This is a genomic window from Thermodesulforhabdaceae bacterium (assembly GCA_037482015.1).
GTDB lineage: Bacteria > Desulfobacterota > Syntrophobacteria > Syntrophobacterales > Thermodesulforhabdaceae > JAOACS01.
Genome location: JBBFKT010000003.1, coordinates 1 through 115,343, shown reverse-complemented (window position 1 = coordinate 115,343; position 115,343 = coordinate 1). Strand labels below are relative to the sequence as shown.

The 115,343-nt window shown below is 43.5% G+C and carries 100 protein-coding genes, 2 tRNA genes and 1 CRISPR repeat array (1 of these 103 running past the window's edge); of the genes, 55 read left to right on the top strand and 47 right to left on the bottom strand.

Features of this window, described 5'->3' with window-relative positions:
• The 11 genes from WHS38_05930 to WHS38_05880 form a co-directional block, all read right to left on the bottom strand.
• Nucleotides 1–720, bottom strand: the 5' portion of a protein-coding gene (locus WHS38_05930) for a hypothetical protein (protein ID MEJ5300511.1). The gene continues 393 nt to the left of window position 1, outside the view; 720 of the gene's 1,113 nt are visible here — the first part of the coding sequence; its start codon is at nucleotides 718–720; its stop codon lies beyond the left edge, outside the window.
• 314 nt (nucleotides 721–1,034) lie between these two features.
• Nucleotides 1,035–2,651, bottom strand: a complete 1,617-nt coding sequence (locus tag WHS38_05925) for a peptide-binding protein (GenBank protein MEJ5300510.1) — start codon at nucleotides 2,649–2,651, stop codon at nucleotides 1,035–1,037.
• A gap of 2 nt (nucleotides 2,652–2,653) precedes the next feature.
• Nucleotides 2,654–3,436 carry a hypothetical protein gene (locus WHS38_05920; protein ID MEJ5300509.1) on the bottom strand — a complete coding sequence of 261 codons (783 nt, stop codon included), beginning with the start codon at nucleotides 3,434–3,436 and terminating at the stop codon, nucleotides 2,654–2,656.
• Nucleotides 3,437–3,439: 3 nt separating this feature from the next.
• Nucleotides 3,440–4,306, bottom strand: a complete 867-nt coding sequence (locus tag WHS38_05915; GenBank protein MEJ5300508.1) for a hypothetical protein — start codon at nucleotides 4,304–4,306, stop codon at nucleotides 3,440–3,442.
• Complete coding sequence (locus tag WHS38_05910) at nucleotides 4,275–5,930, bottom strand: DegT/DnrJ/EryC1/StrS family aminotransferase (protein MEJ5300507.1); 1,656 nt, start codon at nucleotides 5,928–5,930, stop codon at nucleotides 4,275–4,277. The genes WHS38_05915 and WHS38_05910 overlap by 32 nt, the downstream gene beginning before the upstream one ends.
• Nucleotides 5,931–5,970: 40 nt before the next feature.
• The gene (locus WHS38_05905; protein MEJ5300506.1) at nucleotides 5,971–6,762 is read right to left on the bottom strand and encodes a DUF169 domain-containing protein; all 792 of its coding nucleotides are present in this window, start codon (nucleotides 6,760–6,762) and stop codon (nucleotides 5,971–5,973) included.
• 143 nt (nucleotides 6,763–6,905) lie between these two features.
• Nucleotides 6,906–7,037, bottom strand: coding sequence for a hypothetical protein (locus WHS38_05900; GenBank protein MEJ5300505.1), 132 nt, complete (start codon nucleotides 7,035–7,037; stop codon nucleotides 6,906–6,908).
• Nucleotides 7,038–7,504: 467 nt separating this feature from the next.
• The gene (locus tag WHS38_05895; GenBank protein MEJ5300504.1) at nucleotides 7,505–8,707 is read right to left on the bottom strand and encodes a thiolase family protein; all 1,203 of its coding nucleotides are present in this window, start codon (nucleotides 8,705–8,707) and stop codon (nucleotides 7,505–7,507) included.
• A 122-nt stretch (nucleotides 8,708–8,829) separates the two neighbouring features.
• Nucleotides 8,830–9,996 (bottom strand): acyl-CoA dehydrogenase family protein, encoded by a 1,167-nt coding sequence (locus WHS38_05890; protein ID MEJ5300503.1) that lies wholly within the window; start codon nucleotides 9,994–9,996, stop codon nucleotides 8,830–8,832.
• Nucleotides 9,997–10,023: 27 nt separating this feature from the next.
• Nucleotides 10,024–10,884: a 3-hydroxybutyryl-CoA dehydrogenase gene (locus tag WHS38_05885; protein ID MEJ5300502.1), complete on the bottom strand. Its 861-nt coding sequence runs from the start codon at nucleotides 10,882–10,884 to the stop codon at nucleotides 10,024–10,026.
• Nucleotides 10,885–10,927: 43 nt separating this feature from the next.
• Complete coding sequence (locus tag WHS38_05880; protein ID MEJ5300501.1) at nucleotides 10,928–11,503, bottom strand: TetR/AcrR family transcriptional regulator; 576 nt, start codon at nucleotides 11,501–11,503, stop codon at nucleotides 10,928–10,930.
• A gap of 137 nt (nucleotides 11,504–11,640) precedes the next feature.
• On the opposite strand from WHS38_05880, the gene WHS38_05875 reads away from it, so the two are divergent.
• From WHS38_05875 to hflX, 5 genes are all read left to right on the top strand, one after another.
• Nucleotides 11,641–12,609, top strand: a complete 969-nt coding sequence (locus WHS38_05875) for a hypothetical protein (GenBank protein MEJ5300500.1) — start codon at nucleotides 11,641–11,643, stop codon at nucleotides 12,607–12,609.
• 341 nt (nucleotides 12,610–12,950) lie between these two features.
• Nucleotides 12,951–13,026, top strand: a tRNA-Ile gene (locus tag WHS38_05870).
• A 158-nt stretch (nucleotides 13,027–13,184) separates the two neighbouring features.
• Nucleotides 13,185–14,009: a Nif3-like dinuclear metal center hexameric protein gene (locus tag WHS38_05865; protein ID MEJ5300499.1), complete on the top strand. Its 825-nt coding sequence runs from the start codon at nucleotides 13,185–13,187 to the stop codon at nucleotides 14,007–14,009.
• Nucleotides 14,010–14,033: 24 nt separating this feature from the next.
• Nucleotides 14,034–14,792, top strand: a complete 759-nt coding sequence (locus WHS38_05860) for a C4-type zinc ribbon domain-containing protein (GenBank protein ID MEJ5300498.1) — start codon at nucleotides 14,034–14,036, stop codon at nucleotides 14,790–14,792.
• Nucleotides 14,793–14,963: 171 nt separating this feature from the next.
• Complete coding sequence (gene hflX, locus WHS38_05855; GenBank protein ID MEJ5300497.1) at nucleotides 14,964–16,523, top strand: GTPase HflX; 1,560 nt, start codon at nucleotides 14,964–14,966, stop codon at nucleotides 16,521–16,523.
• A 17-nt stretch (nucleotides 16,524–16,540) separates the two neighbouring features.
• Here the strand turns inward: hflX and WHS38_05850 are convergent, their stop codons facing one another.
• Complete coding sequence (locus tag WHS38_05850) at nucleotides 16,541–17,467, bottom strand: bifunctional riboflavin kinase/FAD synthetase (GenBank protein ID MEJ5300496.1); 927 nt, start codon at nucleotides 17,465–17,467, stop codon at nucleotides 16,541–16,543.
• A 129-nt stretch (nucleotides 17,468–17,596) separates the two neighbouring features.
• Between WHS38_05850 and WHS38_05845 the strand changes: the two genes are divergently transcribed.
• From WHS38_05845 to cas2, 6 genes are all read left to right on the top strand, one after another.
• Nucleotides 17,597–17,683 (top strand) — tRNA-Leu (locus tag WHS38_05845).
• Nucleotides 17,684–17,930: 247 nt separating this feature from the next.
• Nucleotides 17,931–18,881 (top strand): methionyl-tRNA formyltransferase, encoded by a 951-nt coding sequence (fmt, locus tag WHS38_05840; GenBank protein ID MEJ5300495.1) that lies wholly within the window; start codon nucleotides 17,931–17,933, stop codon nucleotides 18,879–18,881.
• 571 nt (nucleotides 18,882–19,452) lie between these two features.
• Nucleotides 19,453–20,811 (top strand): tetratricopeptide repeat protein, encoded by a 1,359-nt coding sequence (locus WHS38_05835; protein ID MEJ5300494.1) that lies wholly within the window; start codon nucleotides 19,453–19,455, stop codon nucleotides 20,809–20,811.
• Between the two features lie 12 nt (nucleotides 20,812–20,823).
• Nucleotides 20,824–22,395: a CRISPR-associated primase-polymerase type A1 gene (locus tag WHS38_05830; GenBank protein MEJ5300493.1), complete on the top strand. Its 1,572-nt coding sequence runs from the start codon at nucleotides 20,824–20,826 to the stop codon at nucleotides 22,393–22,395.
• A complete protein-coding gene (cas1, locus tag WHS38_05825) occupies nucleotides 22,392–23,447 on the top strand; it encodes a CRISPR-associated endonuclease Cas1 (GenBank protein ID MEJ5300492.1) in 1,056 nt (351 codons plus the stop codon). The genes WHS38_05830 and cas1 overlap by 4 nt, the downstream gene beginning before the upstream one ends.
• A gap of 98 nt (nucleotides 23,448–23,545) precedes the next feature.
• Nucleotides 23,546–23,824 carry a CRISPR-associated endonuclease Cas2 gene (gene cas2, locus WHS38_05820; GenBank protein MEJ5300491.1) on the top strand — a complete coding sequence of 93 codons (279 nt, stop codon included), beginning with the start codon at nucleotides 23,546–23,548 and terminating at the stop codon, nucleotides 23,822–23,824.
• Nucleotides 23,825–24,090: 266 nt separating this feature from the next.
• Nucleotides 24,091–25,038: a CRISPR direct-repeat array (repeat unit 36 nt; unit sequence GTCGGAAAACTCGCCCCGCTTCGAGGGGATTGCGAC).
• Between the two features lie 211 nt (nucleotides 25,039–25,249).
• Here the strand turns inward: cas2 and WHS38_05815 are convergent.
• From WHS38_05815 to WHS38_05795, 5 genes are all read right to left on the bottom strand, one after another.
• Nucleotides 25,250–27,406, bottom strand: coding sequence for a hypothetical protein (locus tag WHS38_05815; protein MEJ5300490.1), 2,157 nt, complete (start codon nucleotides 27,404–27,406; stop codon nucleotides 25,250–25,252).
• Nucleotides 27,388–28,443 carry a hypothetical protein gene (locus WHS38_05810; GenBank protein MEJ5300489.1) on the bottom strand — a complete coding sequence of 352 codons (1,056 nt, stop codon included), beginning with the start codon at nucleotides 28,441–28,443 and terminating at the stop codon, nucleotides 27,388–27,390. Before WHS38_05810 ends, WHS38_05815 begins: the two co-directional genes overlap by 19 nt.
• Nucleotides 28,444–28,525: 82 nt before the next feature.
• Nucleotides 28,526–29,542: a hypothetical protein gene (locus WHS38_05805; protein ID MEJ5300488.1), complete on the bottom strand. Its 1,017-nt coding sequence runs from the start codon at nucleotides 29,540–29,542 to the stop codon at nucleotides 28,526–28,528.
• A gap of 23 nt (nucleotides 29,543–29,565) precedes the next feature.
• Nucleotides 29,566–29,997 carry a hypothetical protein gene (locus WHS38_05800; protein ID MEJ5300487.1) on the bottom strand — a complete coding sequence of 144 codons (432 nt, stop codon included), beginning with the start codon at nucleotides 29,995–29,997 and terminating at the stop codon, nucleotides 29,566–29,568.
• 500 nt (nucleotides 29,998–30,497) lie between these two features.
• Nucleotides 30,498–31,157, bottom strand: coding sequence for a hypothetical protein (locus WHS38_05795; protein ID MEJ5300486.1), 660 nt, complete (start codon nucleotides 31,155–31,157; stop codon nucleotides 30,498–30,500).
• A 422-nt stretch (nucleotides 31,158–31,579) separates the two neighbouring features.
• Between WHS38_05795 and WHS38_05790 the strand changes: the two genes are divergently transcribed.
• The 8 genes from WHS38_05790 (at nucleotide 31,580) to WHS38_05755 (ending at nucleotide 40,695) form a co-directional block, all read left to right on the top strand.
• Nucleotides 31,580–31,996 (top strand): YkvA family protein, encoded by a 417-nt coding sequence (locus WHS38_05790; protein ID MEJ5300485.1) that lies wholly within the window; start codon nucleotides 31,580–31,582, stop codon nucleotides 31,994–31,996.
• A gap of 142 nt (nucleotides 31,997–32,138) precedes the next feature.
• Nucleotides 32,139–34,220 carry a dynamin family protein gene (locus WHS38_05785; GenBank protein MEJ5300484.1) on the top strand — a complete coding sequence of 694 codons (2,082 nt, stop codon included), beginning with the start codon at nucleotides 32,139–32,141 and terminating at the stop codon, nucleotides 34,218–34,220.
• Nucleotides 34,221–34,470: 250 nt separating this feature from the next.
• Nucleotides 34,471–34,851, top strand: a complete 381-nt coding sequence (locus WHS38_05780) for a hypothetical protein (GenBank protein ID MEJ5300483.1) — start codon at nucleotides 34,471–34,473, stop codon at nucleotides 34,849–34,851.
• Nucleotides 34,852–34,853: 2 nt separating this feature from the next.
• The gene (locus tag WHS38_05775; GenBank protein ID MEJ5300482.1) at nucleotides 34,854–35,309 is read left to right on the top strand and encodes a dynamin family protein; all 456 of its coding nucleotides are present in this window, start codon (nucleotides 34,854–34,856) and stop codon (nucleotides 35,307–35,309) included.
• Complete coding sequence (locus WHS38_05770; protein MEJ5300481.1) at nucleotides 35,278–36,444, top strand: hypothetical protein; 1,167 nt, start codon at nucleotides 35,278–35,280, stop codon at nucleotides 36,442–36,444. Before WHS38_05775 ends, WHS38_05770 begins: the two co-directional genes overlap by 32 nt.
• A gap of 10 nt (nucleotides 36,445–36,454) precedes the next feature.
• Nucleotides 36,455–37,114, top strand: coding sequence for a dynamin family protein (locus WHS38_05765; GenBank protein ID MEJ5300480.1), 660 nt, complete (start codon nucleotides 36,455–36,457; stop codon nucleotides 37,112–37,114).
• 74 nt (nucleotides 37,115–37,188) lie between these two features.
• On the top strand, nucleotides 37,189–39,702 hold the full coding sequence (locus tag WHS38_05760) for a right-handed parallel beta-helix repeat-containing protein (protein ID MEJ5300479.1): 2,514 nt from the start codon (nucleotides 37,189–37,191) through the stop codon (nucleotides 39,700–39,702).
• A gap of 48 nt (nucleotides 39,703–39,750) precedes the next feature.
• On the top strand, nucleotides 39,751–40,695 hold the full coding sequence (locus tag WHS38_05755; protein MEJ5300478.1) for a patatin-like phospholipase family protein: 945 nt from the start codon (nucleotides 39,751–39,753) through the stop codon (nucleotides 40,693–40,695).
• Between the two features lie 67 nt (nucleotides 40,696–40,762).
• Here WHS38_05755 and WHS38_05750 read toward each other — a convergent pair whose 3' ends face one another.
• Both WHS38_05750 and WHS38_05745 read right to left on the bottom strand, forming a co-directional pair.
• Entirely contained in the window at nucleotides 40,763–41,911 is a 1,149-nt protein-coding gene (locus WHS38_05750; protein ID MEJ5300477.1) for a hypothetical protein, read from the bottom strand.
• Nucleotides 41,912–42,539: 628 nt separating this feature from the next.
• Nucleotides 42,540–43,733, bottom strand: a complete 1,194-nt coding sequence (locus WHS38_05745; protein ID MEJ5300476.1) for a TIGR02710 family CRISPR-associated CARF protein — start codon at nucleotides 43,731–43,733, stop codon at nucleotides 42,540–42,542.
• 202 nt (nucleotides 43,734–43,935) lie between these two features.
• Between WHS38_05745 and WHS38_05740 the strand changes: the two genes are divergently transcribed.
• Genes WHS38_05740 through cmr6 form a run of 6 tightly spaced genes read left to right on the top strand, consistent with a single transcriptional unit; the run spans nucleotide 43,936 to nucleotide 51,162 of the window.
• Nucleotides 43,936–45,060, top strand: coding sequence for an RAMP superfamily CRISPR-associated protein (locus WHS38_05740; GenBank protein MEJ5300475.1), 1,125 nt, complete (start codon nucleotides 43,936–43,938; stop codon nucleotides 45,058–45,060).
• Nucleotides 45,044–47,866, top strand: a complete 2,823-nt coding sequence (gene cas10 / locus WHS38_05735) for a type III-B CRISPR-associated protein Cas10/Cmr2 (protein MEJ5300474.1) — start codon at nucleotides 45,044–45,046, stop codon at nucleotides 47,864–47,866. Before WHS38_05740 ends, cas10 begins: the two co-directional genes overlap by 17 nt.
• Nucleotides 47,867–47,882: 16 nt before the next feature.
• Nucleotides 47,883–48,944 carry a type III-B CRISPR module-associated Cmr3 family protein gene (locus WHS38_05730; protein ID MEJ5300473.1) on the top strand — a complete coding sequence of 354 codons (1,062 nt, stop codon included), beginning with the start codon at nucleotides 47,883–47,885 and terminating at the stop codon, nucleotides 48,942–48,944.
• A gap of 13 nt (nucleotides 48,945–48,957) precedes the next feature.
• A complete protein-coding gene (cmr4, locus tag WHS38_05725; GenBank protein MEJ5300472.1) occupies nucleotides 48,958–49,827 on the top strand; it encodes a type III-B CRISPR module RAMP protein Cmr4 in 870 nt (289 codons plus the stop codon).
• A complete protein-coding gene (gene cmr5, locus WHS38_05720; protein MEJ5300471.1) occupies nucleotides 49,824–50,228 on the top strand; it encodes a type III-B CRISPR module-associated protein Cmr5 in 405 nt (134 codons plus the stop codon). The genes cmr4 and cmr5 overlap by 4 nt, the downstream gene beginning before the upstream one ends.
• Nucleotide 50,229: 1 nt before the next feature.
• Entirely contained in the window at nucleotides 50,230–51,162 is a 933-nt protein-coding gene (gene cmr6 / locus WHS38_05715) for a type III-B CRISPR module RAMP protein Cmr6 (GenBank protein MEJ5300470.1), read from the top strand.
• Between the two features lie 83 nt (nucleotides 51,163–51,245).
• Here cmr6 and WHS38_05710 read toward each other — a convergent pair whose 3' ends face one another.
• The 5 genes from WHS38_05710 to WHS38_05690 form a co-directional block, all read right to left on the bottom strand.
• Nucleotides 51,246–51,785 (bottom strand): hypothetical protein, encoded by a 540-nt coding sequence (locus tag WHS38_05710; GenBank protein MEJ5300469.1) that lies wholly within the window; start codon nucleotides 51,783–51,785, stop codon nucleotides 51,246–51,248.
• A gap of 102 nt (nucleotides 51,786–51,887) precedes the next feature.
• Nucleotides 51,888–53,609 carry a reprolysin-like metallopeptidase gene (locus tag WHS38_05705; protein MEJ5300468.1) on the bottom strand — a complete coding sequence of 574 codons (1,722 nt, stop codon included), beginning with the start codon at nucleotides 53,607–53,609 and terminating at the stop codon, nucleotides 51,888–51,890.
• 105 nt (nucleotides 53,610–53,714) lie between these two features.
• Entirely contained in the window at nucleotides 53,715–54,200 is a 486-nt protein-coding gene (locus tag WHS38_05700; GenBank protein ID MEJ5300467.1) for a hypothetical protein, read from the bottom strand.
• A gap of 82 nt (nucleotides 54,201–54,282) precedes the next feature.
• Nucleotides 54,283–56,277 (bottom strand): tRNA uridine-5-carboxymethylaminomethyl(34) synthesis enzyme MnmG, encoded by a 1,995-nt coding sequence (gene mnmG / locus WHS38_05695; protein MEJ5300466.1) that lies wholly within the window; start codon nucleotides 56,275–56,277, stop codon nucleotides 54,283–54,285.
• Nucleotides 56,258–58,114, bottom strand: a complete 1,857-nt coding sequence (locus WHS38_05690) for a menaquinone biosynthesis decarboxylase (GenBank protein ID MEJ5300465.1) — start codon at nucleotides 58,112–58,114, stop codon at nucleotides 56,258–56,260. The genes mnmG and WHS38_05690 overlap by 20 nt, the downstream gene beginning before the upstream one ends.
• A gap of 209 nt (nucleotides 58,115–58,323) precedes the next feature.
• Here WHS38_05690 and WHS38_05685 point away from each other — a divergent pair, with 209 nt between their 5' ends.
• From WHS38_05685 to dacB, 5 genes are all read left to right on the top strand, one after another.
• Entirely contained in the window at nucleotides 58,324–59,355 is a 1,032-nt protein-coding gene (locus tag WHS38_05685; GenBank protein MEJ5300464.1) for a 3-dehydroquinate synthase II, read from the top strand.
• 89 nt (nucleotides 59,356–59,444) lie between these two features.
• Nucleotides 59,445–60,572, top strand: a complete 1,128-nt coding sequence (gene pheA, locus WHS38_05680; GenBank protein ID MEJ5300463.1) for a prephenate dehydratase — start codon at nucleotides 59,445–59,447, stop codon at nucleotides 60,570–60,572.
• 49 nt (nucleotides 60,573–60,621) lie between these two features.
• The gene (aroE, locus tag WHS38_05675) at nucleotides 60,622–61,488 is read left to right on the top strand and encodes a shikimate dehydrogenase (protein MEJ5300462.1); all 867 of its coding nucleotides are present in this window, start codon (nucleotides 60,622–60,624) and stop codon (nucleotides 61,486–61,488) included.
• 19 nt (nucleotides 61,489–61,507) lie between these two features.
• Complete coding sequence (aroA, locus tag WHS38_05670) at nucleotides 61,508–62,815, top strand: 3-phosphoshikimate 1-carboxyvinyltransferase (protein MEJ5300461.1); 1,308 nt, start codon at nucleotides 61,508–61,510, stop codon at nucleotides 62,813–62,815.
• A 24-nt stretch (nucleotides 62,816–62,839) separates the two neighbouring features.
• On the top strand, nucleotides 62,840–64,408 hold the full coding sequence (gene dacB / locus WHS38_05665) for a D-alanyl-D-alanine carboxypeptidase/D-alanyl-D-alanine-endopeptidase (protein ID MEJ5300460.1): 1,569 nt from the start codon (nucleotides 62,840–62,842) through the stop codon (nucleotides 64,406–64,408).
• Between the two features lie 4 nt (nucleotides 64,409–64,412).
• Here dacB and WHS38_05660 read toward each other — a convergent pair whose 3' ends face one another.
• A complete protein-coding gene (locus WHS38_05660; protein ID MEJ5300459.1) occupies nucleotides 64,413–65,906 on the bottom strand; it encodes a sigma 54-interacting transcriptional regulator in 1,494 nt (497 codons plus the stop codon).
• 257 nt (nucleotides 65,907–66,163) lie between these two features.
• Here WHS38_05660 and WHS38_05655 point away from each other — a divergent pair, with 257 nt between their 5' ends.
• The 6 genes from WHS38_05655 (at nucleotide 66,164) to WHS38_05630 (ending at nucleotide 71,672) form a co-directional block, all read left to right on the top strand.
• On the top strand, nucleotides 66,164–66,682 hold the full coding sequence (locus WHS38_05655; protein ID MEJ5300458.1) for a response regulator: 519 nt from the start codon (nucleotides 66,164–66,166) through the stop codon (nucleotides 66,680–66,682).
• Between the two features lie 134 nt (nucleotides 66,683–66,816).
• Entirely contained in the window at nucleotides 66,817–68,670 is a 1,854-nt protein-coding gene (locus WHS38_05650) for a KUP/HAK/KT family potassium transporter (GenBank protein ID MEJ5300457.1), read from the top strand.
• Between the two features lie 147 nt (nucleotides 68,671–68,817).
• Nucleotides 68,818–69,915, top strand: coding sequence for a YedE family putative selenium transporter (gene yedE, locus WHS38_05645; GenBank protein ID MEJ5300456.1), 1,098 nt, complete (start codon nucleotides 68,818–68,820; stop codon nucleotides 69,913–69,915).
• A 13-nt stretch (nucleotides 69,916–69,928) separates the two neighbouring features.
• Nucleotides 69,929–70,150: a sulfurtransferase TusA family protein gene (locus WHS38_05640; protein MEJ5300455.1), complete on the top strand. Its 222-nt coding sequence runs from the start codon at nucleotides 69,929–69,931 to the stop codon at nucleotides 70,148–70,150.
• A 3-nt stretch (nucleotides 70,151–70,153) separates the two neighbouring features.
• Nucleotides 70,154–70,717, top strand: a complete 564-nt coding sequence (locus WHS38_05635; GenBank protein ID MEJ5300454.1) for a DUF3343 domain-containing protein — start codon at nucleotides 70,154–70,156, stop codon at nucleotides 70,715–70,717.
• Between the two features lie 58 nt (nucleotides 70,718–70,775).
• A complete protein-coding gene (locus WHS38_05630; GenBank protein ID MEJ5300453.1) occupies nucleotides 70,776–71,672 on the top strand; it encodes an NAD(P)H-hydrate dehydratase in 897 nt (298 codons plus the stop codon).
• 26 nt (nucleotides 71,673–71,698) lie between these two features.
• On the opposite strand, the gene WHS38_05625 is transcribed toward WHS38_05630, so the two are convergent.
• Entirely contained in the window at nucleotides 71,699–72,061 is a 363-nt protein-coding gene (locus WHS38_05625; GenBank protein ID MEJ5300452.1) for a DUF488 family protein, read from the bottom strand.
• A gap of 27 nt (nucleotides 72,062–72,088) precedes the next feature.
• The gene (locus WHS38_05620) at nucleotides 72,089–73,168 is read right to left on the bottom strand and encodes a TRAP transporter substrate-binding protein (protein ID MEJ5300451.1); all 1,080 of its coding nucleotides are present in this window, start codon (nucleotides 73,166–73,168) and stop codon (nucleotides 72,089–72,091) included.
• A gap of 180 nt (nucleotides 73,169–73,348) precedes the next feature.
• Between WHS38_05620 and WHS38_05615 the strand changes: the two genes are divergently transcribed.
• Both WHS38_05615 and WHS38_05610 read left to right on the top strand, forming a co-directional pair.
• Nucleotides 73,349–73,957, top strand: a complete 609-nt coding sequence (locus WHS38_05615) for a VOC family protein (protein MEJ5300450.1) — start codon at nucleotides 73,349–73,351, stop codon at nucleotides 73,955–73,957.
• On the top strand, nucleotides 73,944–75,632 hold the full coding sequence (locus tag WHS38_05610; protein ID MEJ5300449.1) for a PHP domain-containing protein: 1,689 nt from the start codon (nucleotides 73,944–73,946) through the stop codon (nucleotides 75,630–75,632). The genes WHS38_05615 and WHS38_05610 overlap by 14 nt, the downstream gene beginning before the upstream one ends.
• On the opposite strand, the gene WHS38_05605 is transcribed toward WHS38_05610, so the two are convergent.
• Nucleotides 75,629–76,564 (bottom strand): DMT family transporter, encoded by a 936-nt coding sequence (locus tag WHS38_05605; protein ID MEJ5300448.1) that lies wholly within the window; start codon nucleotides 76,562–76,564, stop codon nucleotides 75,629–75,631. The two genes, WHS38_05610 and WHS38_05605, sit on opposite strands and share 4 nt — an antisense overlap.
• 175 nt (nucleotides 76,565–76,739) lie before the next feature.
• Between WHS38_05605 and WHS38_05600 the strand changes: the two genes are divergently transcribed.
• From WHS38_05600 to WHS38_05590, 3 genes are all read left to right on the top strand, one after another.
• Nucleotides 76,740–77,816: a 4Fe-4S dicluster domain-containing protein gene (locus tag WHS38_05600; GenBank protein ID MEJ5300447.1), complete on the top strand. Its 1,077-nt coding sequence runs from the start codon at nucleotides 76,740–76,742 to the stop codon at nucleotides 77,814–77,816.
• A 124-nt stretch (nucleotides 77,817–77,940) separates the two neighbouring features.
• Nucleotides 77,941–79,287: an inositol-3-phosphate synthase gene (locus WHS38_05595; GenBank protein MEJ5300446.1), complete on the top strand. Its 1,347-nt coding sequence runs from the start codon at nucleotides 77,941–77,943 to the stop codon at nucleotides 79,285–79,287.
• Between the two features lie 30 nt (nucleotides 79,288–79,317).
• Nucleotides 79,318–79,581 (top strand): cytoplasmic protein, encoded by a 264-nt coding sequence (locus WHS38_05590; GenBank protein ID MEJ5300445.1) that lies wholly within the window; start codon nucleotides 79,318–79,320, stop codon nucleotides 79,579–79,581.
• Nucleotides 79,582–79,779: 198 nt separating this feature from the next.
• Here the strand turns inward: WHS38_05590 and rpoD are convergent, their stop codons facing one another.
• The 6 genes from rpoD to WHS38_05560 form a co-directional block, all read right to left on the bottom strand.
• On the bottom strand, nucleotides 79,780–81,519 hold the full coding sequence (gene rpoD / locus WHS38_05585; protein MEJ5300444.1) for an RNA polymerase sigma factor RpoD: 1,740 nt from the start codon (nucleotides 81,517–81,519) through the stop codon (nucleotides 79,780–79,782).
• A gap of 13 nt (nucleotides 81,520–81,532) precedes the next feature.
• Nucleotides 81,533–83,557, bottom strand: coding sequence for a DNA primase (gene dnaG / locus WHS38_05580; GenBank protein MEJ5300443.1), 2,025 nt, complete (start codon nucleotides 83,555–83,557; stop codon nucleotides 81,533–81,535).
• 553 nt (nucleotides 83,558–84,110) lie between these two features.
• Nucleotides 84,111–84,932 carry an alpha/beta fold hydrolase gene (locus WHS38_05575; GenBank protein ID MEJ5300442.1) on the bottom strand — a complete coding sequence of 274 codons (822 nt, stop codon included), beginning with the start codon at nucleotides 84,930–84,932 and terminating at the stop codon, nucleotides 84,111–84,113.
• A gap of 20 nt (nucleotides 84,933–84,952) precedes the next feature.
• A complete protein-coding gene (locus tag WHS38_05570) occupies nucleotides 84,953–85,471 on the bottom strand; it encodes a hypothetical protein (protein MEJ5300441.1) in 519 nt (172 codons plus the stop codon).
• Complete coding sequence (locus tag WHS38_05565; protein ID MEJ5300440.1) at nucleotides 85,468–85,986, bottom strand: peptidylprolyl isomerase; 519 nt, start codon at nucleotides 85,984–85,986, stop codon at nucleotides 85,468–85,470. Before WHS38_05565 ends, WHS38_05570 begins: the two co-directional genes overlap by 4 nt.
• A gap of 3 nt (nucleotides 85,987–85,989) precedes the next feature.
• The gene (locus tag WHS38_05560) at nucleotides 85,990–86,586 is read right to left on the bottom strand and encodes a tetratricopeptide repeat protein (protein ID MEJ5300439.1); all 597 of its coding nucleotides are present in this window, start codon (nucleotides 86,584–86,586) and stop codon (nucleotides 85,990–85,992) included.
• Nucleotides 86,587–86,905: 319 nt separating this feature from the next.
• On the opposite strand from WHS38_05560, the gene WHS38_05555 reads away from it, so the two are divergent.
• The 7 genes from WHS38_05555 to cobI all read left to right on the top strand — a co-directional run bounded on the left by WHS38_05555 (nucleotide 86,906) and on the right by cobI (nucleotide 92,640).
• A complete protein-coding gene (locus tag WHS38_05555; GenBank protein MEJ5300438.1) occupies nucleotides 86,906–87,148 on the top strand; it encodes a dissimilatory sulfite reductase D family protein in 243 nt (80 codons plus the stop codon).
• Between the two features lie 38 nt (nucleotides 87,149–87,186).
• The gene (gene dsrA / locus WHS38_05550) at nucleotides 87,187–88,461 is read left to right on the top strand and encodes a dissimilatory-type sulfite reductase subunit alpha (GenBank protein MEJ5300437.1); all 1,275 of its coding nucleotides are present in this window, start codon (nucleotides 87,187–87,189) and stop codon (nucleotides 88,459–88,461) included.
• A 36-nt stretch (nucleotides 88,462–88,497) separates the two neighbouring features.
• Nucleotides 88,498–89,598, top strand: a complete 1,101-nt coding sequence (dsrB, locus tag WHS38_05545; protein ID MEJ5300436.1) for a dissimilatory-type sulfite reductase subunit beta — start codon at nucleotides 88,498–88,500, stop codon at nucleotides 89,596–89,598.
• A gap of 72 nt (nucleotides 89,599–89,670) precedes the next feature.
• On the top strand, nucleotides 89,671–91,167 hold the full coding sequence (locus tag WHS38_05540) for a cobyrinate a,c-diamide synthase (GenBank protein ID MEJ5300435.1): 1,497 nt from the start codon (nucleotides 89,671–89,673) through the stop codon (nucleotides 91,165–91,167).
• Nucleotides 91,168–91,194: 27 nt separating this feature from the next.
• Nucleotides 91,195–91,515, top strand: a complete 321-nt coding sequence (locus WHS38_05535; GenBank protein MEJ5300434.1) for a TusE/DsrC/DsvC family sulfur relay protein — start codon at nucleotides 91,195–91,197, stop codon at nucleotides 91,513–91,515.
• A 122-nt stretch (nucleotides 91,516–91,637) separates the two neighbouring features.
• Nucleotides 91,638–91,823, top strand: coding sequence for a ferredoxin (locus WHS38_05530; GenBank protein MEJ5300433.1), 186 nt, complete (start codon nucleotides 91,638–91,640; stop codon nucleotides 91,821–91,823).
• A gap of 85 nt (nucleotides 91,824–91,908) precedes the next feature.
• Nucleotides 91,909–92,640: a precorrin-2 C(20)-methyltransferase gene (cobI, locus tag WHS38_05525; protein ID MEJ5300432.1), complete on the top strand. Its 732-nt coding sequence runs from the start codon at nucleotides 91,909–91,911 to the stop codon at nucleotides 92,638–92,640.
• Here cobI and WHS38_05520 read toward each other — a convergent pair.
• Genes WHS38_05520 through WHS38_05505 form a run of 4 tightly spaced genes read right to left on the bottom strand, consistent with a single transcriptional unit; the run spans nucleotide 92,625 to nucleotide 96,156 of the window.
• Nucleotides 92,625–93,731, bottom strand: coding sequence for a glycosyltransferase (locus tag WHS38_05520; GenBank protein ID MEJ5300431.1), 1,107 nt, complete (start codon nucleotides 93,729–93,731; stop codon nucleotides 92,625–92,627). The genes cobI and WHS38_05520 overlap by 16 nt on opposite strands.
• Nucleotides 93,732–93,778: 47 nt before the next feature.
• Nucleotides 93,779–95,248: an Asp-tRNA(Asn)/Glu-tRNA(Gln) amidotransferase subunit GatA gene (gene gatA, locus WHS38_05515; GenBank protein ID MEJ5300430.1), complete on the bottom strand. Its 1,470-nt coding sequence runs from the start codon at nucleotides 95,246–95,248 to the stop codon at nucleotides 93,779–93,781.
• Nucleotides 95,249–95,302: 54 nt separating this feature from the next.
• Nucleotides 95,303–95,596, bottom strand: coding sequence for an Asp-tRNA(Asn)/Glu-tRNA(Gln) amidotransferase subunit GatC (gene gatC, locus WHS38_05510; protein MEJ5300429.1), 294 nt, complete (start codon nucleotides 95,594–95,596; stop codon nucleotides 95,303–95,305).
• A gap of 23 nt (nucleotides 95,597–95,619) precedes the next feature.
• Entirely contained in the window at nucleotides 95,620–96,156 is a 537-nt protein-coding gene (locus WHS38_05505) for a hypothetical protein (protein MEJ5300428.1), read from the bottom strand.
• Between the two features lie 575 nt (nucleotides 96,157–96,731).
• On the opposite strand from WHS38_05505, the gene hflK reads away from it, so the two are divergent.
• From hflK to WHS38_05485, 4 genes are all read left to right on the top strand, one after another.
• Nucleotides 96,732–97,802, top strand: a complete 1,071-nt coding sequence (gene hflK / locus WHS38_05500) for an FtsH protease activity modulator HflK (protein MEJ5300427.1) — start codon at nucleotides 96,732–96,734, stop codon at nucleotides 97,800–97,802.
• Between the two features lie 23 nt (nucleotides 97,803–97,825).
• On the top strand, nucleotides 97,826–98,803 hold the full coding sequence (hflC, locus tag WHS38_05495; GenBank protein ID MEJ5300426.1) for a protease modulator HflC: 978 nt from the start codon (nucleotides 97,826–97,828) through the stop codon (nucleotides 98,801–98,803).
• Nucleotides 98,804–98,827: 24 nt separating this feature from the next.
• Entirely contained in the window at nucleotides 98,828–100,048 is a 1,221-nt protein-coding gene (locus tag WHS38_05490; GenBank protein MEJ5300425.1) for a glycosyltransferase, read from the top strand.
• A 218-nt stretch (nucleotides 100,049–100,266) separates the two neighbouring features.
• Nucleotides 100,267–100,635 carry a response regulator gene (locus WHS38_05485; protein MEJ5300424.1) on the top strand — a complete coding sequence of 123 codons (369 nt, stop codon included), beginning with the start codon at nucleotides 100,267–100,269 and terminating at the stop codon, nucleotides 100,633–100,635.
• A gap of 159 nt (nucleotides 100,636–100,794) precedes the next feature.
• On the opposite strand, the gene WHS38_05480 is transcribed toward WHS38_05485, so the two are convergent.
• The 8 genes from WHS38_05480 to WHS38_05445 are packed head-to-tail and all read right to left on the bottom strand — an operon-like array spanning nucleotide 100,795 to nucleotide 108,526.
• Nucleotides 100,795–101,634 (bottom strand): universal stress protein, encoded by an 840-nt coding sequence (locus WHS38_05480; GenBank protein MEJ5300423.1) that lies wholly within the window; start codon nucleotides 101,632–101,634, stop codon nucleotides 100,795–100,797.
• Between the two features lie 26 nt (nucleotides 101,635–101,660).
• Complete coding sequence (locus tag WHS38_05475; protein ID MEJ5300422.1) at nucleotides 101,661–102,533, bottom strand: universal stress protein; 873 nt, start codon at nucleotides 102,531–102,533, stop codon at nucleotides 101,661–101,663.
• An 18-nt stretch (nucleotides 102,534–102,551) separates the two neighbouring features.
• The gene (locus tag WHS38_05470) at nucleotides 102,552–103,319 is read right to left on the bottom strand and encodes a hypothetical protein (GenBank protein MEJ5300421.1); all 768 of its coding nucleotides are present in this window, start codon (nucleotides 103,317–103,319) and stop codon (nucleotides 102,552–102,554) included.
• 36 nt (nucleotides 103,320–103,355) lie between these two features.
• Nucleotides 103,356–103,739, bottom strand: a complete 384-nt coding sequence (locus tag WHS38_05465) for a response regulator (GenBank protein ID MEJ5300420.1) — start codon at nucleotides 103,737–103,739, stop codon at nucleotides 103,356–103,358.
• Nucleotides 103,740–103,751: 12 nt separating this feature from the next.
• Nucleotides 103,752–106,313, bottom strand: coding sequence for a PEP/pyruvate-binding domain-containing protein (locus tag WHS38_05460; GenBank protein MEJ5300419.1), 2,562 nt, complete (start codon nucleotides 106,311–106,313; stop codon nucleotides 103,752–103,754).
• Between the two features lie 2 nt (nucleotides 106,314–106,315).
• Nucleotides 106,316–107,110, bottom strand: a complete 795-nt coding sequence (locus WHS38_05455; protein MEJ5300418.1) for a TIGR02186 family protein — start codon at nucleotides 107,108–107,110, stop codon at nucleotides 106,316–106,318.
• Nucleotides 107,111–107,112: 2 nt separating this feature from the next.
• Nucleotides 107,113–108,054 (bottom strand): sulfite exporter TauE/SafE family protein, encoded by a 942-nt coding sequence (locus WHS38_05450; GenBank protein ID MEJ5300417.1) that lies wholly within the window; start codon nucleotides 108,052–108,054, stop codon nucleotides 107,113–107,115.
• A 19-nt stretch (nucleotides 108,055–108,073) separates the two neighbouring features.
• Nucleotides 108,074–108,526: a hypothetical protein gene (locus WHS38_05445; GenBank protein ID MEJ5300416.1), complete on the bottom strand. Its 453-nt coding sequence runs from the start codon at nucleotides 108,524–108,526 to the stop codon at nucleotides 108,074–108,076.
• A gap of 465 nt (nucleotides 108,527–108,991) precedes the next feature.
• Between WHS38_05445 and WHS38_05440 the strand changes: the two genes are divergently transcribed.
• The 3 genes from WHS38_05440 (at nucleotide 108,992) to WHS38_05430 (ending at nucleotide 115,131) form a co-directional block, all read left to right on the top strand.
• Nucleotides 108,992–110,434, top strand: coding sequence for an ATP-binding protein (locus WHS38_05440; protein ID MEJ5300415.1), 1,443 nt, complete (start codon nucleotides 108,992–108,994; stop codon nucleotides 110,432–110,434).
• Between the two features lie 31 nt (nucleotides 110,435–110,465).
• Nucleotides 110,466–111,860 carry a sigma-54 dependent transcriptional regulator gene (locus tag WHS38_05435; GenBank protein ID MEJ5300414.1) on the top strand — a complete coding sequence of 465 codons (1,395 nt, stop codon included), beginning with the start codon at nucleotides 110,466–110,468 and terminating at the stop codon, nucleotides 111,858–111,860.
• A 637-nt stretch (nucleotides 111,861–112,497) separates the two neighbouring features.
• Nucleotides 112,498–115,131, top strand: coding sequence for a cation-translocating P-type ATPase (locus tag WHS38_05430; protein ID MEJ5300413.1), 2,634 nt, complete (start codon nucleotides 112,498–112,500; stop codon nucleotides 115,129–115,131).
• 12 nt (nucleotides 115,132–115,143) lie between these two features.
• Here WHS38_05430 and WHS38_05425 read toward each other — a convergent pair.
• The coding region (locus WHS38_05425; GenBank protein ID MEJ5300412.1) for a hypothetical protein at nucleotides 115,144–115,343 on the bottom strand (200 nt) is incomplete at its 5' end.

The window sequence follows — 115,343 nt, the reverse complement described above, 5'->3', positions numbered from 1 at the left end:
CATCTTGGTGGTGAAGGTCTTTGGAGGCATGAAGACAACTCTGGCGAACTCAACATCATCTGCCACACCATCCATCGTATCTCCATTCAGAACCTCTCCAAAAGAGTCAGACGGTATAAGACCAGCACTATCAGATTCATTATCAGAAAAGTCTCTCCAACTTGTTACATTAGCTTCTCTTCGTGGATTGTAAGCGGCATAACCCCAAGCAGCACCATTGGCAATGTCAACAACCATAGCTTCACCATAGAGGGTTCCATCGGGAGTTTCATAACCAAGGCCACATTGTTCTGTTGTATACATTTCGTTGTCTACTATCAAGAAAGCTCTCCTTGGCCCATCTACGGGGAGAGCAAAGGATGTTCCCTGAACGGTGGTGTATTTGGTGCCTTTCACTGTAGTATCTCCAAAGAGGGGAGAACCACCGTTGAAGTTACCAGCAGCATCAAAAACCACTACGTCATTGAAGCTGGTAGGAGCACAAAAATCAACTTCTTCGCATTTTTCTGTCTGACCATTAGCAGTAGTTTTCTTATATTCGTATATGAGATGATATCTAATCTTAGCACTGCCTGGATCGTATGTATTCACAAGCGAAATAACCGTCGATATATCTTTATCTTTCACCACCCAGGGAAACAAAATTGAATCTGCTTGCGCAGACAAAGACGCAGTAAGCACAAAACCTACTGCAAGTGCTAAAACCATCCACTTCTTCATGATCTCCTCCTTCTTAACTTAAGACCTTGTTGAAATAACCTCTGACAATTACAAACCCCATAAAAACCTGATCTCACCCAAACCCTTTCCTCCTCGCTCTACCACCCCCTTCGCTTTTTAGTTGATTACCATGCCTTTCTGCTCTGTTTCCTTAATCCGCTCTGTTAGCTTGCTAAATAACAAAATCCAACAATCGGGTCAACATTTTTCGTGAAAAATAACATCACAAAACAACTTTTTCCAACGAATCCACTATATACAATCTCCGTTTTGAAGATGTCAACAAAAAGATTATGAGAAAATCTTTCCATGCTCTAGTCTTCCTGAACTTTTTCCCCGATAATACGCCATTCCCTGGGGTTGAGACCCATGGGATAGACATGAACGTTGCCAAAGCGCCTGTTAACCGCTACCAGAGCCCTGGTCGTAAATAGAAAAATATAGGGCTGTTCTTCATGAAGGATCTCGTGAAGCCTGTGATAAAGCCTGCGCCGCCTTTCAGGATCAAATTCTCGCCGGGCTTCTTCTATGATCCTGTCAGCTTCTTCGTTTGCAAATCCTACAAAATTGGATCCACCTTCCTGCTGGGATGAATGCCACACCTGATAGGGATCAGATTCCCATCCAAGGCTCCATCCCAGAGTGCAAGCATCAAAATCATGGGATTGAATCTTTTGGATAAAAACAGCCCATTCAAGTCGCCGAATCGTCATGCGAATGCCTGCTTCTTTAAGATTTTCCTGAAAGATCGTTGCTAGCTGTTCAGCAAATTTAGATCCAGCAGAAATCAAAAATTCAAAAGAAAAAGGCATCCCATCTTTGTCACGGATCCCATCGCCATCGTGATCCACCCAGCCTGCTTCTTCGAGAAGTTTCTTTGCTTGATCGGGATCGTATGGATAAGGTTCAATCGCTTTGTTGTATTCAGGGCTGTTCACATAAAAAGGTCCAGAGACGATTGTTCCTAAACCAAAAAGAATTTTTTCAAGAATAATTTTTCTATCTAAAAGCATTGTCATCGCCTGGCGAACTCGCCTGTCCTGAAAAAGAGGCTTCCTTAAATTCCAGCCGATAAAGCTATATTGCGGCGTATGATAGCTAAGCTTCTGGAAGTGCTTCTGAAAGCGTTTTCCTCTCGTTTGATAAACCCACTGTATAGGACGTAACCCCATCACATCAAGTCCTTCCTGCTTGAGCACCTGCAAAGCCACAGTGGAGTCAGTGATGATCTTAAAGACAATCTCTGATATGGCTGGTTTTTCGCCCCAGTAGTCTGGATTTTTTTCGAGCACAATCTCTTTGCCGGTCTCCCATTTCTTGAATACATAAGGTCCCGTGCCAACAGGGGATCTTCCTATAGGATGAGCATTGAAGTTTCCGCCTTTTTCAAAAAGATGAGCCGGCACGATGGGCATGGTGCCGCAAACTTCCAGAGCTTTAAAATAGGGTTGACGGTAGGTAAACCTTACGGTGTGATCATCCAGAGCTTCAACTTTGACGATGTCCTGATAGTAATTTCTGAGATGAAGAGCATCTACCGCCGGATCCATGATTCGTTCGTAGCTAAAAAGAACATCTCTGGCTGTAAAAGGTGTTCCGTCGTGCCATTTAACATCGTCTCTGAGAAAAAAAGTGTAAACAAGATGATCTCCCGAAACCGCCCAGCCTTTTGCAAGAAGCGGCACCAGTTCCATTGTTTTTTCGTCTCGTTTAAGAAGGGATTCGTAAATAAAGTCATTTACCTGAGCGGCGTAGGCATCCGTTGCTGTGATGGGATTCAGTGTGGCAGGTTCGGCGCTAAGATGCATTACAAGACGGTTGCCCAGTACGTTTCCTTCAACGGATGATGGCTTTGACACCCATATGGAAATTACCACCAGAGCGCACAAAAACACGAAGATGGCAAATAGCAAAAATTTTCGGCTTTTCATAATTAAATCGATCTTTTGGTTTTCCTGATTTTTCGAGCTTCCCGCTTCCAGTCAGGTCCTTTTGATTTTTTCTTCTTTTCGCTCTTTTTGTCAGACTGCTCGTCTTCTATGCCAAACTGTTTCTTGAAAGCTTCAACGGTAAGAGCAAAAGATCCGTAGAGTTTTTCAGATTCTGCAGGCTGAACTGTTTTGCTTTTTTCGCGGTGAGCCTTTTCCTTCCTGATTTCTCGAATTTCTTCGAGTTCTTTTTCTGACACGAGCGGAATTATAAGAGAAGAAGATGGTAGTGATGAGTCAGTAAGAAAGAGTCTTTCTCCAGCCTGATAGAATAGATGCCCCGGAAGGTTTTCTGTATCCACGGTGATAACAATAAGTTTTTCATCAGACGACGGTTTTGCCATCCTGAGGCTTTCTTGAGGATCGCTCCATAGAGCAATATAAGAACGGTGCGATGGTAAAAGAATCCCCTTTTTCTGCACAAAGGGCACACCCCTTAACGGCACAGCTATATAAAGATGCTCCGGTGGTGTGACAACAGGATAATCCGGTAAGGGCGTTTTTAGCTTTAGTCTTCCTTCTTGCAGATAAAACGGAAGATCAACGCCGGCAAGTTCGATTTCTCTAATGTGGCTTTCTCTGAAAAACCGAAGATCTTCTTCTCTCTGGAGCGCCCACAGGAATTCCTTCCACGGCATAGATCCATCCTTGTCCCAGAAAAGCCCGTATTCAGCTGGATTTACAACCGTCATGGTTTTTAGAATTTTTGCAAGTTGCTGAGGCTTCATGGCTTACTCTCCCAGGATGCGAATAATTGGCGGAATAACCATATTTGCAATTTCCCGGCTGGATCCGCCTCCAAGGACCACTTCAAGTCTTCCCTGGCATACTTCGTCAGAAAGAGCGCACATGGTGCGAGCTATAGCTTCATAGGCGCCTCTGGTGAGCCCCAGATCTCCGTAGTCGCCCCTGTGAGTATCAAAACCAAAATACCAGAAAAGAAACTCCGGAGCGAATTTTCGAATTCTCGGTGCAAACTCCTTTTCTACAATGGCTGCATAAGCTGAGTTCCTGTCGCTTTCGGTTCTAGCCTTTGCAAGATGATCGTAAGCTGACACATCAACCTTTGTCCCGTCGGGAGATTCGTAATTTTGCTGGCAGATGCAGCAGTGGAGCACTTCCGGATCGTTACCAATAAGTTCTCTTGTGCCATCCCCATGATGGGCATCAGTATCTACTATGGCTATGCGTCTGACTCCATAAAGGCTTCGCATGATCTTAATGGCTATTACCACGTCGTTAAAACAGCAGTAGCCCCAGAAATAGTTTCTGCCTGCATGATGTCCGCCGGCGCCAATTAAGGCAAAGGATCGAAGATGTTCTCCCTTGAGGATAGTTTCTGCGCCAAGAACCACGCTCCCAACAGAATGCCATGCAGTGCTGCAGAGAGGATCTCGCATTACTTCCGCAAGATGATCATAGGTATGAACCTGAAGGATCCATTCCTCACTTATGGGCTGGGCGTAAAGGAGATGAAAGCGATCATCTTTCAGAATGTCGCTTAAGATTTGAGGAAAGTCCTGAAGCCGTGTGCCTCGAGTCAGGTAACTTCGCCTGCTGAAGCTTTCATGATAAACAATAGCTACCGACCGCTTCATGATCACAGCCTTTCCTGTTTCGGTTTACACGGGCTGCTATTTCAACAACTTTTTCTATGACTTCTTTCTTAACATATGGATGTATCGGAAGAGATAAAATTCTTTCTGCGCAGGATTCCGCTACTGGAAAATCTCCAGATTTATAGCCGAGATCTTCAAAAGCTGGTTGCAGATGAAGAGGCAAAGGATAATATATCGCCGTGGGGATGCGATTTTCAGCAAGTTCTTTTCGAAGAGTGTCCCGAAAAATTCTTGAAGGGGTCAGGATGCTATACTGAGACCAGACACTTTCTACACTTTCGGGAGTAGTTGGAGTAATAATGCCTGGTATTCCAGAAAGCTTTTCCGTGTAAAGATCTGCAATGTGTTGCCGCTGTCTCTTTTCGGCACCGAATATTTTAAGTTTTGCAAGAAGCACAGCAGCCTGGATGCTGTCAAGTCTGCCGTTTAATCCAATGATCCTGTGCTGATAAGGAACGCTATCGGTGCCGTGATTTCTTATGAGCCTTAATCTTTCAGCCAGTTCTTCCGAATCGGTAAATATGGCGCCGCCGTCGCCGTAAGCTCCTAAAGATTTCGCCGGAAAGAAGGATACACATCCTACATTTCCAAGACTGCCCGCCATTTTTTTCCCATAGCGACTTCCAAAAGCCTGAGCCGCATCTTCTATCAAAAATAGTCCATACTGGTGAGCGATTCTGGAAATTTCTTTATACGGCGCAGGACATCCAAAAAGATCTACAGCGATAATTGCTTTAGGTTTAAGTTTGTCGGCTCCTCTGGGGAGAGGTACATCTCTTCTTTTGCCTTCTACAGCTTCAATTGCTTTTCGAAGTGATTCCGGATCCATTACAAAGCATACGGGATCTATGTCAACGAATACAGGAGTTGCCCCTGCGAGCCGAATCACTTCTGCCGTTGCTGCGAATGTGAATGGCACAGTAAAGACGGCATCTCCTGGTCCAATTCCCAGAGCAAGTAAAGACATAAAAAGAGCATCCGTTCCACTTGAGCAGGTTATGGCGTGCTGGACCCCAACTTCGTCTTTAAGCCGTTCTTCCAGTTCGGCGATTTCGGGTCCTCCTACATACCGGCAATGTCTCAATACGGTAAAGATCCTTCTTTCGATTTCGCCTCGGATCAAATCTTGCTGGCGGTAAAGATCAACGAAGGGAATCTCGGGAGGTGCAGAAGATAAAGTTACCAGATAATCTTCCGGAGATATGGATTTAATGGACGGATCTTTCAGGAAATCTTCACTTCTGGTTAGAATGTAAGCTCCCTGTCCAAGCCGATTTACAGCTTTAGAAAGTTGAGATCTAAGTGGGAAAGGATCGGTAACTGCTTCCCCGTCTTCGGTTAAAGCCGCAAGCCAGGAGTGGCGAGAAGAGAAGTCTTTGAGAAGCCTGGAAGCATTCACGGAGGCTTCTTCTTTAGAGAGCAATTTAAGATTCATAAGTTTTTCGGCAAGTTCGCTGTGAATTCGATCAACACTTCCCACGTAAAGCCATGTTTTTACGCCTTCAGTTTGAGCTTTGGAAAAAGTTCTAGAAATTGCGTCATCGGTTTCGCCAATACACGAATCTACTGCTATATCTGGAGCAATCAAAAGATCGGTGATCATTTCCTGTCTGCGCCCCCTTAGCTTGATCTGTCACAAAAATTTAAGTTGAAAAAAGCCCGAGCTTTTTTGCCATTTCCTGATAGGGTTTGGGAAAGAGAGGTTCAAAGTTCTGATAAAAAGTTACAGGATATCTCGCCCCAATCGGTTTCCCGGCTTCAACAAGTCCGGTCACAAGATCAGAAAGAAAAGTCGGTGGGATGGACAGAGCCAGTTCATCGTCCTGGGTCATGGAGAAGATGCGATCGCCCATGCCGGGAATAGAAATTCTGGGGGCTTGAGTTGCATAAGCGGCATAAAGAGTTTCCACACATGCGATTTTCCCCTGAAAATCCCCTGTAATATTTTCCGAGCGGCTGAAGCGTAGCGCCTGAACAAGACGCATTAATTGAGCTGGATTTCCGTAAATGACAACCACGTGCGGATCCCATTCCGCTTTGGCAAGAGGCGCCATAAGAATGCCGGTAATGCTCCCTTCTTCTGGAATGATCATGGCTTCAATTTGAGCCTTTGCCGTTTCTTCGTTTTGGGCAAATCCAACCTGAACAAGAAGGGAAACCATTTCTTTGCGAGCATCCTGAGCGTGGCTCATGCCCCAGGCAAGTATTGCAGGCACACAAATTAAGTCAGATTTGTCCAGTCCAACCGTCCAGCCGTATATTCTTGCCATTGTGATAGCCTGGCAGATGGTTATACGCTTCCCGAGCGCTTTCGCGGGACGTCTTGCACTTTCTGGAAAAGACTCGCCTTTTTCCATAAATCTTACCGCAATAGGAAAGCTTCTCGTTCTTGTGGCTCCAAGTATGGCTTCCTGTATGGACTGGTACTCATTCACGGCATTTCCCCTCCTGTGAAAGAGTTAACGATACGAGATTATTTTTCCAGAAAAATGAGGAAGTGTCATGATGAAAAATTCAAGACAGCAAAAAATTGTGAAACCAACTTCAATGCTTTTAGCGGAGAAGGAAGGGGTGAATATCATAATGTTTGGTCAAGAGTGTTTGCAGGGGAAGAGGCTTTCCTGAATTTTAGAAATGGCTTCTCGTAACCCTGGTGAGCTTTTCTGGCTGTATCTTCTTTGTAAACGGCTTCTGGCTCTGAAAATAACACTGGTTCTTCTTCCCGGTTTGATGCTCTGTTGACCCCCCTAAATCCCCCCGTCAACGGGGGGACTTACACATTATTTCCGTCAACGGGTGACTTCTTCTCCCTCCCCGTTGACGGGGAGGATCGATGTAGGAACTGTTTCTATCAACGTAAAGTCGTTGAGCACTGCATTGTTATGATTACCGGTTCGAGCAACTTGCTATTTGATCCAGCCTGTGTTCGTAAAGGCACGGAAGTATTGCCCCCCTAAATCCCCCCGTCAACGGGGGGACTTCCTCTCCCTCCCCGTTGACGGGGAGGGCTGGGGATGGGTCTCATCCCCGTTGATGACGCATCTGTTCGGCCCTGTGGAGGATATTCGCATAGGAGCAACCGGCCGGTCGTCCCTACGTTTCTAAAGCACCATCAAAGATAAATATCTAAAGGACATGGTGCAGAATCTTGCCCCTTTTGATAATTACCGCCGTTGACTAATCTCTTGCAATTATGGTTGTCATCCCCATGCCGCCTCCTACACAGAGAGTTGCAAGCCCAACTTCCAGATTGCGGCGGCGCATTTCGTGAAGAAGAGATACGACGATTCTAAGACCGGTGCATCCTACTGGATGCCCGAGGCTTATACCGCTACCGTTTACGTTCGTTATGGATCGATCAAGCCCAAGACCACGTTCGCAGGCAATATACTGAGCGGCAAAGGCTTCATTGAGTTCTACAAGCTGAATGTCCTTTAAGGTCATGCCCGCCTTTTTAAGAGCTTTTTCTGTAGCTGGCACGGGACCATAGCCCATAAGATGTGGTTCAACACCAGCCACAGCCGTTGTAACTATCCGTCCCATGGGTTCAAGCCCCAGTTCCCTTGCTTTTTTGCGGGTCATGACGAGTGCTGCTGCGGCTCCGTCGTTTAATCCTGAGGAATTTCCCGCTGTTACAGTGCCGTTTTTCTTGAAAACTGGGGGAAGCTTTACCAGATCATCCATAGTAAGCCCAAACCGTGGATGTTCGTCCTGAGAGAAGATAATCTTTTCACCCTTTTTAGAACCCGGCACTTCAATGGGAACAATTTCGTCTTTGAACTTGCCTGCTTTTATAGCTGCTTCGGCTTTATGGTGGCTTTCAAGAGCTACCTGATCCTGTTCTTCACGGGAGATGTTATATTTTTCTGCAAGATTTTCCGCCGTCTCTCCCATGATCATTGGTTTTCCGAGAAGGCGGCTTCCGGAGTGGAGAGCTTCCCACAGAGAGTCAGTGATTTCCTGATGCATCAATCGAAGTCCCCATCTGGCTTTGGCTATGTAATAGGGAGCCGAACTCATGGATTCGACACCAACAACCATGATGACTTCAGCGTCTCCCGCTCGGATAACCTGAGCTGCCGAAGCAAGAGCCTGCATGGATGACGAACACTGACGCTGGATGGTATAAGCAGAAACATGGATGGGGAATCCTGCCATGAGAGCTGCCGTTCTGGCAGTATTGGCTTCGTCGGCGCACTGGATACAATCGCCGGCTATTATGTCATCGAGAATGGCGGGATCTATCCCTGTGCGCTCAACCACGGCCTTCATAACGTGAGCCGCCAGTTGAGATGCTCGCAAATCTTTCAGAGCTCCACCGAATTTTCCTATCGCCGTTCTAACTCCCCCTACGATTACTACGTCTTGATCCTTGTTCATAGATACTTTGCCTCCTGTTTCTTAAGTAATAAAAAGGCGGTGGGAACCCCTCCATAACGTTACCACCGCCTGGTAAAATTAAAACCCCCCTGGCCCTTCGATTATGATGGTTACAGGAAGTTTTACAGGCATCTTGATATTACAAGTCGCAGAATTTCGTTGGTGCCTTCGTAAATTTGAGTAATCTTGGCGTCGCGCATCATGCGTTCTACAGGGTATTCTTTGATGTAGCCGTAGCCTCCCAGCACCTGCACTGCTTCCGTGGTTACCCACATGGCTACGTCACCGCATAAGCACTTTGCCATAGCGCTCATTTTGATGAGTTCAGGGCTGAGCCGGCTCATATCCTTGGGCAGATGGTCATACATGGCGCAGGTTTTGTAAAGAAGCTGGCGAGCCGCTTCAACTTTCATTGCCATGTCAGCGAGTTTAAATCCAATTCCCTCGTGCTGGATTATGGGTTTTCCAAAGGCGATTCGTTCCTTTGCATAGGCTGTTGCGTATTCAAAGGCTCCTGCGGCTATTCCGAGAGCCTGAGCCGCAACGCCAAGTCTTGAGAAGTCGAGAGTTTTCATCATGATGTGGAACCCATCTTCGCCGTTTCCAAGGAGATTTTCGGCAGGGACACGGCAGTCTTCGAAGATGAGTTCTACTGTGTCAGACCATCTAATGCCCATCTTGTCTTCCTTTTTGCCCACAGAAAATCCTGGGGTTCCCTTTTCCACGATGAAAACGCCAGCGTTTTTATGGGACGGCTTCTGGGGATCGGTGATGGCATAAACCGTTACCACATCGGCTACACTGCCGTTGGTGATGAAGGTCTTTGTGCCGTTGAGAACGTAATAGTCACCGTCTTTTACGGCGCGACATCTAAGGGATGCAACGTCCGATCCTCCTCCCGGTTCGGTCAGAGCAAAGGCGGCGAGCCATTCGCCGGTTGAAAGTTTGGGGAGATATTTTTTCCTTTGTTCTTCATTTGCCGCAAGCAAAATGGGAAGAGATCCAAGTTCATGATCGGCGATAAGAAGTCCGCAGGCTGCATCAACCTTGGAAAGCTCTTCAACGGCGATCGCCATAGCGAGAACGCCTGCACCAGATCCGCCGTATTCTACGGGAAAATCAATACCGTAAAGGCCATTCTCTCGAAGGAGATTAACCATGTCCCAATCGAATTCGCCTGTTTCATCCCTTTTAGCTGCTCCAGGAGCAACTTGCTCCTTCGCAAGCCTTCTTACCATGTCTCTTAACATCTTATGTTCTTCGGTCAGTTCGTAAAGATGATGTGACATAGGTGGTTCCCTCCTTTTGTTTTTTATTTACTTGGAAGAATAGTTGTAAAATCCTTTTCCTGTTTTTCGCCCCAAATAACCAGCTCGGACCATTTTTCTAAGAAGCGGTGCAGGGCGATACTTATCTTCGCCCAGTTCTTTATGGAGTCCTTCAAGAACGTGGAGGAGAGTGTCAAGACCCACCATATCGGCAAGAGCAAGTGGCCCGATCGGGTGGTTGGCACCGAGCATCATGGCTTTATCGATGTCTTCGGCTGATGCGAGTCCTTCAGAATATACAAAGATTGCTTCGTTTATCATGGGGCAAAGGATACGGTTTACCACAAAGCCGGGAGCTTCCTTGACTTCGACAGGGGTTTTACCGATTTTTTCTACAAAAGTTTTAGCGGTTGCATAAGTTTCATCAGAGGTAGCAAAACCTCTGATGAGTTCCACAAGTTTCATTACAGGAACCGGATTGAAGAAGTGCATTCCTATGAATTTGTCGGGTCGCTTCGTTACCGATGCCATTTCTGTGATGGACAGACCGGAAGTGTTGGATGCGAAAATGGTCGATTCGGGGCAGATAGAATCAAGTTCTTTGAAAACTTGCTTTTTTACATCCATAATTTCGACAACGGCTTCGATAACGAGCTGGCAGTCCTGGGCAGCTTCTTTAAGATCGGTAGTGCCTTTGATGCGCTTCATAACTGCTTCGGCTTCGGATGCATCCTTTTTGCCTTTAGAGACAGCTCGATCCAGATTGGCTTTGATGGTTGCTATACCTTTTTCGACGAAGCTAGTTTCAATGTCTCGAATGGTTACCTGACAGCCTGCTTCGGCAATCACTTGGGCTATGCCGGATCCCATGATACCGGCTCCAAGCACGCAAACTTTGGTGATCTCCATGGTTCCTCTCCTTGAAAGTTGCTGTTGCTATTAAAAGGTTATTTCACCATACCTGAAGCATTGATTCAAACCCTTCTGCAAGGGTTTTTATATCCACCTCCTTTTCTCTCATTATTGCCTGTATGGCAATACCCTGAACGGAACCTATAAAAGCGATAGCGGCAGCGCGAGGGTTACGAATTCGAGGATTGGTAGCGAGAATAGGGGTAAGAGCCTGTATAAAGACTTCGTAAACGGATCTAATTCGCTCTTCTATTGGATGGTGAGATCCTGAAAATTCTGTTGCAAGCATTGCAAGGCAGATGGTTGCTTCAGGATATCTTTCGTAATGGGAGCACATAAGATTTATCATGTCCGATACGGTAGAAAAAGAGGGTTTTGTTTCTTTTTTAAGGTGTTCGCTGTAGGCGTTGATTCCTTTTGAAAGCCAGTCGATGACGGCATTTAGTAAATCTTCTTTGGAGTCGAAATGATGAAAGAGTGCGCCAGTGGTTACGCCTGCAACTTGAGCTATTTCAGATACAGTGGTTTTGTGGTAGCCGAAGCGGGCAAAAAGCCCCACTGCGCTTTTAATTATGCGCTGCCGCGTTTCGCTTGCCTGAAGTTCCCGTTTGGTCATCGCTTTCAATAGTTTTTGTCCTCATATTACGTAGTATGCATTATGTTATCTAACAGGGGCTGGTTGTATCGTCAAGAAAATTTTGTGGAAATGCTCCAGATATTTGGCTATAAAATCTTTTGAGGTGAGGCTTAAAGATGATCAGTGGAACATTGCTTAGAAAGTTGGAAAAAGTCCCACCAGATCTCAGGGATGTCTTGATTACTCTAGTAGAGGAAGTCGAGCGGCAAAGGGAGGAGTCCGTAACAAAGAAGGAATTCAACGAACTTAAGGAAATAGTTAGAGATCTAGCTGAAGCTCAGAAGAAACTTGCTGAAGCCCAAATAAAAACTGAAGGAAGAGTAAACGAACTTGCCGAAGCTCAAAAGAAAACCGAACAAAAACTTGACGAACTTGTTGAAGCTCAGAAGAAAACTGAGCAGAGACTTAATGAACTCGCCGAAGCGCAGAAGCTAACTGAACAGAGACTTAACGAGCTTACTGAAGCCCAAAGGAAAACCGAGCAAAAGCTTAACGAACTAGCTGAAGCTCAAAAGAAAACCGAGGAAAGACTCGACAAGCTTGCTGAAGCTCAAAGGAAAACTGAGGAAAGACTTAACGAGCTTGCTGAAGCCCAAAGGAAAACCGAACAAAGGCTCAACGAACTGGCTGAAGCTCAAAGGAAAACCGAGGAAGAACTAAAGAAGCTTGTTGGGGAACATAGGAAAACTAGAGAGGAACTTGGCAAGCTCTCCCACTCAGTTGGATATGTTTTGGAGGATCGAGCTATTGTGCACCTTCCGCGATTGCTTAAGAAAGACGAAGGCGTTGATGTTGAGGAATTGAAAAGAGATTTTGTAGAACTTGGACCAGGACGTTATGAAGAAATCAACATCCTTGGTAAAGGTTATAAAGGAAACAAACCGGTCTGGATAATAGGCGAATGTAAGACTCAATTCAAAAAGAAGGATGTTGAGGGCTTCCTTAAAAAACTTGAAAAAATAGAGCGTTTCTTTCCTGGAGAGCGAATACTTATTGCTGTAACTTACCAGAGTCCGCCTCAAATACAAGAACTGCTCAAAGAAAAGGGTATAAGGCTTTATTTTTCATATCTGTTTGGCTTTTAGCTTCGTCCTATTGTTCCTGAATTTTTATCATCTCTGGAATCCCACTTTGAAAAACTATGCCGTTAATGGGGGAGAATCCACGATGTCGCTCATTCTTTGCCCTCGCTCTGGCGAATACCGACTCTCCCCTTGCTACTAATAGTGTTCGGAAAATTATATAGTAGCGGCTACTGTGCACCTGTCTTACAGTCACTTATGTTCTTGCTACCCTCGTGATAGGACGAAAAGTAAAAACAATGCTAGTTAATTGCTCAAAATTATAAAGAATTCCGAAACACCCTCAATTAATGATTGACAGAAACCAACTTTATGGTTTTATCTATATTGCTTCCGTTAGGAAAGGGCCCATAGCTCAGCTGGTAGAGCCACCGGCTCATAACCGGTAGGTCCCTGGTTCGAGGCCAGGTGGGCCCACCAAAAGAGCAGTTTCTTCTTTGAAAGCCGTAAGTTAGGAAAGGGGAGTTTGAAGCCCTTATGGAGGTCTATAAAGAGGGCATAAAACGGTCGAGTCTCGTAAGCAATGAAGGGGGTGTTCGCATTGCGAATGCCCCCTTCTTTTTTGGGTTGAAGTTTTTATGCGTGTAAGAGATATCGTTTCCTGGTTGGATTCTGTTGCGCCTTTTGATTATGCTGAACCCTGGGATAACGTTGGGCTTCAAATCGGAGATCCTGATGGTGATGTTAAACGAGTGCTTTTTGCTCTAGACCCTACATCATCATCTCTTGCTGAAGCGGTGAACCTTAACTGTGAGTGCCTTATAACCCACCACCCTCTTTTCCTTGAAGGCGTTAAAAATCTTAGAAGTGATCTATATCCTCAGAGCTTGGCAATCGATTTTATCCGACAAAGAGTTAATCTTATCGTGGCTCATACTAACCTGGATGCGGCTAAAATCGGCGGAAACTGGCTTATTGCTGAAGCTTTGAAACTTCAAGACAGAAAGCCTCTTAGTGTTAGTCAAAAGTTTTCTCAAGATTCAAAATACATCGGTATTGGGCTTTTTGGAGAACTCTCACAACCTGTCACGGTAAAAAATCTATGCCAGCAGTTAAAATCATGTTTTGAAATTGAAAGACTCAATCTTGTGGGTGATTCATTGAAAATCGTTAAAACAATCGCTGTCTGTACAGGAAGCGGCGGTTCGCTCCTCGGGAGAGTCAGGGATTTGGGAGCCGACTGCTTCATAACCGGTGAGCTTAAATACCACGATGCTGTATGGGCGGAGGAATCAAAGCTTACCGTTATCGCTTTGGGGCATTTTGGATCAGAAAGATTTATGATGGCAAAGATCGCACAGGAACTTCAAGAATGGTCTAAATCCGCCCATGAGGCTCTTGAAGTCTTCGTGTTTGAACAAGAAATGGATCATATAGCACCTTTTCAGTCTTTTGACGCATGAAGTTTTTGAAAGGAGGGATTTAGATTGCAGGATCAACTTAAATATTTGATACAGTTTCAGGTTCTGGAAAACCAGAGAAAGAATTTTCTTGAGGAGTTGAAAGATATTCCTCGAAAAAAGGTAAAATTAGAAAAGGATTTTAACGAATTTGAAAGTCACTTCCTTATGAAAAAAACCGAAATAGAGCATCAGCGTAAATTTTACCGCGATCTTGAAAAACAAATCGCTATGCTTGAAGATCGATTTAGAAAGAGCAGGCAAAAGGAGAGTGAAGTTAAAACCAACAAGGAATACAAAGCGCTTCTTGCGGAGCAAGAAGAAATTAAACGCGAGATTGGCCAAAAGGAAGATCAATTGCTGGAGTGCATGGAAAAGATTGAACTTCTTCAGCAGGAAGTTAGGAACCTCGAGAGACAGGTGGCGGAACGTCGCGAGGCTCTCCGTAAGGACCTTGAAGCCCTTGATGCTGAACAGTATGAAATAGAGCAAAAAATTGTCCGAATTGGGAAACTCCAGGAAGACCTTAAGATTAAGCTGGATGAACAGCTCAGAAAAAAATGCGAATTTCTTATGCTTAAGAAAAACGGTATTGCGGTGGCCCCAGTGGAAAAAGGCGTATGTAGAGTATGTCACGTGAGTATCCCGCCTCAGAAGTTCATAGAACTTCAGAAGAACGAATCGCTAATGAATTGTCCTCACTGTCAGCGTTTCATCTACTGGCCTCAGCATGAAAAGTATGTTTCTGCGGAAAAAGAAATTCTCTCCTTCCTTGAGGCATCATAATGAATTTATTATTTAAAAATAATTCTGCGTTTTTAGTGGAGGGATGAAGAAATTAGAAAGGTTTACGGTAATACTTCCGGTCTAAAGAGTTCGGTTCTTGGGAAAATCCAGAATCTTTACAGACGTAAAATCCCACCAGAGCAAATCGTTTCTCCGGAAGTGGCAAGAGATATGGCACGATGGAGTTTTGAAACAGGGCGTCAGATCGGAATCCTTGTTGCTCGTGACGGTTCCATTGAAATGGTGATTGTTGGGAATGCACGATCGCTTTACATCCCGGAACTTCCTAAAAGTAGAGAAGCCAGAAAAAGGCTCAGAGGACTCCGCCTGATTCATACTCATTTCAACAATGAACCCCTGTCTCAGGATGATTTAATGGATCTTGCCTTTCTTCGTCTGGATTGCGTTGCCGCCGTGGGAGTAGATCGTCATGGAGGAGCCGAACACCTATTTGCAGCGCACCTTTTCCCGGGCGGGAAAAGCATGGATGGAGATTCTCAGAGCTGGGTGATTCTTACTCCTGCTCATTGCGCTACCCCTACTATAAATTTCATTGAACTAGTGCGTTCTTTAGAAGAGGAGCTTGAGCGACAACGGGCGTTTCACCTGTCTTCTATAAAAAGTGAGGATCAAGCGATACTGGTTGTTGTTGCTGATAGAAGATCGCCGGATATCCAGTCAACAATTGAGGAGATGAAGGAACTCGCCAGAGCCAGCGGAATAGCCATAGTGGATACCGTGGTTCAGAAGGTTAAGGAAATTAATACAAAATATTTCATAGGGAAGGGTAAGCTCACTGAAGTTATGCTTACGGCTTTACGCCATGGAGTTGATTTGCTGATCTTCGATCGGGAATTGAATCCTTCGCAGGTCAGATCTCTTACCGATGCTACAGAACTCAGAGTGATCGACAGAACTCAGCTTATTCTAGATATTTTTGCGAGACGAGCTAAAAGCCGTGAAGGAAAAATTCAGGTCGAAATGGCTCAACTAAGGTATCTCATGCCGCGTCTCAACGTTAAGGACGACGCCCTTTCTCGGCTCGCTGGCGGTATTGGAACTCGAGGTCCCGGCGAAACCAAGCTTGAAATTGACCGGCGCCGCATCAAAGAAAGGCTCGATCATCTAGAAAGAGAACTTGCTGAAATCAGAAAAAGTCGAGCTGAACGCAGAAGAAAACGTCAGAAGCTGGATTTTCCTGTTATTTCAATTATTGGCTACACAAATGCTGGTAAATCGACCCTACTTAACGCTCTCACTAAAAGTAACGCTGTGGTGATGGACCAATTTTTTGCAACACTTGATCCCCTAAGCCGTAGGCTCCGATTTCCAAACGATTTTGAAGTAATTGTTACCGATACGGTTGGATTTATAAGCGATCTTCCCGATGAACTTCTCGATGCCTTTGCCGCTACTCTCGAAGAACTTCATGATGCCGATGTGCTCGTTCACGTTGTAGATATCAGCAACCCGAGGTTTGAAGATCACATTGATGCCGTTAATAAAATCCTGAGCAAATTGAATCTCCACGAAAAACCTCGCATTCTGGTTTTTAACAAAATTGATTTGCTTCCGTCACATAAAGCGATGGCTCTTGCTGAACGCTATGGTGCTATACCTATTTCGGCTCTTGAAAGATCCACTTTCCATCCCCTTATCTCAGCCCTCATGTCAGTTATAACTCCGTTAGATAATGCCAGAGCATCGATACAGCAGACTAGTGAATCTTAGAGTGTAGAAGAATTTCCTCATCTAAGGATTGTTCTTGCCAGATCCACATCCTGCTGGATTTGGGCTATTAATTCCTCAACGCCTGAAAATTTCTTTTCTCCACGGATATAATGTTCAAAGGATACAGTTATTTCTTTCCCGTAAAGGTTGCCGCTGAAGTCCAGGATGTGAACTTCCAGAGAAAGTTGAGTATTTCCAAAGGTTGGATTATAGCCAATGTTGGTGGCTCCCTTGTATCTTTTGCCTTCAAAAAAAACCCATACCGCATAAACTCCTTCTTTGGGAATGACATGGTCGCCAACATCCACGTTGGCTGTTGGGAAACCTAGCAGTTTTCCGCCCCTATCTCGCCCTTTAAGAACAGGACCGGTTATTGAGTAAGACCGGCCAAGGAGTTTCGCCGCAAAGTGGACTCGTCCTTCCTGAATAATCTTTCTAATTGCTGTGCTGCTTACCACAAAGCCTTCAATTGAAATCTCTGGAAGGGTGTCCACGCCAAAACCGTAGCGATTGCCGTAGTTTCTGAGCATTTCTATGTTGCCTTCTCTTCCTTTGCCGAAATGGTAATCGTATCCTACCACCATCCATTTTACTCCCAGATTCTGAACCAGATAGGATTCTATGAACTCCTGAGCAGTCACGGATGCGAATTCATGAGAAAAGGGAATCACAATAGTGTAGTCAACGCCCAAATCCTTAAGGATGGAAAGTTTTTCGTAGTGTGGAGTAATAAACCGCAGGTTACAGTTTGGACAGAGCACCTTTACTGGATGGGGATTAAAGGTAATAACCACGGTCGAGCCATCTAATTCTTCCGCACGCTGCTTTGCAGTTTTTATTAGCGCTTGATGTCCCTTGTGAACTCCGTCGAAGTTTCCGATAGTCACAACCGGGTTTTTCAGTTTGAGTCGCTTATCTTTTGAGAATCCTTCAATCACTTCCATACCTTGAGACCCCCTTCCACGTTTTTCTTGATCTCAAATTTTCAAGCATTATTTGCCGATCTTGACAATTGAGAAGTTGTAAGATATGGTAAAAACGCTTTTGGATCAATGGATTTTCGTTTAATTAGTGCCGAAGTGGCGGAATTGGTAGACGCGCTAGATTCAGGATCTAGTAGGCGTATGCCTGTCGGGGTTCGAGTCCCCGCTTCGGCACCATTTAGTTTGTCTTTCTGATTCCGAAAGAAATCGTTCAGTTACGGTTTTTGGCTTTCCCCTTGCTTGATCTTCATTTCTTACAGAGATCGTAAAGCTGTTAACATAAGGCATTCCGTTCAGGTTTTTCCCTATTCTTACCCAGGATCTCTGATTCCCATCCAGGGGCTTGCTGAAAGGTAGTGGGTTATAAGCGCCCTAAGTTTTTTTGTCATAACAGGCAAGCTTAACCGCTAAGTGGAGGGAAGCCATGCGTCTTATTGTTATAGGTCAGGCGCCTTTTGGGCGTGAGTGTCTTCAAGCGTTGGTAAATCAGGGAGAGGAAATTATAGGTGCCGTTACGGTGCCGGATGTCCCTGGAGCGAAAAAGCCAAATCCTTTTAAGGAACTGGCTCAAGAGTTGCGCATTCCCCTTATTCAGCCTAAGAATCTTAAAAATAGAGAATTTTTTGAATGGGTGAAGGAACAGCAACCAGATCTTCTTGTGCTCGTTTTTGTTACCCAGTTCATCTCTAAAGAAGTAATGGACTTAGCAACATACGGTGGCATAAATTACCATCCTTCACTTCTTCCTAAATACCGAGGAGGAAGTGCCATCGCCTGGGCGATCATAAATGGTGAAACCCAAACAGGAGTTACGATTCACTACACTGACGAAGGTGTTGATACCGGAGACATAATCATTCAGGAAAGTGTGCCTATTGATCCCCATGATACAACGGTAACACTTTATTATAACAAACTGTTTCCGCTGGGGGTTAAACTCGTCGCAGAAGCTGTGAGGCTCATTAGAGAAGGAAAAGCCCCGAGGATACCTCAGGATCCTCGCCTTGCTTCCTTCCAGCCTGCTCTGAAACCTGACCATACCGGAATAGACTGGCGTCAGCGTGCGTCAACTATTTACAACCTTGTAAGGGGCAGTGTGCCGGTGCCGGGAGCGATAACTCGCTTTCACGGAAAGGAACTTGCTGTGATTGAGGCTTCAGTGAAAGATGATGAAATTTGGGAAAAGCCTTCTCACGATCCGGGCAAAGTTATTGCTGTAACAGAAGAAGGTATTTTGGTTCAAACAGGGCAGGGACATCTGGTGGTGAAAAAGATCCAGAGCAAAGAGACGGGAAAGATGGAAGCAGTTGACTTTGCCAGGTCTTTTGGGATCAAGACCGGAGATATTTTTGAATCTGTAATGCCAAAGATTTAAGCTTTTAGGGGGTGCAGCCCTGTCTGCGCCCCTGTTTTCTCTAATGCGCCCCGTATGGGCGTGCTCCTGACCGTAAAATTTCCAATGCATCGGTCGCCGAGGACAGCGACCATCCCAATATCCTACCGCCGTTATGGGATGGACGGGGTCCTCACCGTCCGTTCCCTAGTGCGTCCGGCACAAGCGTACCAGCACGTTGGGGCGACGCATGCGTCGCCCCTACAGGAATATCCCCCAAGCGAATCAATCAATATCGCGGGATGACCGGTATTACGAACATATCATCCGCACTGAACAGACCCTGAACGCCGTCCTTAAATACATCCACGCCAATCCCCTGCGCTGGCACATGAACCTTATAACCCGGATGCCACTGGCAACACTGTTGGGACTGTTCCTGAATTTTCCTCTATACCTGTCCGAAAAAAGCGGTTTTTAGAAACCCTCAAATTTTTGTCCTCTAAGTTAAAAAAATTCCTGCCCATTTTTGAAAAAAGCCAAATTGTTACCGAAAAAATAATTAGACGGAAAATAGAAAATTAACCAGAGGCTAAAAATGGAGGATAAACCCATGGTGCAGGAAAAAACCAACAATGTTGTGTACTTGGCTCAGGCTTATCAAGAACAGGAAGATCTGGAAAAGGAAGAAGACTTTCTGGAAAGATTCGTAGAAGAAGATCTTTCCATATCTCACCTTCAGCGGGAATACAGGAAACTTCTAAACGAAATTGAAATTCTTCGGTCAGAAAACCGCTGGGAACAGATCTTGATTCTCTGCCACCCTGTCGAAGAAAAATGGCCTCATCTTGCAGAAGCAAATCTTGTTTATCACATTCAGGGAGAAGTTCTCTTTGCCCTCTGCCAGCTTAAGCGATTCGCGGAAGCTTTAGATGTAGGACTTGCAAGAGTCTCAGCAGATGAAAACAACTTCATGGCTCATTCTCAGCTTGCCTTTGTTGCTTATAGCGCTCTTCTGGCTGATAAAAACAGGGAGATCGTTTTGACCCCAAAAGAAAGGAAGAAATTTCGAGAACTTACACATCTTTATTTCACAAAATCACAGCATCTCAGGCCTGACGGCGTAACCTGCTTCTATCGTCACGGTATGCTTTATAAAAACTTTGGCGGGAAACTGGAAAAAGCTATTCCGCTTTTCCAGAGAGCCGTGGAAAACTGGGAACAATACGATGAAGAAAAAAGAAAGGCACGCCATCAAGAACGAAAAAATTACGTAAAATCTCTCTATCAGCTAGCCGTTTGCCATCTTGATATGGAAAAACCGGATCAGGCTTTTAACTGGATTCAGAAATGCATCGAAGAAGACAGTAGCACCGGATACATGTCCAGTGTGCATAAGTATTACTCTCTGGGAAAAGCCCACTACGCCATGAAAAATTACGAAGAAGCTTCTAAAGCTCTGGAGAGAGCCCTTGTAGAAGCCCATCCCGAAAGCAATGATTACGTTTTTGAACTTCTGGCAAGAAGCTACCTGGCTCAATCTCTTCCCGTTAAGGCTCAGGAAGTTCTGGCGAAGATTCCCCAATCTCGAAGACGTCCCTATATTCTGTGGACGGAAGCAGAAATAGCTGTCGCCCTTAAGCAACTTGACAAAGCAAAACAGACTCTACTGAAAGCCTCAGAAATAGACAGAAAAGGCGCTCACAAGGCTTTAATAAGGCTTGCTAAACTTGAAATACGTGTGGGTAACCTCTCAAAGGCTTTAGAATCTGTTGAAAAAGCCAACATGTTCTTTCAGAAAACCTATGGAAATCCCTACCATGAAGCTCTGTTCTGGCAAACAGCTATACTGATCAAAATGGGGCGAAAGTCTGAAGCAGAAAAAACCCTTCAGGATCTTTACAGCTTTAACCCCTACTATCCCCATCTTAACAGGCTCAGAAAAGAACTGGCGAAAATTTCCAGAACCTGAGAGGTAATTTCTATGAAGGAAGGAAATAAAGGCAAAGCCGCTTCAAATATTGACTGGGAGCTTTTGCTAAGGAAGCTGAAAAATCTTTTGCTTAAAGACGAAAAAGATCCACAGTTAGAAACGCTCCTGGAAGACGAGACTGTTTGGAGTCAGCTTCCTTCCGATAAGGCTCTTCAATGGTCAGAAATTGCTCAGGCTGCGGGAAAACACGATCTGGGACTTAAAGTTCTCGAGTCTGCCTTGACCAAAGATCCTGACAATATTGGTCTCTGGGAAGCCAAGACAAAACTTCTGGAATTTCTTCTCCGTAGATCCAGCCGTTCTGAAAACTTTAATGATGGCTCTGCTGTGGAAGATCTAGCCACTCCCTTTACCAGTTTTCGCAGGATGGAGAAGTATCTGGAAATTTACATGAGCATCTTCAAAGGCAAAGAGGATGCTTTTGCTCGTCAATGGGCAGATCGGCAAAACAGGACTCACGGCTACTACCCTGTTAGAAGACCCTTAACTGAAAAAGATGTGCAGGATCATCTTGAAGGCAAACAAACCTACGGTATCTATTTGTTGCATAGAGACAACACTGTAAGCGTCGCCGTTATAGATGCAGACTGCGACATAAGCTTATTCAAGGAGGGCATCAGTCGGGACGATCGCTACCATTTTAAGCAGGAGAATTCTTACCTGTTGAGAAGAATTCCTGAGGTTTTGAATCAACAGGGGTTGAGCTGTTTTGTGGAATTTAGCGGCAGCAAAGGATACCATTTCTGGCTTTCCTTTGAAACCCCCGTTTCTGCCGCTCTTGTAAGAAAGGTTCTAATACCCGTGGCTCAGCATGTAGAAAAGGATCTTAAATTTTTCAAACTGGAGGTTTTTCCCAAACAGGACAAAATAACTGGCAAGGGCTTTGGAAATCTTGTGAAGCTTCCTCTTGGCATTCATCAAGTTACAGGAAAACCCTCATTTTTTGTTCATGCTCCCGATCGATCTCTGGAGACTCAACTTGCATGGCTTGAAAAAGTTCCTCGTATTCCTGCAAAAGTATTAGAAAGTTATTCTAGATGTGAAACCGATTCAAAAAAATTGATAGTTCATCCCAGGGACGAAGAATGGGCAAAGACTTTTCCAGAGCTCGCTCTTTTAAGCAGTCGCTGTATGGTTCTTGGACAGATTATAGATCAGTGTCGCCAGGGACGGTTTGTCTCAATAAGGGAGGAAAAGGTTGTTTTTGGAACCGTTTCGTTTCTCCCCAGGGGCAGGCTGTTGGTGCATTACCTTCTTAGAAACCTTCCCGATTACAACCATCATTTAGTTGATTACAAGCTGTCTCGAGTTCGATCGACTCCTCTTGGATGTAAGTCCATTCATAGGTTGTTGAACATAACGGGTGATTACTGTGTTTTTGAAGGTAGTTATGCCTATCCTTCTCCTTTGCTTCACATTCCTGAAGTGCGTGAGCAAAGGGAGTTTATGACATCGCCTGTTTCAGAAAGGATCACGAACCTTCAGGATGCTCTGAATCTTCTTAGGATGGCTATTCTGGCTGTGGAGAAATTTTTGCTAAGATCTGACGAGGTTAAAGAATGAAACGGTTTTATGTTATCGAGCAGGGCTGTTATTTGAGGAAGGAAGGCAATCTTTTGAAGGTTTATCTGGGTGATCGAGTTGTAGAGGAGATTTCTCTTGAAGATCTGGAAACTCTTACCATTGTGGGAAGATCGTCTCTTAGTGGGGCAGTGCTTGACGAGCTTATAAGGCGCAGGATAGAGACGGTGCTTCTTACTCCTGAGGGGCGTTTTAGAGCGCGTTTAGTCGTGGACGAGCATAAACATGTAGAACGGCGGATGAAGCAATACCTGAAACTAAGCGATCCCTCTGTCAAAGCGCTCATAGCTGCCACTGTTGTGAGTTCCAAAATACAGTCCTGTGCTTATTTTGTTGCTCAGCGAAGCAAGGAATATTCTGACAAAGAACTTGGTGCTTTGGGACTTCAGTTGAAGAGTCTTGCTAAGATTGCTTCTCAAGAATCTACTCTTGAAGTCATTATAGGCATAGAGGGTAGAGCCTCCAACTTGTATTTTTCGCGTTTTTCACATCTGATAAAAGCTCCAGGTTTTTTCTTTGAATCCAGAAACAGGAGACCTCCTCTGGATCCTGTAAATGCATTGCTTTCCTTCGTTTATACTCTATTAACCAATGAAGTTCTCACGGCGGTTCAGCGAGTGGGACTTGATCCTTATCTTGGAGCCCTTCACGCCGTTGAGTATGGAAGACCGTCTTTAGCCTGTGATCTTGTAGAGGAGTGGCGAAATTTTTTAGGCGATCGTTTAGTTCTGACACTGATAAACCGGAAGATAGTAAATCCTGATGATTTTATTTATCATCTGAGTGAGCCAGAAAGTGGATCGTCTAACGATGGAGAAAAGAAGCCTTTAAGACCTGTTGAAATGAAGCCAAGAGTTATGAGAGCTTTTATAAGAGCCTATGAGAAATGGCTTTCCAGAACAATAAGAGATCCCTTTTCCGGGAAGGAGGTTACGTATAGAGGGTTAATTTACGATCAGGCTCGCCGTTTTTTGAATTTTATCATGGACAAATCGGATAGATTTGATCCTTTTCCCTGGGACAGCATTTATTAATTTGGGTGTTCTTTGAAAACTGAATAACTCAACTTTTTTAGAAACTCTGGGCGGTGTAATGTGGAATGATGTTTCTTAAATAGTGACGGAGGCGTTTTATGTTTTATGTTGTAACGTTTGACATAAGCGATGACAGGATAAGATATCGAGTGGTCAAGGTGCTGAAGGGATACGGTTATAGAGTGCAGAAGTCGGTTTTTGAGTGTCCTCATTTAACTGAGGAGAAGTTAATGCGTTTGGTCAGGAGGCTGGAAGCTCTTATAGATTTTAAGACAGACAGCATAAGGTATTATGCCCAGTGCGGTTCTTGTTTGAATAAGGTTTTAATTAGCGGTTATGGAAGGAAGCCAAAGACGGAGGAGTTCGGGATGGCATAGTTTTTAGGAGTGGGTCAAGTTGCACAATTTTGTGCAACCTAGGGGGGAGGTCCGGGGGGTTTTTAAAAATTGGTCTAAGTTATTGAAATTATTGAAAGCGGTCATTCGAGTTCCTACCTGACGGGTTTTTCTAGCAATATCAATATCTTATGTTATTTTAGGGGGTAATTTAGGATGAAATTTTTGGGGGTTTTTCTGGCAAAAGGGGGAGGTCCCCCAAAATTGGCTTATAAAGTATTGACATTTCTTTTGTTTTAAGGTATGCGGTCGGAAAACTCGCCCCGCTTCGAGGGGATTGCGACGTCACAGTCAGTGAGAACGAGGGCGGCACGATGTTTATTAGGTCGGAAAACTCGCCCCGCTTCGAGGGGATTGCGACTTCTAAGAAGAAACCGTCCTCGGTCTTCTTAACCAACTTGGGTCGGAAAACTCGCCCCGCTTCGAGGGGATTGCGACTTCATTCCGTTTATCTTTCTTTACGAATTTCAGGAAGGTGTCGGAAAACTCGCCCCGCTTCGAGGGGATTGCGACTACCTTTGCCACCAAACCAGCAAATCGGTGAGCGAAGTAAGTCGGAAAACTCGCCCCGCTTCGAGGGGATTGCGACCTAGGCTTGAAACGCCGTTATTTAGAATGGCAAGAACGGTCGGAAAACTCGCCCCGCTTCGAGGGGATTGCGACGTTTTTTCTTCAGAATACACGTATTTTTTCACATCCAATGTCGGAAAACTCGCCCCGCTTCGAGGGGATTGCGACTGCAACGATATCATACCTTTTCCTCCTTCTAGAATTTAGGGTCGGAAAACTCGCCCCGCTTCGAGGGGATTGCAACTCACAAAAATAGCCATGAGAATTGAGAGTTTCGAAGACGAGTCGGAAAACTCGCCCCGCTTCGAGGGGATTGCAACTCACAAAAATAGCCATGAGAATTGAGAGTTTCGAAGACGAGTCGGAAAACTCGCCCCGCTTCGAGGGGATTGCGACACCACCCCCCCGAGACGAGGGTCGTACGTCGCCACGGCAGCGTCGGAAAACTCGCCCCGCTTCGAGGGGATTGCGACACACTTCAAACCCCTTGTGTCCCTTTCCCACCTTATTCTCCGTCGGAAAGCTCGCCCCGCTTCGAGGGGATTGCGACTAATCGTTCAAGTCTTCCCGCCATTGCCAATAGTAGCACTGTCGGAAAACTCGCCCCGCTTCGAGGGGATTGCGAGTTGTCTTAGGGAATGGGGATTGGGGAATGGGAATTGGGGATTTAGTTTGTTTGATTCCTGGAGTGACAGATATTTTTTGTTGCTGGAGTTGTTGTTAATGTTTCCACTGGTTGATGTTGTAAGGTTTATCCTGAATCCCAATCCCCAATCCCTAATTCCCACTCCAAACACTCGCCCCAATTTTAGGGGATTGCGACATTGACAAAAACGCTTATCTGTAAGTGAATGGAAAAATACGGTGTCGATTGTTCCAGAGGTTTGTCAGGGCCTCTCCCAGGGAAGAAAAATCTGAAAATATGGCACTATCACTTAAAATTCCGCCAAAGTGATTCAGATTAAATCCTTTTATGGATCTAGCTTCGTTAAATATATGCTGAAATCCTTTGAGGATTTCTTCTTCCGATGCCAGTTCCTCCACATACATGGCTGAAAGAGGTAATAGCCCGAGGACTCGCCGAGCTCCCTTCAGTTTACAGGCCACGTCCAGAGATTTCTTCCAGACCGCTCTTTTGAGGTCTCTTTCTTTCAAAAGCCTTCCTGAATTAAAAAGGATGAGTTGGTAAGGATGAACCGCCTTCTGCTCGTTCAAAAACCTCGTCACAGCCTCCATGTGCAATATCGAATCTGCTCCCGTATCGGCAGCAAAGCGAATCAAAGCGGCAGTTTCATAACGCCCCATATTAGAAAAATCCAGGTCCTTAAGACTGGATGTTTCAAGGTAAATTTTTAAAGTCTCTTCGGCATCCTTTAACAGTTCCGCATCAAGATATCCATAAACAAGGTAGTTGAACTCCCTGCGCCAGTCTTCCCTGAAGTCTTCAACCCTGCCTTCTCCAAAGGCTTTTTGAGCTCTGTGAACATATTCCTGTAATTTGTTTAAATATGAAGGTCCGCAAAATCCATGGTTCTGGGCAACCGTTCCATACATTCTGCCAAGAACTGGATAGACTTCGTAGTTTGCTATTCGATATAAGCCCTCTAGCTTGCTTAATACTTCAGAAAAGCTTTCCGGTAATTTTTCTTCAAAATGAAAAGATAGATGGCGACAGTGAACAAATAGCCTGTTTTGATAGTCAGCAATGCATTCGAGTCCCTCCTGTCTCCGAGAGATTATATTCAAAGCGTGTCTCGCCAGAGATTGCCACTTTCCCGCATCCTTATGTGACCCTTCCGCATCGGCACAGGTCCAGCCAGTCACAGCTATGTGCCAGACGGCCACAGGGGTTATATGGTCTAGGTTTTTTGCTAATAGAGCGTCCAGAGGCTTAATGAGATATTCCCAGATATCAGGATCATAACCACGACTGCTGCAAAAGTCCGCCAGGTTTCTGGCAAAAAGTTCAGCATTTTTCGGGGATTCCATAATTCTTTCGACAGTTTTCAGATACCCGGAGGAAAACAAAGGCGATCGCACAACAGTAAGATCTATTTTTTCTACCTTCATAGCAAGAATGTCTGGTTCAGACATGATTTTAGCCATGTTGATAGCTTTATTTCCATCGCCTGGCATGTAGGGAGTGGAGAAGAGCAGAACCCATTCAATGTCTTCGGGTCTCGAAACAGGGATGATTTCCACTCCATCCTTGAAGTAAGACCTTTTCGCACCAGCGCCGGATCCACAGATGAGAGCTTTAAATCCATTGACTTTTGCTGTTAGAGCCTTGTCTCTGATGTAACCCGGTTCGGTAAATTCGCCAGATTCGGTAACGCCTCCCGAAAAGGCAAACCTTTGATCGGCTTTTATTTGATCTCTTGCACAGATGGCTCCAGCGCAGACAGCAAGCCCCAGAGAAGCCCCACATATCTGAGTGCTGTCATGATCCATCAGCAAAGGGCGAAATAATATATGGTGGGAAATATTTTTGCGAACAAGTTTTATGGCGTTTTGAACAGACCTTGCGGCTTTACTGTCGCAAACCGAGTAAAACCATGGTGGAAGATCCGTAAGCGGGACATCATCGGAAACACCAACCAGAGCTTTGCCTATTCGGCCTTTTAGTTTTCCTGGCTCATGGGGAAATATCATTACCCACGACACAACACTCCATTTAGCGTCTTCAATTTTGTCTTCTGTAACGGATTGATCATGGAGAGCAGAAACAATAAGCTCATTTGTGATGGAGCTGTCCAGGACAGCAACTTTTGTAAGCAATGCGGCTGCGATTATTTCTTGAAGAAATTGCCATGACCCGGGATTTAGTGATTTCCTGCATTTATATACAACATCTTCAAATCGTTCAGCGTCTTCTTCCCAGCGCCAGTTGTAAGGAGTTATACAGGATGTCCTGAGTCTTTCTTCAAGGGCATGCCATTTATTCCAGATTAAAAGTTCACGAAGAGACCAGCTTGTTAAGTTTTGCGAGTGCATACCAGCAGGGCGATGGTTCCGTTTTTTCTATCATCGTAGGTAAGGGGAGGAAAAACCAGCCTGAAGAAGCCATCCTCAGGATCAAAAGACGCCAGTTCTGCTCTGGCAAGAATCTCTCCCGTGTCTCGATGCTTCCACAAAGCATGAATAGCCGCATCGGAAGAAAATTTGCCTATGACTCGTCCTCCTATTATCAGCCCCTTTTCGTCATCGTGTCGAAAATTTATGTAGCCTAGCGCCGTTCTGAGAGAAATTTTTGCGTCTGAGACTACAGCCACGTTGACGGATATTAGTTCTTCGCTGCGGTCTGCCGCAGCCATAGCCATGGATGAATCCCAGGGCGATGCTAAAGCTAATCTGTCCAGAATGTCGGGTATATTTTCTGGAAGTTCTGCGCCCTCAACCGTGAAATAATCTTCCTGAGATGTTATTAAGTCTGCCACGTCCTGGTCATATTCTTCGATAATTTCGTACCAGGTTTTTACCACGAAATAGAAAGCAACTTCCGCTTCCATTTTACGAAAGTAGTAATGAACCAGGGTTGGCGGTTCTGCTAGATCGGCAAAATGGATTACGGGAGGCAAAGTAACAGAAGTTATGTATTTTCCCAGATATTTTACCGGAAGAGGGAAGGTATTCCACATTTCGGCAAAAACGCTGGGAGCCACTTCCACGTCTCCTTCAAAAGCCAGACATTCTTCCAGATGAACAAGGGCTACTCTGACGATTTTTTCGTCAATGATTTCGGTAATCAGGACTAATGCCGGGTTATGGTAACGGTAATCTTCATCATAGCCAGAAAGTTCTTCGGCGGTTTTCCATATTTGGCCGGGTGATGGGACTACAATATGGGATACTGGGGACGATACAGTCTGGTCTTCAGAAAGCAAATCAACTTCGCCGTCGTAGAACTCCTGGCAATAAGGACATCTTTTTAAGTGTTCCTGAGAGACTTTTCCTGGAGGCGGGCAGAATCTCAACTGCCGCATGAATCTCAGAGACAATTTCAATTCAAGGGCGTTCTCAAGAAGAACCATTCTCAGCTCCAAACTTTATTTTATCGTTTTTTTTACCAGACTTCTCGGGTGCTAAAGTTGCCTTCACTTTTCTATACGGTCATCAAAAGGACTTTTTACAAACGTCAAAAAGATTTTCTATGAATTCGTCCAAAATTTCCTGATCCAGATCTGGTGGGGACAGGAGAGATTCGGCAATACAAAACTCCTTAATCTTTCTGAATGCTTTGTTTCTTATGTAAGCAACGGCTGACGCTCTCGAATAACCCATGGCTTTTGCCACCGTTTCAAGTGTTTGTTTTTCTATGTTTAGCCTTACAAGAACTTCTCTTTCCTTTTCATCCAGGTGTATAGCGCATGTTTCTGCAAGGCTTCTAATGTTAACACCCGTTAATCCGATTGTTAACTCTTTTTCTGTCAGGATATAGTTTGTGTGCCAGTCATCGTTTTTCAGAGTTTCTTTTAATGAATTTGAAACTTCTTCAAGAGCGATATTTGTCGGGATAACTATGAAAGTCTTTATGTAATCTTTAAGGTTCCTCAGAGGTATCCACACGGGTCGGGATACTTTTTTTGCAACCTCATACCAGAAATGTTTAGCAACAGTAATGATGGATTCTTTGTCGAAGATGTTTTCCTGAGATATGTCTTCAGGGAAACCAAAGCTGGAAAAATCACTTTGTTCCGGAATGTAAGTATTTTCAGGGCTATAAGGCAGGGAATTATTGCAACAGTAAAAAGTTTTACCCCTGAATCCTGCTGTTGATATTCCATCGTGAGAAGAAAGGACGCGCCTCAGTCTCAGGTAAAAATACGCTTCAGGAGATAACTCATGTGATCTCATCTTGTCTTGAAGGTGTAAGATAAACTTATTGACAATCCATAAGATGAGGCATCGTTCACCGTTTTCGAGCAATAAAAGGAGTTTTTTTGAGTCCCAGAGTTTTGCATGTGATTTTAAATAGAGCCAGAGTTCAGAAACGATTTCGTCGGTGGAATCAAGTTCATTTGAGAAAAGATAAACCAGGCTGGATGTTTGTATTTTTCGCATTATTTTGTGAGCGCATTTTCTTAGTATTTTTTGGGATTCTTCGGAATTTAACCAGTCTTCCCAATCCATTTGGATCCTCGACATTCTGGTGGTTAAGAGTTTTTCTTAATGCACTCTTCCGGCACTCGCCCTGTATATTTGAGTTCATCGATAACTTTTGCGTCTTCGGGTATATTAAAAGAGAGCTTTTCAAGAATGAAGGACGTCCTGGTGAGGGTTTTTCCCGTGTGTTCCAGGACACATCCTGCACGGATGTAGGGTGTTTTCGGCTTATATTTCGACGTGCATGGGCAGACTTTGTGGGCATAGGAAGGGTAAGCTTTGAGCACGAATATAGGATGCCATGATTTTTTATTTTTTATGGTGACGGGGAAGGTTCGGGTATATTTTCTGAGAAGCCAATCCTGGAAGCCGGCAAACATCATTCGATGTGTCCAGTGAGCAACTCCTAAATGTTTTATAGATTCACCCAGGATTTCTATGGGGGGTTCGGGTTTCCCCCAGATTTGATCGCTGTAAGACATAGCTACCCTCTCTTGCGAGGGGTTATTACACCTGACCTTGACCATGGTAAATTTTACTATACTGGAAGTATTTATGTCCTGTCAACCGAAGCTGAAAGGGTGTTCTAGAATTTCCCTTATGGGGTAGCGAAATATAGAAACGCAACTGCACGAGGGTGACCGAGTGTGGGGAGGAAGTGTGGAGCGAAACTGCGAACCGATGGACAAGAACCGGACCCCTCCCCAACCCTCCCCGTCAACGGGGAGGGAGTGCGGAGCAGGGCGAGTGGGCTAGAGTCTGCGAAGCTCTCGTGATCAATGCGAAGTAGCGTAAATTCGACTCAACTTCTCGAAAAACGGATGGCGAGGACACCGTGAGCTAATTTTGTGGTGAAACACCCTGATCTCACAAAGTCAAAATCGGACCTTCGAGCATCCCCTTTAAAATACCCGGTGGTTTTTCAGAATATCCTCAACCGAAGGTGGAGAAATGATAAGAATTTCAACAGAATACAGCAAAACTAAAAGCCAAACTGATACGAAAAGTAAAGCCTTATGCCCTTTTCTCTCAGCAGTTGCTGTATTTGAGGCGGGGTCTGATAGGTTACGGCAATAAGTATGCGATCTCCGGGGAAAAACCGCTCTATTCTTGCAAGTTTCTTAAGGAAGTCTTCAACATCCCTCTTTTTGAATTGAGTTTTACATTCGGCTATTATCCAAACCGGCTTGTCTCCTTTATAACCCTTACCGAGAATATTGACTTCTTCATATCGCCCGGGCGTAATTTCCACGAAATCTCTTTTAAGCCCTTCAGCATCAACTTCGATTCCCTCATCTCGCTTAAGCAATCGTGGTAGATGGACAAAAGCCCGGTCTTCGAGAATATACCCAATAGAGTGGGAAAGCTTGCCAACTTCCTCTCTGGTTTTCCTGTGTTCTCCAATAAGCTTCTTCAGTTCTTCTTCGGTTTTCTTCTGAGCTTCAGCAAGTTCGTTGAGCCTTTGTTCGGTTTTCTTCTGAGCTTCAGCCAGATCTCTAACTATTTCCTTAAGCTCGTTGAACTCTCTTCTGGTTACGGACTCCTCCCTTTGCCGTTCAATTTCCTCTATAAGGCTAATCAAAACGTCCCTGAGATCTGGCGGGACTCTTTCCAGCTTTCTGATAAATGCTCCACTGATCATCTTCAAACCTCACCTCAAGAAAATTTATAGCCAGATATCTGTGGTATTTCCACAAGATTTTCTGCAGGGACGGTCAGACTGGCTAACTGATCACTTTTCACTAAACTCGGCGTGATGGTCCGCACCGGGCTGTGCGAGAAATTGAATCAGCGGGTAGGTCAAACAAGAGACGGTGTGGACGCCGTCCCTCTCGAGACAGTGGCTCGCGGGTTTGCTCCGCGGTTCCTTTCCTTAAGGGGTCATCAAAAAAATCTCTTTTCGAAAAAAATTTATGCCTGAGGATTTGAAAAAATCGTTTCTGGTTCCGTAATACAGATAGGAGGCTGAGAGATCGTGTATGGGAAAGGATGTTTTGAAAACTTGTGGAAAGAACCTGAGTGTAAGGGTTATCAGGTATAACCACTAAAAGCTGGAGGTGTCCCATGGCAGAAGATTACAAAAAGCATTTCGAAGAAGGTGTTGGAAAAATATCGCAGGAAGATGTTTTCAGAGCCGCAAGCAGCGGAAGCGAACTTTTCAATGTAATACAAAAATCAAGTCTTCTGGCTAAGCAGATTAAGAAATTAAAGCTTTTGTGGAATATGTTGAAAGATTTTGTGGATGATAGATACAAAGATGTTCCGTGGTTTACAATAGCTTCTATAGCCTTTGTTTTGCTCTATGTCATTAACCCAGTAGATTTAATCCCCGATTTTATTCCACTTGCTGGGTTTGCCGATGACGTCAGTGTGTTGTTTATCGCCTGGAACCTGGTAGGGGAAGATCTCAGAAAATACTGCAAATGGAAGGCAACACAGGACAGAGAATTTAAAGAGATATATGACGAGTTATTTGCATAAAATCTTACCATTTAGACGTTATTTAACTGATGAAAAGCAATGGGAATGCAGGGAGATTCCTTTGGGTGAGCTGCTTTTACGTTAGAACATTTTTGGGAAACGGAAAGAGCATATACGAGTGAATTTATCCGGGAGGAAATCTATGATCAGTGATGGCTTAGCCTTTGAGAAAACTAGAAAATTGATGGAACTGGCACTTGAAGTAAAAAAGCTGGTAATGGGAGAGTTCCCTCCGGAAGTTAAAGCAATCTTTGATGAAAGGGGGAAAAAGCTACCAGGCGAGAATCCGGATATCCTCGAAAGATTAAAAGACCTGGAAAGTTACTGTGGGGGAGAAAAGAAGCCCCTTGTTGCAATGGCCGGCCAGATAAAATCAGGAAAGACGACATTGATGAATGCTTTGTTCTTCAGGGATGAGGTTCTGCCGACAAGTGTTTCGCCGGAGACAGCTCGTCTTACCATTATAAAGTGGGGGAACAAGCGAAAAGCCGAAGTTGAATTCTACTCTCCAGAAGAATGGGAGCAAATAGTTGAAAAATCCAGGTCTAGAACGGAAGACAGCAAATGGGCTCAAGAGATGGTGAATTTTGCCGAGCATGCTCTTGGAAGTGAAATTCACAGTGTGCTCGGAACCACCAGAGAAGTTGAATGGGACGAAATTGAAGACTTTGTTTCATCAAGAGGTAAGTACAGCTATGTGGTCAAACAGGCAACCCTGTATCTTGAACATGATATTTTGCGGTCTCTAGATATAGTGGACACCCCAGGGTTGGATGATCCCATAGAAGCCAGATCAAATACCACCAGGGAACTCCTCAAAAGAGCAGTTGCTATCCTTTACTGCACAGCCCCCAGTATACGTTTTATGGACAGCAAGGATATAAATTACCTTGCAGAATTTGTTGAAAAGGCTTCTCATAGCTCTGTTGTCACTGCTGTTACCCAGCTTGACCGGCTCAGGCCCGATGAAAGAACAAGGCTCAAAGAAATGCTTAGAAAGGCATCATCCAGAGTTTTAGAGGCGTCAAAAAACTTTGGTTATGGTGATAGCCTTTCTAAGGAAATGGCCAGGATTTTTGATCCCAACAGGATTATAGAGGTTTCAGCCGCTCTCTACCTTGTGGGCATGAGAGTAAAAAATGGACGTCTTATAAGGGAAAAAGATAAAAGCATCATAGAGCGAGCAAAGGCCAATAAGTGGGGAGATGATCCTGAAGAGTGGATCAAACAAAGTGGCATTGATTTGCTGGAAAGTAAGCTCGATGAGCTCATCGTTAAAAACATGTCGGAAATAATAACATTTGTTGCTTTGAATTTCCTGAAAACCACCTTTAAGAATCTCCATAAGGAAGCTCAGGACCACATAGCAGAGATTGACGAAGAACTTGATAATGCCAGAAAAGGATTAGAAGTTTTGGAGAAGGAACTTAACGAGAAGAGAGACTATCTCAGAAAGATGGAACTGGAAGGAAGAGAGTTCCGTGTTAGTATTAAAGAAGAACTTTTAAAACACAAGCTGAAATTGGAGAAACGCGCAACACTCAATTGTGGAAAGATAAATGTCAGATCAGAAGATATAAGTTCAGAAGAAGCAATGAAGAGAAGATTTTCCTTTGAAATAAGGGACAGGATCAGTAATTCACTGGAGAAAGCAAAAAAATCTGTTCAAGAGGGATTTAATAAATTGAGGGAAGACCTCAATGAAGTGGTACTGGACCACTTCATTAAAAAAAGCGAAAGCACCGAAACTACTGTTAAACTAAGGGAGTCCATTGTTTCCAGCATTGAGAGAACCATTAATTATTTCATGGAAAAAGAGGTGGCAAAATTCAATGTAAAGCTGAATATAGATACCGGATTTTTAGGTTGGCGGAGATGGTTTGATAAGGATGAGCTAGTACAAAACGTTTATGTCGAGGTGAACGAAGTGCTGTCCCAACAAGCCGGTTCGGTTAAGCAAATTCTTATAGATAAGATAACGAAATCTCTAGATGGACTAGAAAACGCTATCATGGGAACCTTCAGAGAGGAAATTGAAGAGAGACTGCGCAGATTAAATAACGAAATCACCTTGGTGGAAAAAAGAAAGGAGGAAGGGAAAAAAGAAATTGATGACATCATAGATAAAAAAGAAAAAATGAGAAAATCTCTTGAATCACTTAAAGAAGAAATCAGCAGAAGGCTTTCTCGGTTAGGTGAGATAGAGAACATCATAAAAAACTAAGGAGGGTGTAACGATGGAAAATCAAGGAGTTGATCTCAGTTTTTTAGTTTACTTGCTTTTTATAGGTGCCTTTGGATTGTTGGTTTGGATGTGGTTTAAGAAATCAGAACCTTAAAAAAAGGAGGAGAGTGAAGGATTTTACCAGCCCACACAACGCCAACCAGCTTACAAAAAACAGTGGCCCTATGAAGGGTTTATCGTAGGAGAGCTTATAGGAGCAGGATGTCCCGACTCCGTTGTCAGAGAAATTATGCAATCTCCTGATCCCCTTGAGGAAGCTGAAAAGTGGCTCAGGAACAAGGGAAGGGAAAGTTTTCGATTGGATATGCAAGCAGTTTTAGGGATTTTGGAAGAAGAAGCCACAGCAAAAGTTGAGAAAAGCAGGGATTTTGCCATAAAAAAGCTCAATCAATACATACAGGAAAACAAAAATCGAATGCCCAGTGACCCTCAGGCTCTAAAGCAAAAAATCAAAACCACCAATCCATCAAACACCGACGATATTCAAGCGTTTTCCACATGGGCAAAGACTTATGGAAAAAACCAGGTGGCAGAAAAGGTTGTCAGTCTTCTCCAGGAAGGTAAGCCCTTTGAAGAGGTTCTGGAATTTGTAAAAAGGGGAGTGGACTAAAAATGGAAAAGCAAAAACAGCTTGTAGCCAGGATTGAGGAGATATGCAGAGACATCGCTGTAAATGACAGCAATGTGAAGTCTCTTGTTTCCGATCTTGAAATGGCAATGTCTGAGCCATTGAGTATAGCTCTGGTGGGTCCCTTTTCGTCTGGAAAAACATCGGTTATTAACGCCCTACTGGAAAGAGATCTGCTACCAACAGGTCTGAATGAAACCACACAGACTATTGTCAGATTGACAACGACCCAAGATGGCGAAGAGTTTATAAGTGTTTCCGGGGCAAGGCATCCCCTGGAGAAAATAAAAGATATAGATTTTGCCGAAAAGCAAATTGTCGAGGTAAAAATCATCACCAATCTTTTTCCGCCAGGAACAGTTTTCATAGACACGCCCGGTATAAAATCTGTTTTTTTCGGCAAGGGAAATGCTGGCATCAGAGGTTTTAGCAAATGCTGATTTTGTATTTTACACAGTTCCAGCCAGCCAGGGATTGGCCAGAAGTGATCTGTCTTTCATAGCTGATAGGCCTTCTTTTGCCGCGAGGATTGTAGTTCTGATGACCAAAACGGACTTGCTGGACAGCGAAGAAGAGATAAGACAACAGGTTGAACATGTTCGCAAGATAGCTCAAGAAGTTAGTATCAGCAGAGTGGTGGCGGTAAACACCACAACACCTGAAGAGATAGATAAACTTAGAAAGTTTATACTGGAAGAAGTTTTGAGTGCATCGCTTGAATTGAAATCGATATCAATAACCAAAAAAGCTTTGAATATGCTTCCTGTGCTCTTAAGCCTGATTGATAGATCCCTGGAAGCTGGTTCATTGAATATGGACGAGATCCAGCAGGAAATCGAGAAAGCTCAACAACAAAGGAAAAGGATTCAGGAAGAAATCAAAAGAAAAATCGCTGAATTGAAGAGGAAAGTGGATTTGATAATAAGAAACGAAGTTATAGATGTTCGGAAGGCTCTGGTAGATGCCGCATTAAACACGGTTGGTCGGGTCGTCGCTGAGAGGAACTATGCGGCTTTCAATATTGTTGCTATTGAAATTCTGGAAAAGGCAGCGATGAAAATCGAAGGGGCAGTAGAAGAGGAATTAAACATATTTGTTAGCCAGGGCATCAACCTAGAAGATATTGAAGTTACTGGGGATTCTAGGGCAAGTTACTCAAGGATTTTTTTGAATGCACTTCCTGTTTTTCTAATGGGGATTCCTCCTGTTTTCCGACTCTTGAAGGGCGTTTTAGAAGTGGTGGGTGGTTTGTTGATGGTATTGAGACTTCATAAGATTCTGGATCCGCTTAGCGAGGAGCGCATCCGAAACGAGCTGGTCAAAAAGGCAAATGAAATGGCAGATGATTTTCGAGAGAGGCTTTATGAATACGCCGAAAATGAGTTGTACCCAAAGCTGGAGGAGGTTGCAGAAAATTATTCTTCCGAACAGCTAAAAAATATTGAGCAGGCGATGAAAAATGCTCTGGAAAAAGCGGAGGAGAAAAAAGAGGATTTTGAGAACTGGAAGGCAAGATTGAATAAGCACAGGGAATGGATAGTGGAAGAGATGGCACGATTAAGGGACAGCATGTGAGTTTTCTCAGATGAAGGGCTTTGTATCCATGTTAGACCCATCCGGGCAAAATGTAAGATTTAAAAATATTTTCGAAACAAATCCTTTTGCCTTCTATAGAAAGCATCCATTGCTGGTTTATTTTAAGAATGACATTCCCAAAAGTAAGAATGAAAAAAATGAATTGGAAAAAAAATTAGACAAGGAATGGAAAGATTTTGAACTCATTTACAACAGGGTCAAAGGGCTTTTAAATACTAGTCCCAGAGTAGCATTCTGGGGAGCTTTCTCTGCTGGTAAATCTTCCTTGATTAATGCCATTATGAAGAAGAGCGTTCTTCCAGAAGATCTCGACGAGTGTACAGCAATTCCAACGGTGCTCAGAAAGGGAAATAAAGAAAGAGTTTTTTGGGAAAAGAGAAACGAGGATGGAAGTGTATATTCGTATGAACCCAAAGACGGGCTGACGGATTTCAGAAATATCCGGAAAGGTGAGACCGACAACCTCCTTGTAAAAGCGTATTTGAACGAATTTGACTGGATCGTTCTAGAAGCCCCAGATATCCCGGAACACTTTAAGGAGATCGAGTTTCTGGACACTCCAGGCTTTCATGGGATAGATGATAAAGAAGGCAGGATAAATGAAAAAATCAGGATCTCACGCTTACTTCTCATGCAATTGTTCTTGTAGTTGATGTTCAACAGCAGATAAAAAAGTCTATACTCGAACTCGTAAGGGGAATAAGAAAGGAAACCCAGGTTCCTTTGATAATCGCAGCAAACAAGATTGATCTTCTGGACACGGAAGAAGAAAAACATGTGGCTCTGGATAAGATCAAAGAGATTCTCTCTCAGGAGAACATCCACAGTGTGGTAGTACCCACTTCCGCTGTCTATAGAGAATTGAACAATTTGGAAACGGAGATACTCAAAGCTGTTTCAGAATCGCGTGCAAATTGGGATAAAATTATAAAATCTGAGGTGAAAAAACTTCAACGCGGAATATCCAGTATAGCAACGGAACTTTACAGGAGGATGGTTGAGATTATCAGGACTGCCGTAACAACTGATGAAAACATAGGTGAGCCCAGCTTTTTTGCGGACGAGATGCTTAGAAGCTTTATCATGGATTTGATGAAGGAAATAAAAAATGTAAGAGAAGTAATACTTCGGAGAGCGGATGAAACTCTGCGCCGACTGAGCAACAAGCTTGAACGGGAAGGCATTGTAGAAAAAGGCAACATAATAAACGACATAAAACGACACATGACAAATCTTGCGGACTTGCTTTCGGAAAACACCCCGTCCCAAGAGCTTTTTGAAAAGGCCAGGAGTGTCATTGATGCATCTATAAGATTTGCTGCGGGATCCTGGGTATCGAACCTGCCCCTTGTAGCTGTATGCCAGGGCTACTTCGAGGAATTCCTTGAATATCAATATGCCGATGGAAAAAGAAAGTTCTGGTGGTCGTTGGGAGATGTATTGTCCTGTAAAGGTACGGTGAAGCTTCCACCGTGTGAGCTGGTGGATGAGGAATGCAGGGCAGTAGTTGATAAACTCACCATAGAGGGTTCCGGCGAGGAAAGCAAATTGTTTTTTAGGGACCTGATACTTTCCCCTAAGAACAGGAATTCAGTACTAGAGGTTAAAAATACAGAGTTTACAGGGAATAGGCTGGTGATAGAACCTGGCTTCACCAAAGTTAGATTCACAAACTGCAGTTTTGTTGGGGTAGACATTGCAACCAGTTCGAATTTGGAGTTAATAGGGTGTAATATACTGGGGAGCTTAAAAGTTGAAAATTCAGGGGCTTCTCTGAATGGTGTTAATCTCAAGAGCTACATGGATGATGCTTATCTTCTAGTAACACTAAATTCTACTGTCGAGGTTGTGAACAACTCCAGAATAAGCAACGGCTCAGTTGGCATCTGGGCTGACAATTCCAGAGTTGCTGTCAGGAACTCTGCCGTGGAGGATAACAGAGGCAGTGGCTTGGTAGCAAAGGATCAATCCAATATAACTCTGGATGGAGTTGCTATTGCAAATAACGGACAAGGAGGAGACTACCCGCAGGTCTCGATAGAAAACTCCACCGCTGAAATTGCCAATAATTCGAGAATAATCAACAGCAATGCGACCGGCATTGTATGTCAAAAATCTAAAGTTACCGTTAGAAGTTCTTTTATCGCAGGCAATAGGTGCTATGGCTTGGATATAAAAGATCAATCCAATGTGACTCTTGAAGCAGTCACCATCGGGAGTAATGGACAAGATTACTATCCCCAAGTTCAGGTAGTAAACTCTTCTATTAGGATTATGAGTAATTCAAGAATAGTCAACGGCAATGGAACAGGTATCAGGAGTTTTAAATCTACCGTTGTTATCAGGAATTCGTCTATAGAAGAAAATAAATACAATGGCTTAGATATACGGGATCAATCTGACATGGAGTTAAGCGAGGTTATTGTTGCGAGCAATGGACATGCAGGGGATTATGCGCAGATTCGGATAGAAAATTCTACTGTTGAGATTGTGAATAATTCGAAGATAATAAATGGCAATGGAACAGGTATTTGGTTTGAGAAATCCAAAGTTGATATTAGATATTCCTCTATAGAAGGAAATAAACGCAATGGCTTGGTTGCACTTGAACAGTCCGAAGCAACCATAGATGCAGTTACCGTTTCAAATAACGGACAAGCAGGAGACTATCCGCAGATTTTGGTAGGAGATTCAGCTACTGCGATTATTCGTAACTCCGTGGTGTACAATGGAAAAGTAGCAGGAATATATTTGGAAGACGAGGTCAAAGAAGTGCACATGCATAATGTCATAACATTTGGAAACAAGTGCGGTGTTAATTACCACGGAGGTTCAAAAGTCAGTTGTCAAAATTGTCAGTTTCCCGATGGAGTTGAAAACAGAGCATCTGGAGTTGAAAACAGAGCATCATGGTGCTTTATAACCACGGCAACCATTGAGACACTCGGAAAAGGTGACAACTGCTATGAACTTGAGCTTTTCAGAGCTTTCAGGGATACATGGTTGATCAAAGAGCCGGACGGAAAGCAGCTCATTGAAGAATACTACAGGATCGCTCCCGTTATAGTCTCAAACATAAATAGAAGAGAAGACAGACAGAGCATTTACGCAGACATATGGAATAGATACCTGACCAGATGCCTTGTTGCAATACAGCGCGGAGAATATGAAAAAACCAAAGCCATATACATTGCAATGGTGGAAGAACTGAAGAAAAAGTATGTTATGCAGAATTAGATGCAATTTTAATTGAACCATCGCGGTAAAATCTCCGAAGGGGACGCAATGGCAACAACGGATCTGGTTAGAAAGCAAGATTGGATCAGCTCCAGCCCTTTAATTTGTCTCAACCTGGCTCCTGGTGGTGCGAAGGGAGCCTACCAGGCTGGAGCTCTGCTTCGCCTTGCCGAGAAAGGAATAAGGTTTGATCGAGTGCTGGGATCCAGCATCGGCGCTCTGAACGGCGCCTTTTACGTTCAGGGAACGGGTTCACCCGAAGAGATGACCCATCTTTGCAAGGTCTGGCTCTCCCTTCCCGAAACCTTTTCCATCACGATGATTCTTTCGATCATATCGAAAATGTCCGAAATGATGCAACGTGCTAAGACCTTTGAAAGCGCCTTTGCATCTCTCTTCGAGGATGTGCTGTCCGGAAGAGATGGTTTTCTCGGTGATATGCCTCTTGTGAGCATCGTTGATTCAGTAATTGACTATAAGGCTGTCTGCAGATCTCCAAAGGAGCTCATAATAGCGACCATGGAGGGATTTGGATTTCTCTTCGATGTGCTGATGGCTCCCGCAAGAGAACCGGTATATCTTTCATCTTTCCATCTGGATGGAAACAGCCTGAGGCGAGCTCTGTTGGCATCTGCATCCATACCCGTTCTCTTCAGAGCTCAAAGTCTCTGGGGTGCAAAGCTGGTTGATGCAGGATGGGCAAGGCTTTCACTGGAACCGCTTCTGGTGGGCAGCAGAAGACCATCTGCTATAGTGTCCATAGACTTTCCCACAAGCAACTTCTGCAACTGCTACGAACGCTGCAGAGCTCAGGGTATCAGAGTAATAAGAATTTCCCCGTCCAGAAATATTGATACATCTTTTTCATCGGTTCTTAATTTCTCCCGCCAGTTTATTCTCGATCTTATGGAACTGGGATATGAAGATGCAGGAAAGGCAGTGGATGAAGCTTTTATTCTCGAGCATCAGAAAGGCTATCCAGAATTTTACTGATATGAGTTCGAGCAGTGCACCTGGTGGAAGTTGAGTATTTTCTTAATTATACCAGTTTCGCAATTCGTTAGCGCTTCTTTGGGTCATCGTTAATGAAAAACTTACAATTTTCTTGCCTTTTACTTTTTAGAAAATCATTGAGAGGTTTTAAAGCGTTGGGAATGGAGGTTTTCAATATTTGTGCCAAGCGTTCTATGATAAAAGGCATGTCTTCTTGAGCCCATAACTCAAGCCCAAAATGTTTTGATAATTCTTTCTTAAAGTGAACTGAATGTTCTATACCGGGACGCACCAGGACTCCTGTGGCGCTGATTCCACCAAGACGGCGAACCGCATCAGAGACTTTAGCTAGCTGGTCAATGAAAGCACTTCCGCCCTTGGAAAGTTTGAGATCAAAGATGACAATTCTACCCGCCGAGTTTACTACAAGATCCAGTTCTTCCGAATGACTTCCGTCGTCTCCGATCCATCTGGCATTTAAAACAGCTTGATTGGGATGACTCATGAAATGATTTACCATGGCACCAAAGAATCTCTCAAAGATGTGGCCTTTTGGAATTTGCTTGGAAGCGTTTGTTAACTCGGGGAATAATTTAGCCAGATGCTCCCACTTCCAAAAAAGCTTAAAACCTAAAGATACCAGATCCTTGAGGCGTTTAGCATTTATATCAGGAAGTTTATCTCCTCTCCATTGCTTACCCGGAACTTTATCAAATTGGGTTTCGACAAGATCCAAAACTGGAAGATCATCCGTAGAAACATGAATATCCATTTTTTCCAGGTTAATGGCTCCACCGATTTCATCGGGTGGCAACAAACGATACCAGACGCCGCTGATTTCTCTATAGAAAGCCTCCACGTTGTTTAGCGAAACCAGGGGCAACAAACCTGCAAATATCGTTTTAAGACCACCTGTTGCATTGATGGTAAAACGTGCATCGGAAGGAGCATTGGTTATAATGGAGTTAACCGTTTCCTTAACGGTTTTTGGCGTGGAGTCTTTTAGAAGGATCAGAGATATATCTGTATTACTGAAGAGAGTTTTCCTGGTGAAATCCTTTAGTCTTTCGGCTGGACCTGCAGATTCCGTAGTGTTTTCTGTATGAAGAATTATTATATGGTCAGGGATATCACCTCGTTCCTTTAAAAGCACAAGTCCTGTGATGTTTGGCCATAGTTGGCGACTGGCTACCAGAATATGATGGTGACTCGACATGATAACCTCCGGGAAAGTTTTAAAATTCGGCTGACCGGTTTATAACCCCATAAGTAGTATGTTTTTACCATATCAAATAGTAACGTTGCAATTTATTGGACAGAGGGTGTTTTAAAAAGCGTAGGGGCGACTGATACATAATGCACAGCCGCCGAATTTATGCCACTTTGCCTTGGTAACAAGAGATTTGCGGATTCTTGCCCTGCTCCTCACCCCCTCCCTGTTAACGGGGAGTCGGGGAGAGGTCTCCCTCCCTGTTGACGGGGAGGGTCGGGGTGGGGTCTGGTTCCTGTGTGCATTGGCTCGCAGTTTCGTTCCACGCTTCCTCCCCACACTCGGTCACCCTCGTGCAGTTGCGCTTCCCTTCGCTCGCTGTGATCAACTCACGAGAGGACTCTCACCTCCAGGAACACGTCCATGCTGGGCGCACCGATTGTAGGGGCACGGCATGCCGTGCCCCTACAATGTATTACGGAGTTTTTAGAACACTCTCATTTATTGGACAGCCCTGTTAATAATGTAACCTGAGCACCCGAATACGGGCGCCTTAATGCTAAGCTAGAGGCATGGGATTACATTCGGAAACTGCTGTAACTGCTGTTTGTATTTTATAGCGTCGAAACTTTCTTTATATGAAGGAACACACAGTACTGGAAACTTCATCGTAAGTGGCCTTGTCTATGGGAACATTCCCGTGAGCCAGGATAGAAAAATTCCTTTTGGTGAGAGCGTTTTTCAATCGCTTTTCCCATTTGCGGTAAACTTCTCCCATTGGTTCGTTATCCATGGCTGTCAGGATTGCATAAGCCCAGCTCTGCCCTATTCTGACCTTACCGTCATCATCAGGGATGAGCTTTGTTCTGACACTTTCCGGGACTTTGCTGAGATCCACGTTTGATGTATCAATTTGGTATTGTTTTTTGAGTCTTATCTGGGCAAGGAGCTCAACCGCTCGATAGAGACGTGCCACCGCATCGTCAAACCGCATTTGAACCGCTCTTCTTTCGGCGTTCAAAAGAAGATCTTCTACCTCCTCGTATCCGCCCTGTTCCTGATCTTGAGCTTTTATGAGCTTTCTTAAAAACGCAAGCCACCTGCCCGTAAATTCACCGTAGTGTTCCAAAAAGCTTAGAGCTTCCCGATGATCAAAAAGATCCCATGCATTGAAGCCTTTACAAAGGTTGTTTGCTTTAATGAGTTCTCTTCGTATTTCTCCGGGCATGTATCGTGAATCGGTAAGCAATCTCTCGAGAACTTCTACAGCTTCCCCGTAATGGTAGCCCCGAAGAAGTTCGCTTACTATTTGAAGATGCTGTCTGATTCTTACCTGAGCGACGCTTACCGGAACCGGAACATCTCCCGATCGAACCTTTATCAGATCAACCCTTGGTCCCACATTGCACTGAAGATCCCAGTCTGTAAGGAGCGAAAAAGCTACCAGGGCGGCGCTCATGGTCTTGGTACCGCCCGTGTAGTTGGCTATCACACTGAGACTTTCATCGGCAAACCGTTTTTCTATGTCTGACTTCACTTCGAGCAGCTTTTCGTAGCACATCTGAAAATCGTCGGGATCTTCTATTTCGATTATTTCATATTTTTCAGCCTGTAATCCCGCCTGGTCAACTATTGATGGCATGGTCTTTACAGTTCCATCCTTTTCCCTTTCCTGACAGGGTTTGTCCTTACCGTCCACAACTTTTCTGCTCCCTTTTGATCCCGAGGAGCAGACAAAATAAACAAAGTCAGGACTGGTTTTCGAAATAGCGTTAACAATGGGTTCACAGGATCCGCCTACGGTCAAAATAAGGATTTTCTTCGGCATATTTAATCCCTCTCTTTTGCAGGTTCCCTCACTGGATCATTGCCCAGAATCCTCGTTATTACATTACAGATTCTGGCAGCGGCTTTTCAAATAGATTCACGGAAAAAATTCAAAAAATTTTGAAGTCAATTTTTGAAAAAATGGCATTCAGTCCCGTAAAGCAAAAATGAGAGAAAGATAACCTGTGTCTACGAGGAACGACATGAGCGACAGAAGCATTCTTTTAAGACGGCGTTTCAGGACAGAAAAAATCGAAATTCAGGCAACCATTATAACCCCTATGTTCCTTGGGGATGCCAAACAGGCACCTTCCTTAAGACCTGAACCTTTTAAGGCTCTCCTTCGCTACTGGTGGCGCCTTGCCGCATCAGTAAAATACCCATCACACGGAGAGCTTCTCGAAGCGGAAAATAAAATTTTTGGTGGGTCCGGTGGCGAAAAGGATGAGTGGGGGAAAAGTCTCGTTGTCGTTACAATTAATGGTTTTCCAAGGATAGGCAAAGGTCTGGAACTGGAACTGAAACAGGTGGGATTTGTAAAACATCCTGAGGTTGAACGTAGCGGAGGAATGGTGAATCCCTTGCTCTATCTGGGATATGGATGCATTCGTTACAAGAAAGAAAAAGGTGGCGTATTTTGCAACAGAAAGTATTTCAAACCTGGTGGTTCCTTTACTATTTTCCTTTCAGTTTCTTCTGAAATCCTTGATGATAAGGATCAGGCAGAATTATTCAAAACAGCTCTTTACTACTTTAGAGCCTTCGCAGCGGCAGGATCCAGATCCAGAAACGGCTGGGGAAGTCTCCAAATAGCAGTTAATAGCCTGGAAATTTCACAACCCCAGGATCCTATTCCATTCACTGAAAAACTTTTTGAAAAGGATTACCCTCATGCTCCTCTAGATGGAAAAGGTTTTGCTATATGGAGGACGAAAAATCCTTTTGATTCCTGGCAGGATGTCATGAAGGAACTCGCTCAGATTTACATAAATGTTCGGACATCTCTTTCTCTACAACCAAAAGGCAATCTCGCCGAAAGACATCTTCTTGGGATTCCCGTAACAAATCATCATCCTGTGGCTCATCTCAGGGAAGGAGATCGTCATGCGTCGCCTCTTCGTCTCCTGGTGAGAAAGCAAGGGGAAAAATATTATGGTTTTATAGTTCACATTCCTTTCGGTATGGGATTGAAGATAAACAAAAATCCTGAGACCAAAGAGCTTTATTTCAGCCCAGCGCATCAATTAGATGTCTGGAAAAAAGTTTACGAAAAACTGGATTCAGAAAACTCAGTAAAGAGGGTTAATATCAATGAACTTGCGAAGTGACGAAAATTACTGGCAGAAAAAACTTGCCGCCTTTCTTCACGATCCGCCTGATAAAGTTCTTGGACTTCGGGATCATATAGGGCGATCCAGGGAATTAATTGGCGAACTCTACCTCACGACGGCGGAAGAGCATCTTATAAAGAAGGCTGACATGATCGCCGCAGGTCTGGATCGCGCCTTTTTGCCCGGAAAGGACGAAGGTGGTCTGGTGGATTTTATAAAAAGCCCGGTCATCACTCATCCCACTTCGAAAGCTCATCTTACTATGAAAAACTCTTTCGCTGATACATCGAAAGACTTGATAACCTTGCTGGAAGACGATGAAAACCAGCTTCCCAGAACTCAACCCTTGCGATCTGCTGCTCTCTTTCATTACTTCCGCCATATCCTGCCCTATCGTCTTGCATCGTCTAAAGCAGGAAACTTGAGCTGGGAGTGGATCCGGCTTCCTGCAGACAGTCGCATACCCGATCATACAATCTGGCAACACTGTGCCCTTACTTCGGCACTCTACTCCTGCTACGAGTTGTCTCCAGAAAGAAAAGCCGCCGTTATGGTTTTCAGCATTGTTCCTGTGCAGGACTTTATTGCCCGATCCCGGAAACTTCGAGATCACTGGACAGCTTCCCTTATTCTCTCCTGGCTTTCTTCAGAAGCAATGAAAGCGGTTATACTCCGCTATGGTTCCGATCACATTATCTACCCCTGGCCTGTGGGGCAACCCCTGGTTGAGCTTTTCCTGGACATCCTGTTCAGTTTTCCCAGGGACTGGAAGCCGAGATATTCCCTGGAAATCCGGGCGGCAACCCTTCCGAATAAGATTGTCTTTCTTGTGCCCGCCGGAGAAGAAAAAGAAGCGGCGGAGTTCGTCCAGAAAAGTGTATCTGGTGAATGGAAGAAGGTCGCTGAGGAAACTAAAGATCTAGTCGTTAAAAAATGCTTCCGGAACCTCCAGGGTAAGGTCTGCCTTGAAGCTTTCGAAAGAATCTTTGATCGTCAGGTGGATAGTTTCTGGGAATATCACTGGGCGGCAGGGCCTCTTCTAACTGAACAAGAAGCTTCAGACTGGAAAGATTTCTTACCTGGAGAAGTTTTTGATGTGGTTTCTGAATACCTGGGGAAAGCCAGAGCGCATAAACTTCCTTTCTCTCTGGACGAAAATCAGGATACTCATCAAAGTGCTTATTATAGCGAAAGCTTTTTCTACAGCCTTTCTCACGACCTGGCTCAACGAAGCCTTGCGGCCACGAAACTTATGCCGGAAAACTTAAGAGCCGAAGAACCAGGTATAAAATGCCATCTCCACACGGATCTTGAAGCCCTGCGCTTTTCCTGCCTTGAGTGCAGTATCGCGGGAAGGGACTGTGTCTTAAATCCCGGTAGAAAACCTGATCCCAACCCAAGACCAAGCCTGGATCCCTGCTGGATAGAAATTCGTAAAAGGTTTTCCGAAAAAGAAATTAAACAAACGGAAAGGCTTTCGGCTATTGGACTTATAAAAAGGCTCCTTTATAGAGCTGTTCCAGAAAACCATCCTCTTAAAGAATTTTTCAAGGATGCCGCGGGGTTTCCGTCCACAACGGAGGTTTCTCTATCGGACTGGCTCAGGAGAAACGACAAAAGAATTAGAGATGCGGGTTTAAAGCCCAGAGAAGTGGCAGAAATCGTTCATCGACAGGACAGCGCTGAAAGTGAGAAAAATGAAATTGAAACCGTTGACGATGTAAAAACAAAGCGGGTCCTGGAAATAATTCAGAAGGCTTCAGAAGACGATCCTGTTCACAATGTTGATCGCTACTACGCCCTTCTTGTGATGGATGGCGACAACATGGGAAAACTTCTTGCAGGAGGATTTTCTTCGGAGTGGCGTGATGTTTTTCATCCGGAAATTGTAAAGCGGCTTGAAGCCAAAAGGATTTCCAAAATATATCAGTCCTTCTGGCATGAAATCGTAAGGAAAGAGGAAAATAAAACCTTAATGGACGAAAATAGAATGCTGTCGCCTTCTGTTCATGGTGCTATATCCCAGGCCCTTTCTGAATACGCTCTAAACACGGTTCCTCGAATTGTTAAGAAACACTCGGGATGGCTCATCTATGCTGGAGGTGACGACGTATGCGCCGTTTTTCCTGTGTCAACGGCTGTTAGAGCGGCAAGGGAGCTTGCTGAAGCCTACAACTGGGCTTTCGTAAGGCTCAACAACGGCACTGTTGCCCCGATAGTCAGTGATGACGAAATTTCCGAAAAAGATCGTCTTCTTGTTCACCTTGGAGAAGGCAAGGACATTTCCATTTCTGCTGGGCTTTTCATGGCCCATCACAAGTGGCCTCTTCGAGCTGCCATCAGCCGGGCTCATGAGCTGCTTGAAGATGCAAAACATAAGGGTCGAGCGGCAATGAGTCTTTCCTTGCAGAAGAGAGCGGGTGGTGAGCGTCTTTTTACGGCAGGTTTTAAGGATACCTTCTGGGAGGAAGTGAAAGTCTGGGATTCTTTTGAAAAGCTCGTGGAAGCAATCGCAAGAAAGGAAATCAGTTCTTCTGTGATTTACGACCTTGCCGAACTGGAACCTGCTCTTCTCAACCTGGAGGTAGATAAAAAGAGCTTTCTAGGGCTTATCGCCTCTCGCCTTGAAAAGAGCAAGGTAAAACCTATGGCAGTGGCTCTTAACGAACTGGCTTTACACATAGCCGTTCTTCTTCTGGGTGGAAGATCTGACGATGAGAACAAAGAATCCATATCAACGGAAGTAATCGAAATAGCCCATTTCGTTGCGGAAGCCGTAAGAAGAAACAAAGCTTTTGTCTAAAGGATGGAGATGGGGCATGTCGCAGGAACAGAACTTTTTTGTAGAACAATGGCTTGAACTAAGACCGCTGGATACCCTCTTCTTTAGGGGTGGGGATCCGATGGAGGCGGGTGAAACTCATGAGACGGGAAGACCACTTTTTCCGCCCATGCCTTACACTGTAGTCGGAGCCCTGAGAACGGCCATACTGGCTCAGAGAAACCTCTCGCCTGATCTTGTAAAAAAACTTCGAGACGATGAAGACCTCGATGCCGAAAATCTTCCTTTCTGGGGAACTCCTCAGAAAAGCGGTTTCCGGATTGCGGGTCCCCTTTTCATGGTTGGAAGAACTCTACTCTTTCCGGCTCCCGCAAACTGGTTTCGCGAGAATAATAAGGGCAGGGACATTCTGGAAATCTTTCAGGCGCTCCCGCAGGATAATGTGCCCCGGGTGTTCACCGATAGAGCCTGCATGGTCTGGATAAAGAATCCGCCTCGAGATGCAGAGCCCGTAACGGGAAGTTACTGGGTAACTGCAAAGGCTCTTGAATTATCGGCAGAACAGGAAAATTTCCAGCTTCCGGTGAAAAGCCGCATTGAAAATATTAGGCACGATAAAGCCATGGCTATTCCGAGAAATGCACTTTTTGTGCTGGAAAATCGAGTTGGTATTGCCAGGGATTACAGCTTGAGAACAACAAGGCGAGGACATCTTTATGCCACAAAACATGTGCGCTTAAAGGAAGGTGTTTTTCTCGCAGTGGGGATAGACAAACCACTCGTTCCGTCCCATCTGGATCCGTTGGGAGTGTTTCAATTTGGCGGTGAAGGAAGGATGACCCGTTACCGTATTCTTGGAGGGGATATAGAACCCCCGAAGCCAAAGGCAAACAGACTCCTTCTTCTTTCTCCATTGCCCTGGCGGCTGGCTCAAAATGAAAAACTTACGCAGGGAGCCTATGCTTCCGGAAAGCTCATCCGAACTGGCGGCTGGGACATGAGAAAGGGGTTTCACAAACCCGTTGAGACTTTTTTCCCGGCAGGAACGGTATTCTTTGGTAAAAGCAATCCCGGATTGTGTGAACTGATATCTTTTTAATTAGGAGGTTTTTATGTTGTGGGGTGGAGAAAAAAGGTTGTGCATTCTTTATCCGTTGACACCTCTTTGTGCCGGATCAGGGCAGGCTCTTGGGGCCGTGGATCTTCCCATTCAAAGAGAACGTCACACAGCCTGGCCCATGATTCAGGCTTCCGGTATTAAGGGATCTATGAGAGACTGGTGTGAAAACGCCTGGAATGACAAAGGGACGGCCGAAAGTATCTTTGGCAAATCGGGAGAGACTGGATCCAATTGGGCCGGTGCCATTACCGTTACTGATGCCAGAATTCTATTCTTTCCTGTGAGATCCAATGTATCACCCTTTGTGCATGTAACATGCCCTGCCGTTTTGAGGCGGCTTTCGGAAGATCTGGAACTTCTTGGATATAACCCCCTGCCAGGAGTGCCCCAGCTGTCTAATTCCGATGAATCTCTGGCTTTAATTGAAAGTATGCCTGCCCAGGTTATACTTGAAGATATCGTAACTAATGTAAAAAACAATACCAGGCTGGATAGTCTTAAAAATTTTGTCAAAAACTATGTCCCTTCAGTTAAAAAAGCCCTTATCGTTTCTGATGATATTTTTGGCTATCTGGTCCGAACAGCCACGGAGGTTCAGGCTCACATTGCTATTGACGATGCTAGCGGAACCACAAAGGATGGCTCCCTTAGATACCAGGAATATCTTCCTTCCGACTCGGTTCTATACTTTCTTGCTTTTTTTTCGGATGTCAGAGCTTCAGGAGTCAATATTAAAGCTAAAGATGTAGCTTCCAAAGTAACCATGGACGGCGTTTGCTCTCACATTCAAATCGGCGGAGATTTTACTCTTGGTAAGGGCATCTGCAAGGTTCAATGGGTAAATGGAGGTAGCAAGCAATGAAAAGTCTGTCCCAAGAAAGATCGGCTTTTGCTTATGAAAAAGCAAAGTCCGCCTTTAAGAAAATTGGTTCAATGAAAGAATTTTCCAGCTTTGTAGCAGGCCTTCCTGCCATGATTCTTCAAAACGGCCTTGGGCATACCTTGTGCTTTCTTCTGGCAAAGGCGGCTAATCAAGGTGACAACAAGTATAAAAAGGACGACAAGCACTGGCTTGCTTTTGAAGCTCTTGCGGAGTGGCTCAAGGAACGAGGAATGCTTTCCTTCGACATAAATAAGCCGGCTGATTTAATTGAGGAAATAACAAAGAAAGGAGTTCTGGAAGTCATAGCGATCCAGGAGGAAGCTTTAAGGTTTCTTGAATGGTTCAAGGTGGTGAGCAAGGTTTTCGTGGAGGATAAGTAGAATGCGTGATTCTAAAGGTAAAAAAGAAAAGCCGAAAGAACTGGATTTTCGTCCCCTTCCTTCAGTTGTAAATGAGGTTGTGGAAAAATCTCTAAGTAATGAAAATCCCTTTAACTTCGGTCTCTATTTCAACAAATGGCTAAAGGCGGTAAAATCCACCGCCACGGGGCACATCAAGTATCAGTTTCAAACAAAACCTGAAACGGTTTTATCTTCTGGGGGCGGCCATCATCAGGCTGATGAATCAGTGGGATATTACAGGAAAATAAAGCCTTTCCTATTTGAGATTCTTAAGCGCAAGATAGAAGAAAGGGATGGGATTTGCGAAGCTTTCAAAAGGATTGGATACGAGTGTTACCGGTATCGGGCTAAGCTGTTAAGCCCATTGATTGTTGGGCTTGGAAATTCAAATCCTACCGAGCGAGGCTTTACTTTTCACTGGACTATGGGCATTCCCTACATTCCTGCTGAAGGAGTCAAGGGAGTGTTACGGCTTGCGTATCTTGTAAACAAAGCCACGGAGGATGAAAATTTTTTCAGCCATTGGGCTGATGAAGATGCTACTTATTGGGAAAGTCTTAAAGATCTTTTCGGGGCTGGAGTTGAAAGTTCCCAGGGAACTGGTGCCAAAAAAGGAAAAGTAATATTTATGGATGCTCTTCCCGCTGATGTGCCTGAACTTGGGATCGAAATTACCAACTGCCATTACAGGGAATATTACGGTGGGGAAAGAGGACCTACGGAAGATCAGCAGCCTGTGCCTATTCCTTTTTTGGCTGTAATGCCAGGTTCTGTTTTTGACTTCATATTCCTGCTGAAAAAGGAACTTTCATCCGAGATGAAGGAGAATTTTGAAAAAGCCTTTGAAAAAGCTATTTCAGAACATGGTTTTGGCGGAAAGACATCAACAGGTCACGGGCGGTTTGGAGTTTAAAGCTATAGAGTGAGTCTTTTTGAAGACTTACCCAATTTTTTCAATATGTTGCAGGTTTATTGATGTAATTCCGACATAAACCCCTAGATCACATTCTTATAACAGTCCAGGCATATTCCGTGGCTTATTTTTGGCAGTTTAGGCTTCGTCATTAGATCTAACATGTTGATAGCTTCTTCCACTTCTAACCAGAGGTCTTCTTTTGCTTTAACTCGCTTACACCAGCTACACACTACAATAAAAGTTTCTTCTCGCGACACATTTTTTAGGAGAAGACGAACGGGTTTGCGATACTCGATCTTTAAGATCCTACTTTGAAATTCTACAATTCCTTTACCCACAGGCAGGATAGTCATCAGCATATATCGCCTGCACGAGGGGGCATCACATCGGAAGTTGAAGGATATAGGTTTTCCCGTTTGTCTAACTCGGCTTAAAATTGCTGAGTATATTGCTCTTACTTCCTGGTCAGTAATTAAATCCCACAAGCTTTTTCCAATAATGAAGGGCGATGCAAGATGTGAAGCATCGTTGTCTTCTGCGAAACGAAACCACTCTTCGTTAACAAAAATTAACCTGTCGGAATTATCCACTCGGTATAGGATAATAGAATTATGCGTCATACATGCCTCCATTTTTAAGTTCGTAATGTCTTGTTTGATTTTCATTATTCCAAGCTTGGAAATTAAAGGGAGTGTCCAATTGGGCGCTCCCGAAAAATGGGTTCATCTCAAAAATGGGCTAATATCGTAAATTTCAACAAGAGCGACTCCAGTTCTTCCCCCTGTTTCTTTTACTATAACCGTATAACATCCAGGATATGCCGTAACGACAACTGCTGCTTCTTTTGGGTTGGGTGGTTGAATTCTTAGTTGTAATAAAGTAGAAGCGGTTGGGTCGTTTACCCAATCGTCAGTTTGATAAAGAAGAGTTCCGCTTGGCAAACGAATTTCAAACATTGGATCTGCTAGAGTTCCAGAAACACCCATGGCATTTAAACTTGGTCCTAAAGCCCTTATTATTACGGTAAGAGGCTGGTCTGCTATACAAAAACCAGCAATCATAACATTATCCCCGGTTCCTACGTAGCCTCGGGTGGAGATGTTTATTAATGTTCCATCTATTCCACCACCACTGGTTGACATATACGAAGCTACGAAATCTTTTGTCTGGGTTATTGTTAGGGCGTTGTCAGCCGAGTTTGGGCTACTACGATCTACACCAACAGGTTCCCCTCGATAAGTAACTCGAGGGTTTGAAAAAAAAGGGATTCTTGATGAGTGGTAAGCCATAATTGTTCCCCAGATGTTCGAAGGGTTGATGTATCCGTAAGAGTAAGAAAAAATTCCTTGGCTTCTTGCATGTGCTCGATCATGCTGGCAGCCAAGGTTGTGACCTAATTCATGAGAAAAGGCAAAATCGGAGCAGTAATAAGGACTTCCATCAGCCGAATTACCAACTTGAATTACCGAAAATGCTGCATGGTTAGCCATCCAATCTTTTTGGGTCATTGATGGTAATAACCATCCACATCCGCAAGCATTATTCGTGGAGTTGTTAAATCTTCTAAGAAGAACTACAAGGTCTGCTCCATATCTAGATCTCAATGAAGGCATCTCTGAGAAAATCCCGCTGGCATTGGTCAGCTCGTCAAGAATCTGACATGGATCTCCATCGTCAGTGTATGAAATCTGATGTTTATAAACTAATCGAATTTGGAGAGGAATCTGACTATTTGCGTAAGCCTGATTTGTCAGATCTACAAAATGTTGAATAGCTGCTTGAGTGGCCCCTTCAGAACCGTAATAAGCTACAACGCCGGGAGTATAGTAAACCATTACATCCACGGTTGTGGAACTTGAAGAATCTTCGGTCTTGGGAGGCTTTATTACGGGGATTTTGTCTAAAATATTTTGCGAGTCCTTTTCGTAAGGAGAGGATTCATTGAGAGGAAAAGAGGGAATTTTAACGTCGTCTCCAATTGGCATCTCAAGGGCATGATTAAGTTCATTTAATTCCACGAGCCCTGTAGCTTGCGATGGTGTAATTTTAATTATTCTCAATCCAGCTTGGAGTGTTCCAAAAACATAGTCTCCAGATGTTGTTAAAAGAAGATAGTCCCAGGAAGAATAATTCTCTGGGATTCCCAACCAAGTTATGCCGTCAGATCTTTTCTGGATACTTTTTGTATCCATTATTGTGTTGACATTGCCTATATTTACTAGGACTTTATCACTTGGTTTTAAAGACTTTAGTTGGTTAATATCCACAATAGCGTATTCATTTTTGGGAATTGGGGTAGGATCCGCCAAAGTTCCTTTGGGGAATTGAGCGTGACCGGAAACGGAGTAAAGCAAGACGGGTAGATTATTTTCACCATGACCGTAAGGTATGACAGTTAACAATACGATAACAGTGATCAATAAGGTTCTAAGAATGAACTTCATGATCTCTCTAGCTCCTGTGTTTGGTTTTGTTGGTAAATTCAAATAAAGTATGCAATAGAGTATAGGGGCGATTGTCTAATTGGTCGCCCCCGAAATAGGTTTATCTTAGAAATACAAAAATTCCGTAATATCGTAAACTTCAATGAGAGCAACTCCAGTTCTTCCACCTACACCTCTGACTATAACCGTATAACATCCAGGATTTGCCGTAACGATAGCTGCTGCTTCTCTTGCGCTAGATGGTTGAACTCCTAGTTGTAATAAGAAAGAAGCGCTTGGGTCGTTTCCCCAATCATCGTTTTGGTAAAGCAAAGCTCCGCTTGGCGAACGAATTTCAAACATTGGATCTGCCAGGGTTCCGTAAACTCCCCAGGCACTTAAACTTGGTCCTAAAGCCCTTATTATCACGGTAAGAGGCTGGTCTGCTATACAAAAACCAGCAATCATAACATTATCTCCGGTTCCTACATAGCCCCGAGTAGAAATATTCACTAAAAAACCTTCTACTGCTTGTGCTCTTAAACTATGAGCATAAAAAGTGATGGCAAGCAAAGTTATCACTACCAAGATAAGCGTTCTAGAGGCCTTCATGGCTTTTTCTCCTTTTCTTTGGTGTTAGCAGTTTTTACCAGATCTTTACCCTAGCCACACTAAGTCATGCTCTTTGTTTGATTCAAACGGCGGCTATGGAATTTTCTTCTTCCTCAGGTAGGGATTCTTTGCCAGAAGGAGCAGACTGTTTGCGGATGTAAATCATTAAAATGGACAGAGCTGCCGGGGTCATGCCGGGGATTCTTGATGCCTGCCCAAGAGAGCGAGGTCGAATGGCGGTAAGTTTTTCTATAAGTTCATTCGAAAGTCCGGGAATGCCTTTATAGGAGAAATTTTCTGGAATGAGAATGCTTTCCAGGTTTTTGAATTTCTTAACTTCGGCTTCCTGCCTCCTTATGTAGCCTTCATATTTACAGGAAATTTCAACTTGCTCCCTGACTCTTTCAGAGAGCTCCTTTGGTGGGGGAGAGATTTTGCAAATATCTTCATAAGTAAGCTCAGGGCGTTTCAGAAGTTTATCAAGGCTTGTCGGTTCCTGAATCGGCGCCGATTGCCTTTCCTCAAGGAAAGCCGCCAGCTCCTTTGATGGAACTACTATCGTGGTTTTTAACCTGGAAACTTCTTGTTTTATCTCCTCCCTTCTTTCTAGAAGTTCCTTGTATGTGTTCAGGTCGTGTAGCCCTAGCTGATAGCCTTTTTCAAGAAGTCTCAAGTCGGCATTGTCTTCTCGAAGAAGCAGACGATATTCGGCTCTCGATGTGAACATCCTGTAGGGTTCATTGGTTCCTCTTGTGACCAGATCATCTACAAGAACAGCCATGTAAGCTTCTGACCGATCCAGAATAAAAGGCGGCCGTCCCTGCACTTTAAGCGCCGCATTTATTCCTGCCCACAATCCCTGAGCAGCCGCTTCTTCGTAGCCTGATGTCCCGTTAATCTGCCCCGCAAAGAATAAACCTCTCACAAGCTTCGTCTCTAGAGTCAGGAAGAGTTGAGTGGGTTGAACGAAGTCGTATTCAATAGCGTAAGCATGTCTCATAACTTCGGCTTCCTCAAGTCCTGGAATTGAATGGATGATTTTCATCTGAATTTCATAGGGAAGGGAATTTCCGGTCCCGCTTGCGTAGATTTCTTCCGTGTCGAGCCCTTCAGGTTCCAGAATTATCTGATGAAAATCCTTGTGAGAAAACTTCATGACCTTGTCCTCGAGCGAAGGGCAGTATCTGGCTGAAACTCCTTTTATCGTTCCATTATAAAGCGGTGAAAGATGTATGTGTTCTCTGACAATGCGGTGGGTTTCTTTAGTTGTTCGACCTATGTAGCATTCAACCTGTGGAAGCACAATGCGATCGGTAAAGAGCGAGAAAGGCTTTGGATTTTCGTCCCCGACCTGCCGTTCGAACTTGGAAAAGTCAATGCTTCGGCGATGTATTCTTGCTGGAGTCCCTGTTTTCATCCGTCCCAGAGCAAACCCCAGAGCCTGAAGCTGATCGGCGAGGCGGTTTGATGGAAACTCACCCGCTCGCCCAGCGGGTATTTGTCGCCTTCCAATGTGAATCAACCCGTGAAGAAACGTCCCGGTAGCCAGCACAACAGCTGGAGCTTCGTAAAAGACCCCAATCTGATCAATAACTCCCTTAATTGCTCCATCTTCAACCACCAGTTCTTCAACAAGCGCCTGTTTGAGGTCAATTCCTTCGGTTTTTTCGATAACGTGTTTCATGAGAGTTCGATATCGCACTTTGTCGTTTTGAGTGCGTGTGCCTCGCACAGCAGGACCTTTTCTGGTGTTTAGAATCCGAAACTGTATGGCCGTCTGATCTGCCACTCTTGCCATTAAACCACCAAGCGCATCTATCTCTTTTACGAGATGACCTTTTGCAATACCTCCAATGGATGGCGAACAGGGCATGTGAGCAGTGGTGTCGAGATAAATAGAAAGAATTAGTGTGCGACAACCCATACGAGCAGCCGCTAGAGCTGCTTCACAGCCAGCGTGTCCAGCTCCAACTACAATAACATCATACTTATAATGAGATTGCTGTCTTTCGGTTGACAACTCCTTTTGTCGCTCCATTTCCTTCTTGTCACCTTCCTTACTGTAAGAATATTTCAATTCCGAGCTCCTTTGCTCGGCTTCTGACTCTTTTGCGGACATCCTCGTCCATAACTATGTCCTCTGGCCAGGGGCGAGTGTGCCCGTCCTGTGAACCTTTCTTTGTAGCATTTACAACGATTCTGCCTTCCTTAACGATAATATCCCTTTTGGGGTCCACATTATTGAAGATTTTCCACAGGACCATAGAACCGTCTTTTAAATTTATTCCTTTGTCGCAGATAACGAAAACAGAAAAGTTTTGTAAATCGGGATGTTCCAGAATAACCGGAGCTATCTGCCAGGGACGATGTCCCGTAGAAGTGTCATCTGACAAATATTCAACGAGAAGAACAGAATGCCGGGTGTTAAAGTCCGGAGCGAAGCAGTCAGTTATATTTGAGCTTATTTCTCGAAGAATTACAAGAGCATCGTTTCTGGAAAGAGTTTTTTGTGTGCCTTCTGGTAGTCTTCTTTGAGATTCCTCTTTGTGGGGCAGGGTAGCATCAATGCCTATTTTTGAGCCATAGAAAGGATTGGGGGAACTGTGATCCAGGACATCGAGAATGCCTTCCGAAAGTAAAAGATCTCTATCAAAGTCCACATTGTTCAGAATGTGTCGTAATACTTCAGCAGGATTTTTCAAATCTACATTATGGTCAACAACCACAATGGCTTTGCAAAAAGCCATCTGCCCCTGACCCCATAAGGCGTTCATGACCTTGTGAGCGTGTCTTGGATATTCCTTTTTTATGGCAACAATGGTGATATTGTGAAAAACCCCTTCCCAGGGAAGCCAGTAATCAACAATTTCTGGAAGAATCATTTGAATAAGCGGAAGAAAGATCCTCTCGGTCGCTTTTGCCATATAACAATCTTCCATTGGTGGCCGTCCAACGATGGTCGCCGGGTAAATGGGATTTTTTCTATGAGTTATAGCTGTCACATGGAAGACAGGGTAAAAATCTTCAAGGGAGTAGTAGCCGGTATGGTCTCCAAATGGTCCTTCTATTCTCAATTCATCGGGCGGCACATATCCTTCCAGAACAATTTCAGCATAGGCAGGCACTTCAAGGTCAACAGTCAGGCATTTTGCCATTGGAACCGGTTTTCGCCTTATAAAGCCAGCAAAAAGTATTTCGTCTATTCCTCTAGGTAAAGGAGCCGTAGCAGCATAGGTTGTGGCAGGATCTGTTCCAATAGCTACAGCAACCGGCATTTTTAATCCAGCTTCTCGGTATTCCTGATAGTAATGTGAACCATCTTTGTGAATGTGCCAGTGCATACCCGTTGTAGATCGATCATAAACCTGAAGGCGATACATGCCAGCATTGCGTTTTCCAGTTTTAAGGCTTTTTGTTATGACCACAGGAAGTGTCACAAAAGGTCCTCCATCCCTGGGCCAGCACTTTAGAACGGGAAGTCTGGAAAGATCCACATCCTTTCCCAGATAAACCACTTCCTGACAGGGAGGACGTCCTCCACGGTAGCGGCGAGGAAAGAAGTTAATAGCTTCCCAGCCCAACTTAATGGCTTTCAAGGAGGAACCCGGTTTTTTGCCAGCTCCGAATTCTACAAAACTTCGCACTCGTTCTGCGAGTTCTTCAAGATTTTTCACTCCTAGAGCCATACAGATGCGCCGTTCGCTACCAAAAGCATTTGTAAGCACGGGGACGGAATAACCTTCGACGTTTTCAAAAAGTAAAGCCTTACCCCCACCCGGAGCCTTGGATGCGATGTCGGTAATTTCTGTAATTTCCAGGTCCTTAGATACTGGAGCTTTAATTCGCAAAAGCTCTCCAGATTTTTCTAGTGCTTCGACAAAAGCGTGAAGATCTCTGTACCAGCTCTGTGTCATTTCTTTCCCTGCATTCTGGTTTTAATTTTTCTCATCCGCTAACTTTTTCATTTAGAAAAATAGCCGGATTATGTCCAAACGAAAACCTAAAAATCTATAGGGTTTTTTCCAGGAGATGGTTTTACACCAGTGTTAGTCGTGGTATAGAACATAACGGCAATAGTTTTCTTTTACTCGGTAGCATAATTAAAAGGGGAACGTAAGAAGTTATGGCAAAGCTAATGTGGCTTTTCCTGGGAAAATGGGATCATGACCTTGTTACTTCGGCTATTGAATTGGGTGTGGATGGCATCGTGAGTCCCGAAGAACTCACACGTCGCATAAAAGAACTGGGACGTATAACTGTCGTATCTTCAAATGGCGATCTCGCACCGGGAAAGGACGTTTTCTTTGAGGAAATAAAATCTTCCGAAGATATGCTAAGAATTTTGGAGCGTCTCAGGCATGGTATTGTATGTTTACGCCAGCCAGATTGGAACATTATCGCGGTGGAAAACCTGGTTGCTGCGGGAGGAAAGCTACTCCTGGGGGTGCGTAGTCTTGATGAAACTCGGCTTGCTCTAACCATTCTCGAGAAAGGCGTCTCCGGCGTTCTGGTGGAAACCGATGATCCGAACATTCTGCGAGGGATTGCCAGTCTTGTCAAAGGCATGGGAGAAACATTTCAGATACAGGAAGCCGTTGTAACATCGGTTGAACCTGTTGGGCTTGGTGATAGAGTCTGTGTTGATATGGCTATGATGCTTGGGCCGGGCGAGGGGCTTCTTGTGGGAGATACGAGCTCTTTTCTGTTTTTGGTGCATGGCGAGACGATAGAAAACCCTTACGCGGCACCGCGACCTTTCCGGGTAAATGCCGGAGGAGTTCATGCTTACACCCGCATTCCCGGTGGAAAAACAAGGTATCTTGCGGAACTGAGGTCGGGAGATCCTGTTCTGGTGGTTTCGCATGATGGTAAAGCTCAAGAAGCAGCGGTTGGACGAGTCAAAATTGAGCGTCGCCCACTTCTTATTATAAAGGCTCAGCTTGCTTCTAAATCTGATGATGGACTTTCTCTTGTAAGAACCTCCCAAAAAGGAAGCCTCATTTTGCAAAATGCCGAAACTATACGGCTCGTTAGTCCATCGGGGAAACCTATCTCGGTTGTGGAATTAAAAAAGGGAGACCGAGTCCTTGTTGTGACTGATGTCCCGGGGCGTCATTTTGGAATTGCCGTTGAAGAAACGATTTCCGAAAAGTAGATCAATTTTTATGACAGTTGACTAACTGGCTCGGAAAGAGCAAGAAATTTCGTGGTGGAAAACTATAACTCTTAAAGGGAAAAGTTGTGATGAGTGAAGAACTGGAGAAGTTACGCCGGCTTATTGATGAAGTTGACGAACGTATATTGGAATGCCTTGCCGAAAGAATGAGACTTTCTAAGGCTATCGGCGAAGTTAAAAGAAAGGAAGGGCTTCCTCTTTTTGACGCTGATCGCGAAGAAGCGTTAATCAAAAAACTTGTTGTTTCGAATAAGGAGCCGCTCTTAGAACCGACTTTTTTGCGATCCATTTATAGAGAAATATTCGCCGCTTCTAGATCTCTACAATACACTTTAAGCGTTGCTTATCTCGGTCCCGAGTGGACCTATTCACACGTCGCTGCCAGATTTATGTTCGGAAACAGTGTCGAATATATTCCGTTTCCTACACTTTCTGACGTTTTTGATGCAGCTTTCCGCAATCTTTGTTCCATAGCCGTTGTTCCCATAGAAAATTCCCTTGAAGGAAGTATTGGTGTGACGATGGATTTTCTCTTTGATTACGATCTTTCGATCCTTCGGGAGAGCTATGTTGCTATGGAATATGTGCTGGCTGTGGCGGATGAGTCCTCTTCTGTTATCAGGGAAGTTTATGCTCACCCAAGAGCTATGAATCAATGCAGGAAGTGGCTTGCGGAGCATGTGGGATCGGTAAATTATGTGGAATGCGCCTCCACTGCTGAAGCTGCAATGCGTTGTAAGGAAAAAGCTTCTCCAGGAACAGCCGCTCTGTGTAATTTATTCGCAGCTCGCCATTACGGCCTCTATGTTATGGCTCAAAATATTGCCGATTATCCGGGAGCCGTTACAAGATTTGTGGCTCTCGGTAGAGCTCAGACGGAACCAACAGGAAACGATAAAACCTCCATTGTGTTTGCTATCTACCACACCCCGGGGACTCTCTATAAGGCTCTGGAGCCTTTTGCAAAACACGGCGTAAACCTGAGCCGTATAGAGTCCAGGCCCAACCGAAGGCTCCCAAAGCATTATCTGTTTTTTGTTGACCTTGAAGGACATCGGCTGGATCCTTTAGTTAGTAAAGCCCTGGAGGAGATGGAGCGTAATGTATCAATACTTAAAGTTTTGGGTTCTTACCCAAAGGCTTCCATAGACGAGCCTGTAAGAGTTCACGGTGAAATGGTCAGAACCGAAACTTAATTGTTCTTTGGGAAAGGACGACTTTCCAAGGACTTATAGGGAGTAGCATATGATCCGCCCGGCTCAGGAAAGACTCTTTGGGGTCATAGGTTCTCCGGTTGGGCACAGCCTCAGCCCTGTAATGATGAATCGAGCCTTCGAAGTATGCGGGTTGAATTGCCGCTATCTGGCAATGGAAGTTACAGACCTCAAAGAGGATCTGCCGATTTTAGCCAGAGTAGGCTTTGATGGCTTAAGCGTTACGGTGCCTCATAAGGAACGAGTAATGGAATTTATTGTAAATGTTGATCAGGAAGTAAAAGTTATAGGGGCTGTGAACACTCTTAAGCGTCTTGATGAAGGTTGGGAGGGGAGGAATACTGACTGGATCGGAGTGGTAAGATCTCTAGAGACAGCAGTTTCATCTCAGAAAGTAGAGCCATTCCCGGATGGTTTCTGGGCTGGGAAGAGAGCCCTTGTGGTGGGGGCAGGGGGAGCTGCCAGGGCAGTTTGTTACGCTCTTAAGAAGATGGGCATGAAAGTTACAGTTTCCAACAGAACTCCTGGGAAAGCTGAAAATCTCTGCCGTGATTTTTCCTGCAACTCCGTGCCATTAAATGAGCTGGGGAATTTTCAAGCCGGCGCCTGGGATGTGATTATTCAAACCACGCCCGTGGGGATGACCGGATACGATGAAAAATCTTCCCCTGTTCCGCCAGCACTTTTTGCTCCCGGCGTGGTGGCTATGGACGTGGTTTATACTCCACGATGGACGGTTTTTCTGCGGGAAGCGAAAGAGCGTGGCGCCACAGTAGTATTTGGCCTGGATATGTTACTTTATCAGGGAGTTGCTCAGTTTGAGTGGTGGTTTGGCATTCCGGCGCCTCTGGAAGCCATGAGAAAAGCTCTGGAGGATGCCATTTCAGGCACTTTTTAGAATTGGAAAGGGGCTACTAATGACCGATATAGTTAAGGAAATTATCCCCTGTGACCATAAAGTTTCTGGCGTAGTTTCTCTTCCTGGTTCAAAATCTATGACTCATCGAGCAATGCTCATGGCGGCTCTTGCTGATGGACCCAGCACTATTCTTAATCCTCTTCGCTCAGAAGATACACTCTATACGGCACAGGCTCTGGAACAGTTGGGATGTAAACTTGAATGGATTCTGGAGAAAGAAGAAATAAAGCTTCGTATTTCTCCTCTTCCTGTGAATGAGAGGAAATCAAATGCCGAGCTTGTTCGTCTTTTTGTGGGAAATAGCGGCACAACCATGCGTCTTCTTCTGGGGTTTTTGGGAGCAGTTCGCGGTTGCTTTGTGCTTGATGGTTCGGCTCGGATGAGAGAACGCCCTGTTGGACCCGTTGCCGAATCGATGAGCCAGCTCGGAGTAAGATGCCGCTTCCTCGAAAAGGATGGTTATCCGCCGGTTGAAGTTTTTTCGCAGGGGCTTAATGGTGGTCATGTCCTGGTGGATGCTCGAAAAAGTAGCCAGTTTCTTTCGGCGGTTTTGATAGCCGCTCCCAGAGCTTCTTCTGACGTGATAGTAAAGTGGCTTGAACCTGTTGCTTCCTTTCCTTATGTTGTCATGACGCTCAGGATGATGAAGGAGCGAGGGATAGAAATCAGGGAACTGAGTTATAACGAGCTTCTCATCCCAGCTCCACAGACCTACACAGCTGGAACTTTCACAGTAGAGGGTGACTGTTCCTCGGCTTCCTATTTCTGGGCGACGGCGGCTTTAACGGGTGGGGAGGTGCGCACGGAACCAGTCTTTCGGGAGAGTTATCAGGGCGATGCTGAATTTCTTAAGGTTCTTTCAGCTATGGGGTGTTCTATTGTTCGAGATGAACGGTCAGTTACAGTAGTAGGACCTGAAGAACTCTTAGCTGTTGATGTTGATATGAATGCCATGCCGGATATGGTGCCGACTCTTGCGGTTCTTGCGGCTTTTGCGTCCGGGAAGACCGTTATTCGTCGAGTAGGTCATCTCAGAATTAAGGAATCCGATCGCTTAAGGGCGGTAGCTTCAGAATTAGGAAAGCTTGGCGTTAGAGTGGAGGAAGGCGAGGATTTTCTTGTTATCTACGGAGGGACGGCAAAAAAAGGAGCAGATATTGAAACCTATGATGACCATCGTGTTGCCATGGCTTTTTCACTTGCAGGGCTTAAGATTCCGGGAGTTCGAATAAAGAATCCAGATGTGGTAAAGAAATCCTTTCCAGAATACTGGTTCGTTTGGGAACGGTTTGTATATGGATTTTAAACAGGGAGGGGGGAATACGTGTATATGCACTGTCATTCTGCGTTCTTACTCCTATGTCGAGGGAAAATCGCATTTCATTGTGTTTCTTCGAAAGATAGCTCATACGTTGTTCACACAGAAAGGAAAGTTTTTACCAACGCCTTGGCTATTTTGACCATTTTTTTCGTGCTGGCTCTAAATGTATGTGCCTGGGCAGGGGAAAATGCTCTTTTTAGCCCGGTGGCGTCACAGATATTTTCTCGCGAATGGGCGACGGCAAAGGCTGAAATTGGAGGAAGCGCTCGAGTTTGTGGAATCGAAATTAGACGACTTCCTGATGGACATGTTGTTTTCGCCGAAAATAACCATGTTCCACTGGTTGCTGCATCTCTTACTAAGGTTCTGACATCGCTTGCCGCGCTTAAGAAGTTGGGACCTAATCATGTGTTTAAAGTGGAACTACGAGGACAAAAGCCGCAGGGGGGAGTGATTCCCGGAAATCTCTATGTGTTCAGCAATGGCAATCCCTTGTGGTTTTCAAGAGATGTGAAAAGTTGTATCGAGACTTTTGTAACTTCCACGGGGGTGAAGACAATACAGGGAAATGTTATTGTGGATCAGAGATTTTTCTCTCCCTCGACTGAACAACTCTGCCTGGATGGAAAATGCTACAGATCATATAATCCCACCATTTCAGCGGTGGCGGTTGATTTTAATAACCTGGTTGTCACAGTCTATCCAGGAGCAAAAGTCGGTGATAAGCCTAACGTTGCCTGGGGAGAATCCTGGAGCGTGCCGATACCTATCAGGAATAGTGCAAAAACAGTATCGGCAAAGCAGGGGACGGCTTTGTCCTTCAGGCTGGTTTCTGAATCTGGAAATCTTGTTGGGGTGCTCGCCGGAAGAATCTCCATTAAAGATAAGTGTGGCAAGACTTTTTCAGTAAAGCTAAGTGATCCTTCCAGGGTAATTGCCGGGGGAGTAAAGAACCTTCTTATGGCTGGTGGAGTGCGATTTGGGGGAAGACCTGTGTCGGTTCAAGAAGAATCGGTGACCACACTATTTTCGTGCCGAACACCTACTCTGGCTGATGTGCTCCACGGTATCAACCGTCACAGTAATAACTTTATGGCTGAAATGCTTCTTCGTCACCTGGGTGGAGAAGTGCTGGGGGCGCCTGGAACCAGAGAAAAGGGAACAAGGGTGGTGGCTGGCGTTTTGCAGGAAATAGGCATTCCCTCTCAGGAGTTTTATCTGGATTCGGGGTCTGGACTGAGCTACACAACTAAGGCAAGCCCGGCAACATTTGGTGCTGCACTTTCGTATCTTTACCGAGATCCGGTTTTCCAAACGCCCTTCCTAGCTTCTCTTGCAGAAAGTGGCAGGGAAGGAACCTTGAAACGCCACTGGGCTGGGATGCCTTTCAGGGTTAAAGGCAAAACCGGGACTCTTGCTAACGCTGTAGGGTTTTCGGGTTACGTTTTCTGGAATGACAATGCTGCGCCGTTTGCAGTGACCTACATCTGTAACAATGTCTCGGCAACCTGGAAGGTGAGGCAAGCGATGGATAAGTTTGTGTGGAAATCGGTGATGGCTTTGAAGAAAATGCCCTGACGCGCTAGGAAGACACAATATTATACTGGCGCATTTTCCGCCATAGAGTGCTCCTTCCCCAACCTAGAATTTGTGCAGCTTTGCTTCGTTTGCCTTTGGCTTTTATGAGAGCATCGATAATCATTGCACGTTCAACATCATCCCACCTGGGATTGGGGGGTATTTCAAGAGGTATCGAGGGGTTTGGGGAAAATGTATCATCCTGTGAGTCTGGAACTGAAAGGGGATGAGGTTCCTTAGGTGGGAAAGTCTCATTTCTTAATGGTTCTACTGGGACTGGTTTTTTATCCTGACTTGGGGTTGGTTCAAAAGCTGTGACACTGGCTTCAGTTAGGTAGGATGGAAGATTAGAGATTTTAATTTGTTGTTCTGTGCAGATATTCACAGCGTATTCGATGATATTTCTAAGTTCTCGCACATTGCCAGGGTAAGAATAGGATAGAAGAAATGATAGCGTCTCCGGAGAGAAATTCTCGATAGGTTTACGAAATTCCGCAGAAAAATGCTTCAAAAAGTGATATAGAAGTAGCTTAATATCATCGGGTCTTTCTCTTAAAGGTGGTATATGAATGCGAACCACATTGAGGCGATAAAAGAGGTCTTCACGAAATCTGCCTTCTCTTACCATTTCCTGAAGATTTCGATGAGTTGCGGCGATAATTCGGACATCGACTGGAACGCCTTTTGTGCTTCCAAGGGGATAAATGACTCGATCATCAAGAAAAGATAGGAGTTTGACCTGGAGGGAAAGAGGCAGATCGCCTATTTCGGTAAGGAACAGGGTGCCTGTGTGAGCAAGCCGGAATCTCCCGGGTTTTGCGTGAGTAGCTCCCGTGAAAGCGCCTTTTTCATGCCCGAAGAGTTCTGATTCCAGGAGAGTTTCAGGAAGAGCACCACAGTTGACTTTTACAAAAGGACCTTTGCTTCTTGGCGATGCTTCGTGTATGACCTCTGCAAGAAGATCCTTGCCTGTGCCTGTTTCGCCCGTTATCAGGACGGAAGAATCGGTTTGAGCTATACCTTGAGCAATTTGAAATATGCGCTCCATTTGAGAACTTCTAGCTACGAAACGGCTGAACCTTAATGGTATATCGGAAGACAAAGAGTTGGAAGAAGTTTTTAAATTTTCTATAACTTCCAGGAATCCGACAATTTCGCCAAGGCTGTTTTTTAAGGGGGTGCAAGATAAACGAGCCTGAATTTTTTGTCTTTCTCGATTTATAAAATCTCCCTCTCTTACTACAGTAAAAGAATTTTCTTGTGCTTCCAGAGCAAGGCATTTTTGGACACACCAGGTTCCTCTTAGTATGTATCTGCAGGGAATACCTTTATACATGTATGGATCCATCCCAGTAAGCACCTGAGCAGCTCGGTTCATGAAAGATAGCCGTCTGTTTTGATCAACCACCATTATACCAAGGGATATAGCATCGAGGATGGACTGAAGAGTAACTTCATCTCTAAGGACTTCTAGGACATTATCTTCAGCACTGTTCATAACTGATTTCCTTCAAAAGTATCTTTGTGTATCATTATGGTCGATATAAAATAGTTTCATTTTGTTTCTAAAAGATTCAGGCTGCAGAGTCAAGATGAAAAAGAGAGTATTCGAAAGAGATTGTAAAGATACTATATAAGTTACACGTATAGTGGTACAGTATGCCTTGCCCCTACCTGTTTTGGCACTGTCCTTGCCTTTCTAAATGTGTAATGTCGATGGAGTAGAAACTTTCAAGCGTTGGGAGTATATTCGAGATGATCACAGTTCTTTTGGTTGAGAGGGATCATGATTTCAGGAAAGGAATTGTTCGTCAGCTTATGACCATGTCCGGGTTTGGAGTTTTGGAAGTTTCTAATGAAACAGAGCTTAACGAAGCTCTTTTAACCAGATCTGTGGATGTTGCTCTTGTTGGGGTTTCTGCTGGGACTAGGTATCAAGATATAGAAATTGTGGAGAAGATAAACCGTACAAAACCGGAGATTCCCGTAATTGTTATGGTTCCTGAAAAGCTTACCAGCCTGTCGATTGAAGCAATGCGTTTTGGAGCTAGGGATGATATCTTTGTTCCCTTTGATGTGGTGGAGCTTGTTGAGAAGATATATAAGGTTCTCGGCATAAAGAGACGGAAAAAAGCCGGGTGGAAAGAGAAGTTAGAAAGGGCCTTAGTTGGGATAACCTTTGCCGAAGCTAACCTTGATAAATATGCAAGAGGAGTGTTGAGCGAGGGAGAGTCCTCAAGCAAGAATGGCGAGTCTGAGGACCTAGATAGCTGATGGAACTGTTGCTATTTTCTGTGGATTTAGGAACACTAAGTCAGTTATGTATATCAACCTTGGTTAACAATTTCCCGAGGAGTAAAACCCAGACAGGGTTTATCTGTAGTTTTGAGTGATGGAGAGAAGATAAGATGAGTTCAAGCCATCTATCGGCGGTTTTTAATAAATTGATTGTTAACAGAAATGTTCTATCCAAGGATGTCATAAGGTCACTTGGGCTTGTTTTTGGAGATATTGGCACAAGCCCAATTTATACGTTAACGGTAATATTTTCAATTATAAAGCCTACTCAGGAGAATTTAATTGGCGTTGTATCTCTTATTGTATGGACACTTATCACGTTAGTCTCTCTGCAATATGCCTATTTGGCCATGGGTCTTAGTAGAAAAGGAGAGGGCGGTACAATAGTTCTAAAGGAAATACTTGTATCACTTCTTAAATCAAAAAAGGCGATTGGTTTTGTTACATTTCTGTCATTTATTGGAATATCGCTTTTAATGGGTGATGGAGTGATTACTCCGGCTATAAGTATTCTAAGTGCTGTTGAAGGTTTACTTTTAGTTCCCGGTTTTTCGAATGTTTCTCAGGATATTCTTGTCTTGATAGCTTCCATTATAGCCATATTGTTGTTTTTATTTCAGAAAAAAGGCACAGGGAACGTATCTATTATTTTTGGACCAATAATGGCTTTATGGTTTTCTCTCCTCGCTATCTCTGGTGTTGAGGCAATCCTTCATGAACCATCCATTTTGAAAGCTGTTATCCCTTATTATGCTGTCCGGTTTTTAATGGACCATGGTTTAACTGGATTCTTTATTCTTTCTGAGGTCATTCTTTGTGCAACGGGTGGAGAAGCCCTTTACGCTGATATGGGACATCTTGGACGAGAGCCTATTGTGGAAGCATGGAAGATTGTGTTTGTAGCTCTCTGTTTGAATTATCTTGGGCAAGGAGCGTTTCTTATGGAACATCCTGAGACGAAGAATATTTTATTTGGTATGTTTTATCACCAAATCAGTAGTCTCTATGTTCCTTTCCTTATTATAAGTATAATGGCAACTGTAATTGCATCTCAGGCAATGATAAGTGGGATGTTTTCTATAGTTTATCAAGGCATAACGACTCGTATCATGCCTCTTCTGAAGGTTGATTATACATCAACCAAATTAAGTTCGCAGATATATATAGGCTCTATAAACTGGTTTTTACTGTTTTTTGTATTGTTTATAATGTATGATTTTAAAGAATCTAACCGACTTGCGGCTGCTTATGGACTAGCCGTTACAGGAACGATGACTCTCACCGGAATTATGATGACGTGCATATTCTATTTGAGAAATAACATATTAAAAGCAAGTATATCAATGTTCATAACGCTTATTGACTTGATATTCTTGGTGTCTAACTTATATAAGATTCCACATGGAGGCTACTGGTCAATTATTATAGCTTTTTTCCCATTTGTTGCAATTCTTATATACACGTCAGGACAAAAGAGACTTTATCAAGTCCTTAATCCTATAGATAAGAAAATTTTTATTGAAAAATATGAAGAACTATATAAAAATACAACTAAAATAAAAGGAACAAGTCTCTTTTTCGCTAGGGTCACAGATAAAGTGTCTCCATATATTGTCAATACTATGTTTACTAATAATATCATTTACGAAGACAATATCATTGTATCAATAACAAAATTAGATTCCCCTTTTGGAGTCAAATTTTCTTTCAAAGATAATCTTTCGGAAGGTTTACGAGTTTTTAATATAGAACATGGCTATATGGAGTTTGTAGACATTGAAGCCCTTTTGAGAAAAGTTGGCATCGATGAAAAGGTTATATTTTATGGGGTAGAGGATATAGTAACATCCAACATTGTTTGGAAAATATTTTCAATCATGAAAAAGCTTAGCCCTACCTTTGTGCAATTCTATAGACTCCCGCCTGATAAATTACATGGTGTTATTACTCGAGTATATATGTAAATCATTAGCTATCCTGTATAGATAAACTCAATAAAAGACACATAATAAAATTAAACCTTTGAATTTGATTTCCTGTTCCTATGTCTCTAAAGATCTTCTGGCATTTTGCAGAAAATAGTCTTTATGAACTATCGGGAGGGGAACAGGATGAGGTCTTCCATCAAGAATCCTTTTGCAACGACTCTGGGCATTATTGTTACTGGTGGAGTTATTGGTATCTTGGCCGCCTGTCTTCAAAAACTGGGCAATCCGCCAAATATGGGTATTTGTGTAGCCTGTATGGAGCGGGATATTGCCGGTGCTCTGGGGCTTCATCGAGCGGCGGTGGTCCAGTATCTTCGCCCCGAAATCATTGGTTTTGTCCTGGGTTCGTTTATTGCTGCTTTGATTTTTAAAGAATTTAGACCAAGGGCAGGTTCTGCTCCAATTGTTAGATTTATTCTTGGTTTTTTCGCTATGGTGGGAGCGCTTGTATTTCTTGGATGTCCCTGGCGAGCTTTACTAAGGCTAGCTGGCGGAGACGGTAATGCTATCTTCGGTATTCTTGGGCTTCTATTCGGGGTCTGGATAGGGACTCTCTTTTTCAGAAAAGGTTATAACCCTGGCAGATCAAATCCAGCACCAGTCCCCGTTGGGCTTATACTTGTTCTGATAATGGTCGCTTTTCTAATCCTTCGCATAATTTATCCCCCTGTTCAGGGACAGGCTCAGAGCGGAGTGCTTTTCTACAGCCTTGAGGGACCTGGTTCACAACGCGCTCCTCTGCTGGTCTCGCTATTTGTGGCAATCCTGATCGGTTTTATAGCTCAACGAAGCCGCTTTTGCACTATGGGTGCTTTGAGAGACCTTATACTTTTCCGAAACGCTCATCTATTCTCAGGAATTGTTTCCCTTGCTGTTTTTGCATTTCTTACAAATCTTATCCTGGGACAATTCCGTCCCGGTTTTTCCAACCAGCCCATTGCTCATTCCATGTTCCTCTGGAATTTCCTTGGTATGGCTCTTGCCGGACTTGCCTTTGCTCTTGCAGGAGGCTGTCCGGGACGACAACTCTTTCTTGCCGGTGAAGGTGATGGCGATGCGGCTCTCTTTGTGACTGGAATGATAGTAGGAGCGGCTTTCTCTCATAACTTCGGTTTTGCCGCTTCGCCTAAGGGCATTGGGCCTCATTCCATAGCGGCAATAATTGTTGGCTTTGTGGTTTGCCTGTGGATCGGCTTTGCGATGAAACAAAAACAGCAGTAAGGAGGGGGTAAGGATGGAAGAATTGGTAGATGTGAGAGGACTTTCTTGTCCTCAACCTGTGCTGGTAACGCTAGAAAAAATTAAAGCTTCCAGGTCCAACCGGCTTCGTATTCTGGTTGATACGGATACGGCGAGAGAAAACATCGCCAGGATGGTTAAAACGGTAGGATGGGAAGTGCTTGAGGTTGAACCTCAGGGGATTGGTTACATCATCACTATAGGTAAAGCGGCTTAAAAGATGGGAATTCTCTCGGTTTTTAAGCGAAAAAAGAATTTGCTCAAACCAGAGCAGAGTTCTGCTTCTGAAGGGATGCTGGTGTTTGAAAATACTTCAGAAGTTATCAAAGCCGAACGGGTGTTAAAGGATGCAGGGTATAATGTTAGAGTTATGGGACCTCCACCGGAGCTTAGAACGGGCTGTGATCTAGTGGTTGTTTTCCCGATAGTAATTCAACTCCAGGTCATCAGGCTTCTCAAAGCAGAAGGCCTTGAACCTGTTAAGACAGTTCCTGTCTCTTCCCCTTTGCTTTCTCCTGTAAGTCTTTTTCATGTTAAGGAGTTTGGAGATTTTATCATGGTTCGAGCAGCAAATATGAAGCTATCTTTTGAAAAAGGCTCTGGGTTGATTGTAAATATCTCCGGTGGAGGATGTCCCGATGTTCCTTTTGTGGCGGCGCAGATGATAGGTAAAACTCTGTGGGACGCCCCGTCCCCCCGTGAAATAGGTTACACTTTGTGCGCTTACGCTCTCAGCCTCGCCCTGGAACACGGGAAAAGCCTCTGTCCCCGACCGCAGGCATAGTGTGTGGTTCCTAATGAGAGATTTTGACAGGGGCTTGATATTTTGCTGGAGCAAATAGATGCAAGAACAGTTAGAAAGAGAGCGAAAATCCCTTACGGTTGTAGGCACTCTGCCTTTTCCAGAAGTTCCTGTTATTACAGGTGATGTGGAGTATTCGAATGGAATCATCACTATTTCTGGTAGATGGACTTTTCCCGCCCAGCGAGGCACGGCAGCTCTGCTTGGTGCTGCCTATGAGGTTCTAAAAAATCATGGAGGGGGACTTCTTAGAGCAGTTCTTGCAGGAGATAATGGCCAAGGATATGGAAGTAGGGCAATATACCGTTACTTAGTGGAAAATCCCGACGTGATAAGAACAAATGTTCTGGTCTTTCATTATCTTTTCCCTGACGTAGACTGGCATGGGAAAATCATTATCGCACTTGAAAAGATTTCGCCCAGGCCTATTCTTATTGCTGATGCTGGGTTTATGTATGTGGCAAAAATGAGCGGACAGGCGAGTTTGTATGATCTTTTTACGCCAGACGTTGGAGAGCTTGCTTTTCTTGCTGACGAAGAAGCCCCTCATCCTTTTTACACTCGTGGCTTTTTGCTTCATGAGAACAACAGGCTTTTTGACTTAATTGAAAGAGCCTATTCTCATGGCAACGCCGCCAAAAACCTTTTAGTAAAAGCAGCGGTTGATCATATTGTTGTTCAGGGACAGCTAGTGGCTACCATCTCAGAACCTAATGTGCCAGAACTGGAAGCTATAGGTGGCACAGGAGATACCTTGACAGGCATTGTGTCGGCTCTTGTTGCTTCTCGTTTGGAAATTACTGATGCGATGGTTTTAGCTGCAAAAACCAATCGCATGGCTGGTAGCCTGGCAAAACCAACGGTTGCAACTCCCATTACCAACCTTATTGAGAAGATTCCTTATGCTCTTAATAAAGTGCTTGGCGGTGCCGTCTGATTTGAGGCTCGCCAAGCACAAAAGTTTTAATCTTCAAACTCGGCTTTAATTCTTAGCTCAAGAAGAGTCTTTAACACCATTGCATGGTTTCTGGTTCTGTGTGATTCTACAAAAAGAATTGTTACGTTTCCTTCCATTGCTTTTTTTGCAAGGGAGTCTATGATGGGTTCATTTTCCGGCTGCATTAGCTTTTGATAGTAATTCTTTCGAAAGATCTTCCATTCGTCATCGCTCATGTTGTCATAAATTTTTTCTGGTGAAAGATTTTTAATACACCCGTCGAGCATAAGTTGTTCCGCCGAATAACTATCTGGTATGTCACAGACCAGATATCTCAGCCCGTCCTGTGAATCGTAAGAGTCGGAAATGTGCTTAATGAAGACAGCCATAATTTCCCCTCTCGTTCCTTCTTAAGACTATCTTTTTAGCGATGCCATATAGGATTTTAGCAGGTCAGCGATATCTTTTCCTGCAGTTGCAATGAAATCGTCAATCACCTTTTTTGCTGCAAGGTCGAGTTCAGTCTGGAAGTTCTTATCAAGCCCGGTAAGAAAAACACCGGTTTCAGCGGCAACTTTTATGCCGTGCCTGGTCTCAGAATTTGCTCCTCCTCCCATGGCTATGATAATTCCCTGGGAGGCCAAAGTTTTTACTCCCTCTGAATTGTCGATTTTGGAAGCTTCCCATTGTTTTGCCTGGATTTCAGCCGCTGCCTTTTCTATTGCTGCCTGCTGTTCCTTGGAAAGACTATTCCAGGTTTTCAGATTTATGGTGACCATATTTAGGGGAAAATCTAGATGTAATGGCATAAAGTATTTGAAATGTTCCCCAAATTTACTTGCGGCTCCCACATTTGCCGTTGTGAGAACAGCATCGACTCTACCTTCCTTAACAGCTCCAGGCACGTCCTTCCAGGAAAGAAGAAGGGGATTTGCCGAAAGAAGAATAAAGAGTTTTTCTATTTCTTTGTTATAGACTCTTACTCTAAGCCCTTTCAAATCCGCAACAGTTTTTATTTCCTGTTTTGTAAAAAGCCCGGTAGGGGGCCAGGGAGCTGCATAAAGGATTTTCTGGTTCCATTTTTCTGCAGCTTTGTCATAGAGAGGTTTTGCGGTGTTGTAAAAATTCGCCGCTTCATCATAGGTTAGGACTAATCTTGGAAGAGATGGTAAGCCAAAGACTTTTTCGCTGTCCTGGACAACGCCCATCAGAATGTCCGACATGGGAATAACGCCGTCTCTTACCACTCCAAGCAGTTCAGGACCTTTGTAGCCCAGGCTTCCACCTGGATGAACTTCTATTATAACGGAGCCTTTAGTGTATTCTTTCACCAGATTAGCAAATTCAATAACTCCTTTGGTTATTAGGCTATCTGCTGGATATATGGCGTTGCAGGTAAGTTTTGTTTCTGACAAAGCTACAGAGTTCAGACTGAAAATAGCCAGTAACGAGATAACAATAGTAGCTAACAGTTGGTTCTTTGTATTTTTCTTCATGTTTTTTTCCTCCTTCTGTTGCTACGCTTATAAAATGAATGCTCCGTTAAAGAATATCAACTTTTTGTAAGTAATAGATAAACTAGCACATTTTAAGTTTAGCCACAAAGATAAAAATTTTATCTCGCTATATTTATTTTGTGTTAGTTATAAGAATAAAAAGATTATGGGAGGCAGGTCATGAAGGCTGGTTACACAGGCATTCATCATCTTGCTATGGCGACCGGTAACATGGATGAAACGATTCGTTTTTGGCGCGATATTCTTGGAATGCGTCTAATTCTTGGGCTTGGGAAGCCAGGTTATCGCCATTATTTTTTTGAGATTTCTTCGACTGATACCATCGCTTTTTTTGAATGGTCTCAGGTTAAGCCCATTGAACCAAAGGATCATGGCTTTCCGGTAAAAGGTCCCTTTGTTTTCGATCATGTCTCTATAGGTGTAGAAAGCAAAGAAAGATTGTGGGAACTCAAGCAGCTTCTTGAAGCCGAAGGTTACTGGGTTTCAGAAGTGATCGATCATGGTTTTATTTTGTCTCTTTATTCTTTTGATCCTAACGGCATTGCTATAGAATTCAGCTGGGCTGTAGATGAATTAGACCCTCATAAAAAGCCGCGGCTTTTAGATGTTGATCCATCGTCTCTTGCTAAAGAAGGACCTAACCCTCAGGACAAAAGACGTCCCGAAGTTTCTTCTTTGCCTGAGGGAGAGCGTGTCGTTTATCCTGGAGAGCGGGATCAGTTTGAAGACAGAAAGGATCATTGGGAGAATTTGAATGACCGATCATAGTAATAAAGACCTTGGGGAGCTTTTTAGGCTTACTGCGGTTATGCTTGAAATAATGGATGAAAATGTTTTTCGATCTAGAGCTTTTGAGCGAGCCGCTAGCATAGTGGAGTCTCTTCAAGAGGATGTGTGCCTTTTAGCAAAGCAAGGAGAACTTGAAACTCTCGCCGGTATAGGTAAGGCTATTGCTCGCTATATATCGGAATGGTGCACCGAAGGAACTTTTTCAGAATATGAAAAACTTAAGAAGAATTTTCCTGCCGGTTTGTTAGACTTACTTCGAATTCCCGGACTTGGTTCAAAAAAAGTAAAAGCTCTTTATATTCAACTCGGCATAACCTCCTTAGGTGAACTCGAATACGCCTGCCTTGAAAATCGTCTCGTCAGCATAAAAGGTTTTGGTCTCAGGAGCCAGGAGAAGATTCTTTCGGCTATCGAAAATCTAAAAAAGATCCAGAAATTTCGTCATGCTCCAGATGCTTATGCTGTGGCTGATGAGATCTTAAGCCTGTTGCGGGATCTTAAAAGTGTTCGAAGTGTGACTCTTGTTGGAGCTCTCAGGCGCTTTCAGGAATATACCGATGATGTGGATATCCTGATTGATGTGGATGGGTCTCAGTGGATTGATGAACTGGCTCGGGTGAATTTGCTTCAATCCTTTAGTATTTTATTTGACGAATTTGGTTACACTCGTGTGGTTGGGAACTTCCAGAACATGGTTGTTGATATTAGACAGGCGCATGGTGCTGGTCCACTTGTTGTCTATACGGGAAACAAAGACCATGTAAGAGATCTGGGGGTAGAGCCTGGTTATTTGCTCTTACAGAAATTTGCAGACGAAGCCGAACTTTACGGGAGCCTGGGACTTTCCTTTATTCCCCCAGAACTGAGGGAAGGTCTTGGGGAAGTTGAATTTGCTCGAAAAAACGAAATCCCGATTTTGATAGAAGAGCGCGATATAAAGGGGATTTTCCATATTCATACTACCGCAAGTGATGGAGCTTTAGAACTTGAAAGAATTGTCCGGATCTGTCTGGAGCTCGGTTACGAATATGTGGGCATTTCGGATCATTCCGTTTCTGCAGCTTACGCGGGAGGATTAACAGGAGAAAAGCTAAAAAGGCAGCGAGAAGAAGTGGAAATTATTAGGGAACGCTATCCACAAATTGATATTTATTGGGGCATTGAGTCAGACATTCGTCCAGATGGGTCTCTCGATTACCCGGACAGAATTCTGGAATCTTTTGACTTCGTAATAGGTTCAATCCACAGCCATTTTAAGATGGACAGAAAAACCATGACAGATCGCATATTGAAGGCTCTGAGTCATCCCTGTCTTACTATGCTGGGGCACCCGACAGGAAGGCTCTTGCTGGCAAGACCTGGCTATGACGTGGATATGGACGCTGTCTTAGAAAAAGCAAAGGAGTATGGGAAAATCCTGGAATTAAATTCTCATCCCTACAGATTGGATATCGATTGGAAAAACTGTAGAAAAGCAAAGGCTCTTGGAATACCTGTAAGTATAAACCCCGATGCCCACAATCGTGGAGATTTTTACCTTCGCTACGGCATTCTTACTGCTAGAAAGGGATGGTTAAGCGCCGGCGATGTGTGGAATACAAAGGATCGGGCAAGCATGAAAAAGCTCATGTTAGAAAAACCGTGGAAAAATTAGGGTTTTTGTTTTGCAAAAGCGAAGTTACTCATTGATATTCCAGCTACAATTAGAGCCATAAATACTATAGTTGAAATGCCCGGATATTCCCTCAAAATCAAAGCTGCAAGAACGGTTGCTCCTATAGGTTCGGCTATTACGAAGAGGGATACAATGGTTGCAGGAAGGTGACGAAGAGACCAGTTTATCAGGGAATGTCCAATGCCTTGAGGCACCAGCCCGATCAGGAATAGCATGAGGTAGGTTTTTTGGGTGAAGTTAAACAGAGGAGATGCGGTAAGAAGGCACAGTAAGAAAAGAATAATGCTGGAAGATCCGTAAACACAGGTAAGATAAGTTGCGGTTGGAATGCTGGAACCGATTATTCTTCCTGTGACAAGATAGCCGGCTAAACTGATAGCGCCCATGACAGCTAGAAAATCTCCGAAAAGAGAATGTCCTTCGGGGTTAAATAAATCACTTCCAGCAAGGCCAATACTTCCAATCATTCCCAAAATTACCCCCGCCCAGATCCATCCTGGACGATTTCCCAGTTCGCTGGGATAATTTTTTGAAAAGCGATAGAAAAGCGCCACAAAAATGGGGCTTGTGTTAACAAGGCTTACTGAACTTGCAATGGATGTATGGCGGAGTGAAGAGATCCAGAAGCCAAAATGGGCGGCAAGACATACTCCAGCAAAACATACTAGAAGCATCCTGTAAGGCGCTTTTGCTTTATGAAACGCCTCAGTATTTACCTTTCTTTGGATAAGCACAAAGGGGAAATAGATACCTGTCCCTATGAACACTCGGTAAAAGGCAATTGTTAGAGCTGGAGCTTCGGTAAGTCTTATTAAAATGGATGCGGAGGAAATAGCGCAAATGGCTATAATAACAGCAATGGCGATTTTTACTTTATTGTGGAGCATGTTTTCTTCATTACCTCTGATCATCGACGTTTAATGGTCATTTCTCAATGCGCCCTATCGCCGTAAAAAGTTCCTGAAGGATTGTCTTGTGAGTTTTATAGTATGATCTTTTTCCTTGCAAGGTGCTTTGAGTTTTTATAACCAGACGGTTGGTTTTGTATTGTGATGTGATTTCTAAGAAGAGGGGGAGGAGAAGGAAATGGTGAATGATAACGTTTACGAAATGCTTGCAGATCATCTAAATCGTTTGCCGGCGGGATATCCTAGAACGCCGTCTAGGGTGGAAATCAGAATTCTGAAGCGTTTGTTTACTCCCGAAGAAGCACTACTTGCGAGCAAACTTACTTTCAAGCTTGAAACCCCGGAAGAGATTGCTCAGAAAGTGGGCGGCAATGTTGATGAAGTTGCTGAGCGACTTGAGAACATGGCTAAAAAAGGGCTTATTTTCAGAGTTAGAAAAGGCTCTGAAAAAAGGTATATGGCTGCTCAGTTTGTTGTAGGCATCTGGGAGTATCATGTAAATAGTTTAACTCCTGAACTTATTGCTGATCTCCGTGAGTATTTGCCCTATTTCTTTCAGCACCTTATGAACCTTAAGACGCCTCAACTTCGCGTTGTTCCTATCCCGGGAGCCATTACGGCTCAACAGTCCATTATGCCTTATGAAGACGCTAGAAAGCTCATAGAGAGTGAAGAAGTTATTGCCGTTGCTCCTTGTATTTGCCGCAAAGAGCACAGGATGAGCGGTAATGGGTGCGATCGTCCTTTGGAGTCTTGTTTAGTGTTTGGAGTAGGAGCCCAGTATTACGTTGATAACGGTCTTGGGCGGCTTATAACCAAAGAAGAAGCTCTTGAAATTATAAAGGAAGCAGAGCGGGACGGACGGGTTCTCGAGCCATCCAACGCTCAGAAAATAACCGCCATGTGCACCTGCTGTGGTTGTTGTTGTCAGATCCTTAAGAATCTTAAAAAACTTCCCAAACCAGCTCATTTTGTAGTTTCTCGTTATGTTGCCAACCTTGATGAGTCTCTTTGTGTGTTATGCGGAATCTGTGTTGATCGTTGCCAGATGGAAGCTATTTCTCTTGGTGAAGAATCTGCCGTGCTTAACAGGGATCGGTGCATTGGATGTGGACTTTGTGTTACCACCTGTCCCGAAGGAGCTCTAACGCTTCAGGAAAAGCCTGCTTCTGAACAGAAGGAAATTCCGCCATCTCTTAAGGAGACTTACATGAAAATCTTTCAGGAGCGGATGGCTCTCATGTCGAAGCGTTAAATTTTTCAATGAAGTTGGTTTTAGGTTAATTGACTTTTCTCGAAGTTTGAGTCTATTGTGCCCTTGGGGATGAAAGATTCCCAGGGGTTCATCTGGGAGAAATTGGTTAGCTGGAGGGAAAGCCTTGAAAGAAAAGGATATTAAGCGGAAAGACCAGATTGAAAAGCCCGTTGGTAAACTTGGTGTTCTTATACCAGGTATTGGTGGAGCGGTAAGCACTACCTTTATTGCCGGGGTGGAACTAATACGGCGTAACATGGGAGAACCGGTAGGGTCGCTGACTCAGCTTGGAACTATTCGTCTGGGCAAGCGCTATGAACGAAGAGCACCGAAGATCAAAGAATTTGTGCCTCTTGCCGAACCAAGTGATCTGGTGTTTGCGGGATGGGATATTTATGAAGCGAATCTATACGAAGCAGCTAAATACGCTCGAGTCCTCCAGCGAGATCACATTGAACCAATAAGGGATTTTTTGGCAAGCATTGTGCCCATGACAGCGGTTTTCGATAGAAGATTTGTGAGAAATCTCGATGGGACTCATATAAAGGAAGGAAAGAACTATCGTGAATTGGTGGAAGCTCTGAAGGAAGATATTCGTAATTTCTGTGACCGTGAAAAAGTTTCTCGCTGCGTTATGATCTGGTGTGGAAGCACCGAAGTGTATATCAAACAAGAGCCGATTCATGAATCTTTGGATGCCTTTCTCGATGCTGTAGAAAAGAATCATCCGAGCATTGCTCCCAGCATGCTTTACGCTCTGGCAGCTCTTGAAATGGGAATTCCTTTCATAAACGGAGCGCCGAATCTTACAGTTGATATTCCTGCTTTAATAGAACTTGCTAATCGAAATAGGGTTCCCATAGCGGGAAAGGATTTTAAAACGGGTCAGACTCTCATGAAAACCATCATTGCTCCAGGACTCAAAGCTCGTATGCTTGGTCTTGAGGGATGGTATTCGACGAACATTCTCGGAAATCGCGATGGACTTGTGCTCGATGATGAAGGTTCCTTCAAGACAAAGGAAGAAAGCAAACTCTCTGTGTTAGATTATATACTTCAGCCTCACCTTTATCCCACGCTGTATAAGAATTATTACCATAAAGTGACCATAAATTATTACCCGCCTCGAGGTGACAATAAGGAAGGGTGGGACTGCATCGATATTTTCGGTTGGCTTGGATATCCAATGCACATTAAGATCGATTTTCAGTGTAGAGACAGCATCCTGGCGGCACCTTTGGTGCTGGATCTTGTTCTTTTTGTGGATCTTGCTAGAAGAGCTAATATGAGCGGCATTCAGGAGTGGCTTTCTTTCTACTTCAAGAGCCCAATGCATAAAAGCAATCTCTATCCTGAGCACGATTTGTTCATTCAGCACATGAAGCTGAAAAATACTCTTCGCTACTTAATGGGGGAAGAACAGATTACTCATTTCGGGCTGGATTATTACATGGAAAATGGATCAGAATAAAACAAGCAGCCTATCCCTACAGGTATGAGCATGCGTAATTTGAAGCATTCCCACAGATTTGTTGATGAATACGACGGAATGGTGGCTCTTGGTTTTTCCAGAGAGATCGATGAAAAATCTATAATGTATCTTCTCCAGAAATTCTCCGATGACGAACTTCTTAAGGTGCTTGTGCCGCGACTAACTGATAATGAGATTTCCGAATTGTTCGAGCTAATCTTTAGGTTCCTGAAGGCTCATCTTTCAGAAGAGGAATACCATCGGTTGTTTTTGAAAGACGATGAAAGCCACTAGTTTGAGAAATGGAAGGGGCGCTCGGTCTCCTGCGCCCCTTGTCGATAAAATTCCTCTTAATATGGTTCTTTTCCCTGCCGTATCTATCAAATCCTAATTTTGACCGACTATCGAGTGCATACGTTAACGATTGGAGAACAGAAAGAAAAATTTATCGCTTCTACTCTGTTTTTCACTGTTGTGGTGTCCAGTTTTTTCCTACTCAGCAAAGCCCTTCAATTCCTTTTTCCTGTTGGGGTGTCTTAATTTTCTTAGAGCTTTAGCTTCTATCTGGCGGATACGTTCTCTCGTCACATGGAATTCCTGTCCGACTTCTTCTAAGGTATGATCCGCCTTTGTTCCTATGCCGAATCTCATGCGCAGAACTTTTTCTTCTCTGGGTGTAAGGGTTGCCAGCACTCTTCTGGTTTTATCAGCAAGATTTAGACTGATGACTGCATCAGCAGGATTCACAATTTTTTTGTCCTCTATGAAGTCGCCAAGATGACTGTCTTCTTCTTCTCCTATAGGAGTTTCAAGGCTTATGGGTTCCTTTGCGATCTTCAGGATTTTACGAACCTTGTCCACCGGAAGTTCCATTTTTTCAGCTATTTCTTCGGGTGTTGGCTCTCTTCCAAGTTCCTGCACCAGGTAACGAGATGTTTTTATGAGCTTATTGATGGTTTCAATCATGTGCACAGGAATTCGTATGGTTCTAGCCTGGTCAGCAATAGCCCTGGTGATGGCCTGCCGTATCCACCAGGTGGCATAAGTGCTGAATTTATAGCCTCTCTGGTATTCAAACTTATCCACAGCTTTCATTAATCCGATGTTACCTTCCTGAATAAGATCCAGGAACTGCAAGCCCCTGTTGGTGTATTTTTTTGCTATGCTAACAACAAGCCTCAGGTTCGCTTCAATCAGTTCCGTTTTTGCCTGCTTGGCCTTTCTCATCCCCGTTTCAACTCTATGCAGGATGTCTCTAAGAGTTTTGACATCAATTTTGGCTTCCAGTTCGAGCTTTTTTATCTTTTCCTGAGCTTCTAAAGCCTTGGATATGAGTTTTAAAAATTGTTCGTCGATATAATGAACATCAGTAGAGACGGGTTTAGAAGATTCCCGTCCGTATATTTCTTCGAGTTGAGTAATGGGTTTTCCACACTTGGTTTCGCACTTTCTGACTTCTCTTTCGCACCGCTCTATTTCATGAAGATACAGTTTGAGCTTGTCCACCACGGCATCAATCTGGCTTTTGCCAAGCTGAAGTTCCTTAAGAAGAGATGCAATCTCATCGCGGTTTATTTCTATTTGCTTTTGAATATTTTCTTTTTCTTCGGTTGAGATGTCTTCTTCCAGGATTTTGACCTGAAGTGATCTGTTTTCTGTATCCAATTCTTCAACTCGATTAAGGATAGAAATTAACTTTTGCTTTAGTTCCTCTTTTTCTTCGTCGGTTATGTCTTCGTCTAAGTCTTTGAGAACCTGGAAAACATCAAGCCTACCATCTTCGAGTTTTTCTCGAATTGATAGTATTTCCTTTACTCCTATGGACGATTCCATAATGGCATTGAACACTTCTCGCTCCGCAATTTCAATTCGCTTTGCGATTTCCACTTCTTCTTCCCGACTTAGCAGAGCTACCTGTCCCATCTCCTTGAGATACATTCTGACCGGATCGGCCACTCGAGCTGACATATCGTCGTAGGTTAGATCTTCCTCTTCTACAGTTGCTTCATCTTCAATGGATCCCATTACCGGTGTGCTGACAGTTTTGGCCCTTAGAGCAGCGAAATCGTCTTCAGAATCGACGATTTCTATCTCCATCTCATCGAAGATTGTGATCATATCGTCAAGTTTGTCTGGCGAAAGCGCTTCTTCAGGAAGCGCTTCGTTAAGTTCATCGTAAGTCAGGTAACCTTTTTCTTTTCCTTTAGAGATTAGGTCTCTTAGTTCGTCCATATTGACCTGCTTGTCATGGTTTTTTGTAGAAGTTGTGCCCATCGTCTTTCACCGTCCCCCTCTCAGAATTTCCAAAGGTTTTGTGTCTGTTATGATTTTTAACCTCCATAAGACATTGTATTTTGCGTAAAGTGTCCTTTATACTTTCAACATCACCTTTTTTTTCAGCTTCGGCAAGTTTTCTCACAAGATAATTACGGCGTTCCTTTAAAAACTGTTTCTCAAGTGCCCCCAGGTAGTCATTGAGAAACAATCTAGCCGTCGATTCACCTATATCCAGCTTGCTTTCAAAAATGATCTTAGAAAGTAAGTTCCGTGCCTTTGGATCTTGGACACGGTCATAGATTTGATCTATACAAAATTTGTTCTTATTCCATTCATTGGAAGAAATTTCAAGCCATTCTTCATAAAAACCTTTAAAAATCAACCTGGTGAGTTCCTGACCGGGATTACATCTATCGTAAGCTTCTACGTCGTTTCCCAGAAGATATTCCCAGCAATTTTTGTGAGCTATTACTTCCACAGTATGAGGATAGGTAACAAGGATTTTAAGGATTTCTTCTTCCAGAGAAGGTGGGGATGTATCCATGTATGTTTCTCGGGGAGAATATTTTTTTGATGAATTAGCAGCATTTGAATGTTGCACAAAGTGGGATTTCGCTTTTATCAGATCGACTTTGCCAGAATAATTGATGGAAGGAAATTCTCCAGGCATTGGCGATTTGGAAGACTTAGACCACAACTTAAACTGTTTGTTTATGACTTCATCAGAAAGTCCTAGTTTTATGCCCGCCATTTTTATGTATTCTGCCTGCATCACCGGATGGGATATGGCTTCTAGATAATTGAAAAGATCAGACAATACCTTCATTTTGCCGTTGGTAGATCCATCCCAGCTTTTGAGTATTTCATCTATGGCGAATTCTCCCAGGTCCATCTTTGAATTCATAAGGTTTTCGAAATCAGTCAGAGAATGATTGCGGAAAAAATCATCGGGATCCATTCCGTCAGGAAGCACAACACAAAAAGCCTGCAGACCTTCCTGAGCAAGCACAGGGAAATTACGGATCATTGCTTTTATTCCCGCTTCATCTCCATCATAAACAAGCAAAACTTCGTCGGCAATACGCTTTATAAGTCTAGCTTGCTGGGGGGTTAGAGCTGTGCCAAGAGTCGCCACCGCTCGATAAAAACCAACACGGTGGAAGGCAAGAGCATCCATATAGCCTTCTACAAGAATTATTTGACGCTTTTCTTTGCGACATGCTTCTTGAGCTAGGTGGAATTGGTAGAGAGTTGATCGTTTTCGGTAAATTTCAGATTCGGGGCTGTTCAAATATTTAGGTTCATTAGATGAATCCCCTTCCGCTAAAGTTCTTCCCCCAAAAGCGATGACCTTACCCCGATGATTTCTTATAGGGAATATCAGCCTGTTGCGAAACCGATCATAGAATTTTTCTCCTGATCGATTAGATGCTACCGCAAACAATCCAAGCTCTACGCCCTTTTGAAGATCTAACCCTTTGTTTTTAAAGTGTCGAACCAGTGCATCCCAGCTTTGAGGTGCATAACCAAGGCGTTGTTCCTCTACGATACGTTCATCAATCTGTCGTTTCTTGAGGTATTCTCTAGCTACACTTCCTTCAGAACTGTAACGTAGTTGCTGGTAGTAAAATTCTTCCGCAACGGCTATGTATTGAAGAAGTAATGAAGTGCGATTTGCTTCTGTTCCTGGGCGGCTTGTTTCTATCCTTATGTTGTATCGGTCTGCAAGAAATTCTATGGCTTCAGGGAAAGACAGCCCTCGATGTTGCATAACGAACTTGATAACATCTCCCCCAGCTCCGCAGCCAAAACAGTGAAAGATTTGACGTTGATGGTCAACGTAAAACGACGGCGTTTTTTCCGCATGAAAAGGACATAGCCCGACGTAGTAGCGTCCAGCCCGACGAAGATTGACTGCCTCTCCCACTATGTCCAGAATATCGGCAACTTCTTTTATTTTCTCAATCAGTTGACCATTACGAGCCCCAGTCAAGGCTTTTGCGTCCCTTTGTATTTTTATTTGAGGATGGTTGTGTTTCCCTGGAACTTACGAAATAATCAAAACACAATATTCAAGAAAAGCAAGAGAGTAATTTTATTGGGCTCTCCCTTTTCTTAATAGGCTGAGATTGTTCGAAAATTTTTTCCATGCAGGGTTGTCCTGGCAATAGGTTCAGAATTGTAGGGGCACGGCATGGGCGTGCTCCTGGAGGTGAAAGTCCTCCCGTGAGTTGATCACAGCGAGCGAAGGGAAGCGCAACTGCACGAGGGTGACCGAGTGTGGGGAGGAAGCGTGGAACGAAACTGCGAGCCGATGGACAAGAACCGGACCCCTCCCCAGCCCTCCCCGTCAACGGGGAGGGAGTGCGGAGCAGGGCGAGCGGGCCGAAGTCTGCGAAGCTCTCGTGATCAAGGCGAAGTGGCGTAAATCCGACTCAACTTCTCGAACCGCCCGGTGCGGACCCGCATGCCGGGTGGTGTGGGAGGGGATCGGTCAAACTGACCGCCCCTATCCCGATTACGGAGTTTTTTAGAACACCCTCTGTTCAAGCTTGACCAATTGATTTTTCTACTTGACGTAGAAACTCTAAAACTAGCTCATTGAAAGTCTCTGTGGCTTCGAGATGTATAGCATGTCCTATGCCGTCCAGTTCCACAAGTTGTGAGTTAGGTATAAGTTCTGCAAGAACTTTGGAATTCTGTGGAGGAACAAGAATGTCATCTTTTCCGGTGATAATAAGGGTTGGACATGTAATTCTATACAGAATATCGCATACATTAAATCTATTGATAGCGATAAGTTGAGCCTGGAAAGCTTCGAACGGCTGAATGGGAGCCGAAAGAGTCTTTCTTTTATATTCGTCCACAATCTCCGGATGTTCTTTTCGACACTTTTCGCCAAATAGAAGGGGGATGTTTTTTTCGACTATTTCTTCTGGTGATAAGCCTTCCTGAGAGGAGAGACGATCGAGCACTTCACGGGCGGGAGCAATACGCCTGCTTTTTCCACAATGAGTGCATCCAAGCACCAGAGCTGATACTCGATCCGGATGAGTTGCCGCAAGCTGCTGAGCGATCATGCCACCCATGGATATTCCTGCCACATGGGTTTTGTTGATTTCCAAATGATCAAGTAAGGCTAGAGCATCCTCAGCCATTTGATCCATTGTGTAAGGACCTGGCGGCATCCAGGATTTACCAGCTCCTCGATTGTCGAAAACTATGACTGTATAAAATGCTTCAAAGAATGGACGTTGCTGATACCATGACCAACTCCCCCCGCTTAGACCACTTATAAATAGAAGTGGACTTCCCGAACCAGAAACTTCGTAGTAGATTCTTCGTTCACCGTCATCGCAGAAAGGCATGCTAACCTCCCGATGTTTATTCAGTCTCTTCTTTCAAATTCTCGATCTTTTAGAAATTCAAAAAAGATATGTCCCAGTTTATGAGTTTCTGGGGACTTCCATTTTTCCGGGGGTGGGACAGGATAAGAAAACCCAATTAGAACTTCTTTTGTTACGGTATTACTTTTTAGCCCATTTTGATCTACAACTGCCATTTCAATACGAAGCCGCTCGTTTGTTTCGAGTCGAGGGATGTCGATGGTTACGAAACCCTTGAAAGTCTTACGATCAGCAGGGGTTAGAGCTATGTAATGAGTTGAATCCGGGTTGACCCCTACCTGAGTAATTGTAAACCATATACCTGCCATATTGCCGTCTGGGTCCTGGGCTTCAACATAGATGGGGAGAATCATGTTGGAAAGAATGTTTGGAGTTAGGTAACTGTCGCTTATAACCGGCTTTGCTCCACTTTCGATGTTTTTTGACGGACTAGGCGGTATGTTTTGCGCCCAGCACCCCGCCATGATAATAGCCATTATGGCTAACAAAATTTTATTCATAAAAAACCCCCTTGTGTGGATTGAGTATCCTTCTTATCGTCGAACTCACAGGGACGAATAAAAGCAAGTTCTTCCTTTGTTGCAGGACGCACCTTAACTATTTTTACTTTGTATAACAAATTCTTACCAGCCAAAGGATGATTAAAGTCTAAAAGGACGTCATGATCCGTTTTTTCTACCACCTTGTAGGCATATTGGGCTTTTGTTGACGGATCGGTTGCTATAACCCATTTACCCGGCGAAAGAGTTCTACCTTGAGGGAATTCTTCAAAGCTTCTTCGTTTAAGGAGTTCCTTTTTGTAAAGACCAAAGGCTTCTTCGGCATGAATTGAAAAAGATGTTTCATCTCCTTCTTTTAATCCGTAGAGTCTAGCTTCAAGGGCTGGAAGGATCTGGTCGTAACCGACGGTGAAATACATGGAGACCGGCTGATCTGGGGATCCTTTGACGTAAGATCCGTCATCGATTTGAACGGTGTATTCTATTGTAACCACAGTATCTTTAGATATTTCCATTTTTCACTCCTCAATTGGGAAACCAAGCTGAATTGCTTTTTCGCGGTAGGTTTGGGCTTTTGTGTTTTCTCCCATTGATTCGTAAACTACTGATAGGTGGTAATAGGCAGAAGCGAAGTCGGGGCGAAGTTCTATCACCTTTAGGAAAGCCTGTGCCGATTCCTCCAGGCGGTTTAGGTGGAGAAGGGCTATGCCAAGGTTGTGGTGAGCCTGAAGAAGGTTAGGCATGAGCTCGACCGCCTTTTTGCACATTTCTACCGCTTTTTCGTAAAGTCCTTTTTGGAGATAAACAAAACCCAGGTTGTTGTATGGCATTGGGATAGTTGGGTCAATCTCAAGAGCTTTTTCGTTATAACTTATACATTCGTCCAATTTGCCGTCCTGAAAAAATATACCTGCCAGGTTAACGTAAGCTTGAGCCAGCCTGGGATCATACTCAATAGCCTGAAGGAATTCTGATACAGCTTCTTCTTTGAGTCCCTTTCTCATATAGGCGAGCCCCAGATTGTAATGAAAGGTTGCCGATTCTGGTTCGAAAAAAAGCCTCTCCTTTAGGTAGCGTATGTATTGATCGAGATCTGAAACTTCATGAGTTGCCATGTTTTCTCCTTTCCTTGCTAGCTACAGATTTTTTTACCAACTTATAACGCTAATGTTTTAGAGAGTCACGGTCAAGTGGAAACGGTTTTTGATTGAAGGTAGTTTGTGAAGAAAGTGGCTATTCAGCACAAGAAAGAAACCACTAATTTTTTGGAATTTGTGGTTGACAAGGTAAAATCACCGTGGGTATAAAGTCTTACGAGAGAAGAAATGGTGAAGAAATTCACTTTTGCTGTGAAATGTTTACTGGAAGGGTGTGCCCGCCGTGGGGTGGGATGAATAAATTATGTGTGGCGGTTGAACAAAATGGAGGCCAGCCATGAGTAGCAAAGAAGAAGCTAAAGAACGTATCATTAACTGGTTGAAGGAACAGAAAAAGACCAAACATTATTTTAATGATCTTTGTAAAGCTGTGCCTGAAATCAACATGAGGGAAGCCAAGAAACTTATTAATGAACTGGTTAGTGAAGGAAGACTCCGTTATTGGACAAGCGGGAGTACGACTATGTATATGCTCCCAGGAGTTGATGATGTGAAGAAAGAGGAAGAAGGAATGGTGTAAAGGGTGGTGACAGAGATGAGTCTAAAGGAGGTAAGTGTATGGCGTTAAAGCACAAAACCCCTATGCTTGATGAGCTAACCAAGGGGCCCTGGCCGAGCTTTGTAACTGACATTAAGCGTGTTGCAGAAAGAAAACCTGAATGTGATGATCTCTTGGGATTGCTCGAATTGTCTTATAAGGACAAGGAAGGACACTGGAAACACGGTGGTATTGTCGGTGTATTCGGTTACGGAGGTGGAGTTATAGGTCGTTATTGCGACAGACCTGACCTGTTTCCTAATGTGGCTCACTTCCATACTATGCGTGTTAACCAGCCGGCTAGCAAGTTCTACAAGACTGATGTTCTTCGCAAGCTTTGTGATATCTGGGAAGGAAAAGGAAGTGGTCTTTTCAACTTTCACGGTTCCACCGGTGACATTATTTTGCTTGGCACCACAACTGATCAACTTGAGCCGATCTTCTACGAACTTACCCATGAACTTGGTATGGATCTTGGTGGCTCCGGATCTAACATGAGAACACCTGAGGGATGTGTTGGTAAAGCAAGGTGTGAATGGTCCTGTATCGATACGCAGGACATTATTTATGATATAACAATGAGATATCAGGATGAGTTGCATCGTCCCATGTTCCCATATAAGTTCAAATTCAAGGCTTCCGGTTGTCCAAACGACTGTGTTGCAGCTATAGCCCGCGCTGACTGCTCTATTATTGGAACATGGCGAGATAAGATAAGAATTGATCAGGAAGCTGTTAGAGCCTACGTTGGTGGTGAACTCGTACCCCATGGTGGAGCCGATGGTCCAGAAAAAAGACCTCTTGATATCCAGGCGGAAGTAATTGACAAGTGCCCAACGAAGTGCATGGAATGGGACGGAAAGAATCTGAAGATATATGATGAAGATTGTGTTCGTTGTATGCACTGCATCAATATCATGCCCAGAGCTCTCCGCCCGGGTGAAGATGTAGGCGCTACAATTCTGGTTGGAGCAAAAGCCCCCATTCTTGAAGGTGCTCAGCTTTCTAGCGTAGTGATTCCGTTCATGAAGATGGAACCTCCCTATGAAGAATTCCATGAATTTGTTGGGAGAATGTGGGATTGGTGGATGGAGCACGGGAAGAACAGGGAACGACTCGGTGAACTTATTCAGCGTCTTGGACTGAGAGAGTTCCTTAACGCTGTTGGGTTGCAGCCAGATCCACGTATGATCAATACGCCGAGATACAATCCTTACATTTTCTACGACCCAGCGGATGTGCCTGGAGGATGGACACGTGACGCCAAGGCTTATCGTGAACGTCATCAGCCGTAAAGAAGTTGTTAGCAACAATAATAAGGAGGTGTAAATATGCCTTTCGATCCTAATGATATCATGAAAGATCGTCTTACGGATATAGGTCCACCAAAATATGATAAGTTTTTCCCACCCATAGTCAAAGAAAATTACGGGAAATGGAAATATCACGAGATTCTCGAGCCTGGTGTTTTGGTTCATGTTTCGGAAACCGGTGCGAAGCTTTACTCTGTTCGTGTCGGAACATCCCGTCTGGTAAGTGTTGATTTCATTCGAGAAGTTTGCGACATTGCTGACAAATACTGCGATGGATATCTTAGATGGACTACTAGAAACAACATCGAATTCCTAGTAACCGATGAGTCTAAACTTCGCCCTCTGATTGACGACCTGAAGAGTCGCAGCAATTGGTTCCCTATCGGTGGTACGGGCGCATCCATTACGAGCATTGTTCATACTCAGGGATGGGTTCATTGCCATACACCAGCTATTGATGCTTCAGGTATTGTAAAGGCTGTGATGGATGATCTATTTGAGTATTTTGGTTCTCATAAACTCCCCGCTCAGGTTAGAATTGCTCTCGCTTGCTGCTTGAACATGTGTGGTGCTGTCCATTGCTCTGACATCGCAATCCTGGGTGTGCATCGTAAGCCGCCTTTCATAGAACATGAACGAGTGCAGAATGTTTGCGAGATTCCTCTTGTTATAGCGGCTTGCCCAACGGCTGCAATCAAGCCCAAGAAGGTTGGAGAATACAAGAGCATAGAAATTAACGAAGCTCGATGCATGTTCTGCGGTAACTGCTACACTATGTGTCCGGCTCTTCCAATTGCAGATCAGGACGGCGACGGTGTAGCGATATGGGTTGGTGGTAAAGTGTCCAACTCTCGAGTCCCACCGATGTTCTCTAAGCTGGCCGTACCTTACATTCCTAATGAGCCTCCTAGATGGCCTACAGTCGTGAAAACAATTCGGAAAATTGTTGAAGTTTACGCATCTGATGCTCGTCGCTATGAACGAATCGGTGAATGGATTAATCGAATTGGTTGGGAGAGGTTCTTCGAAAAGACTGGATTTGAATTCCGTCATGAACATATTGATGATTACCGCCTTGCCATGACGACCTGGAGAACTACAACTCAGTTTAAGTTCTAGCATAGAGAAACAAAGGGGAGGGTTAAATTCCTCCCCTTTAAGAATTATCTGATATGGATTGTCGAGAATTCAATGGAAAAACTGAGGCAACAGAAATGCTTTCCTGGCGTGTTAAATCCTGCTGGTCTAGTTGTTGCCGCACTTAAAGGTGGATCCGGTAAAACCTTTGTTTCTACCGGTCTTGCCGCTGCTTTCAAATCGATCGGTTACAAAGTTGTCCCTTTTAAAAAAGGTCCCGATTACATCGATGCAGGCTGGCTTTCTGTCGCAGCGGGATCTCCCTGTTATAATCTTGATATGTTTCTTATGAAACCAGAAGATGTTGTAGCTTCCTTTTGCTACCAAAGCAATAAAGCAGATATAGCTCTGGTTGAGGGTAATCGAGGGCTTTTCGATGGCCTGGATGAAATAGGAAGCTGTTCCACTGCAGAACTTGCAAAACTTCTTGGACTTCCGGTTGTTCTCATTATAGACGTTACTAAAATGACAAGAACTTCTGCCGCTCTTGTTTATGGTTGCCAACATTTCGATAAGGATTTGAAAGTCAGTGGGGTGATTCTCAATAGAGTAGGGACCTCTCGGCAGGAGACTCTCATAAGGCGAGCGATTGAAGAATCTTGTGGTGTGCCTGTTGTAGGCTCCATTCCTAGGCTATCCAATAATTTTTTTCCTGAAAGGCATCTCGGTCTTATTCCTGCTTTTGAGCACTTTAAAGTAAGGGAAGCTATCGATTATGCTCGTAATATTGTTAAGGATTCGGTGGATCTAGAAAAGGTTTTGTCCATTGCGGAAAAGGGAAGATCTTGCGGGTTAGGATTTGTGGATTTTTCTCTATCTTTTGACAGCCGAAGTGCTAAAGAGTTAGGTTGCGTGATAGGGGTTATTAGAGACGAAGCATTTCAGTTTTATTATCCTGAAAATCTACTAGCTCTTGAAAAGGCTGGAGCGAAATTGGTTTTCTTTTCGGCTTTAGCTGATAAGCATTTGCCATCCAATATTGATGGGCTATATATTGGTGGTGGATTCCCTGAGGTTTATGCGGAGATTCTGGCAGGAAACGATGTTTTGAAAGCAGAGATAAGAGAAGCTATCGATAGGGGTTTGCCTGTTTATGCCGAATGTGGTGGGCTTATGTATCTTAGCGAATATATTACAGTTGATAAGAGTTCTTACCCTATGGTTGGAGTGTTACCTTTAGAAGTAGAAATGTATAAGAGGCCTCAGGGACATGGTTACGTCTTAGGACAAATTGTTGAGGAAAACCCCTTTTTTCCTGTAGGCTATTCCTTTAGAGGACATGAATTTCACTATTCTAGAGCTGTTTTGAAGAATGATAGCTATAGGGATGTGCGTTTTATTCTGAAACTTCAGAAAGGCCACGGAATAGTTGAACAATTTGATGGAATAGTGTATAGAAACTGTGTAGCTTTGTATGCTCATGTTCATGCATTGACCTGTAAAGAATGGGCGAAAAGCTTTGTGAAGACAGCCCAGTCCTACAGGGTAGGGAACATGAAGTCGGGGAGCTTCAAGGAAGCCCTTCTCCCCGCTGTAGATGATCAATTATGATGTTTAACAAAGAGGAGGTGTTGAGGTATGGCAAAGACGATTGAGTACAAAGGCAAAGTATTCGAGATTGATGAGGATGGGTTCATTTCTAGCTTCGATCAGTGGTGCCCTGAATGGGTCGAGTATGTGAAGAAGTCTGAAGGTATTGAAGAACTTACGGAAGCTCATTGGAAGATCATCAACATCCTCCAGGATTATTACAAGAAACACGGTATTGCTCCGATGGTTCGAATTTTGACCAAGCTGACTGGCTATAAGCTCAAAGAAATCTATGAACTTTTCCCATCTGGACCTGGTAAGGGTGCTTGTAAGATGGCTGGTCTTCCTAAGCCTACTGGTTGCGTATAAGGCTATTTTTTGCTAGCTGGTGGGGTTGATTTTTCCAGTAGGACCAGCGCTGAAAGATAAAAAATGGTAGTGGGCGTGATTGAGTTACAGAAGTCTTGAAAACAGAGAGGGAGACGATATCGATGTGGAGAGTAACGGTTGACAAAGACAAGTGTGCTGGTGACGGTGAATGTGTGGAAGTATGCCCCGTGAACGTTTACGAAATGATCGATGGTAAGGCTGAACCTGTAAATGCAGATGAATGTCTTGGTTGCGAAAGCTGTGTAGAAGTGTGCGAGCAAGGAGCTATCACCGTCGAGGAAGTCTAAATAGGTGGGGGATAAATGAAAATTAGGGCTCGCCGTATATGGAGCGAGCCCTTTCAGTTTATTAAAGTTGGGTTAATTGGAATTAATGGCAAACTTTGGAACATTATACGGTATCGGAGTCGGTCCCGGGGATCCAGAGCTTTTGACTGTAAAGGCTGTGAGGATATTGCAGAAAGTATCATATATCTTCGCAGCGTCTTCTTCCAAAAATGACTACAGTGTGGCTCTTGAAGCTGTTAAAAGCTATCTTTCCCCGCAAGCTAATGTTTATTCGCTTCCCTTTCCAATGACCTACGATCAACAAGAATTGGAAAAGGCGTGGCATGATAACTGTAAGCCAATGATTGAGTTACTTGCTCGGGGAGAAGATGTAGCTTTTATCACTATAGGCGATCCCCTGGTTTACAGCACTTACATCTACATTATGCGAACGATTCGAAGCTTGTATCCAGATGTTCCAATCCAGACAATCCCGGGCATCACATCGTTTCAAGCGGCTGCTTCCTTCTGTAATGTGCCCGTGGTAGAGGGGGAAGAATCGATGGCCGTCGTGTCGGGAGCTCGAGGAGCCGCTCATCTGGATAAAACTTTGGAATGTTGCGATACGGTGGTGCTTTTAAAAGTATATCGCCAGATGCCAGAAATTATAAAAACTCTTGAGGAAAAGTCTCTTCACGCTTCAATTTTCTATGTCAGCCGCTGTGGTTTACCTGATCAGGAGATTTTTTGTGAATTAGGGGAACTGAAGGGTAGAAAACCACATTATCTTTCTCTTATGATTGTAAAAAAAAATAAAGGTAATCATAATAAACCTTGATAAATAAAGGCAATTTTTTTAGCAACACGATCTATTAATAGATTGTCCAGTAAAAAAGTTTTTCCTGCTTCTCCATATTTTATAGCTTTCCTGGGGTTATTTTTAAGCCACAGGATTTTTTCTGCGCAATCGTGAATATTTCCAGGTTCAAAAAGCAATCCACACCGAGCATTTTTAACAATCCAGGACATACCAGATCCTTTTAGGTTGCTTGCTATAATTGGTTTTTCGTGAAACATAGCTTCAAGAAGCACTATGCCGAAAGCTTCGGTTCGTTCGATGGATGATAGAACAAAACAGTGGCTTGAGAGAAATAGAGCGGTAAGCTGTTCTGGAGAAAGATAACCGTGAAAAACTACTCGATTTTGAAGCCCTAATTGGCGGGCTAATTTTTTTAGTGGATTCTCTAAGTAACCTGTTCCCGCAATGTGGAGACTCACATCTTCAGGAAGAAGACCTATAGCCTTTATTAAAACATCAAAACCCTTATAATAGCTGAGCCTTCCGGCGGATAATACTCTAAATGATGTGTTCCCCCAGGTTTGTTCCGCCCATTGTAAAAGTGAAGAAGAAGGATAAGGCATCCGGTCGGTATCAATACCTAAAGGCACAACAGTGCATTTATTGTGAAAGTCATTAAGGGGTTTACTGGAATTCAGATAATCCGGCGATGAGGCTATGACGACATCTGCTCGTTTCAGAAAAAGTCTTTCTGGAATAGCATAGATAGGATAGCTAAATTTTAGTATCTTACTGAAATTTGATGAGACGACATCGGCGTGCCAGTGTATTACCCAGGGAATTTTTTTTGCCCGGCAGATTCCCAGTCCCCAGAAAGCTGATGCATTGGGAAGGTGGAAATGAAGGATATCAGGCTTCCAGTTGTTGATACATTCAAGGAAAGATTTAAGAAAAGCTGGACTTAGTGGGATAAAACCCAGATGTCCCAGGATTTTTGATCGCCAGACAAAGACTCTATCAATTATTTCAAAGCTTGAAGGTAAGCCGGGTTTATGGTGGTGCACCAGGGCTCCGACTTCGATTCCGCGGCGAGCCAGAGCCACGAGAAGATCTCTCAAAAAATATTCCATTCCCCCTGGAACGGGTGGGTAATATTTGCCAATATGAAGGACTCTCATCAGATCGATGGATATCTAGCACTCATGCCGGAAGCTTGATCAAAGGCGTAGGCTAATCGTAGTATTAGATCTTCTTGAAAATAGTTTCCGAGAATTTGCAAGCCAATGGGAAGTCCTTCGGGGGAAAGGCCACAAGGGATTGTGATGCCTGGTATCCCGGCGAGGCTTGCTGGAAGAGTATAAATGTCGGATAGATACATCGACAGCGGATCTTCTAGTTTTTCGCCGATAAAAAAAGGAAGAATTGGCGTTACGGGAGCGATTATAGCATCGCAGGTAAGGAATGCTTCCTCGAAGTCTTTTCTTATAAGATTTCTCACCTGTGATGCCTTGTGGTAGTATGCTTCATAATATCCGGCGGACAAAGCATAGGTTCCAATCATGATACGTCTTTTTACTTCAGATCCAAAACCCTGATATCTTGTTTCTGAATACATCGATATAAGATCCTGAGTTCCAGATGATGATCTGAAGCCGTATTTTACTCCATCGTAGCGAGCAAGATTTGAGCTTGCTTCCGCCGGTGCGATGATATAATAGGCGGCGACCCCATACTCCGTATGCGGTAGGCTTATATCGATGGTTCTTGCCCCAAGGCTTTCGAAAACCTTAATAGCTTTCCTTATGGCTTCTTCGATATTGGGATCCATACCTTTTACAGCGAAATATTCTTTAGGAACCCCCAATCTCAGGTTTTTTACGGGTTTTTTCATTTCTTCGCAGTATGATGGAACTTCCTTAAGAATTGATGTGGTATCTTTGGGATCGTATCCGGAGATAATTTGTAGAAGCAAAGCCGTATCTTGAACGTTTCTTGCCATAGGGCCTGCCTGATCCAGCGATGAAGCGAAGGCAATGAGCCCGTAACGAGAAACTCTTCCATAGGTTGGTTTCATGCCCACAATGCCACAAAAAGCCGCAGGTTGCCGAATAGATCCACCCGTGTCTGTTCCAATGGCTCCTGTGCATAGGCAGGCTGCCACCGCTGCTGCTGATCCTCCACTAGACCCTCCAGGGACTCTTGACATGTCCCAGGGATTTCTAGTGGGTCCAAAATAGGAATGTTCAGTGCTCGACCCCATTGCAAATTCATCCATATTGGTTTTGCCTATCAGGATGGCTCCAGCTTGCGAAAGCTTTTCTACAACGGTTGAATTATATGGTGGCACGAAGGACTCAAGAATTTTACTTCCGCAAGAGGTTCTTATCCCTTCTGTGCAAAGGCAGTCTTTTATGGCTATGGGGATCCCGCCCAGGGGTTTTTCTAAGAGTCTTTCTGGATGTTCTGTGTAAAATTGAGCATCCTTAAGCGCTCGTTCTCGGCAAACAGTAATGAATGCATTAAGCTTTGGGTTGAGAGTCTCAATTCGTTTCAAATAAGCTTCAGTTACTTCAACAGATGTAATTTCCTTTTTTATTAGCCGCCGCCTTGTCTCGGCAATGCCCCAGCGGGTGATTTCTTCGCTCATGGGTTTTCTCTCCTTTTGTGAACATTTTTATTGTAACAACAAAGCGGATTTTCGTCATATTACCTTAGGAACAATGAAAAATACCCCGTTTTGTTGAGGGGCATTTGCAAGGGCTTTTTCGTGTTCAAGCGATGGCTTTGGCTTATCTTCTCTCATGACATTTACTTGCTCTACTGCGTGATGCATGGGCTCAATGTTGGACGTATCAAGTTCATTAAGCTTTTCCATGTAGAGGAGAATATCGTTTATCTGGTGAGTCATTCGTTCCTCTTCTTCATCCGATAGTTTGAGCCGTGCAAGCTTTGCAATGTGCTTTACTTCTTCGCGGGTAATTTTGGACGACTTCATGGTGCCCTCTCCCTCTTTGTCTATTACTTATGGGCTTGAAAGACGTCTATTGGTAAATACTCGGAAAAAAACTGTAAGGTGCTTTCCATACCGGAAATCTTTCTCTTTTTCAACAGATCTTGAGTAAGATGGTGAACTCTTCGTTCTTCTTCGATTTGTTCCGATTCATTTGCAATAAAATGCTGAAGGAATCTAGCAAATCTTACTATGTGGATGAGTTCATGCGTTACTATATATACAAGGAAAGGCACAAATAAAAGATCAGAGTTAGTATTAAGCGTTTTAAGGATAACATGATCTTGTAAGCAAATCTTAAAATACTCTCCTCGAAGACTTCCTCGAAAGCGTTCCTGAGGATGTTGAGTGTACCGAAGAATCTGAGCATAGGCTATGTCGGTTATTTCTTCGGGGTAGAGATACTTTAAGGATCTTATATCGTAGCGATAATGCTTCCATTCGGCTGTCGAAATTTTGAAATGATCTCCCACAATGTCTTCCGCTATCTCTATCGCCTGATCTAGTTGATGAATTTGGTTATCGCTAAAACATGGCCTTTCCATAAAATTATCCTCACGGAAGTTTATATTGCCTTTATTGGAAAATCTTGACAAGGTGAAACTTTAAGTACTTTTTGACTTTATCGAGGCCTCGAAATAGGGAAAGTTTAAATGCCAGTTCTAGAAATCCCGCATGTTATCATGTTTTTGATTGTTTTCCATTATCAACTGGGAATTTTGAAATACCCTCCTACATTTCTAAGGGTGTTCCAAAACTTCCCTTATGAGGTGGCGAAACATAGAAAAGGGAGGGACGAAATTCGGCTTGGAAGACCTTCCCAGACTCAGGTAGCTAAAAACGACCTCAATATATGATTCACCACGTGACTGTAGGGGCGACGCATGCGTCGCCCCTACAATTCTATTACGGAGTTTTTTAGAACACCCTCCACATTTCTTGACATAAGTGGCTTTATGCTATTACGATGCATTGACTTGAGGTAGTGCCTGAGGTCACAATGCAGAATTATAGAGCTATACTTAAGTGATGGTAAGGTTCGCCTTTTGGTGGGTTGGCATTGTAAGTTTTTGTAGCAAGGTCGGATTACTCTGGCCGAATATGTTTTGAAAGGAAGACAATGGTGTGGGAGCCAAGACGTCCATCAAAGCCTGGTGTTCCTCCAGAATTTGAGGAACTTTTTCAAAGACTGAGAAACCTTTTTGGATATCGGCGAAGTCCGATCTGGGTGGGAATCATAGTGTTTGCTGTCATTATAGTAGCTCTAAATTCCTACTACATCGTAAACCCACAAGAAACGGCTGTAGTTTTAAGATTTGGCAAATTTATACGCACAGCCGATCCCGGTTTGCATTTCAAAATACCCTTTGGGATTGAACAGGTTCAAAAGGTTGTTACAGGACGGGTTCTTCAAAGAGAATATGGTTACCGAACAGTTGAAGCTGGTGTGAGAAGTAGATTTACTGAAAAAGGTTATGAGGAAGAAGCAAGAATGCTCAGTGGAGATCTCAATGTGGTAGATGTTCAATGGACGGTTCAATATAAAATTGCCGATCCAGTAAAGTATCTATTCCGAGTTCGGGATGTTGAAGGGACCCTGGATGATATTTCTGAATCAGTTATGAGAAGAATGGTGGGTAATCGCTATGCTGACGAGGTGCTTACAATTGGAAGAGCTGGAATAGCTGAGAACGCTCGCAAAGAGATTCAGGCAATCATGGATCACTACGAAACAGGGATCCATATTGTATCAGTGAAGCTTCAAAACGTGAATCCTCCAGAACCTGTTCGTGCGGCTTTCAATGAAGTCAACGAAGCCAGGCAGGAAAAGGAACGTATGATCAACGAGGCTCAAAAGCTTTACAATGAGAACATTCCTAAGGCTAGGGGGGAGGCGAGACAGATAATTACGGAAGCTGAAGGTTATGCAACAGAGCGAGTAAATAGAGCTCGGGGAGAAGCCGATCGATTTTCGGAAATTTTCACGGCCTATCAAAAAGCTCCGGATATTACTCGAAAGCGTATGTATCTTGAGTCTTTTGAACATCTTATGAATTCTGCCAAGAGTGTATTTATATTGGATGAGACTCAGAAAAATATTCTTCCGTTTTTGGACTTGTCCAGGGGGACATTTATAGAAACTCCATCTAAGGAACCGACAGAACAACATAAGACCACAGCCAAACCGTGATGTTTTTGTAAGAAGGACGATTTATGAATGGTGTCAGATGGATTGTTCCAGTATCGCTGATAATGTTATTGATAGTTGGAGATGTTTTTTTTGTTGTGAACGAAACTCAGCAGGTTGTGATTACTCAGTTTGGAAGACCAGTAAGAAGCCCCATTACTACTGCTGGGCTTTACTTCAAGATTCCTTTTATTCAGAAAGTAAATGTTTTTGAAAAGCGAGTGCTGAAGTGGGATGGCAATCCTACTCAGATTCCCACCAGAGACAAAAAATACATTTGGGTAGATACCACAGCTCGGTGGAAAATTGGAGATCCATTGCTTTTCCTTATGCGAGTAGGGTCAATTCAGACGGCTCATAGTCGCCTGGATGGCATTATTGATTCGGTAGTGCGGGATCATGTAGCTAATAATTTGCTTGTGGAGTTGGTCCGAAGCGAGGGATGGGAAGAGGCTGGAAAGAGTCTTCTTGAGAGTGGAGAGATGACCGATTACGCAGTCGCTACAAAGGCGGGAGAAAGTGATGAACCCCTAAAACTCGAAAAGGGGCGTGAAAAGATTACAAGAGAAATGATCGCTACCGCTTCGCCTCTTCTCAAAGAACTTGGTATTGAACTGCTGGATATTCTTGTCAAACGCATAAATTATATAGACACCGTTCAGCAGAAAGTTTTCGATAGAATGATTTCCGAACGGAAACGCATTGCCGCTCAATACAGATCCGAAGGTGAAGGAGAAAAAGCAATCATCCTAGGACAGATGGAAAAGGAGCTAGCAAAAATTAGATCCGAAGCCTTTATGACTGCTCAGAAGATTAGAGGTCAGGCTGATGCGGAAGCAACCAGAATTTATGCTGAAGCCTATGGAAAAGATCCGGATTTCTTCGACTTTTTGAGATCTCTTGAAGTTTATAAGAATTTTTCAAATCCACAGGGAAGTGTTGTTTTTTCAACAAAGATCGAGGCGCTTAAGTATTTGAAAGGGGCTAAAAAAGCAGGTGAATGATATATTGAGAGGGGAGAGAGAATAATGATATACGCTGAGGAAAATCCTTCTGGAATAACCGAAGTTGACTTGATAGTAGCTATCCCCACTTTTAATGAAGCATCTAATATTGCTTATGTAGTGTCTCAAGTTGATGCTGGATTGATGAAACATTATCCGGATCTGAGGAGTGCCATTATAGTTTGCGATAATCATTCTATGGATGGGACTAAGGAAGTTTTTTTGGGAGTGGATACAAGAACCCCCAAGATTTACATTTCATCTGCTCCAGGTGAACGGGGCAAGGGAATCAACCTGCGGAACCTCTTTCAAAAACTCGAGTCTCTAAATCCTCAGGCTGTAATGATTTTGGAAGCTGATATACGTAATGTTAATCCCGACTGGATTTTCAATTTCATCGAACCTGTGCGAAGAGGTGCTGGATATGTGACCCCCATCTATGTTCATCACAAATATGAAGCAACACTTTCTAGCGTCATTATTTATCCGCTTCTTAGGTGTCTTTACGGTAGGCGAGTTCGTCAAAGTATTGCAGGAGATTGTGCTTTCGGAAAAGCTTTGATTGAGCATTTTGCAAAGGCTCCATACTGGGCTGATTTTGTGTCCGAAAAGGGTATAGATGTTTGGATGGTTGCTAATGCTCTTTATATGCGCCAGCCGGTGTGTCAAACAGTTATTGGATCGCCAAAGCTTCATCGAGTAAAGGATCCTCATGCTCAGGTCAATAGAGCTTTTATACAGTTGGTTGGGACTCTGTTTGAGTTTATGGATCCATTCCAGGATTTTTGGATGAGAGTTAAATGGAGCAAACCGACCATGTTGTTTAATGCTGAACTACAGGAAGCTGAAGTGCCTATTCCTGTGGATGTTAATATTGGGCGTCTTTTTGAAACCTTCAGCCGTGGGTTAGATTCCTATAGAGATCTTTTGTCTCAGGTGCTAAGCCCTGCAGAGATGCATAAACTAGATGAGATAAGGAGCATGGGCATTCAGCACTTTAATTTTCCATCTCATACTTGGGCAACTATTCTTTTTGATGTTGCTGTTGCTTATCGTAATGCTACAGCAGATATAAGGTTGTCCCTTTTGGAGGCTCTGCTTCCTCTTTACTACGGTAAGGTGGCTTCATATGTGCGCAAGACGGAGCGCATGTCAACTCAGCAAGCAGAGGAAGTGGTGGAAAATGAATGTATGGTGTTTGAAGAAAACAAGTCTTATTTGATAAGCCGCTGGAAAATGGCTTGAGAACACCAGTGGATAATTGTTTGGTTTAAAATGATAACTGTCTTTGGTGGAAAGGTCTTTACTTACGATATGATTCTGTTTTTTGGGAAAATTACTCACTATGACAGAACTTAATACCCGATAAACTTTATTGGACTTAGAAATAATAACGAGAGGTTTTGTGGAATTCTCTTTTTGAGTGCCGCTCGGCAGCTTAAAAATATACGGAGGTTGTTAAAATGGCAAAAATTCTCGTCGTGGATGATGAAGAGCACATCAGGTTGTTATACTCGGAAGAACTCCGAGATGCAGGCTATGATGTCATAACAGCCGAAAGTGGATATAAACTCCTTGAACTTATTGAAAAGGAAAAACCGGATCTTGTCGTGCTTGACATAAAGATGGTCGATTACAACGGCTTGGATCTACTTCAGGATATTCGAGCTAAATTCTACGATCTTCCTGTCATACTTTCTACAGCCTATGACACTTTTAAAGAAGATACTAAATCCATGGCGGCGGATTTTTATGTGGTAAAAAGTTTCGATTTGACGGAACTCAAGAAGAAAATTGCTATGGCACTTGAAGCAAAGGAGTCTTTCGATTAGGGAAGTCAAGTCTGATTTTACCCTGAGTGGGCTAAAGTTTATACCCGAGCCCGGTTTCAAGACTTTTGGGGCAGAACTCTCGAATAATTGCCGGTTTGAGTCCTGCCCCTGGCTTTCGGTTTTTTGACTTTAGCTCTAAGTTTTTCATGATATCAACATTTACCGGTAAACCAGTACAGGTCTGGTTGTAAGCCTTACAAGGTTTAAAGCTTCGTCACTTATAAGCTGAATATATTTTGGTTGTTTGTGTCCATAGGCTCCCAACACTAGGAGATCATAGCGCTCCACAGCAACCGCTTTTAGAATTTCTTCTACGAAATCTCCCTTTGTTCTTTTGTTTATTGGTGTGTAGCCGTATTTGCTGAGAGTCTGATAACCTTTCAGGAGACATGTTTCGGCGAATTCATCCGGTTCTCCCCAACTGGTTTCCTGGACGTGCATTATGGTAATTTCGGGTTTTTTCTCGGCAAACATACGACCAATGAATTCTAATGCTCCCTGATCACATTGAGACCCCCTATAAGCTACCATAATTTTCTGAATGGGGCGGAAATTTCTAAGAATTAGAACAGGTTGCTTTGCATGGTGAAGTATCTTGGCTTGCACGGCTCCAAGCAGTAGTTCTCGAACTCCGGAATGACTCTGAGCACCCAGTATTATCATATCGTAATTTCCTTCATCAGCTACTCTCAGAATCTCTTCAGCCGGTTCGCCAACTGCCACCAGAGGATTACACGGAATCTTTCCACCAAGGCAGATTTCGCATGATTCGATGATCTGTTCGATGGTTTTTTCTGCTTCCTTTTCAATTTCTCGTTCCACATCGCTTCTTGAAGCAAAAGGCATATATCCGCCCCCTTCAGCGATAATATCTATAACGTCCGGTTTTACGTATAATGCGTCAACATGAGCGGGGAAATGCTCCATTAAGTGGCAAGCATATCGCAAAGCTAATTGGGATTCTTCTGTCTTATCTACGGCTACTAAAATTTTCATCATGGCAACACCTCACTTGCATATTTTATTTATCTCAACACAAGAACCGATGTTTGACATTTACTGACAAAACGCCCCACCCAATCCCTGGGGAAGAAACGATCTAGAAGAGATTTTTTGCCCATCCATAGAGCCACAAGATCCTGGCGAAGTTCCTTTTCGATAAAACCCTCGAATTCAGTGATTTCTGTGAGTTGAGTAGTAACGGGGATTTCTCTATCTTCATAATAATCGCCGATTTCTATAAGTCTTCGATACACATCTTTTTTCATGGTTCCTTCTTGAGTTAGTCCAATTAGTTGCAGTGAGGCTCCATGTATGGTTGCCATCTGATTGATCATTTCAAGAGAGTCCTGACTTATGTAGCTTTGGTCAAGGCAGGCGAGAATACGAGTGATGGGCTGATTTTCCTTGACAAGAAGCACGGAGCAAGAAGCTTCGTTTACAACCTTTTGAGGAACGGAAGGAGCGTTTTGCCAGATACATTGAGATCCCCCTGTGCATCCAATCACTATGAGATCGCTTCCTTCTTCTTGAGCTTCTTCAATTATTTCGTCTGCTTCATTACCCGCTCTGATTCTTACTCTTAGATCCCTTTTGGCACCTTTCTTTATAAGCATTTCCTCCCAGAGCTTTCCTTTTTGTAGGGGAAACCATTCATAACGCCAGAGCTTGGGTTCGTAGGGGGATTCCTCCGAAGGCGAATTTTCCAGAAAAGTCTGCCGATATGATGTAAGAGCTCGCACTATGGGGTGGCTTTCCATAAGGGTTGAATCTGATGGCATTGAAGGTATAATGCCCAGGATCGTAACGTCTGCCCATGTATTATAAGCTAAACGCATAGCTTCCTTCAGAGCAAAGTTACTGTAAGGGTGTTCATCACAGGCGAATAATATTTTCATGACCTTCCTCCTTTTGTTTTACGTGGTGTTTGCTAACATTACTGCTATGGGAGATTTTACCTGGGCAATCCACTGGAGGAATGGATGGTCTTTTTTGATAGTTCTTTCCATACTGGCAGCTACCATCCCGTAGTCTTTTGTGACTTCCTGGGGTGCAGCTTCAATTATTTCTTTGATGGCTACATCATGAGCGGCATTGATCAATTCATCTTTAGCGGTAGCAACGGCTTCTGCAACATTTTTGTTCAGGATTCCTAGATGTATTGGGATGCGGGAGCCTGACATCAGCCTGGATATAACCGGCACGATAGTTTTAACAGCCTTTTCATGGTTAGCCAATACCAGGATTTGATTAACTTTTTTTATAACTCTTAGCCATATGAAAGGGATATTGATTCGCTCATAAAGTTTTCGGTGAAGTCTTTGGGTAATAGTTGTAGGGTTAAAGGGATAAGGAGCTCCTTCAATGTAAAGATCGAAGGATTCTTCTTCCAGGATTTTCAAAAGCTCTGTATCTCTGTCACCATAAACAACTCGAGGTTCTTTAAGCACGGGACATGAATCCATCTCCGCTTCCAGCATTTCTTGAATTTCTTCTCGTCCTTTTGTTATCATTTCTCGTTCCCATGTGCGTCGAGCCCATCCCGCGCCAGTTATAGGGAATTCGGGATACTTAACATAAACAGGATATAATTCCATGGGGATAATATTACCTAAATGACAAGCGTATCTTATTGCCATATTTGATGCAAGATCCACTTCTATTGAGACAAGTGTTTTGATCATAATTACTCCTTTCGCAAATTTCTAAGTGTTTCGGGGTTATGACTCTCCTCGGATTTTTGCTGCCGCCCGGTTGACGACCTCTTGAAGTTCTCCAAGCTTGAATGGCTTAGCAATGAAGTCAAATACCCCTTTTCGGAAGGATTGTTTTGCCGTCTCCATTGTGGCAAAACCAGTGATCACTATTACCTCGGTTTTTGGATAACGGCTTTTGACTTCTTCGAGAAACCTCATGCCATCAATTTCTTTCATTTTTAGGTCTGTTATAACAATGTCGTAGGATGTTTCCTGGATGCGTCTGGTAGCTTCGACGCTGTCAGTAAAGCTTTCCACTTCATAGCCGAGCTTCTCTAAAGCCGGCTGAAGCCTTTTACAAACTATGGGTTCGTCATCTAAGATTAAAATTTTCAGTGGTCTTTCCATTGGTGTTCCTCCTTAATGGCAATATTCAAACTCATAAAAAGCTTTTATAAAATTTGTTATATCTTCATCACTTTGTAACTGTATATCCAGCTGTCTGGTAAATCCGATAAGTCTACCAAGCATCTGGAGACGTCGTATCATGTCTTCTTCACCGAGGTGCAATACTCGCGCCACTACCAGGTCTTCCTTAAGATCTACTTTGAAATGATATCTGGAAAGAATAGTGCTTATCAATTTAGCTCTTCTTGATCTTCGAGCATTATCCGTTACCCCGCCGACGAATCTGAAATAAATATAGTTGTGATAGGAATCAGGCTCTACTCTGGTGTCTATCATGTTGAAATGGTATCCAAGATGTAAATGAAGATTCATGTAAGTCTGACTTATTACCGCCAGATTGAACTGAGTGGGAGATGTGATGGCAGAGGCTTCCGAAGGAGTTTTGGTAAGACTCGACATCATACCCGTAAAATCTACTGAAACAGGTTCAGTGCTCCATACACCTGGGGCAGATAAACCGCTCCAGAGAGCTTTTAATGGGACTGATCGGATATCCTGTGGTCTTAGTCTGCCAGTTTCTATGACTCTGGGATCTATACCTCCTCCAAGATCTAGAATTTTTAATCCGAGCGGAATTTCTGATTCAAGTGTATATACATGGACTCCACTACTTTTCTGAAGTAATTTTGGAAGATTTATAAGTTCTTCCACAGCTTTTTCGTGGATAAACCGCACCATGTCGTGAACTGACCGGCAACCCTCAGGAGTAAAGTCGGGGGATGATGGGTCTATCAGGTGTAAAGGAGCAATACGGCGGTAAAGCCTCCTTAAAAGCCTAAATTCCGGTGTGTCTTCAAATGGAAATGGCTCGGCAACAAGTTCGTAGGAAAGAAGTTCCTTAACTCTTCCAGAGTAAATAATGCGGGATTTGGCATCTACAGTGATTACTTGCCCATTTTGTAAACGTTCGGTAGCTCCTTCCACTCCCACGAGCGTTGGAACCCGGAATTCTCTGGCAATCGTGGCAAGATGACCCGCCGCGGATCCTCTTTCTGCAATAATTGCTGATGCCTTCGGGACTATGCGAGCCAACCATGGCGCCGTAAATTTTGTAACCAAAACCCCTCCTTCCGGGAAATTTTCCATGTCACTATCAGAGCTTATCTTTGCCACCACTCCACTTCCTACCCCTGAATGAACCACCATTCCTACGTCCTTAAAAAGGATAGGATATTGGTCACAAAGAGTGGTTATGTTTTGCTGGGAGAATTCCTTTTCCCTGGGAATGACAAGACGGCGGGATTGGAGGATAACATATTCCCCATTCTGGTCTATTGCCCATTCAATCTCCTGAGGATATTTGAAATATCGTTCAAGTGTCAGAGCCCATTTTACAAGTTGGACGATGTCCTTTTCAGAAAGGGTAGGGAGTTCTCGATTTTCCTCGGTCAGCATTTCTTCTTTTTCTCCGCTTATACCGGCTGGCTTTATAGAAATAGTTTTCGTAGCTATTTCCTTTTTAAGGATGTTATATGGTGCTACCTTTTCCACAATAAACCTATCAACGACGTCTCTTCCTTCAACTACTGTGCGACCAAGTCCCCATGATGCATAGATTACAAGGCTGTCCGGGTTTTCTCCGCTTACGTCCACCGTGTGGATAACTCCACTTACTTTACTGTGAACCATTTCCTGTATTATAACGGCCATGGCTGCTTCTTCGCTCAACATGTTCATTTTTCTTCGATATACAAGAGCTTCTGGGGAATAAAGGCTTGCAAGAACTCTCTTGTAGGCGTATGGGATTTCCTTAGGGGGCACGTTGAGCATAGTTTCGTGGATACCAGCAAAACTAAGCTCTCCATTTTCTCCGTAGGCGCTACTTCTAACAGCCCACCTTTTTGGCAAGTCCCTTTTATCAACCCACTGTTCTATTTCTTTGCTGATTTCTTTTGGAATAATGCCGGCAAGAATGTGATATCTAATCTGACGTGAAGTGCTGTGTTCGTCTCTTTCACCATTTACCCATGATTCCAACAAGGCATAAATACGGTCTTCTAATGCGTTAGCTTCCAGAAATAACTGGTATGCTCGAGTAGTAATTACCAGTCCGTTGGGTGGAATAGGGAGTTTAAGATTGCAATATATGATTGCTAAAGTATTTGCTTTTCCGCCTATGAGTTCGGGACGATCTAAAGGAGCTTTATCTAAGGCTACTGCAATAGGCGTTTCTTGACCAAAACTAAGCCTTCCTCTGAGTTCTGTCTCTAGCTGAGTAATAATACGATCAAGCGAGGTGTAAAGAGCTAGGTATTTATTGGAGGAAATGAAGTTTAATTCTTGAACCATATGAAGAAGTAGTGAGTGAAGCTCTTCTACCATATCAACAAGATATTTGCGATCGAAAACATATTCACCTCCGCTTTTTTCACCGAGATCGGCAATGAGTTCCATAACTCTCTGGTTATTTTGAAGTAATTTTTGAAAATGTTCAAAAATTTGAGCAATATCTATAGAAACAATCTTGGGTTTCTTAAAGCGATTTAAAAAATTTTGAACTACTCTAAACACCACGGTCAATGTCCACCTCCACCACCTTTTTTGAAAACATAACCTACGGCGAAACCTGTAATAATGGCAATGATGACAGCCATAATTCCGTAAAGAGCACTATGCTGATAAGCGAGCGTAGCAAGAATTGCAGGAAATCCTACCATAACCACCTTTAGATCCTGGCACTTCTTTGCGATTTTCTGCTTTTCAGGCTGGTCAATTATAGTAAGACAGACCTTGTATGTTCCTGGTTTTATTGAGCTAGGAGTGGGAATTACAGCGTCTATTTTTTTGTGTCCGTCCGCCAATTTGGTGTTTTTTATGTGAGCTGGTAAAATTTTATAAACGCCATAATGTTCTTTGAGTTTCAGGAAATCCTGTATAAGTTTCTCTTTTTCATTTTCACTTACCTGCCCGGAAAATTTGATTTCCTTCGTAACAACAGGATATCCCCAGGATGCACTTTCTGGAGGATCTTCTAGAATCTGAGGTTCTGTACTTGCGGCTATGTAAAGGGATGGAGCGCCTGTTACGTGGATCTCCCCTACGTTCATCCATAAACCACCACGCCTTCCTTTTTTCATAAGGCGTTCTTCAGAATTTTGCCCGATAATTTCAATAACTGCCTGGGCAGATGAGGGAATTTCTGCTTGAACCGAAAGAGATTCACCATTGAAAAAAGCACCAATTTCAATTTGGCTGGGTTGAACGGTAAATAAACTTTCTGCTAAGGAGATACCCTGAGAACCTGGTGCCACAGCAAGAATGATTAATATATCCAAGATCAGGTAAAATTTTCTTCGGAAAAAACTTTTCATAGTTAATGTCCTCCTTTGTAACTGAGAATAAGCTTTGGGGTGATTGCAAGACTTAACAGCATTTGAACCATTACAAGTAAGACAATAGATGCGAGTAAAATTTTGAGTTGATCGGCTTTGAGCCTTTTGTTGAGCTTGACTCCAAATTGAGCACCTATAGTAGAGCCAAGGAGCAGAATGAAAGCGAGGACCACGTCAACAGTATGGTTGGCTATAGCTTGCATAATGGTAACATTGATACAGGTGAAAAGTATTTGAAAAAGACTTGTTCCTACCACAACATGCATGGGCATCCTGAGCATGTAAACCATAACGGGCACCATGATGAAACCGCCTCCCACGCCCATAATTGCTGCAAGTATGCCGACCAGAGCACCTAAAATGATAGGCAACAGAGGGGATACCGTGATACCGGATTTTTCAAATTTCATCTGATATGGGAGAGACTGGACAAACCGAGTGTACAGAGAGGGCTTAGGAGGCTCACCAGATGTTTTTTTAGATGATTTTGAAACCGATTTTTTTCGCATGCTCTGAAGACTTTCGACGAACATGTAGCTCCCGATTATTCCAAGCATGACTACGTAAGTAATTTTGATAACAAAATCCGCATTTCCTAAGCTCCGAAGTATTTTGATTAAATATACTCCTAAAGTTCCACCAGTGATGCCCCCAATAAGCAGGCAGATTCCCATTTTGAAGTCCACATTGCCCAGGCGCCAGTGAGCGTAAGTTCCGGAAGTTGATGCTGCAACTATCTGGTTGGAATCAGAAGCAGCTGCAATAGTAGGTGGGACCCCCGCCATTATAAGTAAGGGAGTCATCAGGAAACCTCCACCTACACCAAAAAGACCTGATAAGAATCCTACTAATCCTCCTAGTCCAAAAAGCAGTAAAATGTTGATACTGTTGCCTGCGAGAGGCAGATAGAGATTTAGTGACATTTTGGTTTTCCTCCTCCTCTTAAAGGTTTTCTTTTCGATACAATTCCGTTAACCTTTTTACTTTGCCATGTGCCCATACAAGGAGGATGTCCACCCCCTGCTGTTGATGCAAATTTTGAAAGGTTTGAGCGTGTTTTGTCAGAGTATCTATTTGAATTTCGTTTGAGACGCCGATTACGATAAATTGAACGTAACTTTTGGAATTAGAAAATCTGACTATTTCCTCGAGAAATTCCCCACAACTTATAAACACCTCAATTGGTACGTTTTCCTTGTTACATTCTTCTCTGAATCTGCTAAGCCATAGACGGATGTTTTCGTCTAGACTCAAAGGGCGATTTTGCTGAGTTTCTGGAAATACCATCATTAAAGCGAGAGCAAAGTTAAGGCGAGATGTGAGATGCAAAGCATAAGATGCTGCCCACAGGGTAGGGTAATTCATGTCAATTGCTAGAAGAACTTTCTTCTTCATTGAAACCACCTGTAAGAGCCTCCTTTTTATATACACTGTGATTAGACTTCAATTTCTGTTCCTTAACTTTTTGCCAGGATATGTTCGGGAAAAACTTAAGATCTAAGCAGAAAAAGTGCTGAAGAAATGGTTTTGTCTTGGTATTAAGAAGCCTTATTATGTGTTTCATGGTGAAAAATTGAAAAAAATATTTGCTAATAAGCCGCATTTGTCATGGGATAGTAGATGTTTAATAATGAAACGAAAAATTCGTTGAAGGGTTTAAATGTGAACTGTGTATCAATTTAGACCAATCTAAAACGTCCCAGGATGATCCCTTTTCTTAAAGTCAAGTGATGTTTTTCTGATAAAACCTGCAATTAATATTACTGGAGACTTGCGTAAACAGCTAGTGGTATCAAAGTTGCTCCTTTAGAACAGAAAGAAAGTTCGTTGTGGTTTGACAGGATTAAAAGGAGAAAAATTATGGAGAAAGTTCCTTTCAAAATTCGCCGGAGAATTATATCGGCTTTCTTGTTTAGCCTGACATCGGTTATCGTTTTTGCCGCTCTAAGCTTCCAGGCTCACTTAGAGATTGGTCATAGATTGAAACTTTTGGAATTTACCCACAACGTTCTTTACGATCTTTTAGAGATGCGTCGGTATGAAAAAAACTTCTTTCTTTACCATCAATTCAAAAGCATTCAGGAAGCAATTAATTATGCTTCCAAGGTTGAGGAACTTTACCTGATTTACGAAAAGGATGTTATGAAACTAAAGAAAGATTCCACGGTGGCTGAATTTCCAGAACTCATTAAAAAATATCAAAACATCCTTGTTGAATTGATGAACTCTTCTGAAAAGACTCTTTCAGGAGCAGATCTTTTAGCTTTAGAAGATTCGCTTCGAAATTATGGGCAAAAACTTCTTGGTATAGCGGAACGCTGGGAGATAGAAGAAAGATCTAGAATTGATGAACTCTTTAAGCGAACAATCCACCTTTTCTTGGGCTCCATTGGAATATTCCTGGCACTGGGTATTGTCATAGCCTTCTATTTAGCCAGAATTTTCGTTGAACCATTGCTTCTTATGAAAAAAGCTATGGATAAAATTGCTAGTGGTGATTTTACCCCCATTCCAGAATCGGGTCCTCATCCCGAAGAATTTGAAGCTCTATTTCAAGCTTTTAACCGTATGGTGAGAGAGCTTGAAATACGCCAGGAACAGCTTGCTCAGTCTAAAAAAATGGCCGCCGTTGGAACATTAACAGCCGGTATTGCTCATGAATTGAACAACCCCATTAATAATATTGTTCTTACAGCTGAAACTCTCAGGGAGGAATTCCATAATCTCGATGCTAAGGAAGTTATGAGCCTTATTAATGATATTATCTCACAGGCAGATAGAGCTTCTGAAATTGTAAAAGGACTTCTAGATTTTTCTCGCTCCGAATATCCTCAGTTTGAGCCCCTTTCAATTGCGTCCGCTGTTGAATATACTCTCAAGCTTGTTAGAAATCAGCTTTCTCTTGCAGGAATTCAGGTCGATAAAGATTTTCCACCAAATCTTCCGCTGGTTTATGGAGACAGAAAGGGCTTGCAACAGGTGTTTCTCAATCTCATCATCAACGCAATTCAAGCTATGCCCGGAGGTGGCAATTTAACTTTGCGAGCGTCTTTGTCTAAAGATGGGAAATGGATAAAGGTTGATGTGATCGACACCGGTGTAGGGATCGATCCCAAAGATCTTCCCTATATATTCGATCCATTTTACACGACTAAGCAGGTAGGGAAGGGAACCGGATTGGGGCTTTCGGTAAGTTACGGTATAATTGAAAAGCACGGGGGACGAATAGAGGTCGAGAGTGAAAGAGGAAAAGGTTCCAAGTTTACGGTTGTTTTGCCTGCTTATAGAGAAAATGATGATTAAAACTAACGAAGAGAGGTGAAAAATAGTATCTATGTTGTATGTCGCATTGGTTGATGATGAGATAATTGTCCAGAAACGACTTCGCAGCCTTTTGGAAAAAGAAGGCTACACTGTGGATGTCTTTTCAAGTGGCGAAGAGTTTCTCAAGGAGCTGAGCGTGACTCAATATGACCTGGTCTTTCTGGATATAATGCTACCAGGTATTAATGGGATGGAAGTATTGGAACAGGTTAAGATCCGACAACCAAACACAGAAGTTATAATGATCACTGGATATGCTTCCATAGGTAATGCAGTCGAGGCTATCAAAAAAGGAGCCTTTCATTATGTGGCTAAACCATTGAGACTTGAAGAAATAAGAAATCTTGCCCGTAAAGTCTTTGAACAGCAGAGTCTTCGCCGGGAAAACAGACAGCTCAAAAGCCGTCTTGATCCTGTGGAAGGATGGGGGGAGATGATAGGTATAAGCCCTCCAATGAAAGAAGTTTTTCGGCTTATTCGTAAAGTTGCTCCCCTTGATTGCAATGTTCTAATTCAAGGTGAGAGCGGAACTGGAAAAGAACTTGTGGCTCGATTGATCCATCGTGAAAGTCCTCGAAGAGACCGTCCATTTGTAGCTTTTAACTGTGGGGGATTTACAGAAGAACTCATAGCGAGCGAATTGTTTGGATACGAGCGAGGTGCCTTTACCGGAGCAGTGGCCACAAAAATTGGTATTCTTGAAACCGCCAATCGCGGAACGGTTTTTATGGACGAAATTGGGGATATGCCTCTCTCTATGCAAGGAAAGCTTTTACGTGTTATTCAGGAAAAAGTTATTATGCGTGTTGGAGGAAATCGCCCGATTCAGCTTGATGTCCGATTCATTGCCGCAACCAATAAGGATCTTAAAAAGGCAGTTCTTGAAGGTGAATTTCGTGAAGATTTATATTTCAGACTGAATGTTGTTCAGATAAATCTCCCACCACTAAGTGAGCGTAAGGAGGACATTCCCCTGCTAGTCCAGCATTTTATTAATCAATTCAGCCATAAATTTGGAAAGAAGATTGCGGGAATCAGCCCAGAAGCCAAGGCTGTTCTTATGTCCTATTCTTATCCGGGAAATGTCAGAGAGTTGGGAAATATTATAGAAAGATCAGTTGCTCTAGCAGAATCAGATGTTATTACCTTATCTGATCTTCCCCCAGATCTTCAAGAATATGGCATGATATCAAACCGCCAACTTTCTTCTTTGGAAGAAATAGAAAAAGAGCATATTCGTAAAGTCCTTTCTTTTACAAACCATCAACTTGGTAAGGCAGCTAAAATTCTGGGACTTTCTAGGACTACCCTATGGCGAAAATTGAAAAAATACGGACTTAGCGATCCTGACCAGCAGATCCAAACCCCAGATCAAACCAATAATTTTACCAGATTGTTCCGCTGAAAAGTAAAACTAGAAGTTATCTCATAAATACCCGAAATTGGTGTGTAGTATACCCACTACCATGATTCGTTACGATAGATGTGTGAATGATGGATCTTACGGATGAACAGTGGGCGGTGTTGGAGCCACTCTTACCTGAAGAATAGCGCATCCCGACCGGCAGGCGGGGTCGTCCCTGGAGGAATCCCCGGGAGGTGTTGAACGGCATCTTGTGGATGCTGCGCACCGCATTTTATTTTGGCACCATCTTCAGCGTTAAAACCCCGGAATCGTTCCAGCTCTTCTTAGAACCCAATAATAAATTTACATCTAAATTTTTAATTTTAAAACCCCCTCATAAAAACTGAGGAGATTAGAAATTCTTTGCTAAATGGGGAATTATAAAATCCTTTTTCTCTTTTTTCTTGTTATGGGTCATAAAGAAAGCATTCAGCCATGAATCCGTGAAAAATTTTTTGACCTTCTATTCCTGAGAGTTGCTCAAGCGCTTAACATGGGCACTTTAAAGGGCGAATATAGTATTTCATAGTAATAAAAGGATGCAAGTTGTATCAGCCAGCCAGTTATGGTAATAGCTCCAGGGATTGTTTCCCAGGTTGAAAAACAGAAACTCCACAATAAGAAGGTGATGGAACCTATGGAACTTTGGCATCAGATGGAAATAGATGAAATTTTTAGGCTTCTCAATTCTTCTAAAGAAGGGCTTTCATCAGAAGAAGCCAGTAAAAGACTTCAGGAATTTGGTCCTAACGAGTTAGAAGAAAAGAAAAAAAGGTCCCCTATTTTGATGCTTCTTCAACAGTTTACAGACTTTTTAATTATAGTCCTTATAGGAGCCGCCATTGTAGCTGGTTTTGTAGGAAAACTTACTGACTCTTTAACAATCATCGCAATAGTAATACTCAACGCCATAATAGGTTTTATTCAGGAATATAAAGCAGAAAAAGCTTTGGAGGCTTTGAAAAAGATTGCTGCACCTTTTTCTGTCGCCCTCAGAGATAAGAATCCCCTAAATATTCCGGCTTCCCAACTTGTTCCTGGAGATGTGGTTTTACTTGAGGCTGGTCAGATCGTCCCTGCCGATATGAGACTCATCGAAGCAGTAAACCTGAAAGTAGAAGAGGCTACCCTAACGGGAGAATCAGTTCCTGTGGAAAAACATACCAAACCGATTTTTGAAAAAGATATACCTCTAGGCGACAGGAAAAATATGGTCTATCAGGGAACGATCATTACCTATGGCAGAGGCAAAGGAATCGTCACAGCCACAGGCATGAATACTGAAATGGGCAAAATTGCATCAATGATGCAACAAGCGGAAACGGTAAAAACACCTCTTCAAAAAAGACTCGCCATTTTTGGGAGAAAGCTTGCTATAGCAATACTTATAATAAGTTTCATAATATTCTTAATGGGGCTTCTTAGAAACGAAGATGTAATTCTTATGCTTCTTACTTCAATCAGTCTTGCTGTAGCGGCAATACCGGAAGCCCTTCCCGCCGTAATAACCATATCCCTTGCCCTTGGCGCCAAGAAGATGGTTAAACAGAAGGCTTTAATTAGAAAATTACCCGCCGTGGAAACTCTTGGTTCTGTGACTTATATCTGTTCAGATAAGACAGGCACACTTACAATGAACAAAATGACTGTCGAATGTATATATCTGGACGATAAAATCATTACAAGAAATAATTTATGGGCAAAACAAGGAGATGAAACGTTCAGATTAATTATGCATGCCCTCGCCCTTTGTAATGACGCAAAAAAAGACAAGGAAGGAAACCTCCTTGGAGATCCCACAGAAACAGCTCTTTATGCCATAGCAGAACATTTTGGTTTTAGAAAGGAAGACCTGGAACAGAATTTTCCTAGAGTGCTTGAAATTCCTTTTGACTCCGATAGAAAATGTATGACCACTCTTCACAAGGTGACCGATAATTTTTGCCAGGATTGTAATTATGTTTCCTTCACAAAAGGCGGTGCTGAGATAATAATTGAGAAAGCCGAGTTTATTTTTAAGGGTAACGATTTTCTACCTTTAGATTCGGAAGAAATCCTTAAAATCAGTGAACAAATGGCGGAGGAAGGGCTTCGAGTCCTGGCAGTAGGAATGAAAAAGTGGAAAGATTTACCTCAGGATTCACGGCCAGATAACATGGAAAGTGGCTTAATTTTACTCGGTCTCATTGGAATTATAGATCCTCCACGAGAGGAAGCAAAAGAGTCTATCGATATGTGCAAATCCGCCGGTATTGTTCCTGTAATGATTACGGGAGATCATCCGCTAACAGCAAAAGCTATTGCCCGAAGAATTGGCATTCTTGAAAATAATGATGAGGAATCCATCATTACGGGTAGGGAACTGGAAAACCTATCAATGAGTGAATTTGAAGAGAAGGTAGAAAAAATAAGAGTCTATGCAAGGGTAGCCCCCGAACATAAATACAAGATAGTTAAAGCTTTACAGGACAAGGGGCACATTGTTGCCATGACAGGAGATGGCGTAAATGACGCTCCCGCTCTTAAACAGGCCGACATAGGCGTTGCTATGGGCATTACAGGAACAGAGGTCTCCAAAGAAGCTTCTGCTATGATACTTCTCGACGATAATTTTGCAACAATCGTAAAGGCTGTTAGGGAAGGTCGCCGAATTTACGACAACATATTGAAATTTATAAAGTATTCCATGACATCCAACGCAGGAACTGTATGGGCAATATTTCTTGCACCCTTTTTAGGTCTTCCACTACCGCTTCTACCAATTCAAATATTGTGGATGAATCTTCTTTGCGATAGCCTCCCGGGGCTTTCTCTTACGGCAGAACCAGCAGAAACAGACGCAATGAAAAGACCTCCTAGAGATCCTCAAGAAGGTGTATTCTCCAAAGGAAGAGGATTGTTTATAATTTCTTTTGGCTTAATCATAGGTCTTATTACTCTTTTATTTCAATCTGTGACTATAAAAATGGGTATGCCATGGCAGACTATGGTTTTTACAGCCCTCGTTACCGGCAGAATGGCTGTAGTTATCGCTCTCCGGTCTGAAAAAGAGCTTATTATAAAAAGAGGTTTTCTGACTAATAGGCCCCTTATGGGAGCAGTCTTGTTAACCCTGGGACTTCAATTAGCTGTGGTATATATACCAGCGCTTAATACCATCTTTCACACGACACCCCTTTCACATATGGAGCTGTTTCTTACTTTGGCTACAGGTTTGTGTCCGTTATTAGCAATTGAAATGGAAAAGTTGATAAAATCCTTTAGAACATAATTTGAGGGTATTCTAAAAAACTCCGTAATAAATTGTAAGGGCGACGCATGCGTCGCCTCTACAGTATATATTGTGCGCCCGGCATGGACGTGCTCTTGGAGGTGAGAGTCCTCCCGTGAGTTGATCACAGCGAGTGAAGGGAAGCGCAACTGCACGAGGGTGACCGAGTGTGGGGAGGAAGCGTGGAACGAAACTGCGAGCCGATGGACAAG

Coding starts and splice junctions, on each gene's coding strand:
- cmr6 (MEJ5300470.1), top strand. CDS start 50,230: ATGCGTGATTCTAAAGGTAAAAAAGAAAAGCCGAAAGAACTGGATTTT.
- WHS38_05850 (MEJ5300496.1), bottom strand. CDS start 17,467: ATGGAAGTGATTGAAGGATTCTCAAAAGATAAGCGACTCAAACTGAAA.
- WHS38_05475 (MEJ5300422.1), bottom strand. CDS start 102,533: ATGAAAATATTATTCGCCTGTGATGAACACCCTTACAGTAACTTTGCT.
- WHS38_05620 (MEJ5300451.1), bottom strand. CDS start 73,168: ATGAAGAAAAATACAAAGAACCAACTGTTAGCTACTATTGTTATCTCG.
- WHS38_05540 (MEJ5300435.1), top strand. CDS start 89,671: ATGGAAAAACTGAGGCAACAGAAATGCTTTCCTGGCGTGTTAAATCCT.
- WHS38_05465 (MEJ5300420.1), bottom strand. CDS start 103,739: ATGGAAAGACCACTGAAAATTTTAATCTTAGATGACGAACCCATAGTT.
- yedE (MEJ5300456.1), top strand. CDS start 68,818: ATGAGGTCTTCCATCAAGAATCCTTTTGCAACGACTCTGGGCATTATT.
- WHS38_05450 (MEJ5300417.1), bottom strand. CDS start 108,054: ATGTCACTAAATCTCTATCTGCCTCTCGCAGGCAACAGTATCAACATT.
- WHS38_05780 (MEJ5300483.1), top strand. CDS start 34,471: ATGCAATCTCCTGATCCCCTTGAGGAAGCTGAAAAGTGGCTCAGGAAC.
- WHS38_05700 (MEJ5300467.1), bottom strand. CDS start 54,200: ATGAAGGCCTCTAGAACGCTTATCTTGGTAGTGATAACTTTGCTTGCC.
- WHS38_05800 (MEJ5300487.1), bottom strand. CDS start 29,997: ATGTCTTACAGCGATCAAATCTGGGGGAAACCCGAACCCCCCATAGAA.
- WHS38_05770 (MEJ5300481.1), top strand. CDS start 35,278: ATGCTGGCATCAGAGGTTTTAGCAAATGCTGATTTTGTATTTTACACA.
- WHS38_05490 (MEJ5300425.1), top strand. CDS start 98,828: ATGATATACGCTGAGGAAAATCCTTCTGGAATAACCGAAGTTGACTTG.
- WHS38_05605 (MEJ5300448.1), bottom strand. CDS start 76,564: ATGATCAGAGGTAATGAAGAAAACATGCTCCACAATAAAGTAAAAATC.
- WHS38_05805 (MEJ5300488.1), bottom strand. CDS start 29,542: ATGGATTGGGAAGACTGGTTAAATTCCGAAGAATCCCAAAAAATACTA.
- WHS38_05795 (MEJ5300486.1), bottom strand. CDS start 31,157: ATGATCAGTGGAGCATTTATCAGAAAGCTGGAAAGAGTCCCGCCAGAT.
- dacB (MEJ5300460.1), top strand. CDS start 62,840: ATGCACTGTCATTCTGCGTTCTTACTCCTATGTCGAGGGAAAATCGCA.
- WHS38_05895 (MEJ5300504.1), bottom strand. CDS start 8,707: ATGAACAAGGATCAAGACGTAGTAATCGTAGGGGGAGTTAGAACGGCG.
- gatA (MEJ5300430.1), bottom strand. CDS start 95,248: ATGAGCGAAGAAATCACCCGCTGGGGCATTGCCGAGACAAGGCGGCGG.
- WHS38_05710 (MEJ5300469.1), bottom strand. CDS start 51,785: ATGACGCATAATTCTATTATCCTATACCGAGTGGATAATTCCGACAGG.
- hflK (MEJ5300427.1), top strand. CDS start 96,732: ATGGTGTGGGAGCCAAGACGTCCATCAAAGCCTGGTGTTCCTCCAGAA.
- WHS38_05530 (MEJ5300433.1), top strand. CDS start 91,638: ATGTGGAGAGTAACGGTTGACAAAGACAAGTGTGCTGGTGACGGTGAA.
- WHS38_05690 (MEJ5300465.1), bottom strand. CDS start 58,114: ATGACACAGAGCTGGTACAGAGATCTTCACGCTTTTGTCGAAGCACTA.
- WHS38_05590 (MEJ5300445.1), top strand. CDS start 79,318: ATGCGTAATTTGAAGCATTCCCACAGATTTGTTGATGAATACGACGGA.
- rpoD (MEJ5300444.1), bottom strand. CDS start 81,519: ATGGACGAACTAAGAGACCTAATCTCTAAAGGAAAAGAAAAAGGTTAC.
- hflX (MEJ5300497.1), top strand. CDS start 14,964: ATGGCACGATGGAGTTTTGAAACAGGGCGTCAGATCGGAATCCTTGTT.
- aroE (MEJ5300462.1), top strand. CDS start 60,622: ATGATCCGCCCGGCTCAGGAAAGACTCTTTGGGGTCATAGGTTCTCCG.
- hflC (MEJ5300426.1), top strand. CDS start 97,826: ATGAATGGTGTCAGATGGATTGTTCCAGTATCGCTGATAATGTTATTG.
- WHS38_05615 (MEJ5300450.1), top strand. CDS start 73,349: ATGAAGGCTGGTTACACAGGCATTCATCATCTTGCTATGGCGACCGGT.
- WHS38_05730 (MEJ5300473.1), top strand. CDS start 47,883: ATGTCGCAGGAACAGAACTTTTTTGTAGAACAATGGCTTGAACTAAGA.
- WHS38_05880 (MEJ5300501.1), bottom strand. CDS start 11,503: ATGACCAAACGGGAACTTCAGGCAAGCGAAACGCGGCAGCGCATAATT.
- WHS38_05685 (MEJ5300464.1), top strand. CDS start 58,324: ATGGCAAAGCTAATGTGGCTTTTCCTGGGAAAATGGGATCATGACCTT.
- WHS38_05440 (MEJ5300415.1), top strand. CDS start 108,992: ATGGAGAAAGTTCCTTTCAAAATTCGCCGGAGAATTATATCGGCTTTC.
- WHS38_05810 (MEJ5300489.1), bottom strand. CDS start 28,443: ATGGTTCTTCTTGAGAACGCCCTTGAATTGAAATTGTCTCTGAGATTC.
- WHS38_05635 (MEJ5300454.1), top strand. CDS start 70,154: ATGGGAATTCTCTCGGTTTTTAAGCGAAAAAAGAATTTGCTCAAACCA.
- WHS38_05630 (MEJ5300453.1), top strand. CDS start 70,776: ATGCAAGAACAGTTAGAAAGAGAGCGAAAATCCCTTACGGTTGTAGGC.
- WHS38_05560 (MEJ5300439.1), bottom strand. CDS start 86,586: ATGGCAACTCATGAAGTTTCAGATCTCGATCAATACATACGCTACCTA.
- WHS38_05915 (MEJ5300508.1), bottom strand. CDS start 4,306: ATGAAGCGGTCGGTAGCTATTGTTTATCATGAAAGCTTCAGCAGGCGA.
- WHS38_05570 (MEJ5300441.1), bottom strand. CDS start 85,471: ATGAATAAAATTTTGTTAGCCATAATGGCTATTATCATGGCGGGGTGC.
- WHS38_05775 (MEJ5300482.1), top strand. CDS start 34,854: ATGGAAAAGCAAAAACAGCTTGTAGCCAGGATTGAGGAGATATGCAGA.
- WHS38_05910 (MEJ5300507.1), bottom strand. CDS start 5,930: ATGATCACCGATCTTTTGATTGCTCCAGATATAGCAGTAGATTCGTGT.
- WHS38_05655 (MEJ5300458.1), top strand. CDS start 66,164: ATGATCACAGTTCTTTTGGTTGAGAGGGATCATGATTTCAGGAAAGGA.
- WHS38_05830 (MEJ5300493.1), top strand. CDS start 20,824: ATGAAGGAAGGAAATAAAGGCAAAGCCGCTTCAAATATTGACTGGGAG.
- WHS38_05485 (MEJ5300424.1), top strand. CDS start 100,267: ATGGCAAAAATTCTCGTCGTGGATGATGAAGAGCACATCAGGTTGTTA.
- cmr5 (MEJ5300471.1), top strand. CDS start 49,824: ATGAAAAGTCTGTCCCAAGAAAGATCGGCTTTTGCTTATGAAAAAGCA.
- aroA (MEJ5300461.1), top strand. CDS start 61,508: ATGACCGATATAGTTAAGGAAATTATCCCCTGTGACCATAAAGTTTCT.
- WHS38_05875 (MEJ5300500.1), top strand. CDS start 11,641: ATGATCAGTGGAACATTGCTTAGAAAGTTGGAAAAAGTCCCACCAGAT.
- WHS38_05505 (MEJ5300428.1), bottom strand. CDS start 96,156: ATGGAAAGGCCATGTTTTAGCGATAACCAAATTCATCAACTAGATCAG.
- WHS38_05445 (MEJ5300416.1), bottom strand. CDS start 108,526: ATGAAGAAGAAAGTTCTTCTAGCAATTGACATGAATTACCCTACCCTG.
- WHS38_05470 (MEJ5300421.1), bottom strand. CDS start 103,319: ATGATCAAAACACTTGTCTCAATAGAAGTGGATCTTGCATCAAATATG.
- cmr4 (MEJ5300472.1), top strand. CDS start 48,958: ATGTTGTGGGGTGGAGAAAAAAGGTTGTGCATTCTTTATCCGTTGACA.
- WHS38_05815 (MEJ5300490.1), bottom strand. CDS start 27,406: ATGCACTCGCAAAACTTAACAAGCTGGTCTCTTCGTGAACTTTTAATC.
- cas2 (MEJ5300491.1), top strand. CDS start 23,546: ATGTTTTATGTTGTAACGTTTGACATAAGCGATGACAGGATAAGATAT.
- WHS38_05660 (MEJ5300459.1), bottom strand. CDS start 65,906: ATGAACAGTGCTGAAGATAATGTCCTAGAAGTCCTTAGAGATGAAGTT.
- WHS38_05755 (MEJ5300478.1), top strand. CDS start 39,751: ATGGCAACAACGGATCTGGTTAGAAAGCAAGATTGGATCAGCTCCAGC.
- WHS38_05865 (MEJ5300499.1), top strand. CDS start 13,185: ATGCGTGTAAGAGATATCGTTTCCTGGTTGGATTCTGTTGCGCCTTTT.
- WHS38_05535 (MEJ5300434.1), top strand. CDS start 91,195: ATGGCAAAGACGATTGAGTACAAAGGCAAAGTATTCGAGATTGATGAG.
- WHS38_05790 (MEJ5300485.1), top strand. CDS start 31,580: ATGGCAGAAGATTACAAAAAGCATTTCGAAGAAGGTGTTGGAAAAATA.
- WHS38_05640 (MEJ5300455.1), top strand. CDS start 69,929: ATGGAAGAATTGGTAGATGTGAGAGGACTTTCTTGTCCTCAACCTGTG.
- WHS38_05925 (MEJ5300510.1), bottom strand. CDS start 2,651: ATGAAAAGCCGAAAATTTTTGCTATTTGCCATCTTCGTGTTTTTGTGC.
- WHS38_05480 (MEJ5300423.1), bottom strand. CDS start 101,634: ATGATGAAAATTTTAGTAGCCGTAGATAAGACAGAAGAATCCCAATTA.
- cobI (MEJ5300432.1), top strand. CDS start 91,909: ATGGCAAACTTTGGAACATTATACGGTATCGGAGTCGGTCCCGGGGAT.
- WHS38_05705 (MEJ5300468.1), bottom strand. CDS start 53,609: ATGAAGTTCATTCTTAGAACCTTATTGATCACTGTTATCGTATTGTTA.
- gatC (MEJ5300429.1), bottom strand. CDS start 95,596: ATGAAGTCGTCCAAAATTACCCGCGAAGAAGTAAAGCACATTGCAAAG.
- WHS38_05430 (MEJ5300413.1), top strand. CDS start 112,498: ATGGAACTTTGGCATCAGATGGAAATAGATGAAATTTTTAGGCTTCTC.
- WHS38_05890 (MEJ5300503.1), bottom strand. CDS start 9,996: ATGTCACATCATCTTTACGAACTGACCGAAGAACATAAGATGTTAAGA.
- WHS38_05575 (MEJ5300442.1), bottom strand. CDS start 84,932: ATGCCTTTCTGCGATGACGGTGAACGAAGAATCTACTACGAAGTTTCT.
- WHS38_05435 (MEJ5300414.1), top strand. CDS start 110,466: ATGTTGTATGTCGCATTGGTTGATGATGAGATAATTGTCCAGAAACGA.
- WHS38_05785 (MEJ5300484.1), top strand. CDS start 32,139: ATGATCAGTGATGGCTTAGCCTTTGAGAAAACTAGAAAATTGATGGAA.
- WHS38_05455 (MEJ5300418.1), bottom strand. CDS start 107,110: ATGAAAAGTTTTTTCCGAAGAAAATTTTACCTGATCTTGGATATATTA.
- WHS38_05600 (MEJ5300447.1), top strand. CDS start 76,740: ATGGTGAATGATAACGTTTACGAAATGCTTGCAGATCATCTAAATCGT.
- dsrB (MEJ5300436.1), top strand. CDS start 88,498: ATGCCTTTCGATCCTAATGATATCATGAAAGATCGTCTTACGGATATA.
- WHS38_05835 (MEJ5300494.1), top strand. CDS start 19,453: ATGGTGCAGGAAAAAACCAACAATGTTGTGTACTTGGCTCAGGCTTAT.
- WHS38_05625 (MEJ5300452.1), bottom strand. CDS start 72,061: ATGGCTGTCTTCATTAAGCACATTTCCGACTCTTACGATTCACAGGAC.
- WHS38_05745 (MEJ5300476.1), bottom strand. CDS start 43,733: ATGCCGAAGAAAATCCTTATTTTGACCGTAGGCGGATCCTGTGAACCC.
- WHS38_05555 (MEJ5300438.1), top strand. CDS start 86,906: ATGAGTAGCAAAGAAGAAGCTAAAGAACGTATCATTAACTGGTTGAAG.
- cas1 (MEJ5300492.1), top strand. CDS start 22,392: ATGAAACGGTTTTATGTTATCGAGCAGGGCTGTTATTTGAGGAAGGAA.
- pheA (MEJ5300463.1), top strand. CDS start 59,445: ATGAGTGAAGAACTGGAGAAGTTACGCCGGCTTATTGATGAAGTTGAC.
- WHS38_05885 (MEJ5300502.1), bottom strand. CDS start 10,884: ATGGAGATCACCAAAGTTTGCGTGCTTGGAGCCGGTATCATGGGATCC.
- WHS38_05920 (MEJ5300509.1), bottom strand. CDS start 3,436: ATGAAGCCTCAGCAACTTGCAAAAATTCTAAAAACCATGACGGTTGTA.
- WHS38_05650 (MEJ5300457.1), top strand. CDS start 66,817: ATGAGTTCAAGCCATCTATCGGCGGTTTTTAATAAATTGATTGTTAAC.
- WHS38_05610 (MEJ5300449.1), top strand. CDS start 73,944: ATGACCGATCATAGTAATAAAGACCTTGGGGAGCTTTTTAGGCTTACT.
- fmt (MEJ5300495.1), top strand. CDS start 17,931: ATGCGTCTTATTGTTATAGGTCAGGCGCCTTTTGGGCGTGAGTGTCTT.
- WHS38_05765 (MEJ5300480.1), top strand. CDS start 36,455: ATGAAGGGCTTTGTATCCATGTTAGACCCATCCGGGCAAAATGTAAGA.
- WHS38_05740 (MEJ5300475.1), top strand. CDS start 43,936: ATGAGCGACAGAAGCATTCTTTTAAGACGGCGTTTCAGGACAGAAAAA.
- cas10 (MEJ5300474.1), top strand. CDS start 45,044: ATGAACTTGCGAAGTGACGAAAATTACTGGCAGAAAAAACTTGCCGCC.
- WHS38_05520 (MEJ5300431.1), bottom strand. CDS start 93,731: ATGGAATATTTTTTGAGAGATCTTCTCGTGGCTCTGGCTCGCCGCGGA.
- WHS38_05750 (MEJ5300477.1), bottom strand. CDS start 41,911: ATGTCGAGTCACCATCATATTCTGGTAGCCAGTCGCCAACTATGGCCA.
- dsrA (MEJ5300437.1), top strand. CDS start 87,187: ATGGCGTTAAAGCACAAAACCCCTATGCTTGATGAGCTAACCAAGGGG.
- WHS38_05565 (MEJ5300440.1), bottom strand. CDS start 85,986: ATGGAAATATCTAAAGATACTGTGGTTACAATAGAATACACCGTTCAA.